A 112,375-nucleotide genomic window follows, 5' to 3' on the forward strand; every position below is an offset into this window, starting at 1 on the left:
GGAGGCAATCACGGCATCCGTACGCAGGACGGCTTCGAGCTTGGCGACCAGGTCACGCTTGACTTCGAGCTTCTCGACGATGGCCTCGAGCACCATGTCGCAGCCGGCCAGGTCTTCCAGCGCATTGCAGGGCAGCACGCGGGCCAGCGCGGCGGCGCCGTCCTCGGCGCTCATCTTGCCTTTTTCGGTCAGCTTGGCGAACGTATCCTGCAGGTATTGCCGGGCGGCTGCCACGGCTTGCGGGTTGGTGTCGTACAGGCGGACGGTCAGCCCGGCCTGCGCGGCGATCTGGGCAATGCCCCGGCCCATGGCACCGGTGCCGACGATGCCTAGCGAGTCAATGGTGAAAGTGCTCATAGTGCGTCCAGAAAAGTGTGGTTAAATTAGCACGATCGTACGTTTTTTGCATCATCCGCGACAGTGGGGCGATGCAGGCGGCGTGCGCTGATCGGCCAACGCGGACCGCCAGAGTCTGTCATGGCACACAATGCCTGCTTGCCTGTGTGTGGGCAGGGTACCTTAGCCCCTGATTTCATCGCGATCCACCCGGTGGGTTGCCAATCACGCCAATCACGCCATAACGAGGAGAGAGACGACATGCTGAAACTCTGTGGTTTTGCCGCCAGCAACTACTACAACAAGGTCAAGCTGGCCTTGCTGGAAAAGAACCTGCCGTTCGAGGAGGAGCTGGCCTGGATCGGCAAGACCGATCTCGAAGCCACCCCCCTGGGCAAGGTGCCCTACATGATCACCGATCACGGCCCGCTATGCGAGTCCGAAGTACTGGACGCCTACATCGAGGCGACCTACCCGCAAACGCCGCTGCTGCCCGCCAGCCCCTACGAGGCGGCCAAGGTGCGCGAGCTGGTGACCTTCCTGGAGCTGTACCTGGAGCTGACCGCGCGCGAGCTTTACGCTGAAGCGTTTTTCGGCGGCAAGGTCAGCGACGGCGTCAAGGAACGCCAGAAAAAGCTGCTGGAGCGCTATATCCCCGCCTTCGCCAAGCTGGCGAAGTTCTCGCCCTACCTGGCGGGCGACACCTTTACGCTGGCGGACTGCGCCGCGGTGGTGCACTTTCCGCTGATCTCGTCTTGCACCAAGATCATCTACGGTACGGACATGCTGGCCGACCTGCCGGTCAAGGAGTACCTCAAGCGCATGTCGGAGCGCCCGACGGTGCAAAAGGTGAATGAGGATCGCAAGGCGAATACCGAGCTGATGCTGAGCGGCCGGAAGTAAGCGAAGGGTTTGCACAAAGCAAAAAGAAAAGCGCCCGCGGCATGCCGCGGGCGCTTTTTTCGCTGGCCAGAGCGGTGCCTACAGCGCCTTCAACCGCGCCAGCGCCAGCGCCAGCGTCTCTTCCTTCTTGGCAAAGCAGAAGCGCACCACGCCGGACTCGCGCGGCTGGGAGTAGAAGGCCGAGACGGGGATCGCCGCCACGCCGATCTCGCGCGTGAGCCACATCGAGAAATCCGCCTCGCTCATGTCCGAGATGGCGGAGTAGTCCACGCACTGGAAGTAGGTGCCGTCCGACGGCAGCAGCTTGAAGCGCGTGCCGGCCAGCCCGGCGCGGAAGAAGTCGCGCTTGGCCTGGTAGAAGGTCGCCAGGTCCAGGTAGGGCGCCGGGTCCGCCATGTAGTCGGCCAGGCCATGTTGCACCGGGGTGTTCACCGTGAACACATTGAACTGGTGCACCTTGCGGAACTCGGCCGAGAGCGCGGCCGGCGCGGCCACATAGCCCACCTTCCAGCCAGTCACGTGGTAGGTCTTGCCGAAGCTCGATACCACGAAGCTGCGCCGTGCCAGCTCGGGGTGACGCGATACCGACTGGTGCGGCTGGCCGTCGAACACCATGTGCTCGTACACCTCGTCTGACAGCAGCAGGATGTCGGTGCCGGCCAGCAGTGCGGCCAGACGATCCATGTCGCCGGCGCGCCAGATGGTGCCGGTGGGGTTGTGCGGCGTGTTGATCAGCAGCATCCGCGTGCGCGGCGTGATCGCGGCGGCGAGGCGGTCAAAGGGGATGTGGAAGTGCGGCGCGTCAAGGGCCACCGACACGACCTTGCCACCGGCCATTTCGATCGCGGGGATGTAGCTGTCGTAGCAGGGTTCCAGCACGATCACTTCATCGCCCGGATGCACGGCGCACAGGATGGTGGTCAGGATGCCCTGGGTGGCGCCCGCGGTGACCGTGATCTCGCTGTCCCAGTCATAGGCATGGCCGTACAGCTTGCCGATCTTGCTGGCGATGGCCTGGCGCAGCTTGGGCACGCCCGCCATCGGCGGGTACTGGTTCAAGCCAGCGCGCATGGCGTGCGCGACGGCATCGACGATCTTCGGGTCGCAGTCGAAATCCGGGAAGCCCTGGCCGAGGTTGACGGCATTGCGCTCGGCGGCCAGCGCCGACATCACGGTAAAGATGGTGGTGCCGACCTTGGGCAGGCGCGAAGCCGGCGGCGTGAGGGGAGCAAGGGTGCCGGGCTGGGCGGAAAGGTTCGTGGGCATGGGAAGCTGCGTCAGGCTGGGCGGTCGGGATGGGCGGAAAACGATGCTGGCATTCTAGCGGGGATCGGCCGGCGCCTGTGCCGCGGCCTCCTCGCGCGCCGTCAGCCAGTTGGCGAAGGCCTGGGGCAGCAGGATATCCACGCCGCTCTGGCGGCGCAGGCGGCCTTTGAGCTTGAGCACGGCCTTGTCCTTGGAGACCAGGCAGGCGGCCTGGGCAAAGTGCGCCAGCTCGATGAACTTCTGGTCGTCGGTATCGCGGCAGCGCGGCAGGCGGGCCGCCGCGATGTCGGCTTCTTCCGGGATGGCGATGAGGGCGGTCAGCCGGTCGACAGTGGCCATGGCGGCGGGAATATCGACACCAAAATGGGCAAATTGCGGATAAGCCAGCACTCGGCGCAACTCCTCGCGGCAATCGGCGCGGATCACCGCGGCAATGGCGCCGGTGTCCAGCGCGGCCCGGATCGGTTCGACGTGCGGATCCGCAAAGACCAGCAGGTCGACCCAGATGTTGGAGTCGAGCACGACCCGCGGTGCCGGCGGGCCGGCGACGGGGTTGGCCTGTGGGGACGGCGGGGAATTGAGGGGTACTGCGGTAGAGTCGGGGTGCATTCGTTACAATCTGGCCTTTGTGTTTGCCGCGATTTTGCCATGCTCATCGTCTTGTCCCCTGCCAAGTCGCTCGACTACGAGACGCCCCCGCGTCTGAAGACCCATACGCTGCCCCGTTTTATCGACCGTTCGGCGGTGTTGATCGAGCGTCTGCGCAAGCTCGCGCCGCAGGATATCGGGGCGCTGATGGACATCTCCGACAAGCTCGCGGTGCTCAACGCCACCCGCTACGGCGACTGGTCGCCGGAATTTACCGCGGCCAACAGCAAGCAGGCCGTGCTCGCCTTCAACGGCGATGTGTACGAGGGGTTCGACGCATCCAGCCTGTCGGACGATGACCTTGGCTTCGCGCAGAAGCATGTGCGCATCCTGTCCGGCCTGTACGGCGTGCTGCGCCCGCTCGACTGGATGCAGCCCTACCGCCTGGAGATGGGCACGCGCCTGGACAACGTGGCGGGCAAGGATCTTTATGCGTTCTGGGGCGATGACGTCACGCAGTTGCTCAACGATGACTTCAAGGCACAGAAGGCAGAAGGCAGCCCGGCCCTGGTCAACCTGGCCTCCGAGGAATACTTCAAGGTGGTGCGCCCCAAGGTGCTTGGCGCCAGGATCGTCACGCCGGTGTTCGAGGACTGGAAGGGCGGCCGCTACAAGATCATTTCCTTCCACGCCAAGCGGGCGCGCGGCTTCATGGCCCGCTACGCGGTGACGCATCGCATCACCGAGCCGGCCAAGCTCAAGCGTTTCGCCGAGCATGGCTACGCCTTTGATGCCGCGGCATCCGACGACGCCCGCTGGGTCTTCCGCCGCCGCCTGGAAGACTGACGCACGCTGCGCCGGCTACGCCCTATCGCCCCCGAACCCAGTGCCAGGGATGGCCTACAGGCATCCCGGCCCGAACCCTCCGAGACGCCACATCATGAGTTCAGCCCTGCATATTTCCGCCAGCTTCGATTCGGGCGCGATTGAAGTCGAATCGCTTGCGCAGGCGAGCGACATCCGCCTGCGCATCCGGGCCGACTCGCATGCAGAGTTCCGCCAGTGGTTCCATTTCCGGCTGCAGGGCGCGGCTGGCCAGGCATGCCGCCTGCAGTTTCTCAATGCCGGCGACTGCACCTACCCCGACGGCTGGCGCGGCTACCAAGCCGTGGCCTCCTATGACCGCGCGCAATGGTTCCGCGTGCCGACCAGCTTCGATGGCAGCACCATGACGGTGGCCTTCACGCCCGAGCACGACAGCGTGTGGCTGGCCTACTTCGAGCCGTACTCCGAGGACCGCCACCTGTCCCTGCTAGCCACTTGCCAGCGTTCGCCGCTGGCGCGGCTGTCACACCTGGGCAGCACGGTGGATGGCCGCGACATGACCGCGGTCACGGTCGGCACGCCTGGCGACGGCAAGAAGGCCATCTGGATGATCGCGCGCCAGCATCCCGGCGAATCCATGGCGGAATGGTTCTGCGAGGGCGTGCTGCAGCGCCTGACGGGCACTGGCATGTGGGCCGGCGACCCCGTGGCGCGCCGCCTGCTGGAGCGCGCCGTGTTCCATATCGTGCCGAACATGAACCCCGACGGCTCGGCGCGTGGCAACCTGCGCACCAATGCGGCTGGCGCCAACCTCAACCGCGAATGGATGGCCCCCAGCGAGCAGACCAGCCCGGAGGTGTATCACGTGCGCCGTGCCATCGAGGCCACCGGCTGCGACATGTTCTTCGACATCCATGGCGACGAGGGCCTGCCCTATAACTTCGTCGCGGGCAGCGAGATGCTGCCCGGCTTTACCGAGGTGCAGAAGGCCGAGCAACTGCGTTTCATCGACGCGTTCAAGCGCGCCACGCCGGACTTCCAGGATGTGCACGGCTACGCCGCCAGCAAGTACAACCAGGACGCGCTCAAACTGGCCTCGAAGTACATCGGCCATACCTTTGGCTGCCTGTCGCTGACGCTGGAGATGCCATTCAAGGACAATGCCGACCAGCCCGATCCGGCGGTGGGCTGGAATGGCGCGCGCAGCGCCCTGCTGGGCGCTGCGATGCTGCAGGCGGTGCTGGCGCAACTGGGCTGAGGGCGCGATCTGGCACCTGGCCGCCACTCAGGTGGCCAGGTGCCGGGCGGCTCCATGCGCAGGGCTGGCAGCGCCTGGGCAGCACTCAGTGTGTCTTCTTGGTAGTCGACTTGCTGGTGGTCTTGGCGCTGCTGCTCTTCGCGGTCGATTTGCTGCTGCCCGACCTGGAAGAGGACGCGGTTGCCTTCGCGGACTTGCCCGAGTTGGACTTGCTTGCCTTGCTGCCCTTGCGGCCCTTGCCGCTGGTGGCTTGGCGCGTGCTGCTGCTGCGTACGGCGGGCGCGGCTGCCGGCTCGCTGATGACGGTGCCGCTGCCATCGAGCAATTCATAGGCCAGCATCATGCCGTCGGCATAGCCGCAGCGTACCTTGACCGGTTCCCACTGGGCTTCGGCGCGGCGCTTGTGGGCGGTCGCGGAAAATGTCACCACCGAGCTGACCGGCACCGCTTGCTTGCCTTGCGAGAAGCGGCCGTCCCATGGCTCGACGGTAGCCTGGCCGGCGCCGAGCGCGCCGGTGGGGATCTTCAAGGCGTCGTAGGTGGCCGAGCGGGGCACGACCCAGCTGGCGTGCGCGGCGCAATCGGCCACATCCGCGCTGGCGTTCTCCGTTTGCATCAGTTGCTCGCGCATCTGCGCACGGTACTCGGCCAGGCTCACGCGGCCTTGCGCGGGCAGGGTCACTGTCTTGGTGGGCGGTGCGGCGGTGGCGGGCGGGGTCGGCGCGGGGCGGGTGGATGCGGAGTTGGCAGCGGCTGCCGGGGTGGCGACGCTGGGGGACATCACGGCGTCGCGATCATTGAGCGGGGTATCGGCGCAGCCCACCAGGGCGATCGCACCTGCCACTGCAGCAGCGAGCGCACACAGCCGGCTGCTGAGGAGGTCAGAGATTCGTCGGATCACGGGATCGTCTTGCTTTGGAGCGTAAGGGGTTGGCAAAGGTCTGCCATGATAGAGGAAACCCATGCGGCAAAGTTCCGAAATCTCCCGACTTAAGGGTTCTACCCGAAGGGAATGCATGCCGGATGTGCAGCAGAGTGCAGCGCAGGGCAGTGTTTTGCCCGGCTGCACGGGCCGCCCGGGGATGGCGGCGCGAGGGGTGATGCAAGCGTGAGGCACGAGTGAGCCCGGCGCGGGTGCCGGTTGGGCCCGCCACGCAATGCGCGGCGGGCCTCCCAGTGTTCAACGCCCTCAAATGCGAAAACGCTGAACCCGCTCAGATTGTCTTGACGAAGGCCTTGAGGTCGTCCAGCAGCGCGTTGAGGTCTGCCTTCAGCTTGCCGAAGCCCGCGTTGTGCACCAGGCCGACTTCGTCCATGTACAGCTTGCGGTTGATCTCAAGCTGCAGGCTGTGGCGCTTTTGCGCCGGCTGGCCCACCACGCGCACGATTTCCACGCCCTTGTAGGGGTGGTTGCGCCAGACGTCGTAGCCCATCTCCTTGAGCACGCCTTCCACGCGGTCCGTGAAGCGCGTGTCACAGGTGGTGCCGTCGCGGTCGCCCACCACGAAGTCCGGATGCTGCAGCCCGGGATGCTCGGTGGCGTACTGCGCCGCCTGGCTGGGCATCGAGTGACAGTTGATGTGCCAGGCGCTGCCGTGCGTGGCGATGGCCTGGTCGGCCAGCTTTTGCAGTTGCGCGTAGTAGGGCAGGTAGTACTGCGCAATGCGCGCCTGCACCTCGGCCACGCTCAGCTTGCGGTCGTAGATGGCCTCGCCGGTATCCAGCACGCGCCACACCAGGCCCTTGCCAAGACGGGTCTTGGAGGTTTCCTGGCGCGGGCCGGGCCAGGGCGCGTCGAGCACGGCTTCATCGATTTCCTCGATGCCGCGGTTGGCATCGAGGTAGCTGCGCGGGAAGCCCGCGCACAGCAGCGCAATGCCGCGTGCGGGAGCGTCGGCGTACAACTCGTCGACGAAGGTGTCTTCGGCCTGGCGCAGCAGCGGCAGGGGCAAGCCGGCCGCCGGCCGGAAATCGGCCGGGTAGCTGGTAGCGCTATGCGGCGAATCGAGAAAGAGCGGGCTGCTCTCGCCTTGCGGCAGTTGCAGGAGGTAAGGGCTGAGCCCGGTCTTTCGGTCTGCTTCCGTCATGATGTGCGTCGTTTAATCCAGGGTGATCTTGGCTGCGGCGGCGATGCGCTTGTTCTTCGCCACTTCGGACTTGATCTGCGCGGCGAATTGCGCCGGCGTGTTGCCAACCGGCACCGCGCCCAGCTTCTCCAGCTTAGCCTTTACTTCTGGCAGCGCCAGTACCTTGACGGTGGCGTCGTGCAGCTTGGCTTGCACGTCGGCGGGCAGGTTGGCCGGTGCGATCAGGCCAAACCAGGCGGCGTCGTTGACTTCAGGCAGGCCGAGTTCGGCAAATGTCGGCACGTTGGGCAGGGCCGGCACGCGCTTGGGCGAGGCCACGGCCAGGGCGCGCAGCTTGCCGCCTTCGATGAACGGCAGCGAGGACGGCAGGTTGTCGAACAGCACCTGCACCTGGTTGGCCAGCGCGTCGTTGAGCGCCGGGCCCACGCCCTTGTAAGGTACGTGCAGCAGCTCGGTCTTGCTGCTCATCTTGAACAGCTCGCCCATCATGTGCGAGACGCTGCCGTTGCCGGCCGAGCCGTAGGCCATCTTGTTCGGCTGGGCCTTGGCCAGCGCGATGAAGGCCTTCATGTCGTTGGCCTTCACCGCCGGGTTGATGCTCATCACGTTGGGCACCGAAGCCAGGTTGGTGATGGTGGTGAAGTCCTTGGTGGCGTCGTACGACAGGCGCGGGTACACGGCCGGGTTGATACCGTGCGTGGACGCGGTGGCGATGCCCAGGGTGTAGCCGTCCGGCGCGGCCTTGGCCAGGTAACCGGTACCAATGCTGCCGCCGGCGCCGCCGCGGTTGTCCACCACCACGGTCTGGCCCAGTTGCTGGCCGAGCTTGTCGGCCACGATGCGCGCCACGATGTCGGTGGTGCCACCTGCCGGGAACGGCACAACCAGCGAGATCGGCTTGGTCGGGTACGTGCCCTGGGCAGCGGCCGACAGCGACAGGCCGGCGGCGGCGGCGCCAGTGGCGGCGGCAAGGAGGCGGAGCATGTTACGGCGTTGCATGGTTCGGTTCCTGAATGGAGGGAGGAGAGAAGGAGAGCGATTAAAGCGGTGAAAGCGGTGAAAGCGCGGAAAAGAAAGGCTTCCCTGATTCTGCTTGTTCGTGCAGGCACACCGCAAACGAAATAAAATCGTGCGATCATTCCGTTTGGTAGTGAAGTAAGGGGTTATCTATGCGACGCTTATGTCCGTCGCTGACTGAATTGCAGGCCTTCGAGGCTGCCGCACGCTACAACAGCTTCACCACCGCGGCGCGGGAGCTCCACGTCACCCAGGGTGCCGTGAGCAAGCAGGTGCGCAGCCTGGAGGCCTTCCTTGGCGTGGAACTGTTCGAGCGCGTGCGCCAGCGCCTGATGCTGACCGATGCCGGCCAGCGCTACCTGGACCGCATCCGCCCGAGCCTGACCGAGATCGAGGCCGCCACGGTGGAGTTGATCGCCAAGCAGGGCCGCGGCGGCACCCTGCATATCGCCAGCATGCCCACGCTGGGCGCCAAGTGGCTGATTCCGCGCTTGCCGCAATTCTTCGAGAAGCATCCCGACGTCAGCCTTGAATTCGTGCCGCACGCGCAGGGCTACGACTTTTCCCAGCCCGACCTCGATGCCGCCATCCGCTTCGGCGACGGCATGTGGCCCGGCAGCCTTGCCGACTACATGACTGGCCGCGAAGTGCTTCCCGTGTGCCGCCCGGCCCTGCTGGCCGGCGAGCCGGAAGGCATGGCGCGCGTGCCCTCGGCGCTGCTGCGTTTTCCCCTGCTGCATCACACCACCGTACCCGAAGCCTGGCCCGACTGGTTCGCCGAGCTTGGCGTGGCGACCCGCAAGGCGTGGAGCGGCGCGCGCTTCGACCAGTTCTCGCTGCTGACGCAGGCGGCGATGTCGGGGCTCGGCATCGCGCTGATCCCGCGCTGCCTGATCGAGGAGGAACTCGCCACCGGCGTGCTGGTGGTGGCGCATCCGGCGCGGGTGCTGAGCAAGAAGGGCTACTACCTTTGCTATCCCGAGCAGAAACAGCATCTGCCGGCGCTGCAGACCTTTCGCCAGTGGGTGATGGAAGGCGTCGACGTGGTGGCGTGAGCCGCGCGCCGCCGCTGTAATCAAAACTTACGCTTTTCCGCGACGGTTTTTTCCACCCGCCTGCGTTTAAGAGACATGACAGACATGAATGACAAGCCTGCGTGCAAACCGCGCCAGGCTGTGGATCATGGACTGGAGGCTCTCATGCGCAGACCAATGCCCCTCTCATCTCGCCTTATCCGCCTGGGCGTCGCCGTGACGGCGGCGTTCGCGCTGGCGCCGGCATTCGCTCAAACCATCGTGATTGCACCCGCGGCGCCCCCGCCGATGCGCCAGGAGGTCCTGCCGCCCGCGCGCGGCGGCTATGTCTGGGATCCGGGCCACTGGCAATGGCGCAATGGCGCCTACGTCTGGGTGGGCGGCCATTGGCGCCCGGCCAGGGCGGGCTACCGCTGGGTGCCGGGGCACTGGATGGCGCGTGGTCCGCAATGGCGCTGGGTCGAAGGGCATTGGGCGCGGTGACCGGCGCGACCGCCGTGCGCGGCACGACATTCGTCAAGTGCGATGGCAGTAACCACAGCAAGGGGTAACCGATGAAAAGCCTTCTGATCGCGGCGCTTCTCGCCGTCACGTTGTCCGGCTGTGTGATCGTGCCGGCCCGGCCCGCTTATTACCACTATCGCGCGCCGGTTTTTGTTTACTGACGAGGCAAGCCGCGCCCGCCCCAGGGGGGCGCGGCATATGAGAAGGACGAACCGGCAACGCGGAACCACACCCATTGAGCGACACAGATCCGGACGATGCGCTGCTGGCGCGGGTCGGCAGGCATGATGCAGCCGCGGTGCGCGAGATGGTTTCGCGCAAGCTGCCGCGCGTGCTGGCGCTGGCCACGCGCATGCTGGGCGACCGCGGCGAAGCGGAAGACGTGGCGCAGGAAGTCTTCGTGCGGTTGTGGAAGCAGGCCGCGCGCTGGCAACCCGGGCGGGCGCGCTTTGACACCTGGCTGCATCGTGTGGCGCTGAACCTTTGCTACGACCGCTTGCGCGGCGTGCGCGAGCAGGCCATGGAGCCGGCGCCCGAGCAGGCGGCGCCCGGGGCTGGGCCCGAGGAAGCGCTGGATGCGGCGGCGCAGGGCGCGCGCGTAGGCGCGGCGCTGGCGAAGCTGCCCGCGCGCCAGCGCGAGGCGCTGGTGCTGCAGTATTACCAGGAGTTGCCCAATGGCGAGGCCGCCGCGCTGATGGGCATCAGTATCGAGGCGCTGGAAAGCTTGCTCGCTCGCGCACGCCGCAACCTGCGCGATTTGCTCATGCAAGACGGCCATCATGAGGATTTGCGATGACACCCGAGAGATTTCGCGCACTGACCGAGAGCTATGGCGCCGATCCGGCACGCTGGCCCGAAGGGGAGCGCGCCGCGGGCCAGGCCATGGCTGCCGCGCCCGGGCATCGTGGCGCGCTGGCCGAAGCCGCCGCGCTCGACCGCTTGCTGGCCGCGCATCAGGTGGCCGCCCCGGAGATGGCGTTGCAGCGCCGCATTGCCGCGAGCGCGCCCGCGCCGCGCGCGCCGTGGTGGTGGTCCGGGCTAGGGCTGGCCGGCGTCGGCCTGGCCGGCACCTTGGCGGGCGCGTTGCTGGTCTCGGCCGTGCTGGCCACGGTGCCGGCGCCGGCCGCTATCGATCTGCCCTACGCCCCGACCGGCTTTGGTGGCATGGCGCATAACGGGAGCGAGGAATGAACGAGCGTACGCCGAAGCGGCTCAAGGTAGCGCTGGCGGTCTCCGTGCTGGTCAACGTGTTCCTGCTGGGCGCGATTGGCGGTGGCGGCTATCGCTGGTACGCCGTGGAGCGCCAAGCGGCCGCGCAGCCGCGCGGCCTGCGCTTTGCCGCCGACGGGCTGGAGGCCGAGCAGCGCAGGCAATTCCTGCAAGGCTTGCGCGCGGCGCGCCGTGCCGCGGCGTCGGACGTGGACGCCGCGCGCGACGGACGCCACCAGGTGGAGCAATTGCTGCGGCAGCCGCAGTTCGAGCGCGACGCGCTGGCGGCGGCATTGGCCCGCACGCGCGAGGCCGATGCCGCGGTGCGTGCCCGCCTGGAAAGCAGCGTGGTGGATTTCGCCGCCACGCTGTCGCCCGAGGAGCGGCAGACTCTGGCCGATGCACTGGTCCAGCGCGGCCCGCTGCGCACCGGCCAGGCGCGGCCCGCGAAGGCGGCGCCATGATGCGGCGATCGACCACGACAACGATGGCAATGGCAATGGCGATAGCGACAAAGCCAACAGGCACTTCCCAGGGGAGCAACGCATGACAAACACCGCCATGACGGCTGCGGCTGTCGCGGTCAACCGGTTCGGGCTGGGCGCGCGCCCGGACGAGCCGCTGCCGGCCGATCCGCGTGGCTGGCTGCTGGGCCAGTTCGCGCACTACGAGGCCAGGCCCGCGGCCTGGAGCGCGCAGCCGGACACGGCCGCGCTGGCCGGCGAGTTCGGCGCCCAGCAGCGCGAGGTGCGCCAGGCGCAGGCCGATGCGAAGACCGCGGCACGCCAGCAATTGCAGCGCGAGACGCGCGAGGCCTATCGCGATGCCGTCGACGCGCGCGTGGCTAGTGCGCTGGTGACGCAAGCGCCGTTTGTCGAGCGGCTGGTGCATTTCTGGTCCAACCACTTCGCGGTCTCGGTGGAGAAGCCGGCCGTCGCCGCGCTGGCCGGCGCCTTCGAGGCCGAGGCGATCCGCCCGCATGTGCTCGGACGCTTCGAGGACATGCTGGTCGCGGTGGAGCGCCATCCCGCCATGCAAGTCTTCCTGGACCAGGTCCGCTCGATCGGCCCCGGCAGCATGGCCGCGCTGGTGGCTGCGCAGCGCGCACCCGAGCGCCAGCTCGGATTGAACGAAAACCTCGCGCGTGAAATCATGGAGCTGCATACGCTCGGCGTGCGCAGCGGCTACCAGCAGGCCGACGTGACCGAGTTCGCGCGTGCGCTGACCGGCTGGAGCATCGGCGGCCTGGGCGCGCGCGACGACGGCGAGCCCGGGCGCTTCCAGTTCCGCGCGCGCGTGCATGAGCCTGGCACCCGCACTATCCTCGGCCGCAGCTACCCGCAGCAGGGCGAGGCGCAGGCGCTGGCCGTGCTGCATGATCTTGCACAGAGCGAGGCCACGGCCAATCACCTGGCCACCAAGCTGGTGCGCCACTTCGTTGCCGATGCGCCGCCGCCCGCGCTAGTGGCGCGCGTGTCGCAGGCGTACCTGCGTAGCGGTGGCGCGCTGCCCGAGATGTACCGCGCGCTGGTGCAGTCGCCCGAGGCCTGGGCCAGCGAGCCGGCAAAATTCAAGACGCCGTGGGAGTGGACCCTTTCCTCCCTGCGCGGGTTGGGTCTGCGCGAGGCGGGCGCACAGCACTTCGCGCCCATGCTGACCCAGCTCGGACAGCCGGTCTGGCGCCCGGGCTCGCCAGCGGGCTACGACGACATTGCCGCAAGCTGGGCCGCACCCGATGCGCTGGTGCGCCGGGTTGAGCTGGCGCAGCGGCTGGCCGCACGCGTCGGCGACCGGATCGACGCGCGCGAGCTCGGCCCCAAGCTGCTTGCGGGCACGCTGTCGGCACCAACCGCTGCCGCCATCGCGCGTGCCGAAAGCGCGCAGACCGCACTGGCCTTGCTGCTGGTGTCGCCCGATTTTCAACGGAGGTGATTGTCATGTTTTCCCGCCGAGATTTCCTCCGCGCGACGGGCGGTGCCGCCGCCATGCTTGCGTTGCCGCGCCTCACGCTCGCCAGCGTCGATTCCGATCGCCGCTTCGTCTTCGTCATCCAGCGCGGTGCCGCCGATGGCCTGAACACGGTCATTCCCTACGCCGATCCTGGTTACGCCCGCCTGCGTGGCGCGCTGGCCATCGATGCGGCGCAAGCCACCAAGCTCGATGGCACGTTCGCGTTGCATCCCGCGCTGACGGAAACGGCACGGATGTACGCCGCCGGGCAGGCGCTGTTCGTGCAGGCGGTAGCATCGCCATATCGCGAGCGTTCGCACTTCGACGGCCAGAACGTGCTGGAGACCGGCGGCGCCGCGCCTTACCAGGTGAAAGATGGCTGGATGAACCGGCTGGTGAGCCTGCTGCCCAAGCGGCCCGAGAATGCCATTGCCTTCGCGCCCACGGTGCCGGCGGCGCTGCGCGGGCCGGTGGAGGTCGGCTCCTATGCGCCATCGGCACTGCCGTCAGCACCTGATGACCTGCTCGCGCGCGTCGGCCAGCTCTACGAGATGGATCCGCAATTGCATCCGCTCTGGAACGCGGCCATGCAGGCACGCGGGCTGGCAGGCGACGCCGGTGCACGCCAGGACCCGGCCAGCCTCGGCCGTCTCGCCGCCGGCTTCCTGGCGCGCGCGGACGGGCCGCGCATTGCCATGATCGAGACCGGCGGCTGGGATACGCACAGCGCGCAAGCGCCACGCCTGGCGGCCCGCCTCAAGGCCCTGGACACCATGCTGGCAGCACTGCGCGACGGGCTGGGCCCGTCATGGGAGCGCACCACCGTGCTGGTGGCCACGGAGTTCGGGCGCACCGCCGCTGCCAACGGCACCGGCGGCACCGATCACGGCACCGGCGCGGCGGCGATGTTGCTGGGCGGCGGGGTCAAAGGCGGGCGCGTGCTGGCCGACTGGCCGGGGCTGGCGCAGGGATCGCTTTACCAGGGGCGCGACCTGGCGCCGACCACGGAACTGGATGGGTTGATCGCCGCGGCAGCGGCACAGAGCTTCGGGCTGGATAGCGAGCGCGTGGCGCGCACGCTGTTCGGGCGCGGGCGGGGGGGAGGGGGCGAGCAGGGGGGAATGCTGGGCGGACTGCTGCGCGCCTGAAACACAGGGGCAGCAGTCCAGACCCGGTGGCGTTACTTGGAGAGCAGGCGCATCGCCTGCTCCAGTCCGCCGAGCGTGACCGGATACATGCGCGACTTCATGATCTGGTTGATCACCGTGACCGACTGCCGGTATTGCCACAGGCCTTCGGGTTCGGGGTTGAGCCAGACGAAGCGCGGGAACTGCTCGATCAGGCGGTTGAGCCATACCGCCCCGGCTTCGGGGTTGTTGTACTCCACCGAGCCCCCGGGCTGCAGGATCTCATACGGGCTCATGGTGGCATCGCCGACAAAGATCACCTTGTAGTCCGGCGTGTACTTGTGGATCAGGTCCCACGTGGCGATCTTCTCCGCATGGCGGCGGCGATTGTTCTTCCAGACGTAGTCATACACGCAGTTGTGGAAGTAGTAATACTCCAGGTGCTTGAACTCGGTCTTGGTGGCCGAGAACAATTCCTCCACGCGCTTGATGTGGTCGTCCATCGAGCCGCCGACGTCCATCAGCATCAGCACCTTGACCTTGTTGTGGCGCTCCGGGCGCAGCTTGATGTCGAGCAGGCCGGCATTGGCGGCGGTGGAGTGGATGGTGTCGTCCAGGTCCAGCTCGGTTTCCGCGCCTTCGCGCGCGAAACGGCGCAGGCGGCGCAGCGCCACCTTGATATTGCGCGTGCCGAGTTCGACCTGGTCGTCGTAGTCCTTGTAGGCGCGGGTTTCCCACACCTTGATGGCGGTGCGGTTGCCCTTGGACGGGCCGCCGATGCGGATGCCTTCCGGGTTATAGCCGCCGTGCCCGAACGGCGAGGTGCCGCCGGTACCGATCCACTTGTTGCCGCCCTCGTGTTTTTCCTTTTGCTCGTCGAGCAGCTGCTTGAGCCGCTCCATCAGCTTGTCGAGGCCCCCCATGGCTTCGATCTTGGCCTTTTCCTCGGCCGAGAGCTCGCGCTCCAGCGTCTTTTGCAGCCAGTCCAGGGGGATGTCGGATTTCCAGTCGACCAGGCTTTCGATGCCCTTGAAGTAGGCGGCAAAGGTCTGGTCGAACTTGTCGAAGTGCTTCTCGTCCTTGACCAGCGTCATGCGCGACAAGTAGTAGAACTCGTCGATCGACGGCGTGATCACCTCGGCCTTGAGCGCTTCCAGCATGGTCAGGTATTCCTTGACCGAGACGGGCAGCTTGGCGTGGCGCAGCGAGAAGAAAAAATCGATCAGCATGGTGGGCTCGCTTAGAGTTTCCCGGAGCGGGTGCGGCGGTTTGCGTGCAGGTTCACGAGGCGCGCCCCGGCAGGTCCAGGCGGTATTGCAGGTGGCGCTTCACCGTCGGCCATTCGCTGGCGATGATGGAGAACACCACGGTATCGCGCAGCGAACCGTCGGGCATGCGCTGGTGGTTGCGCAGCACGCCGTCCTGCTTGGCGCCAAGCCGGGCGATGGCGGTGCGGCTCTGGTGGTTCATCCAGTGCGTGCGGAATTCCACGGCGATGCATGCCAGCTGCTCGAACGCGTGCGTGAGCAGCATCAGCTTGCATTCGGTGTTCACGGCGCTGCGCTGCACGCGCTGCGCATGCCAGGTATGGCCGATCTCCAGGCGCCGGTTGGCGCCGTCGACATTGAAGTAACGCGTCGCGCCCACCACCGCGCCCGGCACGCCGTCGCGGACTTCGCGGATCACAAACGGCATCGCGCCCTGCTGCTCGCGCATTAGCAGCGCGGTGTCGGTCCACGCGCGCACCTGGTCCGGCGCCGGCACCGAGGTGTACCAGAGCTTCCACAGCTCACCATCGGCGACGGCGGCCTGTACCTCGGCCTCATGCTCCGGGCGCAGCGGCTCCAGCAAGGCGTGCTGGCCGCGCAGGGTGACGGGTTCGATAAAGCGTGCCATGGCGCGGCGCTCAGCGGTTGGCGCGGTTCATGAAGACGAGACGCTCGAACAGGTGCACGTCCTGCTCGTTCTTCAGCAGCGCGCCATGCAGCGGCGGGATCGCGGCCTTCTTGTCCGGGCTCTTGAGCGCTTCGGGCGGGATGTCCTCGGCCATCAGCAGCTTGAGCCAGTCGATCAGTTCCGACGTGGAGGGTTTCTTCTTCAGGCCCGGCAGGTTGCGCATCTCATAGAACGATTCGAGCGCCGCGGCTACCAGCTCGCGCTTGATGCCGGGATAGTGCACGTCGACGATGCGCTGCATGGTCTCGGCGTCGGGGAACTTGATGTAGTGGAAGAAGCAGCGGCGCAGGAAGGCGTCGGGCAGCTCCTTCTCGTTGTTCGAGGTGATGATCACCAGCGGGCGGTGGCGCGCCTTGACCAGCTCGCGCGTCTCGTACACATAGAATTCCATGCGGTCGATTTCACGCAGCAGGTCGTTCGGGAATTCGATGTCGGCCTTGTCGATCTCGTCGATCAGCAGCACCACTTGCTGGTCGGCCTCGAAGGCCTGCCAAAGCACGCCCTTGATGATGTAGTTGCGGATGTCGTGGACGCGGTCGTCGCCGAGCTGCGAATCGCGCAGGCGCGACACCGCGTCGTATTCATACAGGCCCTGCTGCGCCTTGGTGGTGGACTTGATGTGCCACTGCAGCAGGGGCATGCCGAGCGCCGCGGCCACCTCCTCGGCCAGCATGGTCTTGCCGGTGCCGGGCTCGCCCTTGATCAGGAGCGGGCGCTGCAGGGCGCGGGCGGCATTGACGGCCAGCTTGAGGTCATCGGTGGCGACGTATTGCTGCGTGCCTTCGAAACGGTTTTGCTGGTTCTGGCTGGCGTTGGTGGTGTTGGACATGGGGCAACCTGAAGGGGTTTGTGCGTGTCGGAATTGGCCAGTATAAAAGAGCTTTTCGGTTCGCGTGTGGCTCGCCGTGCCATGCTGGACTGCCACGTGCAGCGTGCTGTACAATGCGGCGGTTTGACGCGCCCCCCACGTCCAAGACTCCACCCCCCTCGCTTTGTCCGCCTTGTCACTCCCGCGGTCCTTGCCGGGAGGCGGCGATGACAAGAGATGGTTACAGAATGAGGCGGAGACAACGCCGAGATGCACCGGCAGCGCTTACCACGGCGCCCGGGTATCCGGCCCACGCTGGCAGCACCGCATCTACCCGCGGGCAGATACGGTCCGGCCGGACGCATTCTGAAGCCATTTCCGACCGGTTGGGCAGGTCACGCAGGGTTTAACACTTCCAATCAGCTACGACAATGAAAAAGCTCCTCACGATGGTGGTGCTGGGCGCGGCCGCAACGGCTGCGCAAGCCCAGGAAGTCAAGGGCAATGTGGACGCCGCCAAAAACAAGGTCGCGATGTGTATTGGTTGCCATGGGATTCCCGGCTATCGCGCCTCCTTCCCCGAGGTGTACCAGGTGCCCCTGCTCGGCGGCCAGAACGCCAAGTACATCGAAAATGCGCTCAAGGAATACCAGAAGGGCGACCGCAAGCACCCGACCATGCGTGGCATTGCCGCGACCCTGACCGACCAGGACATCGCCGACGTGGCTGCCTACTACGCGCAGCAGTCTTCCAGCACGCAAAACAACACCCAGAAGTAAGAGGACCCACCCATGAATACGCTTAAGACGCTTTCGCTCGCGATCGGCGCACTCGTGCTGGGCGCCTCGGCCATCACCGCCTCGGCTGCCGACCTCGCGCGCGGCAAGGCGCTGGTGGAGAAGGGCAACTGCGCGGCCTGCCACGGCGCCGGCTTGAATGCCCCGATCACCCCGGATTACCCGAAGCTGGCCGGCCAGCATGCCGACTACCTGTACCACGCGCTGGCTGCCTACCAGATCACCACCAACCCGCAGGTGGGCCGCTCCAACGCCATCATGGCTGGCCAGGTCAACGCCAACCCCGGCGTGACGGGCAAGGATGGCAAGCCGCGTCCCTTCACCCGGGATGAGCTGAAGGATATCGCCGCCTACATCGAATCGTTGCCGGGCGGCCTGGTCCTGAAGAAGTAAGCCAGACGGCGCCGGCCCAGGCCGCGCGCGGGTCTGGAACAAGAAAAAGCCGCTGATCCCAGCGGCTTTTTCTTTGCCCGCGCGCCCGGTGCGCAAGCGCCCCGGGCCGCGTCAGGCGGCTCAGTTGCCGGTGCCCTTGGCCAGGCGGCGTGCCTTGACGGCGCTGGCCAGGGTTTCGAGCACCTTTACCGAATCGTCCCAGCCGATGCAGGCATCGGTGACCGACTGGCCGTAGGTGAGGTCTTCCACCGGCGTGCCCTGGGCGTGGTCCTGGCGGCCGCCCACCAGGTGGGATTCCACCATCACGCCGACGATGCGCTCGTCGCCCGCGGCCATCTGGCGGCCGATGTCCTCGCAGACCGGGATCTGGTTCTCGTGTTTCTTGCTGCTGTTGGCGTGCGAGGCATCGATCATCAGGCGCGCGGCCAGGCCGGCCTTGGAGATCGCTTCGCAGGCTTCCTGCACGCTGGCGGCATCATAGTTAGGCGCCTTGCCGCCGCGCAGGATGATGTGGCAATCCTCATTGCCCGAGGTTGACACGATGGCGGAGTGCCCGCCCTTGGTCACCGACAGGAAATGGTGGGGCTGCGAGGCGGCCTTGATCGCATCGACAGCGATCTTGACGTTGCCATCGGTGCCGTTCTTGAATCCGACCGGGCACGACAGTCCGGAGGCGAGCTCCCGGTGCACCTGGCTTTCCGTGGTGCGTGCGCCGATGGCACCCCAGCTGACCAGGTCGGCGATGTATTGCGGGCTGATCATGTCGAGGTATTCGGTACCGGTCGGCACGCCCAGCTCGCTGATGTTCAGCAGCAGTTCGCGCGCGGTGCGCAAGCCGTCGTTGATCTTGAAGCTGCCGTCCATGTGCGGGTCGTTGATCAGGCCCTTCCAGCCCACAGTGGTGCGGGGCTTTTCGAAATACACCCGCATCACGACTTCCAGCTCCCCGGCGAAACGGTCACGCTGGACCTTGAGCAGCTTGGCGTACTCGAGCGCGGCGCGGGTGTCGTGGATGGAGCAGGGGCCGATGATCACGATCAGGCGGTCATCCATGCCGTGCAGGATCCGGTGCATGGACTGGCGCGCGCCATAGATCACGTCGGACGCCTTTTCGGAGCAGCCGAACTCGCGGATCAGGTGCGCCGGAGGCAACAATTCCTTGAGTTCGCGAATGCGCAGGTCGTCGGTGTTCTTCAGCATGATGGCTCCGGATTTTGTAGGGTCGTGTGTTTGGGGTGTCTGGGCTAGAGCTGGGTGCGGGCCGGTATAAAAAAAGCCGCCAGGTTCGCTGGCGGCTTTTTTTGAATTCTGGAGGCACTTACGATCGTCCCTCTCCATCCGCCAGCGGTGCGAGATCGCTAAAAAAGTAAAAATAAAACTTAGCGGACATGGATGGGATGCGGCTCAAATGGCGTCGGTTATTTGCGGCAATGCGTCACGAGATGGCAGAAAATTGCGCCGGCCTTGCCAATTCTGCCGGCTGAGGCCGTTGACCATCGGGTAACGAAGCATCTTTATAGCGCGTTTTAAGGGGCTTGGCAAGCGTCCGGCATTGGACTGGCCACAATTTCCGGCCGTTCCATGGCGGCGCCCGGATCCAGTTCCAGCCCGCGCATCACAGCGGCGGTGCGGTTCTCCACGCCCAGCTTCACGTACACATGCTGGAGGTGCTTTTGCACCGTGCGGGCGCTGATGCCGAGCATGCCCGCAATTTCGCGGTCCGTCTTGCCGTGCGCCAGCCAGCGCAGCACCTGCTGCTCGCGCGCGGTCAGCCTGGCGAGCATGGAGAGCGCCTGGCCATCCTGGCAGCGGCTGGATGTGAGCATTGCGGCGGCTTTGGGTAGCGCGCGGGTACGCAATGCTGCGTATTGGCGCCTTCCCGTGCGTGAACCAACATGAATGAGGCCAGTATAGGCGTCGCCAGCGCGCACCGCAGTGCGGCGGCGGCGCCTGCACCGGTTTGCCCGGGGGGAAGACAGGCGAACGCGGCGTGCCGGGCGGCTCGGGCACGCGGGGCTGAGGCGAGGGGGAGGGAAACATCATGGCGATCGATGAGGGGAGGCTAAACGCCTTCATGGGGCAGTTCGTCCAGGATCTGGGCGCGGTGATGCATGCAGCCACCATCGTGGTCGGCGATACGCTTGGCCTGTACAAAGCCTTGGCCGAGAAACCGATGACAGTGCAGGTGCTGGCCGAGAAAACCCATACCGATGAGCGCTATCTGCTCGAGTGGTTGTCCGCACAGGCGGCCAGCGGCTATGTCGCGTACGACCCGGCCACCGATCTGTTCAGCCTGACCGAGGAGCAGGCCTTCGCGCTGGCGCAGGAGGGCAGCCCCGCCTTTATTCCAGGCGCCTTCCAGATCGCCGTCGCGCAGTTCAAGGCGATTCCCAAGATCGTGGACGCCTTTCGCAACGGGCGCGGGCTGGGCTGGCATGAACACGATCCGTCACTGTTTCACGGCACCGAGCGGTTTTTCCGTCCGGGCTATGCGGCGCACCTGACGGCGGAATGGATTCCCGCGCTAGAGGATGCGCAGGCCAGGCTGCAGGCTGGCGCTCGCGTGGCCGACGTGGGCTGCGGGCATGGCGCCTCCACCATCATCATGGCGCAGGCGTATCCGGCATCGGAGTTCTACGGCTTTGACTACCACGAGCCGTCGATCCGCTTTGCCACCGAGGCGGCGGCGCGCGCCGGCGTGCAGGACCGCGTGCATTTCGAGGTGGCAAAAGCCAAGGAGTATGGCGGCAAGGATTACGACCTGGTGGCCGTGTTCGACTGCCTGCACGACATGGGCGATCCGGTAGGCGCCGCCGCGCATGTGCGCGAGACCTTGCGCCCGGACGGCACCTGGATGATCGTCGAGCCTTTCGCCAACGACCGGCTCGAAGACAACCTGAACCCGGTCGGGCGGGTGTTTTACTCGGCCTCGACCTTCATTTGCACGCCAGCGTCGCGCTCGCAGGAGGTGGGCCTGTGCCTGGGCGCCCAGTCGGGCGAGGCACGCATGCGATCGGTGGTGCAGCAGGGCGGGTTTTCGCGTTTTCGCCGGGCGGCGCAAACGCCGTTCAACCTGATCTACGAGGCGCGGCCCTGAACGGCTAGGGACCGCGCCCGACCTGCCCGACCAGCGGGACGGCAATCAGGCCGTGCCGCCCACCGTCATGTTCTCGATGCGCAGGGTCGGCTGGCCCACGCCCACCGGCACGCTCTGGCCTTCCTTGCCGCACACGCCCACGCCCGAGTCCAGGCGCATGTCGTTGCCGATCATGGTGACGTCCTTGAGCGATTCCGGGCCGTTGCCGACCAGCGTGGCGCCCTTGACCGGGGCGGTGATCTTGCCGTCCTCGACCAGGTAAGCCTCGCTGGCGGAGAAGACGAATTTGCCGTTGGTGATGTCGACCTGGCCGCCGCCGAAGTTGACCGCGTAGAGGCCGCGCTTGACGCTGGCGATGATCTCCTGCGGGTCGCGGTTGCCATTGAGCATGTAGGTGTTGGTCATGCGCGGCATCGGCAGCGCAGCGTAGCTCTCGCGGCGTGCGTTGCCGGTTACCGGCATCTTCATCAGGCGCGCGTTGAGCGTGTCCTGGATATAGCCCTTGAGGATGCCGTCCTCGATCAGCGTGGTGCACTGGGTCGGGTTGCCCTCGTCGTCGAGGTTGAGCGAGCCGCGGCGGTTGGCCAGCGTGCCGTCGTCCACCACCGTCACGCCCTTGGCCGCCACGCGCTCACCCATGCGGCCGGCGAAGGCCGACGAGCCCTTGCGGTTGAAGTCGCCTTCCAGGCCATGGCCGATGGCCTCGTGCAGCAGCACGCCGGGCCAGCCCGGGCCGAGCACGACGGTCATCGCACCGGCGGGAGCCGGACGCGCCTCGAGGTTGACGAGCGCCGAGGCCACGGCCTCGTCCACGTACTGGCGCAGCAGCTCATCGGTGAAATAGCCGTAGGCATAGCGCCCGCCGCCGCCGGAGGAGCCGATCTCGCGGCGTCCGTTCTGCTCGGCGATCACCGTGACGGAGACCCGCACCAGCGGGCGCACGTCGGCGGCGATGATGCCGTCGCTGCGCGCCACCAGCACCACATCGTATTCGCCGGCCAGGCCTGCCATCACCTGCACCACGCGCGGGTCCTTGGCGCGGGCCATGCGTTCCACGCGCTCGAGCAGCGCCACCTTTTCGGCGGCGTCCATCGAGTCCAGCGGGTCATTGGGCGAGTACAGGTTGCGCCCGCCCTGGGAGGCCATCTTGCTCGCCACCTTGACGCGGCCGCTGCCAGCGCGGCCGATGGTGCGGGTTGCTGCGCCGGCCTTGAGCAAGGCGTCCAGGCTGATGTCGTCGGAGTAGGCAAAGGCGGTCTTGTCGCCGGACACGGCGCGCACGCCAACGCCCTGGTCGATGCTGAAGCTGCCCGACTTGACGATGCCTTCTTCCAGGCTCCACGCCTCGTTGCGGGTGTACTGGAAGTAGAGGTCGGCGTAGTCGACCTTATGCGTGAAGATGTCCGCCAGCACGCGCTGCAGATTGGTTTCGTCCAGGCCGTAGGGCGCCAGCAGCAACTGCTGGGCGGTGGCGAGGTTGCGGATTCCGAGGTCGCCGGCGTTCATGGTTGTCCTTTATCGTCGTGCCGCGGTGGCGAAATGACGCCGCCGCGTAAAAATCTGGGATGCTGGCGATTCCCGGGAATCGGGGAATCGGGGAATCGGCCAGGTCATTGCTTGTACATGCTACAGCACCCGATGGCGCAGCGCAGGCAGGTTCTGCCGCACCTCGTCCAGGCGCGCGGGGTCGATCAGCCCGCTCACCACGCCTTCGCCTTCCGGCAGCACCGCCATCACCTCGCCCCAGGGATCGATCAGCATCGAGTGGCCCCAGGTGCGCCGTCCGTTCTCGTGCTTCCCGCCCTGTGCGGCGGCCAGCACATAGCACTGGTTTTCGATGGCGCGGGCGCGCAGCAGGATCTCCCAGTGTGCCTGGCCGGTGGTGTAGGTGAAGGCGGCCGGCATCAAAATCAAGCTGGTGCCGCCGCTCTCGGCGAGCTGGCGGTAGAGCTCCGGGAAGCGCAAGTCATAGCAGACCGACATGGCGACCCGTCCACAGGGCGCCTCGAAGCTGACCGGGGTCTGGCCGGCCAGGATGGTACGCGATTCGTCGTAGCTTTCAGTGCCGCGCGTGAAGCCGAACAGGTGGATCTTGTCGTAGCGCGCCACGCGTTCGCCGCGCGGGTCGTAGACGAGCGACGTGTTGTAGACGCGGGCCTCGTCCTCGCACCACAAGGGCAGGGTGCCGCCGACCAGCCAGATCCGGTGGCGGCGCGCGGCATCGGCCAGGAATGACTGGATCGGCCCGTCGCCGTCGCGCTCGCGGATCGCCACCTTGTCGCCTTCGCGCAGGCCCATCATGCAGAAGTACTCCGGCAGCAGCACCAGTTCGGCGCCGCCCTTGGCGGCCTGCGCGATCAGCGCGTCGGCGCGGGCCAGGTTGGCCTCGGGCGAAACCCCGCTGATGGTCTGGATGGCAGCGACGCGAAAAGGGGTCGCGCCGTGGGCCGAGCTAGGGGCTGCGCTGGGTGCTGATGCGGAGGCATTTGCGGTCATGAAGCGGTTTCCTTGGCTTGCGGCGGCTGCGCGGCGGGGCTCGGACGGCAGGGCCGGTCGCTACGGTTATGGCGCCGGGTAGACACGATTGAACAAACCCTGCACGGGCGGCGAATCGGTCTTATTCTCCCCCACTTTGATGATCTGCGGGTTCGCCCAGCCACCGCTGATATGGAAGCGGCGGCTGAAGGCCTTGGAGAATTCGTCAGCGAACAGCAACTGCGCCGCCAGTGTGCCGATGCCGAGCGCGGGATTGATGAACGCCGCCGCCACCGAGGCGGAGGTGGCGTTGATGCGCGGCACGACCGTCACGTCCAGGTCCTGCGTTTCGCGCGGGATGTTCGCGCTGCCGGTCATCGAGGCACGCAGCTGTCCGCCCTTGAGCGCGAAGTCCTTGGTGCTGGCCACGCCGTTCTCGATCGTGCCGGTGCCGGTGATCTCGTCGAACACCATGCCCTGGCCCGCCACGCCGCGGAAGTCGAAGGTGGCCAGCCGCATCAGGCCTTGCAGGCTGAGCACGCCCAGCAGCTTGGCCGCGCCCGGGTCCACGCTGAGGATCTGGCCATTCTCCAGCTGCAGCTTCATCCGGCCCGACAAGGTAGGGTAGTCGATCGACAGCGGCGAGCCGCGCCATCCGATCCGGCCTTCGAAGGTGCCGTGGCCATCAGCCAGCATGTGGGGCAGGCCCATACGCTCCAGCACCTGGCCGCCGTTGCGCACGTCGAGCTTGAAGTCGAGCAGCGTGCGGCGCTCGGCGGCAGCGCCTTCGCGCACCCGGCGCGGCAAGCGCCAGCTGCCGCTGCCGGTAAATGTCGCGCCCGGTTGCTCGATGACCAGACGGTCCAGTGTCCATACGGGCTCGCCGCCGTCTTCGCTGGAGCGCGCCTTGACCTCCAGCTTGCCGAAGTCGCGGCCGTGCAGTTCGAACCGATCGGCAACCAGGTCCAGCGCGGGCAGGTCGCTGGTGCTGCCGTCGAGCGGATCGCCGGCGCTGGCGGCGTCGCCCGTGTCCGGAATGCTCAGATGCGACAGGCGCAGCGTGAGCGCGCCTGCGGGGGTGGCCGCATCGCTGCGCCAGCGCAGGTTCCCCGCCACCTGGCGGGACTCGATCTGCATGCCCCAGCCAGCGCTTTCGCGGGTGGCCTCGAGCACGACATCGTCAAACTCGCGGCCAAAGGCGTGCAGCGCGCGCGCGCGCGCGGAAATGCGTTCCGGCAGGTAGGCGGACACCGGTGCGGCATTGCCTGCACTGGCCTTGCTGGCTTCCGCCAGCAGGGCGCGCCACGCGTCCAGGTCGAAGCGGCTGGCCGTGAGCGCCGCGGTGACGCCGCTGGCGGGCTGCGGTGCCGGCTGCTCGATGCCGATCCCGCCGGCTTGCACTTCCACAGCGTCGCCATTGCGGCGCAGCAGGTAGCGTGCATTGAGCACGTTGCCATATTGCGCCAGCATCTCCTCGCTGCCGGCGCGGGCGGATGACGGGCGCAGCTCAAAGCGCATTGGCACGGCCTGCGCCGCGCTCTTGGCCATGGGTGCGGGAAGGTTCACCGCCAGCCCGGCCAGCTCCGATGCGACCGTGATCTGGGGCTGGTGATCGCGCACGCCGATCACGGCGCTGTAGGCGGTGCTGCCTTCCAGCTTCTGTACCAGCCCGGCCGCCGACGAGGCGCCAAACGCTTCGCGGATGCCCTGGGCGGTGAGGTTGCCACCGGCATTGACCCGGATCGTGCCGTCGGGCTGGCTGCCCCCGCCAGCGCGAATCTCACCGCCCAGGAAGCGGGCGCGCAGGTCGTTGAGCTGGAAGCCGTGCTCGTTGAAGGCGACGACGCCGGTGGTGCCGGCCAGCACTGGCAATTGCGGGATCAGCACCACTTCGTTGCCGGGCAGCCGGAACTGGCCGTCGACCTTGGTCGCCTGCGCCTCGGTCAGGGGCAGGTCAAGCTTGAGCCGAAGCTCGCCGTTGCCCTGGGCGCGCATATCCGTCAGCACCTGGCCGGTCCAGTCGCGCACCGGGCTGGCGGCAACGAAGCGCAGGAAGCCTGCCATCGACCCGCTGGCGCTGCCGTCCAGCACCAGGCGGCCATGCTCGCCGAGGTCTGCGATGCGGCCATTGACGTCCTGCAGTGTGACGCCGGTGGCGCCTTGCACGCCGGCGCGCTGCGCGACGAACGACAGGCCGCCGCGCTCGAACAGCAAGTGGCCGTTGATGTCGGTGAAGTTCGGCCAGGCCTTGCCGCCATTGCTGGCGCTGGCAGCGCTGCCCGCCGGCGCGCTGACATGGGGCGCGATCTGGTAGCTGACATGCTGGATGGGCACCTCGACCCGGAAGTCGCCGGCGCCCTCGAACGGGCTGTGGAAGGGGAAGTGCTCCAGGTCGCCCTTGAGCAGGAACTTGACGCCGCTGGCATCGCCGCCGACCAGGGCGCCAGCCAGGTACTGGCGCGTGGAGGCGGGTATGCCCATGGGCAGGTAGCGCGGCACACGGCTGACCTGGGCGCGGGTCAGCTCGCCGGTCAGGTCGGCAATGCCGCCGTGCCCGTCGCCACCGGCATGCCATGTGCCGCGTACGCTGCCCGCGGTATCCGCGTTGGCGAATTGCACGCCGTCGGTGCGCACCGCCAGCTTGCCATTGTCATTGGTCCAGCGCACTTCGCCGTTGATCTGGTCGAACGACAGGCGCGGATCCTCGAACATGCCCGGCAGCATCAGCGCGGCATTGTTGCCTTCAAAACGGGCGCTGCCCTGGCGTTCGTCGAAACTGAAGCTGCCGGAGATCCGCGAAAAGCCCGGCACGCCCAGGTGGGGCTTGCCGTTCGGGCCGACGGGCGGGTTGGCGGGCTGGCCAAGCACCGAGACGCTGCGCAGCGTGCCCTGCACGTTGAAGTGGCGCTGGCCATCACGGCGGCTCAGCATGCCCTGGCGATCCCGGGTCCAGTTCACGTCCAGGTTGTCGACATGGCCGGAGGGCTGGAGCGCGCGCAGCTGGCGCGACAAAGCGGTGTCGAGCGGCAGCGAGGTGGCCAGCGCGCGCACGGTGTTCAGGTCGAAGGTGGGTGCCTTGAGCGTGAACTTGCGCAGCGCGCCCTTGTTGTCGGTGGCCCAGCCGACCACTACCTTGCGCATGCCCTCGCGCCAGGCGCCTTCGCTGCTGGCGCCGCCGGGGGGGGAGGCCGCGGCTGCGGAAGCAGCCTGCGCTTGCTGTGCCGGTGGCACGGCCGGCCCTTCCGCGGGCTCGGGCTGCCACAGCAGGGTGTCGATGGTGAGGATGTTGTCGCGGTCGCGCCCCGCGCGGTGCAGGACAAAGGCCTGGGCACTGGCGAGCTTGAGCGCTTCGGGCGCGCCGGAGAGCTTCAGGTCCACGCTGCTGGCGCGCAGCCGGGCCTGGCTGCGGGTGATCTGGCCACCGCGAAACTCGATGGTGCCGTCGGTGCTGAAGGTGCCGCGCGTGACCCGGTCGAAGACCGCGAGATAGCGCTGCAGCACCGGGAGCTCCAGCCGGCCAAGATCCCAGCTGGCCTGCCCGTACCAGTTGTGCCAGTCGCCGGTGCGGTGCAGGTACTCATGGCGGAAGTCCGCCTGCACCACCAGCGGGCGTGGCGCAAGCGTGGCCGATTGCGCTTCGAGCTTGAACGTGTGGCGCGAGCCGTGGCGCTGCACGCTGAGCTGGATATCGCCCACGTCCAGTTGTGGCAGTTTGTTCTTGTCGTCGAGCCAGCGCAGCTTGCCGTCGGTGAGCTCGACCTTGCCCTGGGCCAGCAGCCAGTCGAACAGCCGGTTGTCCTGCGGCTGGGCGCCGGTGGTATCCACGGCCATGCCGGCCACCTTGAGCTTGCCGTCGGCGGAGCGGCGGATCAGCAGGTCGGTCCGGCTGGCGGAGATCCGCTGGAACAGCACGTCCATGCTGAACAGAGACCGCCATGACAGCTTGCCGTCAAGCTCGCCCGCCGCCAGCAGCACGCGCTGCTCGGCATCGACGGCCTTGACGTCGCGGGCATGGAAAGCGGGGTGCCAGCCATCCCAGTAGGTATCCAGCTGGCCGATGCTCAAATGGGCCGCGAGCGCCACCGAGCCGCGCTGCTCGAGCCAGGTGCGCGCGGCCGAGGCCTGCGGCCAGAGCACGAAGCGGATCAGGAGCCCGGCGAGCAGCGCCAGCAGCACCAGCGCCAGGGCCAGGCGCACCAGCACGCGTCCCAGGCCGCGCCAGACGGGATGGCGCAAGCCTGCGAGCAGGGCGCGGCCGCAAGCACGCGCAAACACAAGCGCGCGCAGGTTGCCTTGCTGCGATGGGGGTGAGCCTGCACCGGCGGCCCCTTCGAGTGCCGGCGTGCCGCCGGCGGTGGCGGCGGAGGGATCGGCAGGTGGGGTGGCGCGGCTGGACATGCGCAGATTATCCGACAATACTAGGCGCTCTCCAATTCGGTGCCTGACCGGCCGTGCATAACGCGCGCGCCGGCCCAGGGCCGGCTCACGCGCTACCAAGTAACAGGAATGACTTCCACTGATCCGACGAGTTCCGCAGCCGCGCCCGATACCGCAGCAACCGATGGGGCTGCCGGCGAACATGCGCCCGGCAACACTTCCAGCGCTGCCAGGCAGGCCGTGGCCGACATGGCCACCGGCCCGTTCGCGGTGGTGGCCGCCGTTGAACTCGTGCCGGTCGATTGTGCCGGCATGGCATTGTACTCGCCCGCCTATTCCCATTACACCCGCCGCATGGTGCAGGCCCGTCCCGAGCTGGCCGACATCGTCGCGCTCGCGCGCGACCAGCCGCTCACGCGCGCCTGGATGGAGGCACGGCTCAAGGTCCTGCATGCGCCGTCGGCCGACGTGGACGACGCCATCAAGCGCGCGCTGCGCCGCTTGCGCGCGGAAGTGATGTGCGTGGTGATCGAGCGCGATCTGCGCGGGCAGTCGACGCTGGGCGAAGTCACCGGCGCGATGACGGATCTGGCCGAGCTCGGCATCCAGTACGGCCTGGCCATGCTGGAAGCGGACCTCGCCCCGACCTACGGCCGTCCAGTCGGGCAGAGCAGTGGGGAAGTCCAGGAGCTGGTGGTGGTCGGCATGGGCAAGCTGGGTGGCCGCGAGCTCAATGTGTCGTCCGATATCGACCTGATCTTCCTGTACGACGAAGACGGCGACACGCGTGGCGGGCAACGCAGCCTGTCCAATCACGAGTACTTCATCCGCCTGGGACGGCGCCTGATCAACCTGCTGGCCGACGTGACCGGAGACGGCTACGTGTTCCGCGTCGACATGCGCCTGCGCCCCAATGGCGACGCCGGGCCGCTGGCCTGCAGCTTCGGCATGCTGGAGCAATACCTGATGGTGCAGGGGCGCGAGTGGGAGCGCTACGCCTGGATCAAGGGCAGGGTGGTGTCGGCGCTGGATACCCCGCATGCGCAGCGTACCGCCGCGCAACTGGCCAGCCTGACCACGCCCTTCGTCTTCCGCCGCTACCTCGACTACGGCGTGATTGCGGCGATCCGCTCGCTGCACGCGCAGATTCGCGCCGAGGCGGCCAAGCGCAGCGGCGGGCTGGCGGCGCCAGGCGGCGGCCAGCGCGTCAACCAGCGTGCCTTCAATATCAAGCTCGGCCGCGGCGGCATCCGCGAGATCGAGTTCATGGCACAGGTCTTCCAGCTGATCCGCGGCGGCCAGGACCCGGCGCTGCGCATCCGGCGCACCCTGGAGGTGCTGACGGTGGCGGTGGAGCATGGGCTGTTGCCTGCGGGCCAGGCCGAGCAACTGGCGCACGCCTACCGCTTCCTGCGCCAGCTCGAGCACCGCCTGCAGTATCGCGACGATGCCCAGACGCACCACCTGCCAACCTCGGAAGAGGAGCAGCTGGCGGTGGCGAAGATGATGGGCTGCGCCGACTGGCCGGCCTTGCTCGAGCGGCTGGCGTCGCTGCAGGATCCGGTGGCGCAACAGTTCGAGGCCACCTTCTCGGACCCCGATGAAGCGCACGCGCCGTGCGAGGCGTTGTGGCCGGCGTTGATCCAGGAAGAACAGGATGAACCGCCGTGCGAACGCCTGGCCTCAGCCGGCTTCGGCGATTGCACCGGGCTGCTCGACCGCCTGCGCGCCATCGGCGGCTCGCTGCGCTACCGTGCGCTGTCCGAGCCCAGCCGGGTGCGTTTTGACCTGCTGGTCAACCGCGCGCTTGACCTGGCCTCGCGCCAGGAAGATGCCGACCGCACCATCGCCCGCTTTGTCGATTTCCTGGATGCCATCAGCCGCCGCGCGTCCTACCTGTCGCTGCTTTCCGAGTACCCGCAGGCGATGGCGCGCGTGGCCGACACGCTGCACGCATCGAGCTGGGCCGCCGCCTACCTGACCCGCCACCCGCAGCTGCTCGACGAACTGCTCGACAGCGATGCCCTGGCGGGCGCGCCCGACTGGGCTGGCTTTCGCAGCCGCCTTGCCGCGCGCCTCGACGCGGCCGACGGGCAGATCGAAGCGCAGATGGACATCCTGCGCCGCGAGCACCACGCCGAGACTTTCCGCGTCCTGTTGCAAGACCTGCAAGGCATGCTGACCGTCGAGCAGATCGCCGACCGGCTGTCGGACCTGGCCGATGCCATGCTCGAGGTGACCCTGCAGGCCGTCTGGCGCCAGCTGGCGACCCGGCATGCCGAGCAGCCGCGTTTTGCCGTGATCGCCTACGGCAAGCTGGGCGGCAAGGAGCTGGGCTATGCCTCCGACCTCGACATCATCTTCCTCTACGAGGACGAGCACGAGCGCGCGCCTGACGTCTATGCCGCCTACGCGCGCCGCTTGATCACCTGGCTGACCAGCCATACCGCGGCCGGCACGCTGTTCGATGTCGACACGCGCCTGCGCCCCAACGGCGAGGCCGGGCTGCTGGTGACCAGCTTCGAGGGCTTTCGTCGCTACCAGCAGCGCGAGGGCGACAACACCGCCTGGGTGTGGGAGCACCAGGCCCTTACCCGCGCGCGTTTTTGCGCGGGCGACCCCGGGATCGGCGCGCATTTCGAGAGCCTGCGCGACGAGATCCTGCGCCAGCCGCGCGACGCCGCCACGCTGCGCGGCGAGATCGTCGCCATGCGCCACAAGGTGGCCGATGGCCATCCCAATCCAAGCGGATTGTTCGACCTCAAGCATGATCGCGGCGGCATGGTCGACATCGAGTTCACGGTGCAATACCTCGTGCTGCTGCACAGCCACGATCATCCCGCGCTCACGCGCAATGCCGGCAATATCGCGCTGCTGCGCACGGCCGGCGAAATCGGCCTGATCGATGCCACGCTGGCGCGCGAAGTGGGCGATGCCTATCGCCTGTTCCGTGCCCGCCAGCACCAGCTGCGCCTGGACGGGCAGGTCCACGCACGGGTTGCGCCGGCCGTGGTGGCGCAGCAGGCGGAACACGTGCGCACCCTTTGGCAAGCGGTGTTCGGCGAGCCGGTTGCCGCCGGCGGCAAATGAACGTGCCGGCGGCTGGCGCGGCGCGCCGGCCGGGATGGCCGGGCGTGCTGGCCGTACTGGCGCTCACGGCCGCCCTGGGTGCCGCTTTTACCTTCATTCCGTGGCTGCACGCGCACGGGCTCTATCTGCGCGAAGCGGTCATGGGCCACGGCGTGGCGGGCCAGTGGTGGCGCCTGCTGACGGCAATGTGGGTCCACCTCGGCTGGCAGCACTGGCTGGCGGACCTGCTGGCCGCCGCGGGCCTGTTCCTGCTGATTGGCCGCGAGGCGCGCGCCGGCGCGATGTTGGCGGTCCTGTTCGCCTGCGGCGTTGCGGTGCAACTGGCGTTATGCCGGGTGCCGTCGGTGGGCTGGTATGGCGGATTGTCCGGCGCGTTGCACGGGTTGGCCCTGTGGGGCGGGCTGCGGCTGCTCTATGGAAGCGGCGTGTCGCGCGTGCTCGGCGTGGCGCTCTGCCTTGGCGTGTTGGTCAAGACCTGGCTTGAGCAGTCGTGGCTCGCGCCCGTGGTGTTCGACCCGCAGTGGGGGTTCGGGGTCGTGCGCATCTCGCACGCGGCCGGCGCGCTGGCCGGCCTGGGGCTATGGCTGGTGCAGGAGTGGTGGCAGCGCCGCCGGGGCGAGCCACCGGCATAGGCGCGCGGACAAGGGGCGCGCCGGGCGGAGGCCGGACGGTGCCCCGCGCGCCGCGAATTCAGCGCGGTTTCAGCGCGGTTTCAGCGCGACCGCACCGGGCGCCGGCGGCGTCCGACCCAGTTCAACAGCAAGCCAAGCGCGCCCAGCCCGAGCGCGAGCGGCCACGAAATCGCGCCGCCGCCGCCGCCCGAGGAGGCGGCTGGCGCGGCGGGGGCCGGCTGGACCACCTGCGTGCCGGCGGCCACGGCAGCATTGGCATCGAGCAGGCCTGCGCCGCAGATGCCGGCATTGGCGGCGGCCGTGCAATAGGTGCCAGCCGGATGGGGCCGTGCCGAACTCTTCAAGGTGGCAAGCACCTGGGCGGGCGTTAGGGCCGGGTTGGCGGCGAGCATCAGCGACACCACGCCCGATACCAGCGGCGCGGCAAAGCTGGTGCCTTGCGAGTTGATGACGTTGTAGTTGCCAAGCGAAGTGGTGCCGTCATTGGACAGGGTCCGGATGAACGACTCCGCCACCGAGCATTTGCCGCCCGACACCTTGGAGTTGCCGCAGCCGCCGCCCGGCGCGCTCAGCGCAACCTGCGGCCCCACATTGGCATAGCTGGCGTTCTCGCCGTCATTGGCATGTGCCGTTACGGCGACCACGCCGGCGCAGTCGGCGGGTGCCTCGACCGCGCCGGCGCTGTTGCCCGTGGCGGCAACCACCACCACGCCATTCGCGGCGAGGTCGGTCACGGCTTGCTGCTCGATGCTGGAGCAGGTCCCGCCGCCCAGGCTCACGTTGATCACGCGCGCCGGGGTGGGGTTGGCCGGCACATTGGGTACGGAGAGGCCGCCAGCCCAGCGCATGCCATCCACCGTGTCCGAGAGCAGCGCGCCGCAGCGGCCGGAGACGCGCACCGGCTGGATGCGGGCGTTCCAGTCCACACCGGCGATATTCACCCCGTTATTGGTGAGTGCGCCAAGCGTGCCTGCCACGCGGGTGCCGTGCCAGCTATTGTTGGTTGCGGTCGTGGTCGGCGTGGTGGTGCCTGGGCAGGTGAAGCCCGCCGGCACGCCGTCGCCGGCGTCGGTGGCATTCGCGTCCCGTCCATCGCCGTCGTTGGCGATGGACGGATCGGTAATGAAGTCATAGCCGGGCACAATGCGGCCGGCCAGATCGGGGTGTGGCAGGTAGCCGGTATCGAGCACGGCGATCACCAGGCTGCTGCTGCCGCGCGTGCGGTCCCATGCGGGCGGCAGGTTCACGCCGCCCACCACCTGGGCGGGGGTGCCGAGGTAGGGCTGGTTGAGCGCGAACTCGGGATCGTTAGGCACGGTGTCGTGCAGCCGCAGCCAGCGGTCCGGCACCACTTCCGCGATGCGCGGATCCTGGCGCAGCCGGGCGGCGGTACCTTCCGGGTCGGCGGCATCGCTGCCGGAGACGCTCAGCAGTTGCAGGCTGCCGCCCATCTGGCGCTTGACCGAGAGCGCCACGCCGGTGCTCTGGCGCACGCTCAGCATGCGCTCGGACAGGCCGCTGGCAGCGGCGCTGTCGCTGGCGCTGGTGGCGCTTGCGCCGGCGGTTGTGCTTGTGCTGCCGTCACGCCAGCGCACGATGAAGTTGCCGGTGTAGTGCGGCGCGGGGCGCGCGGCGGGGTCGGGGGCTGCGCTGGCTGCGGCCGGCGCACCCAGCCAGAGGGCGGCGCCCAGCGCCAGCAGCAGGGCGACATGGGGCGCCACGCGCCGCGTTTCGCCAGATTGGAATTGACGCTTTGCCTGCATGTCTGCCTTCTCCCGTTGATGCCGCTTCGGACTGACCGCGGTTACAGCATTCAACCTTCCACCTTCAGCTTTCAACCTTCCACCTTCAGCTTTCAACCTTCAACGTCCAAGTCATGGATTCCGACGACAGGAATCGGGTCGCCGCCGGAATCAGCTCGCCGGCATGTCGCGGCCAATGGGCTGGGTGCGGTTCGGCTTGAGCACGCGGTCAGGCTCGGCCAGCTCGATGCGGGGGGTGCCGCGCAGCGTGGCAAGCGCCTGGTCGATCGTGGCATCGGCCGACGCGGAGATCGCGGTGACCAGCCACACGCCGCCCGACATGGGCCGCTTGACGACGAAGCGGATCGGCCCGGCAATCGACGCCAGCAAGCGATCGGCGTCTTCGGACACGGTGACGGGCGGCGCGGAGAAGCGCACCATGATGTCGCCTACGGCGCGATCGGCGCTGATGCTGTTGAGCGGTGGCGCCGACGGGCGCTGTTGCGCCTGGCAAGCGGTCAGGGCCAGCAAGGCCAGCAGGCCGCAGGCGGCGGTGATCCGCAGAGGGCGAGCCAGTGAGCGGGAGTGTGGCTGTTTGCCGAGTGACATGGGGAAACTCCTGAATGGTTACGGGCCAGGGCGCAGGCGATCAGCCTGCGCTGCGCCGCGAGCGGCGCGCCTCCCGGGCCGTGCCGGTGGTGCCGCGCAGGCCTTGCGCGAGCATCTCCTCGGCGTGTTGCACTGTGGTGGGCGTCACCGTGGTCCCACCCAGCATGCGTGCGGTTTCGACCACGCGGCCGGCGGGGTCGAGGGCGCGGATGCGCGAGCGGGTGACCGAGCCTGTGCCATCGCGCTGGCTGGTCTCCTTGCTGACCAGCAGGTGGGCGCCGGCCTGGGCGGCCACCTGCGGCAGGTGGGTCACGCACAACACCTGGCGGGCGCGGCCGAGTTCCTGCAGGCGGCGGCCTACCACCTCGGCCACCGCGCCGCCGATGCCGGTGTCGACTTCGTCGAAGATCAGGGTGGGGGTGGGCGCGGCCTCGCTGGTAATGACGGAAATCGCCAGGCTGATCCGGGCCAGTTCGCCGCCCGACGCCACTTTGGCCAAGGGGCGCGCGCTGACGCCGGCATGGCCTGCCACCAGGAATTCGACCTGTTCCAGGCCGTGGCTCTGCCCTTCGTCGAGCGGGTGCAGCGCCACCGCGAAACTGCCGCCCGCCATGGACAGGCCCTGCATGGCATCCGTCACGGCGGCCGACAGGCTTTCGGCCGCCACCTTGCGGGCAGCGCCGAGGTGCTGGGCGATGGTGAGGTAGGCGGCGCGGGCCGCGGCTTCGCGCGCCATCGCCTTGTTCAGGTCCTGCGCGGACTGGAGATCGTCCAGTTGCTGGCGGCGCGCCATCAGTTCGTCCGGCAGCTGCTCGGGCGGCATCCGGTACTTGCGCGCGGTGGTGTGCAGCGCCTGCATGCGCGCCTCCACCACCTGCAAGCGTTCGGGGTCCAGGTCGATCCGGTCGACGTAGCGGTTGAGCGAGTGAGCGGCCTCCTCGACCTGGACCAGCGCCGGGTCCAGCGCCGCCAGTACGTCGCCCAGCGCGGGGTCGACGTCAGCCATCTGCCGCAGGCGCTGCACCACGCTGTTCAGCCCGGACAGCACCGAGCCATCGGCCTCGGACAGCGCCTCGAGCGCGGCGCGGCTGCCCTCGATCAGCCCGGCGGCGTGCGACAGCCGGTTGTACTCGGCCTGGATGTCTTCCCATTCGCCGGGTTGCGGCGCGAGCTTCTCGAGCTCGCCGACCTGCCATTCGAGACGCTCGCGTTCCAGCTGCATCTCGCGCGAGCGGTGCTCGACGGTTTCGCGCTGGCGCACGCACGCGCGCCACGAGCGCCAGGCTTCGGCTACCGCGCCGGCCTGCGCGGTGAGCCCGGCATGGGCATCAAGCAGCAGGCGCTGGGCGTCGGGGCGCAGCAGCAGCTGATGGGCATGCTGGCCGTGGATATCGACCAGGCGGTCGCCGATGTCGCGCAGCTGGCCCAGCGTGGCGGCGGCGCCATTGATAAAGGCCTTGCCGCGCCCGCTGGCGTCTACCGTGCGGCGCAGCAGCACCGTGCCTTCGTCGCCGGTGAGATCGTGTTCGGCCAGCCAGGCGTCGAGCCCGGCCGGGGTGGAAAAGGTGGCGCTGATGCTGGCCCGGGCGGCGCCTTCGCGGACCACGCCGGCGTCGGCGCGCTCACCCAGCACCAGGGCCAGCGCATCGATCAGGATCGACTTGCCGGCGCCGGTCTCGCCGGTGAAGACGGTGAAGCCCGGGGAGAAGTCGAGATCGAGGGTATCGACAATGACGAAATCGCGGATGGACAGGCTGCGCAGCATCGTGGTCGACGGGTCGGGGCTGGGTGATGTCAGGGGACGGATCTGGGCCGGATCGGTGCGGGCCGGGGCGGATCAGAGCCGGTTGTCTTCGCTCGGGTACTCATGCCAGTGCAGCTTCTTGCGCAGCGTGGCGTAATAGTTGTAGCCGATCGGGTGCAGCAGGTTGACGGTCTTGGCCGAGCGCCGCACCACGATGCGGTCGCCGGGCAAGAGCGAGGTTAGCGACTGCATGTCGAAGTTCACGCTGGCGTCACGCGCCGTGGCGACCTCGATCGACACTTCGGCGTCGTGCGGCAGCACGATCGGGCGGTTGGACAGCGCATGCGGGGCAATCGGCACCAGCACTAGGCCCGACAGGGTCGGGTGCAGGATCGGGCCACCCGCCGACAGCGCATAGGCGGTCGAGCCGGTCGGCGTGGAGACGATCAGGCCATCGGAGCGCTGGTTGTACATGAAGTGGCCGTCCACCGACACCGCCAGCTCGACCATGCCTGAAATGCCGGAACGGTTGACCACGACGTCGTTGAAGGCCAGCGCGGAGAAGATCACGCCATCGTCGCGCACCACCTGGGACTCCAGCAGCATGCGGGTCTCGGACTCGTAGCGGCCCGCCAGCATGTCGGGCAGCACCGAGTGCACGTCCTGCAAGGGGATGTCGGTCATGAAGCCAAGGCGCCCGTGGTTCACGCCGATCAGCGGCACCGGGTAGCCGGCCAGCTGGCGCGCCAGGCCCAGCAGGGTGCCGTCGCCGCCGAGCACCACCGCCACATCGGCATGCTTGCCGATCTCGTCGGGCGCCAGTGCCGGATAGTCGGTCAGCCCGGTGGCCAGGGCAGTGTCTCGCTCGAACACCACATCCTGGCCGTTCCTGAGGATACAGGCGGCCAGCTCTTCCAGCGGGCCCTCGATGCCGGCTGTGGCGTACCTGCCGATCAGGGCGACGGTGCGAAATGGGGCGCGCGCGGCGCCGGGCTTGGGGAGCGAAGACATGCCGGGATTAGACCATACCGCCGTGACCATTGTCAGCAGGAGGGCGCTTGGCGCCGGGCCGGATCGCCGATGAGCCGCCCGAATGGTGAAAACTTGCGTAAAATCAGGAACATCATGGATGAACGTGCGAAAACGCTTCTCAAAACCCTCATCGAGCGCTACATCGCCGAGGGGCAGCCCGTGGGCTCACGGACCTTGTCGAAGTACTCGGGGCTCGACCTGTCTCCGGCCACCATCCGCAATGTGATGTCCGACCTGGAGGAAATGGGGTTCATTGCCAGCCCGCATACCTCGGCCGGGCGTATCCCCACGCCGCGCGGCTACCGGCTGTTCGTGGATACCATGCTGACCGCCCAGCCGCTGGATGGCGCGCTCAACCTGGCGGAGCTGACCGGCAAGATCCGGGGCCAGCTGCACGGCCAGCAGCTCGGGCCGCAGCGGATGATCACGTCGGCGGCGCACACCTTGTCCAACCTGTCGCAGTTCGCCGGTGTGGTGATGACCCCCAGGCGCGCCCAGGCGTTCCGCCAGGTCGAGTTCATGCGGCTTTCGGACAAGCGCATCCTGCTGATCATCGTCACCCCCGAGGGCGACGTGCAGAACCGCATCATCCAGACCGAGCTGCCATACACCCCGTCCCAGCTGGTCGAAGCCGCCAATTTCATCAACTCGCACTTTGCCGGCATGAGCTTCGACAATGTGCGCGACCACCTGCGCGGCGAGCTGCAGGCGCTGCGCATGGATATGTCGCAACTGATGCAGGCCGCGGTGGAGGCGGGCAGCAATGCCATGGCCGAGGGGGAGGACGACCACGTCTTCATCTCGGGCGAGCGCAAGCTGCTGGAGGTGGAAGACCTGTCCTCCAGCATGGAAAAGCTGCGCCGCCTGTTCGACGTGTTCGAGCACAAGACCGGCCTGCTCAAGCTGCTCGATGTCTCCAGCCACGCCCAGGGCGTGCAGATCTTCATCGGCGGCGAGAGCAAGCTGGTGCCGCTCGAAGACATGGCGGTCATTACCGCGCCCTACGAAGTCGACGGCCAGATCGTCGGCACGCTCGGGGTGATCGGGCCGACCCGCATGGCCTACGAGCGGGTGATCCCGATTGTCGACATCACCGCGCGCTTGTTGTCCAGCGCGCTCAGCCAGAACTAGTGTTGGCCCGGCCCGGTCTCACAAACTGCCTGTTCCCCTCATCCTGTAAGCTCGGCGAGACCTGGCGGCCGCGCGCCCTGTGCCCGCGCCGCCCCGCCACACCGGAAATTACATGACGCTCACCCCTGAACCGGCCTACCAGCATGGCCAGGCGCCGCGCACGGCCATCCTGCTGATCAACCTTGGCACCCCGGATGCGCCAACGCCGAAGGCGGTCGGCAGCTACCTCAAGCAGTTCCTGTCCGACCCGCGCGTCGTGGAGATCCCACGCGCGGCGTGGCTGCCGCTGCTGTACGGCATCATCGTGCCACTGCGCTCGCGCGCCTCGGCGATGAAGTATGAGTCGATCTGGCTGCGGGAGGCGCATATGACGGGTTCCCCGCTGCTGGTGCACACCGAGCGCCAGGCTCACGCCTTGCAACTGCTGCTGAACCAGCAAGGCCATGAGGTGACGGTGGCGTGCGCCATGCGGTACGGCAATCCCTCGATCGGCTCGGTGCTGGAAGCGCTGCGCCGCCAGGGGACCGAGCGCATCCTGCTGCTGCCGTTGTACCCGCAGTACTCCGGCACCACCACGGCGACGGGCTTCGACGAGGTGTTCCGGGTACTCAAGCAGTGGCGCAACCAGCCGGAGCTGCGGCTGGTCAAGCATTTCCACGACCATCCGGCCTATATTGCCGCCTTGCACCAGCAGGTGGGGGCATACTGGGCGCAGCATGGCACGCCGGATTTCGCGCGGGGCGACAAGCTGATCCTGTCGTTTCACGGCGTACCGCGCCGCACGCTGGAGCTCGGCGATCCCTACCATTGCGAGTGCCTCAAGACCGGGCGCCTGCTGGGCGAGGCGCTGGGCCTGCAGCCTGGGCAGTACCAGGTTACCTTTCAGTCGCGCTTTGGCAAGGCGGAATGGCTGCAGCCCTATACCGCGCCCACCCTGCAGGAGCTCGGCAAGGTCGGCACCGGCCGGGTAGACGTGTTTTGCCCGGGCTTTCCGGCCGATTGCCTGGAGACGCTGGAAGAGATCGCCATGGAAGGGCGCTCCGAGTTCCACGTGGCAGGCGGCAAGGTGTTCCACTACATTCCCTGCCTCAACGATTCGGAAAGCTGGATTGCCGGGCTGGCGGAGATCGGCTTGCAGCACTTGCAGGGCTGGCCGCTGCGGCTGCCGCATCCGCATGAGCTGGAGGCCCGCCGCACGCACGCGCAGACGCGCGGCGCCGCAGCATGAGCGCGGCGCTGCCCAACGGAAGGGGGTGATGACATGAGTGTATCTTTCGAGGCCGATGCCCGCCTGCGCATCGACAAATGGCTGTGGTGCGCGCGCTTCTTCAAGACTCGCTCGCTGGCTGCCGAGGCGGTGGACCGTGGCAAGGTGCAGGTCAACGGCCAGGCGTGCAAGAATTCGCGCGAGGTCAAGCCGGGCGATACCGTCGTCCTGGAGGCGCACCAGCAACGCTGGGAAGTCGTGGTGAAAGGGATTGCGGGCTTACGCGGCCCGGCCTCGGTAGCCCAGACGCTTTATGCGGAAACCGAGGCCAGCGAGGCGCGCCGGCGGCCGGACGCCGAGAACCGGCGGCTTAACGTGGAGCCTGCATCGAAGCTGCAGGGGCGCCCGACCAAGCGCGATCGCCGCCAGATCGACGGCGTCAGGGGGTGAGGCGCACGGCGATTCAAGCTGTACGGACTCACCCGGCTGGGTCAGCGAACGTAGGGAATGATGTAGTGTTTGAATACCGCCTTGCCACTGCCGTATTCGGTGTCTCGCGGCGTGAAGGCGCCGGAGAGGCAGATGAAGACTGTCATCACCGATAATGCGGCGAGAAGGAAGACCGTCAGAACAGGCAGCTTATGCATGGCTAACCTTTCGAGAGTGGCCCCACTTGAGTTGCATCTTCGACCCCGTTATTTTTGTCATTTTTATACGGTTTCATCTTAGGGGGTGCGCTGCAGCAAAGCAATATGACCCCTATTTCCGTAGACCCCTCTTTGTAACCTTGTATTTCACTGCACTGTCGCGGTGCGCACTTGAAAATCCGGGGGCCTGCCACCAACTGCAGGCTACATTTGCCGATTGACCACCCGGCGGCCTGCGCTAGACAGGCCGCGCCTTTGTTTGATACGGATCGACATGGAAGAACAGAAGCAGACGCCATCCACCACGCCGCCGCTCACGCCAGCCAGCGAGGAGCTGAACACCGCCCCGGCCGGCCAGGCCGATAACGCCGCCACCGTGGACGTGGCGGCCCAGTTGGCCGCGCTTGAAGCCAAGGCCAAGGAGAACTACGACATGTTCCTGCGGGCTACCGCGGAAGGCGAGAACATCCGCCGCCGTGCCCAGGAAGACGTCGCCAAGGCCCATAAATTCGCCATTGAGACCTTTGCCGACTACCTGCTGCCCGTGATGGACAGCCTGCAGGCGGCACTGGCCGACGGGTCGGGCGATATCGCCAAGCTGCGCGAAGGGGTCGAACTGACCGCCCGCCAGCTCGTCAGCGCCTTTGAGAAGGGCAAGATCGTCGAGCTGAACCCGGTTGGCGAGAAGTTCGACCCGCACCGCCACCAGGCCATTTCGATGGTGCCGGCCCCGCAGGAGCCGAACACCGTGGTCACGGTGCTGCAGCGCGGCTACACGATCGCCGATCGCGTGCTGCGCCCGGCGCTGGTCACGGTGTCCGCACCCAAGTAAGCGCCACCTCTTTGCGGTCCGCCCGGCGGGCTGGCACAAGCAACGCCCGGTGCCGCTGGCCCGGGCGTTTTTCATTGCTGGAGAGGTCTATGTCCACAAAGCCAGACAATGCCGTCACGCCCGACATCACTGTGGATCCGGCGGCGCACCTCGACCATCGCGCCTTCGAAGTGTTCGGCATGCGCGAGGTGGACGGCGCCGGCATTGATGGCGCTATCGCCGCCGCCGGCGATGCACTGGTCTGCGTGTTTTTCTGGGGAGTGGACTGCTTCAATTGCGAGATGGCCAAGAAAGCCATGCTGGCCAATCCAGACCCGGTGCGGGCGCTGGAGCTGCACTGGCTGCACGCCAACGTCTATGCGCACCCGGATATGGGCAAGCGATTCGGCCTGCACGGCATTCCGGTCTTCATGTTCTTCCACAAGGGCAAGAAGCTGGGGCGGGCCACCGGCTGGCATGGGCAGGGCCAGTTTGCCGCGGCGGTAGCCAACGCACGGCTGAAGGCTAGCGGCAAGCCGCTGGCTGGTTAGGCGCGTCCGCGCGTCAGCGTGACAGCGCGTATCCCAGCCGGAATTGCCAAGGCAGCTTGCGGTTGTAGTCCAGCAAGCTCTCGCCATAGCCGATGAAGTAACCTGCCATCAGGTAACCCGCCGTGCCGGGGATCAGCCTGGCCAGCGGATACGTCACCGATGCGTCGACGCTGCCGTAATGCTTCTGCGTGCCTTTGCGCAGGGTGGTGGCGAATTCCCATGAGTCCGGCTTGCCATAGGCCAGCTTCAGGTCCATATAGCCGCGATAGCTGGCAATGTCCGAGTTGTCGTTCTTCTCGACGTAGTAGTACAGCTTGGGCGACACACTCCAGTGCCAGTTGCTCATGTCCCCCAGGTAAAACGTGGGTTTGACGAACACCGTATTGATGCTGCGCGACTGGGCGCCATCGCGGCCATTCGACTCATGTTCCAGGCCAGCCGCGAGCGAGAGCCGGCTGATCACGCGGTTCTGCAGGCCGGTATCCGACAGGTAATAGAACAGGCTCGGGCGGTAGTTGGTGTCGCGGAACGGCCGTGAGTCGCTCGACAGGTCCCACAGGGAGAACTGCGTGTAGCCAAAGTACAGGTTCTCAAGCAAGCCGTGCGAAGCCGGATTCTCGCCTTGGTAGATGCGGAACTTGAAGCTGAACTGGAACTTGGCGTTGGCCCCGCCATGCGCCCCGACCAGGAAGTACATCGGATCGTTGAAGGTCAGCCGGCCCTGGTCTTTCAGGTCTGGCTGGACGGGCGACGCCTGGCTGGCGGCTGCTACCGGAATGACAGGTACAACAGGTGCAGCCGGGGTGCTTCCTTCGGCGCTTGTGGCGGGCGCCGGGGTCGCCGCGACCTGGGCCGACGGCGGATCGTCGGCGCGCGGGGCGCGATTGAGCGTGACCAGCACGGGCGCGGCGTCGATGTCCACGGGATCCAGCCGGACCACGCCGCGCAGGTTGGGCGGCAACGGCGCACTGTACTCGACGGTGCGGTGCTCGCCTTTGCGCAGCTTGATCGTCGAAGGGCCGGCGCTGACACGCTGCATGCTGAGCCTGACAGGGGCCTGCAGATCGGCCGAAGCCGTGACGTCGATCGCCTGGGGGACCAGGAAGCTGCGGCTCGCACCGTCGGCGCTCAGCAACAAGGTCAGGGTCAGGGGCTTGGTGCCGTCGACCACCTTCGGCGGTTGCAGCAGCGCGACGGCAGCATGGCTCGATAGCGGCCCGGCCGCCACGAGGGCGAGGGCGAGCAGGAGCGCAGGTGGCTTGGCCGTGGCGCGGCGGATCTCGGGCTTGAGCGTGCTGAGCAGCATGGGAGGCGGCAGCGCATTCACGTGAAGAGGTGATGCGCACGCGGCAGGATATTGTGACGCGGTACAGCCTATCACGTGCCTATCACGCCATGCGCCAGAATTCTGTGATGATTTGTACGCAACCCGGGCGGGGCTGGGACGTCACCTAGCGGGTAGCGCGGCGCTGGATCGAGGCAATGTATTGCTCGCCATCCGGCGGCATGCCGGTGCGTTGCGCCTGCCAGAGCATTTCGCCGAGGCATTCCATGACCTGATGCTGCGCTTCGTGCGGTGAATCCAGGCGCTGCGCCAGGGATTCGTAGGCGCGGCGGATGCCGGGGGGCTGGTCAATGGAAACCTGCTCGGAAATCGACAGGTGCATGGCCAAGTGCAGGAAGGGATTGGTCTGGCCGCCTTCAGGCGTGTAGTCCTGGGTCAGCGCGCCCTCCGTGTCGGTGAGCAGGCTGTGATACTCGGGATGCTCGCCGATCCAGTCGACGGCAATGAGTTCGAGGGGGGTGAGGACGCTGCCTGCGCGTTGCTTCTGCCAGGCTTCACAGAAAAAACGGCGGACTTCTTCGCGGGAGGGATTGAACATGATGGCGCTATTGTAAACGAGCTCTTCCACTGCTGCAGCGCAGCGCAAACCGGCCCCCGCAAGCTGACCGAATCGGCCTGCCAGCCACTAGAATGCGGCGTTGCCCGGCGTCGCCGGGTCCATTTCCTGCCAGCGCGCCACCATGTCCGTTCCCCGTTCCTCCGCCGCCCGTGTCCGGCAGCCCGTGCGCCATGCCCGCGAGCAGCTCGCGGGCGTGTTGCTGATCGCCCTGTCGGCCAGCGCCTTTGGCGCCATGGCAATCTTCGCGCGCTTTGCTTACGACGCGGGTACCGATGTCTACGGCCTGCTGGCGGTGCGTTTCGTGCTGGCCGCGGGCGCGCTGGCGCTGGCGATGCGCCTGCGCGGCGTCAGCCTGCCGGGCTGGCGCAAGGTGCTGGCGCTGGCTGCCATGGGCGGCATCGGCTATGTTGGCCAGTCGTTCTGCTTTTTCACCGCGCTCAATCATGCCCAGGCCAGCCTGGTGGCCTTGCTGCTTTACCTGTATCCGCTCTTTGTCACCATCCTTGCCGCCGTTTTCCTCAAGGAACGGCTCGGCACCGCATCCGTGATCGCGCTCGTGCTGTGCTCGGTGGGGGCGGGGCTGACGGTGGGGGGTGGCCAGGGCTCGGCGCTGGGCATCGGGCTTGGCCTGGCCTCGGCCGCGATCTACTCGGTCTACATCATCGTGGGCGCGCGCGTGACGGCGGGCGTCAATCCGCTGGCCACTACCACCGTGGTGTGCAGTGCGGCCGCGGTGGTCTATATCGTGGCGGGGGTGTTGCGCGCGGGCGCTGGCGTGCCGCCGCAGTTCCCACAGAGTGCCGCAGGCTGGCTGGCGCTGCTGGCGATCGCGCTGCTGTCTACGGTTCTGGCGATCCTGGCCTTTTTTGCCGGCTTGCAACGGCTCGGCGCGGCGCGGGCTTCGATGTTGTCCACCCTCGAGCCGGTGGTGACGGTGGTGTTGGCGGCGCTTTTGCTCGGGGAGCATGTCGGGATGACGCAGGCGCTGGGCGGCGGCTTGATCCTGGCGGGCGTGCTTTGGCTGACCAGCAAGGGTTCCGGCGCGCAGGATGTGCAACAGAATTGAACCCCTTGCTCAAATCGCTTGCGTGGCGAGGCGCGGCGTCTTAGATACAATCCGGTTCTCACTTTCTGTTCAGGAACCGACCGCATGAAACCGATCGATCAGGTTGCAATCGCCCAGCTGTTCACCGAAGCGCGTACGCACAACGTGTGGCAAGACCGTCAAGTGGACGATGCCGTGCTTCACCAGATCTATGACGCGATGAAGTTTGGCCCGACGGCTGCCAACGGTTCGCCGGCCCGCATCGTGTTCGTCAAGAGCGCGGCGGAAAAGGCTCGCCTGGTCGAGTGCGTGTCCGCAGGCAACGTCGAGAAGACCCGCTCGGCACCGGTTACCGCCATCGTCGCATTCGACAACGCCTTCCACGATCAGCTGCCCAAGCTGTTCCCGCACGCCGATGCGCGCTCGTGGTACGCCGGCCAGCCGGAAAAGATCGCCCGCGACGCGCTGATGAACAGCTCGCTGCAAGGTGGCTATTTCATTCTGGCCGCGCGTGCCCTCGGCCTGGATTGCGGCCCGATGGCCGGATTCGATGCTGGCAAGGTGAATGCCGCCTTCTTCGCCGATGGCAAATGGTCGGTCAATTTCCTGGTGAACCTGGGCTATGGCGAGGCCGACAAACTGTTCCCGCGCAGCCCGCGCCTGTCGTTCGACGAAGCCTGCCGCATCGTCTGAGCGCAAGCGCTGCCAGATAGGTAAAGACCCGCCTCGCGCGGGTCTTTTTTTGCCTGTCCGTTGCGCCTGCGCTCAGATGCGTGGCGCCTCGGTCTTCTCGCGGTACTCGCACAGCGGCTCGATCGCGCAGTGCCAGCACTCGGGCTTGCGCGCCTTGCAGACATAGCGCCCATGCAGGATCAGCCAGTGGTGCGCATCGTGCATGAACTCCTGCGGCACGGCCTTGAGCAGCTTCTGCTCCACCACTTGCACGTTCTTGCCGGGCGCCAGGCCGGTGCGGTTGGCTACCCGGAAGATATGCGTGTCGACGGCAATGGTGGCCTCGCCGAACGCGGTATTCAGTACCACGTTGGCCGTCTTGCGGCCCACGCCCGGCAAAGCCTCCAGCGCGGCCCGGTCGCGCGGCACCTGCCCGCCGTGCTGCTCGACCAGGATGCGGCAGGTCGCTATGACATGCTTGGCCTTGGTCTTGTACAGGCCGATGGTCTTGATGTACTCGATCAGCCCGTCCTCGCCCAGCGCCAGCATCTGCTCCGGGCTGTGCGCCACGGGGTAGAGCTTGCGCGTGGCCTTGTTCACGCCCACGTCAGTGGCCTGCGCGGACAGCAGCACGGCAATCAGCAGCTCGAACGGCGAGCTGTATTCCAGCTCGGTGACCGGGGTCGGGTTGACTTCGCGCAGTGTCTCGAACAAGGCGCGGCACTTGGCAGCGTTCATTAGTCCTCGGGGGCTGGGTTGGAGCCGGGCACGGCATCGGGATCGGCCTGGCACGGTGTGACGGTGAGGCCGGCCCTGGCGCGGCGGGCCTCGGCGGCGTCGATCTGTGCCTGCACGGCAGGGGAGACGTTTTCGGTATTGCGCGGCAGCACCGCTTGTTGCTTCAGGCGCGCCCGCTCGATGGCGGCCTGGATGATGGCCTGCTTGCGTGCCCGCGCCGAGCGTTCCTCTTCACTTTGCGGCGCTTCGGCTTGCAGCGCCTGCAGTTTGGCGGCCGCCTTGGCCGCCAAGCGTGCATCGTTCTCCTCGCGCTCGCGCACGAGCCGCGAGCGGCGGGCGAGGTAGCGCGCGTGGGCCTCGTCCGCTTGCACCTGCGACCAGGCTGCCCAGCCGGTGCGCTGCGCGCTGACGGGAACCATGGCAATGCAGTCGACGGGGCAGGGGGCCACGCAGAGGTCGCAACCCGTGCACCAGTCCGCCAGCACGGTATGCATCTGCTTGGGCGCGCCAACGATGGCGTCGACCGGGCAAGCCTGGATGCACAGCGTGCAGCCGATGCATAGCGCTTCGTCAATCACTGCCACCGCGCGGGCCTGCTCCACGCCGCGCTCCGGGTCCAGCGGCTGCGGCGGCGCGCCGAGCAGCGCCGACAGGCGGCGGATGCCCTCTTCCCCGCCCGGCGGGCAGCGATTGCCGGCTGCTTCGCCCGCCGCCATGGCTTCGGCATAGGGACGGCAGCCGTCGAAGCCGCACTTGGTGCATTGGGTCTGCGGCAGCAGGGCTTCGAGGCGATCGGCGAGGGTCTGGGAAATGGCGGTCACGACAGCTTTTGGGGTTTGCGGGTACGGCGCGGATGCCGTTCTCTTTTTTCCTGGCCGGAACGGGCACGCGGCAGGGATTATCCCCGATTTCGCCGCAGTGCAGAAACGCGCGATGATGCGCCCTTTGCCGGGGCCGCTGCGCGCAAGTTGCCCTGTGCCATAATCCGCGCAACGATTCACCAGCCGTCGCATGCGAAACGAAACCAGAACCAAGCGGGACCCCGAGGGAACACGCCGCCGCATCCTTGATGCGGCCACCGAGGAATTTGCCAAGGGCGGCCTGGCAGGGGCGCGTGTCGACCAGATCGCGCGCCGCGCCGAGACCAACGAGCGCATGCTGTATTACTACTATGGCAGCAAGGAGGGTTTGTTCCTGGCCGTCCTTGAAAAACAATATGCGGAGTTTCGCGCCGCCGAGGAGCAGTTGCACATCGTCGAAGAGGATCCCGTTGCGGCGGTCCGCACGCTGGCTCGCTTTGTCTGGGACTGGTACTACCGCAATCCCGAGTTCATCCGGCTGGTCAACAGCGAGAACCTGCACGAGGCGCGCCACCTGAAGAAGTCCACCCAGCTGCACCAGTTGATCAACCCGGTGGTTAACGTGCTCGCGGATATCGTCAAGCGGGGCCAGCGGCAGGGGGTGTTCCGCGACAACGTCGATGTCTCGCAGCTATATCTGACGATCTCCGCGCTTGGCTACTACGTGCTGTCCAATCGTTACACCATCAGCGCGGTGATCGGGCGCGACGTGGCGGCGCAGGATGAGCACGAGCGCTTTGCCGAGTTGCACACCGATATGCTGCTGGCTTACCTGGAGCGCCGCTAAGGCAGCTTGCAGCCCCATAAAAAAACGCCCGCAGCTTGCGGGCGTTTTTTATGGGTGCGGCGTGGCGGCGTGCAGCTTAAGCGCCGTGGCTCAACGATGCTTGAGCACGAAATCGCGCAGCTCCGGGTAAATCTCCTGGCGCCAGCGGCGGCCGGAGAAGATCCCGTAGTGGCCGCACTTGGCTGCCGTGATGTGTTGCTTGCGCGCTTTGGGAATGCCCGCGCAGAGCTCATGCGCGGCGGCGGTCTGGCCGGCGCCCGAGATGTCGTCCAGCTCGCCCTCGATCGTCAGTAGCGCGGTGCCCTTGATGTCCTGCGGGCGCACCGGCTGGCCATCGATCTCCCAGGTGCCGTTGGCAAGCCGGAATTCCTGAAACACTTCGCGGATGGTGTCGAGGTAGTACTCGGCGTCCATGTCGAGCACGGCGTTGTACTCGTCGTAGAAGCGCACGTGGGCTTCCGCGTCGTCGGCATCGCCCTCGACCAGGTTCAGGTAGTAGTCGTAGTGCGAGGACAGGTGGCGGTCGGGATTCATCGCCACGAAGCCGGCGTGCTGCAGGAAGCCCGGATACACCTTGCGGCCATGGCCCGGGTAGTTCGCCGGCACCGTATAGATCACATTGTTCTCGAACCACTCGAACGACTTGTTGGTCGCGAGCGAATTCACGGCCGTCGGGCTGCGCCGTGCGTCGATCGGGCCGCCCATCATGGTCATGGTCTTTGGCGTCTTCTCGCCGGCCGATGCCAGCAGGGAGATGGCCGCGAGCACCGGGACCGTAGGCTGGCACACGGAGATCACGTGCAGGTTCTCAGCGCCGATATGGCGGATGAAGTCCTGGATGTAGTGGATGTAGTCCGCCAGGCGGAAACGGCCGTCCTCGATCGGGACCATGCGGGCATCGATCCAGTCGGTCACATAGACCTTGTGGTCCTGCAGCAAGGTCTTCACGGTATCGCGCAGCAGCGTGGCATGGTGGCCCGACAGGGGGGCGCACACCAGCACCACCGGCTCATCCTTGAGCAGCTTGATGGTCTCCGGATCGTCGGCATAGCGCTTGAAGCGCACCAGCTTGCAGAAGGGCTTTTCGATGATCGTCTGTTCGACGATCGGGATGTCCCGGCCGTTGGAGCGTACCGATTTGATATCGAATTCGGGTTTTTCGTATTCCTTGCCGAGTCGGTACAGCAACTCGTAGCCGGCAGCCAGTCGCGTGGCGCCGGGCACCAGGGACATCGGGCTCAGGGGATTGGTAAAGGTCTTGGCCGTAGCCTGCGCCCATGCGGTAAGCGGGTGCAGCATCGAGCGCTGGAATTCATGCAGCTGGTAAAGCATGACGTGGTCCCTATCAGGCTGGGGGCGAAGCTGGAATTCAACGCCTGGACAATACAAATGCAACAAACACAGTTGCTAATGTGTTACCGATTATGCGCGTAATCGAACGATCGTGCGATGCAGCATATACCCTAAGGTACGCTCGCATCGGAAAAAGACAATAGGACAAACACTGTACTTCTCGATGACAAATGCAAAAGAACGTGAAAAATTGTCACGAGATACGAAAAAGGCGACCGAAGTCGCCTTTTTGTGCACTTTTACGTGTTTTGCGTTACAGCACGGCGGCAATGGCGTTGACCACCGCGTCGATGTTGCGGCTGTTCAGCGCGGCCACGCAGATGCGGCCGGTGCCCACGGCGTAGATGCCGTGCTCGTTGCGCAGCACGTCGACCTGGGCCGAGTTCAGGCCCGAGTACGAGAACATGCCGCGCTGGGACTTGACGAAGGAGAAGTCGCCCGGCACGCCCTTTGCGCCCAGCTTGTCCACCAGTGCATGGCGCATCAGCTTGATGCGGTCGCGCATCTCGCCCAGTTCCTGCTCCCACATGGCGCGCAGCTCCGGGCTGTTCAGCACAGTGGCGACCACGGTGCCGCCGTGGGTCGGCGGGTTGGAGTAGTTGGTGCGGATGACGCGCTTGACCTGAGACATCACGCGCTGGGCTTCTTCCTTGCCCGTGGTGACGATCGACAGCGCGCCCACGCGCTCGCCGTACAGCGAGAAGCTTTTCGAGAACGAGCTCGACACGAAGAACGGCAGGCCGGATTCGGCGAACAGGCGCACGGCGGCGCCGTCCGGCTCGATGCCTTCCGCGAAGCCCTGGTAGGCCATGTCGAGGAACGGGATCAGGTTGCGTTCCTTGATCAGTTCCACGACTTGCTTCCACTGCTCGGCCGACAGGTCAACGCCGGTCGGGTTGTGGCAGCAGGCGTGCAGCACCACGATGGTGTTGGCGGCATACGACTTGAGCGACTCCACCATGCCGGCGAAATTCAGGCCGTGGCTGGCAGCATCGTAGTAGGCGTAGTTGATTACGGGGAAACCGGCCGCCTCGAACAGGGCACGGTGGTTTTCCCAGCTCGGGTCGCTGATGGCGACCTTGGCGTCCGGGTACAGGCGCTTGAGGAAGTCGGCGCCAATCTTCAGCGCGCCGGTGCCGCCGAGTGCCTGGGCGGTCACGACACGGCCTTCGGTGATCAGCGGCGATTCCTTGCCGAACAGCAGGGTCTGCACGGCCTGGTCATAGGCGGCGATGCCTTCGATCGGCAGGTAGCCACGCGGGGTGGCGGTGGTCAGGCGGGCCTTTTCGGCTTCCTGCACGGCGCGCAGCAGAGGGATTTTCCCTTCGTCGGTGAAGTACACGCCAACACCCAGATTGACCTTGGTGGCACGGGTATCGGCATTGAAGGCTTCATTCAGGCCCAGGATCGGGTCGCGCGGGGCCATCTCGACGGCAGAAAACAAACTCATTTGGGATCTCGTGGTCAGCTATGTAACAAAACGGGAAGGCGTAGAATGCTCCGGACTGCGCTCGGGAGTGCGGGCGACCCCCATCTTGATACCGGGCCGCCAACCCCAAGATTCTAGCGTATCTGCCCGTTTTCCTGAGGTTTTCCCCTACCAGCTTATGTCGAATCTCGTTGAAGTCGCGCCCGCGCTGGATGAAGAGAAGTTCGCGACCTTTCCCGGCTCGCCGTTCCAGCTTTACCAGCCCTATCTGCCGGCGGGCGATCAGCCCGAGGCGATCCGCCAGCTGGTCGAGGGTGTGGAGGACGGCCTGTCCTACCAGACCCTGCTGGGGGTGACCGGTTCAGGCAAGACCTTCACCATGGCCAACGTGATTGCCCGCCTGGGCCGTCCGGCCATCGTGTTCGCGCCCAACAAGACGCTGGCCGCGCAGCTGTATTCCGAGTTCCGCGAGTTCTTCCCGCGCAACGCGGTGGAGTATTTCGTCAGCTACTACGACTACTACCAGCCCGAAGCCTACGTGCCGCAGCGCGACCTGTTCATCGAGAAGGATTCCTCGATCAACGAGCATATCGAGCAGATGCGGCTGTCGGCCACCAAGAGCCTGCTGGAGCGGCGCGACACCATCATCGTGGCCAGCGTGTCGGCCATCTACGGTATCGGCAACCCGTCCGAGTATCACAAGATGATCTTGACGCTGCGCACCGGCGACAAGATCAGCCAGCGCGATGTGATCGCGCGCCTGATCGCCATGCAGTACACCCGCAACGAGACCGATTTCCAGCGCGGCACCTTCCGCGTGCGCGGCGATACGCTGGATATCTTCCCGGCCGAGCATGCCGAGCTGGCGGTGCGCGTCGACATGTTCGACGACGAGATCGATTCGCTGCAGTTCTTCGACCCGCTCACCGGGCGGGTGCGGCAGAAGATCCCGCGCTTCACGGTCTATCCGTCGAGCCACTACGTGACCCCGCGCGAGACCGTGCTGCGGGCGATCGAAGACATCAAGGTCGAGCTGCGCGAGCGCCTGGATTTCTTCTATAAGGAGAACAAGCTGGTGGAGGCGCAGCGGCTGGAGCAGCGCTCCCGCTTCGACCTGGAAATGCTCTCCGAGCTCGGGTTCTGCAAGGGCATCGAGAATTACTCGCGCCACCTGTCGGGCGCCAAGCCGGGCGAGCCGCCGCCCACGCTGGTCGACTACCTGCCGCAGGACGCGTTGATGTTCCTGGACGAGTCCCACGTGCTGATGGGTCAGTTCAATGGCATGTACAACGGCGACAAGGCGCGCAAGACGACCTTGGTCGACTATGGCTTCCGGCTGCCGTCCGCTCTGGACAACCGCCCCCTCAAGTTCTCGGAGTTCGAGGGCAAGATGCGGCAGGTGATGTTTGTCTCCGCCACGCCGTCCAATTACGAGAACGAGCATGCGGGCCAGGTGGTGGAGCAGGTGGTGCGGCCCACCGGCCTGGTCGATCCGATCATCCACGTGCGTCCCGCGACCACGCAGGTTGACGACTTGCTGTCAGAGATCCACCAGAAGGTCTCCGTCGGTGAGCGCGTGCTGGTGACCACGCTGACCAAGCGCATGTCCGAGCAGCTCACGGAGTTCCTGACAGAGAACGGCGTCAAGGTGCGTTACCTGCACTCGGACATCGATACGGTGGAGCGCGTGGAGATCATTCGCGACCTCCGCCTGGGTACCTTCGACGTGCTGGTCGGCATCAACCTGCTGCGCGAGGGCCTGGATATTCCGGAAGTCTCGTTGGTGGCGATTCTCGACGCTGACAAGGAAGGTTTCCTGCGCGCCGAGCGTTCGCTGATCCAGACCATCGGCCGCGCGGCCCGTAACGTCAACGGCACCGCCATCCTGTACGCGGACCGGATGACCGATTCGATGAAGCGGGCGATCGGTGAGACGGAGCGCCGCCGCGCCAAGCAGATCGCGTTCAATGAAGCCAATGGCATCGTGCCGCGCGGCGTGGTCAAGCGCATCAAGGACATCATCGACGGGGTCTACGACCCGGGCGAGGTCAAGGCCGAGCTGCTGGCCGCGGAAGAACGCGCCAAGTACGAGGACATGAGCGAGAAGCAGGTTGCGAAGGAGATCAAGCGGCTGGAGAAGCAGATGTTCGAGCACGCCAAGAATCTCGAGTTCGAGAAGGCCGGGCAGGTGCGCGACCAGCTGGCCAAGCTCAAGCGCCAGATCTTTGGCGCCAGCGGCGATGGGGAGCACCTGCCGCCGGCTGCCGCTGCCGCGTCCTGACGGGCTGGCGACCGTCTATAGTTGGAATCCCGGACGGTGGTGAGGAGATGGTCCATGGTCAAGTTCGCTCTGTGGGTTCCGCTGCATGCGAAGCCCGGCAAGGAAAAGGAAGTCGAGGAATTCCTGCTCGCAGGCTTGCCGCTGGTGCAGGCCGAAGCCGGCACCACGGCATGGTTTGCGCTGCGGCTCGGGCCATCCATGTTCGGCATCTTCGATGCGTTTCCCGATGAGGCCGGGCGCAACGCCCATCTCTCGGGCAAGGTGGCCGAGGCCCTGATGGCCAAGGCGCCCGACCTGTTCGCCAAACCGCCTTCTATCGAAAAGCTGGATGTGCTGGCGGCCAAGCTGCCCTGAGCCGATTTGCCTGCTAGTCATATCAGCCCTTCGGGGGCAGCGAGCGCAAACGCTTGTTGACTTCCAGCAGGGTGTCGCACTGGTCGGCGCTGGCGGCCTCGCGCTCGCTGATAAAGTCCACGATGGCGTGCAGCGGTTCGCGTTGCGCGGCGCATGCGGTGGCCGGTGTCGAGGCAGCGGCTGACGCAGAGGCAGCGCAGGCCGCACCGATTTCTTTCTCCAGGCTATGCCGGACCACGGTGAGCAGGCTTTCGCAGCCTGCGCCGGAGGCGGCGTCCGCGGACCGTTCGGCGGCGTCGGCCAGGCTTGCACAAAGCAGAAGGGGCGCCAGGAGGAGTGGGCTGAGGTGGAGGTTCACCGCGCGATTATGCGGTGGGCGCCACCTTTGCGTCAGCTTTTTTGCCAGGCGACTTCGACCGGCGTGCTGGCGCTCCCGTGAGCGCGGCCTTGTGGGCAGGGCTGTAGAATCCGGCTTCGTTGTGGCAGCCGCGCCCGGTGCGCTGGCCGCAAGCCCATCGCGCGTGCCGCGTTTTGTCGTCTAGCTTTCGGCGCTGGATAGCGCCACACCCCTATGAAGAAATACGCCATTTTGATGTGTTGCATGGGAAACATCTGCCGTTCTCCGACCGCGGAGGGCGTGCTGCGCGCCAAGCTGGAGGCGGTCGGCCTGGCCGATCTGGTCGAGCTGGATTCCGCCGGCACGCATGGCTATCACATCGGGCGCGCGCCGGATGCGCGCTCCCAGCGTCATGCGCTGGCCCGTGGCTATGACCTCCGCGCGCAACGCGCGCGCCAGGCTTTGGTGCAGGATTTCGCCCGTTTCGACCTGCTGCTGGCCATGGACCAGGACAACCTGGCCGCGCTGCGCGCCATCTGTCCGCCTGGCAGCCAGGACAAGCTGCGCCTGCTGATGAGTTTCGCCAGCCGGCACGCCGCGGACGAAGTGCCGGACCCCTACTACGGCGAGGGTGATGGCTTCGAGCGCGTGCTCGACTATGTCGAGGACGCCTGCGATGGCGTGATCGCCATGCTGCGTGCCAAGGGGCTTGGCGGCGCCACCTGATCGCGCTCGCCCGCCCTTGCAGCCTTTCCATTACTTTCACGAGGATTCATGTTTCGTTCCCTGTTCCGCAAATGGCGCGAGTCGCGCAATGCCAGCCTGCAACTCGACGCAATCCTGGCGGCAGCGGACCCGGAGGCGCCGCTGGCGGACCGTAACGGCTGGCTGATCGAGCTGGGCTACTGGATCCGGCGCGACGGGCTGCCAGGCGCCGAAGGTGTGGCGGCCGACAAGAGTCGCCGGGAGCACGTGCGGCTGCGCTACCTGCTACAGGTGCTTGGCCGCAATCCGGAAGTGGCGGGGCGCTTTGCCCGCATGGTGCGTTCCATCGTGCGCGATAACGATCCGGTCACTTTGCTGTGCGACACCGGCGTGGCTTCCCACCCGGGCTTCTGGAGCGAGGTGCTGAACCGGCTGCAGGCGCGGTTCCTGCCCCCTCCGCCCAACCGTAGCGATATGGCGGGCCTGTTCGCGCTGCTGTTTATCGATGATAACGATGCCGACTGGGTCGAGGCGCTCGATGGCGACCTGCTCGAGCGGCTGGCTGCCGTGCTGCGCACCGACGACCCGCAAGCGCCAGGCGAAGCTGCAGCGCCGCCCGAATGGGATCGTTTCGACCGCACACTGGCCACCAGCATCCAGGTGCTGGTCAGCCAGGTGCGTGCTACCGGACTGAGCCAGGCGATTCGCTCTCGCCTCAAGGGCAAGGTGCAGGACACGCCGTTTTTCCGGCTGGACAGCGCTGTGCAAGCCTTGTGCGAAGAGGAGGAGGCGGCGCACGGCGGCGAGGCTTTCGCGCACCGGCTCAACTATTTCCGCGCGCTGCTCGATGGCTGCCACCAGGCGGCTCAGCGCGTGTACGACGACTTGGAGGAGAACGGCGTCTCGGTGGAGGTGGTGTTCCAGATCGAGCGCATGAAGGTCCGGCTCGCGCGCATCGAGCTGTTGCTGGCGACCTGGGTTGAGCCGCAGCGGCGCGGCCGGCACGCCCACCTGATCGCGGCGCTGATTCGCTCCACCCAGGCGCGGCGCAGTATCGGGCACCTGGCGGGCACCTCGTTTTCGCAACTGGCGCGCAAGGTGGTTGAGCGCTCGGCCGAGACCGGCGAGCACTACATCACCCGCGATCGCCGCGAGTATCGCGAACTGATGCGGGCCGCTGCCGGTGGCGGCTTGATCACCGTGGGCACGGTCTATCTCAAGTTCCTGATCTATGGGCTGCACCTGGATAAGTTCATCGAGGGCCTGCTGGCCTCGCTCAACTATGCGGGCAGCTTCCTGGTGATCCACTTCGCGCATTTCACGCTGGCGACCAAGCAGCCGGCGATGACCGGCCCAGCGCTGGCGCACCGGCTCGATGCGGTCGGCAGGCCGGAGGGGCGGGAGATCTTCGTTGACGACACCATCGCCATGATCCGCTCAAACGCCGCAGCGATTTTCGGCAACCTGGTGGTGGTGTTCCCGGTGGCGATGGGCATCCAGTGGCTCGCCAACCGCATCCTGGGCGCCAACCTGATCACACCCGCCAAGGCGATCGCCACCATCGAGTCGTTTTCCATTCTTGGCCCCACGCCGATCTACGCGATCTTCACGGGGGTACTCTTGTGGCTGTCCAGCCTCGTGGCGGGCTGGGCCGACAACTGGTTCGCGCTGCACAAGGTGCATGACGTGATGGCGTACAACCGCCGCCTGCGCTATGTGCTGGGTGCGCAGGGAGCCACGCGGATGGCGGACTTCTGGAAGCGCAATATGTCGGGGATCGCTGCCAATGTGTCGCTGGGGCTGCTGCTCGGGCTGGGACCGGAGATCCTCAGCTTCTTCGGTCCCCACATGGAAGTGCGGCACGTCACCTTGTCGACCGGCTCGGTGGGCACCGCGATCGGCGTGCTGGGCTTTGCCGTGCTGAAGATGCCGTCGTTCTGGCTGGCGGTGGCGGGCATTGCGCTGATGGGGCTGCTGAACGTCGCGGTGAGCTTCGCGCTGGCCTTCAATATGGCGTTGCGCTCACGCAGCCTGCGCCGGGTGGATCGCCGGGCGCTGAGTTCGGCTGTGCGGCGGCGCATCCTGAAACACCCCTGGTCGCTGATCGTGCCGCCGCGCGCGCCCGTTGGCGCGGCCTCGGCGGAGCAGGGGCAGGTTTGATGCGATGCGGCAGGGGTACTTGACTGAATTAGTCGACTTCTTTTATACTTGACCAAAATGATCAAGTACTCCCCAGCATCATGAGACTGACGACCAAAGGCCGCTTCGCGGTAACCGCCATGATTGACCTGGCCATGCGCCAGGATCAGGGCCCCGTTACGCTAGCGGGCATCAGCCAGCGCCAGAAAATATCCCTCTCTTACCTCGAGCAGCTGTTCGGTAAGCTGCGCCGCCACGAGATCGTGGAAAGCGTGCGCGGCCCGGGCGGCGGCTACAGTCTTGCCCGCAAGGCGGAAGACGTAACGGTGGCCGACATCATCATCGCGGTCGATGAGCCGCTCGACGCCACGCAATGCGGCGGAAAGGGTAATTGTAACGGAGATGAGGGAACCGGTCGCTGCATGACCCACGAACTGTGGGCCACGCTGAACCAGAAAATGGTCGAGTATCTCGATTCCGTCTCCCTGAAGAACCTGGTCGACCAGCAGCGCGCCAAGTGTCCCGCGGTGTTGCACGACATGCGCGAGGAGTCGGCTGCGCAAACCGTGGCCGCGCCGATCGGCAAGGCGGACAAGCAGGAAAAGCCCGCGCGTGCGCGGGTGGTGAATTCGGTTTTCAGCCTGGCTCAGTCGTAAGACGGGCAGCCGGCAAGAGAACAGAGAGCAACGTCAAGCATAGCGGTCCCTAAAAGGCAGTCATAACGATGAGCACCCCACATTTCCCCATCTACATGGATTACTCAGCCACCACGCCGGTAGACCCGCGCGTGGCGGACAAGATGATTCCGTACTTGCGTGAACAGTTTGGCAATCCGGCTTCGCGCAGCCACGCCTACGGCTGGGATGCCGAGCGCGCGGTGGAAGAAGCGCGTGAGCAGGTGGCGGCACTGGTGGGCGCCGATCCGCGCGAGATTGTGTGGACATCGGGCGCAACCGAGTCCAACAACCTCGCCATCAAGGGCGCGGCCAATTTCTATTCGGGCAAGGGCAAGCACCTGATCACGGTGAAGACCGAGCACAAGGCTGTGCTCGACACCACCCGTGAGCTGGAGCGCCAGGGCTTCGAGGTGACCTACCTCGACGTGCAGGACAATGGCCTGGTCGACATCGAAGTGCTCAAGGCGGCGATCCGCCCTGACACGATCCTGGTGTCGGTGATGCTGGTCAACAACGAGATCGGGGTGATCCAGGACGTGGCGCAGATCGGCGAGATCTGCCGCGCCAAGGGCATCATCTTCCATTGCGACGCCGCCCAGGCCACCGGCAAGGTAGCGATCGACCTGAACACGCTGAAGTGCGACCTGATGTCGTTCTCGGCACACAAGACCTACGGCCCGAAGGGCGTGGGCGCGCTGTACGTACGCCGCAAGCCGCGCGTGCGCCTGGAAGCGCAGATGCACGGCGGCGGTCACGAGCGCGGCATGCGTTCGGGCACGCTGGCCACGCACCAGATCGTGGGCATGGGCGAAGCCTTCCGCATCGCCCGTGAGGAAATGGCTACGGAAAACGAACGTATCCGCATGCTGCGTGATCGCTTGTGGCGTGGCCTGTCGGGCATGGAAGAGGTCTACCTGAACGGCGACCTGGAACAACGCGTGCCGCATAACCTCAATGTCAGCTTCAACTTCGTCGAAGGCGAATCGCTGATCATGGCGATCAAGGACGTGGCGGTGTCGTCGGGCTCGGCTTGCACCTCGGCGTCGCTGGAGCCTTCGTATGTGCTGCGCGCCCTGGGCCGCAACGACGAACTCGCGCACAGTTCGATCCGCTTCACGGTGGGCCGTTTCACCACCGAGGAAGAAGTCGATTACACCGTGGAACTGCTCAAGAGCAAGATCTCCAAGCTGCGCGATTTGTCGCCGCTGTGGGAAATGTTCAAGGACGGTGTGGACCTGAATTCCATCCAGTGGGCCGCGCACTAAGCACCAAGCGCCAAGACCCACGCAAGACCCCATAAATACCGATACGCCAAGAGGTAGCCAAAATGTCATACAGCACCAAGGTTCTCGACCACTATGAAAACCCCCGCAACGTTGGCTCGTTCGACAAGAACGACGACGCGGTGGGCACCGGCATGGTTGGCGCGCCCGCTTGCGGCGACGTCATGAAGCTGCAGATCAAGGTCAATGAAGCTGGCGTGATCGAAGACGCCAAGTTCAAGACCTATGGTTGCGGCTCGGCCATCGCGTCCTCCTCGCTCGTGACCGAATGGGTCAAGGGCAAGACCGTGGATCAGGCACTGGAAATCAAGAACACGCACATCGCCGAAGAACTGGCGTTGCCGCCGGTGAAGATCCACTGCTCCATCCTGGCCGAAGATGCCATCAAGGCAGCGGTCGAGGACTACAAGAAGAAGCACGAAGGCGCCGAGCAGAAGGCCGCCTGAGTTCCGCGTTCAATCAAGGGATGAAGCAGCGATGATCACGCTTACCGAGAAGGCCGCCAAGCATGTGGCGCGCTACCTGGACCGCCGCGGCAAGGGCGTTGGCCTGCGCCTCGGCGTCAAGACCACCGGCTGCTCGGGCCTGGCCTACAAGCTGGAGTACGTCGACGACCTGTTGCCGGAAGACAGCGTGTTCGAGTCGCACGGCATCAAGGTGATCGTCGATCCCAAGAGCTTGCCGTATATCGATGGCACCGAGCTCGATTTCGCGCGTGAAGGCCTGAACGAGGGGTTCCGCTTCAACAACCCCAACGTCAAGGATGAGTGCGGTTGCGGAGAGTCGTTCCGGGTTTGAGCGTGCTGGCATCGGCACGCCGGATACGATGAAACGATGAAACGCAGCATTGTCGGCTTTCACCAGGACGAGGAAAGCCACTGGGTGGCGGAACTCGATTGCGGGCACGGCCAGCATATGCGCCATGACCCGCCCTGGCAGATGCGTCCGTGGACGCTGACGCCGCAGGGGCGTGCGGCCAGGATGGGCGAGCTGGTGAACTGCCTGAAATGCGATCGGGCGGAGCCGCCGGCGGATTGGGCGGGCAGCGGCGCAAAGCGCGCTGCCTGACCGGATCAGCCGCCACATTGCTGCGGCCTGTGCCGCGCGGTCAGCGTGCCGCTTTCACGCTGAAGGAAGTTCAAAGGGGCGGCGCAGCCGCTCCTTTTTGTTGGGGAAGGTGTTGAAAGACGATTATTTCGCGCTGTTCGGCCTGCCGGTCGGATATGCAGTCGACGAGGCGGCGCTGGACGCCGCCTACCTGACCGTGCAATCGCAGGCGCACCCGGACCGCTTTGCCAATGCCGGCGATGCCGAGCGGCGCGTGGCCATGCAATGGGCCGCGCATGCCAACGAGGCGTACCGCACGCTGCGCCAGCCGCTCAAGCGCGCGATCTACCTGCTGACGCTGCGCGGCGTGGACATTCAGGCCGAGAGCAATACTGCCATGGCGCCCGCCTTCCTGATGCAGCAGATGGAATGGCGCGAGGCCCTGCAGGAAGCGGTTGAAGAGAATGATGTTGCGCGCCTCGATGCGCTGCTGCGTGAGTTGCGTGGCGAGAAGCGCGAGCGCCACGCGGCGCTGGGTGCGCTGCTCGATGCCGGCGATAACGCGGGTGCTGGCAGCGCGGCCAGGCAATTGATGTTCATCGAGAAAATCGAGCACGACACCAGCGAGGCGATCGACCGCCTGGAAGGCTAGGGTCCCCGAGGGACTCCAGCGCCGCCAGGCAAGTTCGCCCCAGCCATGCCACAATGGCGCCCCGGCGCAAAGCCGGCCTGTGCGACGGGCCGTTTTTGCCACCGCACGAATAAAGAAGATTCATCATGGCACTGCTCCAGATCTCCGAACCCGGCATGTCGCCGGCACCCCACCAGAAGCGGCTCGCGGTCGGCATCGACCTTGGCACCACCAATTCGCTGGTGGCAGCGGTTCGCAACAGCATTCCCGAAGTCCTGACCGACGAAAGCGGCCGCGCGCTGCTGCCTTCGGTCGTGCGCTACCTGCCAAAGGGTACGCAGATCGGCTACCGCGCGCAGGAAGAAGCGGTGCACGACCCCAAGAACACCATCGTCTCGGTCAAGCGCTTCATGGGGCGCGGCCTGCGCGACGTCGCGCATATCGAGCACAGCCCCTACGATTTCGTCGACGCGCCCGGGATGGTGCAGATCAAGACCGCGGCCGGCGTGAAGAGTCCGGTGGAAGTCTCGGCGGAAATCCTGGCCACGCTGCGCCAGCGTGCCGAGGATTCGCTCGGCGACGAACTCGTCGGCGCGGTGATTACGGTGCCCGCCTATTTCGACGACGCCCAGCGCCAGGCTACCAAGGATGCCGCGCAGCTCGCCGGCCTTGAAGTGTTGCGCCTGCTCAACGAGCCGACCGCGGCAGCCATCGCCTATGGCCTGGACAACGCTTCCGAGGGCATCTACGCGGTGTACGACCTCGGCGGCGGCACCTTCGATATCTCCATCCTCAAGCTCAGCCGGGGCGTGTTCGAAGTGCTGGCCACCGGCGGCGATTCCGCCCTGGGCGGCGACGATTTCGACCAGCGCCTGATGTGCTGGATCGTCGAGCAGGCTGGCCTGCAACCGCTGTCTGCCGAGGATATGCGCCTGCTGATGGTGCGCTCCCGCGCGGCCAAGGAAGCGTTGTCGGCGGCCGATTCGACCGTGATCGATGCCGTGCTGAACAGTGGCGAGATCGTGCACCTGACGCTGTCGGCCTCGACCTTTGTCGAGCTGACCGCGCCGCTGGTGCAAAAGACCCTGTCGCCTGTGCGCAAGGCGCTGCGCGATGCCGGCGTCGCGGCGGACGAGGTCAAGGGCGTCGTGCTGGTTGGCGGCGCGACCCGCATCCCTTCCATCCGCAAGGCGGTGGGAGACTTCTTCGGCCAGCCGCCGCTGACCAACCTCGACCCGGACAAGGTCGTGGCCCTGGGCGCGGCCATGCAGGCCAACCTGCTGGCCGGCAACGGCGCTCCCGGCGAGGAGTGGCTGCTGCTGGACGTGATTCCGCTGTCACTGGGCGTGGAAACCATGGGTGGCCTGGTCGAGAAGATCATTCCGCGCAACAGCACCATCCCAGTCGCCCGCGCGCAGGAATTCACCACGTTCAAGGACGGCCAGACGGCCATCGCCATCCACGTGCTGCAAGGCGAGCGCGAACTGGCGAGCGATTGCCGCTCGCTGGCGCGTTTCGAGTTGCGTGGCATCCCGCCGATGGTGGCCGGCGCGGCACGCATTCGCGTGACGTACCAGGTTGACGCCGACGGGCTGCTGTCGGTCTTCGCGCGCGAGACGCAATCCGGCGTGGAGGCGACCATCACCGTCAAGCCGTCCTACGGCCTGGCCGACGACGAGATCGCCCGCATGCTGCAGGACAGCTTCCGTGAAGCCGAGCACGACATGAAGAGCCGTGCGCTGGCGGAGGAACGCGTGGACGCCGCGCGCCTCATCGAAGCCACGCGCCGCGCGCTCGAACTCGATGGCGACCTGCTCTCGGCCGAGGAGCGTGCCGACGTGGAACGCCTGATCACGGCCGCTAGCGACATTGCCGCAGGCGAAGATCACCACGCCATCAAGACAGCGGTGGAAGCGCTGTCCCACGGCACCGACGAATTCGCTGCCCGCCGGATGGACCGCTCGATCAAGAGCGCGCTGGCCGGCCGCAAGGTGCAGGACCTGGGCTGATCCCCGAGGCCAATCGCACCCTATCCATATCCAGGACATTCCATGCCACAGATCATCGTATTGCCCCACGTCGAACTCTGCCCCGAAGGGGCCGTGTTCGAAGCCAAAGCCGGTACCAGCATTTGCGACGCGTTGCTCGGCAACGGCATCGAGATCGAGCACGCCTGCGAGAAGTCCTGCGCGTGCACCACCTGCCACGTGGTGGTGCGCGAGGGTTTCAACTCGCTGGAAGAGGCCGAAGAGAAAGAGGAAGACCTGCTCGACAAGGCCTGGGGCCTGGAGCCCAACTCGCGCCTGTCCTGCCAGGCCCTGGTGGCCGACAGCGACCTCACCGTGCAGATCCCCAAGTACACGATCAACCATGCCAAGGAAGAGCATTGAGCGCAGCGCGCTCGCCGACTTGCTCGCCTGACCAGAGTTGACCAGAACTGACCGGAGAGAATACCCATGAAGTGGACCGACACCTACGACATCGCCGCCGCCCTGTACGACAAGTACCCGGACGTGGATCCCACCACCATCCGCTTCACCGACCTGCACCGCTGGGTCATGGAACTGGACGGCTTTGCCGATGTGGCCGATCGCTCGGGCGAGAAGATCCTGGAGGCGATTCAATCCGCCTGGATTGAAGAAGCGGAATAAGGGCTGGAACGAAAAAAACCGCGTTTTCCGCGGTTTTTTTTCGCTGTTGCGGATGCCGGCTCAGCCAGCGACCAGTTGGCCATCCTGCATGTGCACACGTTCCCCGATCTGCACGCCCGGGTCGGCTTGATACGTGAAGGTGCGGTGGCTGCCGTTGTCCATCTGCACGCGGACCTGGTAGCTGGTGTCCTTGCGCACGGTCTTCTCGATCTGGTTGCCGGCAAAGCCGCCGCCCACGGCACCGGCCACGGTGCCCAGGATACGGCCATTGCCCTTGCCGATCTGGTTGCCGAGCAGGCCGCCGATGACCGCGCCGCCGACGGCGCCCAGGCCACTGGCCGGCTTGGGTGCTTCGATCGGGGTGATGGCAACGACGCGGCCGGCATACGCGCTGCCTTGCGCCGGCTGGCGTTCAGCATAGGCGCCATTGTCGTTGCGGCTGGTCGCGGGGCCATAGCCTGCATCGCGGCTGGCGCTGCTGCGCTCCTGGGCGCGGCGTGCAGCGGGTGCCGGTGTTGGCGCCGGTGCGGCCGGGGTGACGGGCGCCTGCGCCAGGTTCGCGGCCTCGGGCGGCCGCGTGGTGCTACCCGGCGCCGGCAGTTGCGCGGTGTCGGCGCCATTGATGGTGCCGTTGACGGTGCCATTGCCGGCGACAGGCGCAGTCGGGGACTGCTGCGATCCCTGCATGGCCTTGCTGGTAGGCAGCACGCCGGTCATGGCGGCGACCGCTGTCAGGCTGGCGATCACGATGGCTACCGCGGCGGCGCCGACCAGCGGATGCAGGCGGCGTTGGGTGGGCAGGGAAGCGGGCATGGCTGGCTCGTTGGATTGGTGCAAGGTCGGATTCGACATATTATTTTCCTCGCAAAACGCAGCCGGTCAGCGGTACTGATGGCTAGCGATTCGATGGACCTAGTTTGGCCCAATTCACTGCCATTTTCCGTTTGAATTTGTAAGTTTCTGTAGGCTGAAATCTTCTGTTAAATCATAGGCTTGGCGGTGAAAATGCATGGCCTTCCCGGGCTGTGTTTGTAACAAGCTCGCAGCCACAAGCAAAAAGCCCCACCAAAAATCGGTGGGGCTTTTTGCTGTGCGAGGCGGCCCGGCGAGGCCGCCGCGCCGCGTCAGTCCTCGCGGCGCAGATGCGGGAACAAGATGACGTCGCGGATGTTCGGGCTGTCGGTCAGCAACATCACCAGGCGGTCGATGCCGATGCCGCAGCCGCCCGTCGGGGGCATGCCGTATTCCAGCGCACGGATGTAGTCGGCGTCGAAGTACATCGCTTCTTCGTCGCCCGCATCCTTCTGGTCGACCTGCTTGCGGAAGCGCTCGGCCTGGTCTTCGGCGTCGTTCAGCTCGGAGAAACCGTTGGCAATCTCGCGGCCGGTGATGAACAGCTCGAAGCGCTCGGTGATGCCCGGCTGGGTATCCGAGGCGCGCGCCAGCGGCGAGACTTCCACCGGGTAGTCGATGATGAACGTCGGCTCCCACAGCTGGCTTTCGGCGGTTTCCTCGAACAGCACCAGTTGCAGGGTGCCCAGGCCTGCGTTGAGGAATTGCGGGGCGCCGGTATTGATGCCGAACTTCTTCAGCTCGGCGCGCAGGAATTCCGTGTCGGCCAGTTGCGCGTCGGTATATTGTGGCGCGAACTTCTGGATGGCCTGCGTGATGGTGAGGCGATGGAACGGCTTGGACAGGTCCAGCTCGCGGTCCTGGTAGGTCAGCACGGCGCTGCCGCGCGCGTCGATCGCGGCCTGGCGGATCAGGTCCTCCGTGAAGTCCATCAGCCAGCGGTAGTCCGTGTAGGCTGCATAGAACTCCATCATGGTGAACTCAGGGTTGTGGCGCGGGCTCACCCCCTCGTTGCGGAAGTTGCGGTTGATCTCGAACACGCGCTCGAAACCGCCCACCACCAGGCGCTTCAGGTACAGCTCGGGCGCGATGCGCAGGAACATCTGCATGTCCAGCGCGTTGTGGTGGGTGATGAACGGCTTGGCCGTGGCGCCGCCCGGGATCGGGTGCAGCATCGGCGTTTCGACTTCCATGAAGTCGTTGCTGGCCATGTGCCGGCGCAGCGAGCTGATGGCGTTGGTGCGGGCGCGGAAGGTGGCGCGCGTTTCCGGCGACACGATCAGGTCCACATAGCGCTGGCGGTATTTCTGTTCCTGGTCGGCCAGGCCGTAGTAGTCGCCGGGCAGGGGGCGCAGGCTCTTGGACAGCAGGCGCAGCTCGGTCACCGCCACCGACAGCTCGCCGGTCTTGGTCTTCATCAGCGTGCCGCGGGCGGCCACGATATCGCCCAGGTCCCACTTCTTGAAGGCAGCGTACACGTCTTCACCAATCGCATCGCGGCTGATGTAGAACTGGATGCGGCCCGAGCCGTCTTGCACGGTGGCAAAGCTGGCCTTGCCCATCACGCGCTTGAGCATCATGCGCCCGGCGATGGCGACTTCCACCGGGGTGGCTTCAAGCACGGCCTGCTCGGTCTCGCTGTACTGCGTGTGCAGCGCGGCGGCCTGGTGGGTCGGGCGGAAGTCGTTGGGGAAGGCCGGGCCTTGCTGACGCAGGGCCTGGAGCTTCTCGCGCCGTTCCGCGATGATCTTGTTTTCGTCGGCTGCGGCCGGGACGTTGGTCTCGGCGGGAGCGCGGTTGGATTCGGTCATGATGTCTTGGTGAGTCGCTCGGGCCAGGCCCGCGCGAGGTTCATGTATTGCGGATGTCGTCGAGCTCGGTGCTGCCGAAGTCAGGCCGCTCCAGGTACGCAGCGATACGCTGCGCGGTGTCGTCGGCCGAGGCCAGCTGATCGTTGTCCTTGAGGTCGCGGAAGCGCTGCACCTGCGCAAAGTCGGCGTTGCGGATGGTGGCCTGCATGCCGGTATCGACCACGCCCGGCGCCAGCGCTACCGCGCGCACGGCGCGTTCCGCCGGCGCCTGCGCGTATTCGGCGTTGATGGAGCGCACAAACATGTCCAGGCCCGCCTTGCCGGCGCAATATGCGCTCCAGCCTTCGACCGGGCGGCGCGCCGCGCCGGAGGAGATCGCCAGGATCTTGCGCGGGCAGCCAAAGCGCTCGGTGTGCGAGAGGAAGGCCGCGGTCATGGTCATCGGCGTGGCCAGGTTGGTCAGCAGATGCTGCACCAGCGCCGGCTCGCGCAGGTTGGCGATGGGGCCGATCGGATCGATCATGCCCGCGTTCAGGATCAGCGTGACGCTGGCAAGCGTTTCCTCGACGACATCGAGGACGCTGCCAAGCCAGGTTGCCGACGGGCCGGCTTGGGAGAGGTCTTGCAAGTGCCAGGCTACCTTGACGCCGCTGGCGGACGCCGCCCGTTCCAGCTCGGGATTGCGGCTGCGGGACACGCATACCAGGCGGTTGCCCGGTTTGAGCATTGCCTGCGTCAGCGAGGCACCGAGCCCGCGCGAGGTGCCCGTGATGATGATCAGATGCGTTGCTGCGGTCGATGCTGCGGTCATGGTCAAGATTGTCCCGGCAGGTGAGTGGCCGCACCTGCCGCCGCCACACGCCGATCCTTGCCGGGGGCGCGTGGCGGCGGCGTGGCGCCGCTGCGTGGTTACAGCCCTTGCTTCAGGCTGGCTACGATGAAGGGATCCAGGTCGCCGTCCAGCACCTTCTGCGTGTTGGACATTTCCACGTTGGTGCGCAGATCCTTGATGCGGCTCTGGTCCAGTACGTACGAGCGGATCTGGTGGCCCCAGCCCACATCGGTCTTGGACGACTCCAGCTTGTCGGCTTCGGCCTGGCGCTTGCGCATTTCGTGCTCATACAGGCGTGACTTCAGCATCGACATGGCTTCGGCGCGGTTGCGGTGCTGCGAGCGGTCATTCTGGCACTGCACCACAATGCCGGTCGGGATGTGCGTGATCCGCACGGCCGAATCGGTCTTGTTGATGTGCTGGCCGCCCGCGCCGGAGGCACGGTAGGTATCCACGCGCAGGTCCGCCGGATTGACGTCGACCTCGAACGATTCGTCGACCTCGGGGTAGACGAAGACCGACGAGAACGACGTGTGGCGGCCGCCCGACGAATCGAACGGCGACTTGCGCACCAGGCGGTGCACGCCCGTTTCCGTGCGCAGGTAGCCGAACGCGTACTCGCCCTCGACCTTGATCGTGGCGCTCTTGATGCCCGCGACGTCGCCTTCCGACTCTTCCAGCACTTCGGCCTTGAAGCCCTTGCGTTCGCAATACTTCAGGTACTGGCGCAGCAGCATCGACGCCCAGTCGCAGGCTTCGGTGCCACCGGCGCCGGCCTGGATGTCGATAAAGGCGTTGGCCTGGTCCATTTCGCCGGAGAACATGCGGCGGAATTCCATGTCGGCGACGATGGCCTCGAAGCCGGAAACGTCGGTCTCGATGGCTTCCAGCGTGTCGTCGTCGCCTTCTTCGCGGGCGAGCTCAAACAGCTCGTCGGCACCGCTAAGGTCGTCCGTGAGCTTGCCGAGCACGCCGACCACGCCCTCCAGCATTTTCTTTTCCTTGCCGAGATCCTGGGCCCGCTTGGGGTTGTTCCAGACCTCGGGATCCTCGAGTTCGCCGTTGACTTCGTCGAGTCGTCCTACTTTGACATCGTAGTCAAAGATACCCCCGTAGATCTTCCGTTCGCGAACGGAGATCAGAGATGGCACCGGAGATGGCGTTGAGGCGTTCTGCTTCCATGATGTTCCTGCGCTTTCAAAACCTTGAATTATAGCGGATCGGGGGCTTTTGCCCCGGCCCTGATCGCATCTGTTGCGCGATTTCGAACGGTTTGCTCCCTGGAGGGTCTACAGTTGCGGGTGCGTCATGGCAGACTCGAACGCGCCGTCGGCCCAAGGCCGGCCACCCGGCAGGCTTCAAGCTAAGGACAGGGAGGGACGATAAGTACGTGATGAAGCAAAGCAACCACGACAAGACGAACGCGCGGCGCCGCGCGCTTGGCCTGCTGGCCGCCGCTGCTGCGGCGTGCCTGGCCGCCGGCTGCGGCACCCTGGCCAGCGAACCCGCGCCGGATGGCTACTACCGGGTGCAGAGCGGCGATACCTTGTACACCGTGGCCCGGCGGCACAAGCGCTCGGTGCGCGACCTGGTGCGCTGGAACCAGCTGCCCAGCGCGGACCGGATCGAAGTTGGGCAACTGCTGCGGGTCCGCCCGCCGGCTGGCGCCAGCGCCGGCACGGCTGCTGGCAACGGCCCGGTGGCGGTCGGGGACACCCCGCGGGTGGACAACAGCGCGCCGTCGCGCGCGCCCGCCACCAGCATCCGCCTGCAATGGCCGGCCGACGGCCGCGTGACCGCCGGCTACGGGCCACCTGCCAGCAAGGGCCTGCGTATCAACACGGCGCCCGGCAGCGTGGTGCGCGCGGCCGCCGCCGGCAAGGCCATCCACGTTGGCGAGCTGCGCGGCTATGGCATGCTGGTGATCATCAAGCACGACGACAACTGGCTGACGGTGTATGGCAACCTGGACAAGCCCTCGGTCAGCGAGGGCGCGCAGGTAGCCAACGGACAGGAGGTCGGGCGCATGGGCACGGCCGACAGCGAGCTGCATTTCGAGGTACGCAACAACGGCAAGCCGGTGGATCCGGCGGGGCTGCTGCCGTCGCGCGGCTAAGCCACCCGCCAGCCAGGCGCGCTACTGCGCGTGCTCGATCACCATCTGCACCCGCGTGATGCCGTTGAAGGTGTTGTTGTCGAGCCGGTAGGCCACCAGCGCGCTGGCGCCCAGCGACTCCGCATGGTTGAACCAGATCGCGTCGAAGCGCTGGCTGCCGCGCCCTAGCTGCAGCTTCAGATGCTTGCCCTTGAGCACGCTCTGGCGCAGCACGTCGAACTCGCCGCAGAAGGTGGGCGCCGGGAAGCCCTGGCCCCAGACCTGCTGCTCCAGCAGCGAGACGAATTCCGGGCTGAAGCAGGCATCCTCGATGTCGCCATCGGTCTCGATCACCCGCGCCAGCTGCTCGTCGCTCAGCCATTCGCGCCCCACCGCCTCGAACGCTTCCATGAACAGCCCGAAGCTGTCGGCGCTGAGGGTCAGGCCGGCCGCCATGGCGTGGCCGCCAAACTTCTTCAGCAGGCCGGGATGGCGCTTGGACACCAGGTCCAGCGCATCGCGCAGGTGAAAGCCCGGGATGGAGCGGCCCGATCCCTTGATCGTGTCTTCGTCGCCCGGGGCGAATGTGATGGTGGGGCGGTGGTATTTTTCCTTGAGCCGCGAGGCCACGATGCCAATCACGCCCTGGTGCCAGGTGTCGTTGAACACGCTGACGGTAAAGCGCGCGGCCGGGTCCAGCGCGCCCAGCGGGCCTTCCAGGATCTGCAAGGCTTCTTGCTGCATGCCAGCTTCGATATCGCGCCGCTCGCGGTTCATGCCGTCGAGTTCCTGGGCGATCTCCCAGGCGCGGTTGGCGTCGTCGGTCAGCAGGCATTCGATGCCGAGCGACATGTCGGCCAGCCGCCCTGCGGCGTTCAGGCGCGGGCCCACGCCAAAGCCCAGGTCGAAGGTGTTGGCGCGCGTAGCCTCGCGCCCGGCGGCGCGGAAGAGGGCGGCCACGCCGGCGTGCATGCGGCCGGCGCGCATGCGCTTCAGGCCCTGTGCCACCAGGATGCGGTTGTTGCTGTCGAGCTTGACCACGTCGGCGACCGTGCCTAGCGCAACCAGGTCCAGCAGGGCGTCCAGGCGCGGCTGGGTCTGCGCGTCGAACACGCCGCGGCGGCGCAGTTCGGCACGCAAGGCCAGCAGCACGTAGAACATTACGCCCACGCCCGCCAGGTTCTTGCTGGGGAATTCGCAGCCGGGCTGGTTGGGGTTGACGATCACTGCCGCGTCGGGCAACTGGTCGCCGGGCAAGTGGTGGTCGGTCACCACCACGTCGATGCCGAGCGCATTGGCCGCCGCCACGCCGTCGACGCTGGCAATGCCGTTGTCCACCGTCACGATCACATCCGGCTGCTGCTTGGCGGCCAGGGCCACGATCTCCGGGGTCAGGCCGTAGCCGTACTCGAAGCGGTTGGGCACGATGTAGTCGATGCGCGCCCCCAGCATGCGCAAACCGCGCACGCCCACCGCGCAGGCGGTGGCGCCGTCGCAGTCATAGTCCGCCACGATCAGCAGGCGCCGGCCCGCGGCGATGGCGTCGGCAAGGTAGGTGGCCGCGTGGTCGATGCCTTTCATGGCCGCCGGCGGCACCAGGCCGGGCAGCTCGGTGGCGAGCTCGGCCGGCTCGCGCACGCCGCGTGCCGAGAGGATGCGCGCCAGCGTGGGATGCAGGCCGAACCCGGCCAGCTTGCCAGCGTGCTCGGTGGAAAAAGAGCGAACAGCGATTTTTGTCATTGCGGGGTCTTGCGGAAAACCAGGGGATCAGGCGGCATAGGCGAGGTCGGACAGCAGCGCGCGCCAGTCGCCGCGCTGGCCCAGGCCGCGCCAGAACTTGCGCAGGTCGGCGCGGCGCACGGTGAACTCGGCGTAGTGGTTGTCGCCGGACAGCATGAGCGTGACCGCCTGCAACTGCCCGGCTTCGAGGGCGGCCAGGGCGGGCGCGAACCATTCGGCGTCGAGCGTGTGCATGCGCTCGATCCACAGGCCCCAGTCCTGGGCGATATGGGACTCGATGGCGTCGTCCAGCAGTACCATGGCGCTGCCCTGCATCGCCTGGATTGCCTTGAAGCACGGGGGCTGGGGCTGGCATGCCGCGCCGCCGGCCAGCGCCACGCCGCGCAGGAAGGCGTCGCCGGTCAGTACCGTGTCTGCCAGGCGCGGCACCGGCTGCAGGGTGCCGCCGCCGTGGAGCCAGACCGAATTGACGGAGAACTCTCCCGCAGCTTCCCTGGCCTGGTTCACCGGATGGTCGTACCAGGTCATCTGGATTTCGTTCTGGATCCGGCGCCAGTCGCGGGCGCGCTCGCCGGCCTGCATCCACACATCGATATTGCGGCCGGTGGCCCGCAGCGGGCTGGCGGCCACAAGTGGCCCGAACACGGCTTGCGGGATGTACCAGCGCGCCGGGTGCGGTGTTTCAAGCACAATGCCGGATTCCTGCAGCAGCGCCGCCACTGCGGCGTGCAGGGCGGCGGACTCCTCGGCCCGGATATGCAGCTGAGCCGGGTCGATCAGCACCAGGTGGTCGCGCGCGGCATGGATATGCACCGGCTGCAGGCAGGCCCAGGCCTGGCCATCGTCCGCCGTGGCACCGTTGCCGGCGGCGGTCGTGTCGGCCAGGCGCATGTACGGGGCGCTGGGCACACGGGCCGTGTCGAGCCCAGCGCGCCCGGCCAGCCAGCGCTCATGCGGCAGCGCGCGCAGGAAGGGGTCGTCGTGCCGCTCGCGCGGGCCGGGGCTGGCGCGCGTGAGCAACTTTCCCAGCGCCGGCAACTCCAACTGCCGCAGCAAGGCTTCGAGCATGGCGTCGTTACCCCCACCGTCGGCGTCGATCGCGGCGCCGGGCGGGACAGAAAAGGGCACAATCAGGGTCAGGTGCGTCATCATGGTGCCGAGATTGTAAACTTGCGGCTGGCTGACGGCGGAAATATCGTCCCCGGCCCGGTTGCGACAGTGGCGCGAGCGGCGCCCCGGGTGTGCGGCCAGCAAGTCATCAGCGGCGTCGGCGGTGTGGCGCCGGCGTTTCTCCTTAACAACAGGAACCCTCTTGAACTTTCCTTACGAGTGGCAGATCGGTTGGCGATACACCCGCGCAAGCAAGCGCGCCAGCCGCAACACCTTTATTTCCTTTATCTCGATGATTTCCATGCTCGGCATTGCGCTGGGCGTGGCGGCGCTGATCGTGGTGCTGTCGGTGATGAACGGTTTCCAGAAAGAAGTGCGGGATCGCATGCTCTCCGTGCTGTCGCACATCGAGGTGGTCGGCCCCGGGGCGCTGCCCGACTGGCAGAAGACCGCCGCCGAGGCGATGCGCAACAAGGAAGTGATCGGTGCTGCGCCCTATGTGGCCGCGCAGGCCATGCTGACTCGCGAGGACGCCGTGCGCGGCGTGCTGTTGCGCGGGGTCGAGCCTTCGGAAGAACCCAAGGTTTCCGATATCGGCAAGCAGTTCCGGAGTGGCAGCATGGAGCGCCTGCTTCCGGGCGAGTTCGGCATCGCCCTGGGCAATGAGCTGGCCAACGCGATGGGCGTGCAGGTGGGCGACAAGGTCACGCTGGTGGTGCCGCAGGGCACCATCACGCCGGCCGGCGTGCTGCCGAGGCTCAAGCAGTTCACGGTGGTGGGCGTGTTTTCGTCCGGCCATTTCGAGTTCGACAACGCGCTGGCGCTGATCAATATCCGCGACGCCGAAGCCATGTTCCGCCTCGCCGGGCCCACCGGCGTGCGTTTGAAACTGACGGACATGCAGCGCGCCCCCCAGGTGGCCGACGAACTGGCCGGCACGCTCTCGGGCGAGCTTTACCTGCGGGACTGGTCCAAGCAGAACCGCAACTGGTTTGCCGCGGTGCAGACCGAGAAGCGCATGATGTTCATCATCCTGACGCTGATCATCGCGGTGGCGGCCTTCAACCTGGTGTCCACGCTGGTCATGACTGTGACGGACAAGCAGGCTGACATCGCCATCCTGCGCACCATGGGCGCCCAGCCGAGCTCGATCACCAAGATCTTTATCGTGCAGGGCGTTGCCATCGGCTTTATCGGCACGCTGGCGGGGGTTGCCGGCGGCGCCTTGATCGCCTTCAACATCGATGTGATCGTGCCCTTTATCGAACGGCTGCTGCATGTGCAGTTCCTGCCGCGCGACATCTATTTCATCAGCGAACTGCCCTCGGATCCCCGCGTGAACGACATTGCGACCATCGGTATCGTCTCCTTTGTGCTGTCCATCCTGGCCACGCTCTACCCAAGCTGGCGTGCTGCCCGCGTCAACCCGGCGGAGGCGCTGCGCTATGAGTGAAACCCTGATGCACGCCGCACCGGCCGGCAATGCCGCAGACGCCGCTGGCAAGGCCGGCTCGGATATGCCGGTGCTGCTGGCCGAGGGCCTGACCAAGCGTTTCCGCCAGGGCGGCCTGGACGTGACCGTGCTCAAGGGCGTGGATGTCCGGGTGGATGCGGGCGAGAAAGTCGCCATCGTGGGCGCTTCCGGTTCCGGCAAGAGCACGCTGCTGCATGTGCTGGGCGGGCTCGACAACCCGGACAGCGGGCGGGTCGCCTTGAAGGGCCGGCCTTTCACCGCGCTGCGCGAGAGCGAGCGCAATATCGTGCGCAACCGCGAGCTGGGCTTCATCTATCAGTTCCACCACCTGCTGCCCGAGTTCACCGCGCTGGATAACGTGGCCATGCCGATGCGCATCCGCGGGCTGCGCCAGCCCGAGGCGCGCGCGGCGGCGATGACGGTGCTGGAGCGCGTGGGCCTGGGCGACCGGGCGCAGCACCGGCCCGGCGAGCTGTCCGGCGGCGAGCGCCAGCGGGTGGCGATCGCCCGCGCGCTGGTGGGCGGCCCGGCCTGCGTGCTGGCCGACGAGCCCACCGGCAACCTGGACGACCATACCGCGGGCGGCGTCTACGATCTGATGCTGGAACTGTCGCGCACGCTGGGCACCAGTTTTGTGATCGTGACCCACGACCTCGACCTGGCCAGCCGCTGCGATCGCGTGCTGCGATTGCGCGATGGGCATATCCACCGCGAGCGCTGAACCAGCGGAACCCGCCATGTGGATCGATACGCATTGCCACCTCGACGCCGGCGAATTCGATGCCGACCGTGACACCGTTGCCGCCGCCGCTGCCACGGCGGGGGTGACGGGCATCGTGCTGCCGGCGGTGGCCGTGTCGAATTTTGCCGCGGTGCGGGCGCTGGCGCATCGCCACGCTAGCTGCGTCTACGCGTTGGGGATCCATCCGCTGTGCACGCCGGGCGCGGGGCAGGCCGACCTCGATGCGTTGCGCAACGAGGCGCAAGCCTCGCTGGCCGATCCGCGCTTCGTCGGCATCGGCGAGATCGGGCTCGATTTCTTCGTGCCCGGCCTTGATGCCGCGCACCAGGCCTGGATCTATGCCGAGCAACTCAAGATTGCGCGCGAGCTGGACTTGCCGGTGCTGCTGCATGTGCGCAAGTCGCAGGACCAGGTGGCGGCCCAGTTGCGCCGCATCGGCGTGCGCCAGGGTATTGCCCATGCTTTCAACGGCAGCGTGCAGCAGGCGCGGGGATTTATCGACCAGGGCCTCAAGCTGGGCTTCGGCGGCAACCTGACCTTCAGCCGCGCCAACCAGATCCGGCGCCTGGCGGCGGAGCTGCCGCTCGACGCCATCGTGCTGGAAACCGACGCACCCGACATCGCGCCCGCCTGGCTGTCCGACGACCAGTTCGGCGAGCAGCACAAGGCGCGCAACACGCCTGCCGAAGTGGCCGGCGTGGCGCGCGTGCTGGGCGAGTTGCGCGGGCTGGATGCCGCGCCGCTGGCGCAGGCGATGTGGCGCAACTCCGTGGCGGCCTTGCCGCGGCTGGGCGCGTTCGCGTCAACCATGTTTCCCCCGGCATTGCCTGCATTGGCCCCGGCCGAAACAATCGGCAACCAATCCGTTTCATCCTGACGAGTCTGGCGGCCGGTAACGGCCGTATAAGCAGACGCATCCGATATCCCATCTGCCCGTTGGGGGAGTCCGCATGCGTCTGTTCTTGCTCGCCTTCGTGGCGGGCTGCTGGTGGCTGCAGCAACAAGGCTCGCTGCCGCGTGGCGGCGCGGCGTGGGTGTTGGCGGCTGCCGGGCTGCTGGCGGCCGCGCTCGCGCTGTGCCTGCGCACGCGCCGGCCTGGCTGGGCGCGGGTGGCCTGGATCGTATTGTCGCTGCTGGCTGGTTTCGGCTGTTCGGCGTGGCGCGCCGAGGCTCGTCTGGCAGAGCGGCTGGCGCCTGGGCTGGAAGGGGTCGACCTGCAGGTGAGTGGCGTGGTGGCCGGGCTGCCGGCGCAGGCCGCGCGCGGCCAGCGCTTCGTGTTCGCGCTTGACGATGCGGCGGGCATGCCGCCCCGCGTCTTGCTGGGCTGGGACGATGCCCCGGCCGGCTTGCGCCCGGGCGAGCGCTACGTCTTCACCGTGCGCTTGCGGCAGCCCCATGGCCTGGCCAACCCGCATGGCTTCGATTACGAATTCTGGCTGATGGCGGCCGCGCTTGGCGCGACTGGCTACGTGCGCGATGCCATCGGCGAGCCGCAGGACGCTGTCGGCGAACGGCTCGCGTGGCGGATCGCGCGATGGCGGGCGCAGGTGCGCGATCACGTCTTGCAAAGCCTGCCAGCCGATGCCCGCTTCGCTCCGGTGCTGGCGGCCCTGGTGGTTGGCGATCAGCACGGCATCCAGCAGCGGGACTGGATCTTGTTCACACGCACCGGCATCGGCCACCTGATCAGCATTTCCGGCCTGCATATCACCATGATTTCCGGCCTGTTCTCCAGCTTCGTCCATTGGCTGTGGCGGCATTCGTTCGGGCTCGGGCGATGGCTGCCGCGGCCCTTGCCGCTGTGGTGGCCGGCGCGGCGCGCCGCGCTGGTGGGCGCGGTGATTGCAGCCCTCGTCTACGGCCTGCTGGCGGGCATGCAGGTGCCGGCGCTGCGCACCGTGTCGATGCTGGTGGTGGCGGCGCTGGCACTCTGGAGCGGGCGCACGCCGCCGGCCTCGCTGGTGCTGGCCTGGGCGGCGTTCGTGGCGATCGGGCTCGACCCCTGGGCTGTGCTGTCGCCCGGGTTCTGGCTTTCGTTCGGCGCGGTGGGCGTGATCTTCCTGGCCGCGGCGCAACCCGCCAATCAGTCCGCGCTGACGCGTTGGCAGCGTGTTCGCGCCAGCCTTGCGCAGGCGGCGCGCACGCAATGGTCCGTCACGATCGGGCTGGTGCCGCTGACCTTGCTGCTGTTCCAGCAGGTCTCGGTGATTTCGCCGCTGGCCAATGCGGCGGCGATCCCGCTGGTCAGCCTGCTGGTGACGCCGATGGCCTTGCTGGCGGCGGCGGTGCCCGCGCCGCTGGCGGGCTGGCTGCTCAGCCCCGCGCATCTGCTGCTGCACTGGCTGGTGCTGGGCCTGGAGTGGCTGTCGGCGCCGCCGTGGGCGGTGTGGCAGGCCGCGCGCGCCGGGCCGGCGGCGCTGGCGCTGGCGGTGCTCGGCTCGCTGCTGTTGCTGGCCCCCGTGCCCTGTGGCTTGCGCGCGCGCCTGCATGGCGTGGTACTGCTGTTGCCGATGGTGCTGGCGGGGCGGCAGCCGGTGGCGCACGGGGAGTTTCGCGCCACCGCGATCGATATCGGGCAAGGCACGGCGGTACTGGTGGAAACGCGCTCGCGCGTGCTGCTCTACGATGCCGGGCCGGCTTACGGCTGGGGTGCCGCGCGTGGCGAATTGGGCAACAGCGCCGGCGCGCGGGATATCGTGCCGTTCTTGCGCGGCGCTGGGGTGCGCAGGCTGGACACGCTGGTGATCAGCCATGAAGACGCGGATCATGCTGGCGGTGCGCGCGACATCATGGCGGCGCTGCCGGTGGACAGCCTGCTATCTGGCGCGCCGGCGGGACATCGGCTGCTGGTACCGCCGGCGAGCGCTGCGCACCTGGAAGCGCAGCCCTGCGAGGCGGGGCAGCAGTGGGAGTGGGATGGCGTGCGCTTTGCCATGCTGCATCCCTTGCCGGGCATCGCGCAGAATGCCGCCATCGACAGCAATGCGCGCAGTTGCGTGCTCAAGGTGGCGGGCAGCGCGCGCAGCCTGCTGCTGACCGGCGATATCGGCCGGCGTGACGAGGCGGCGCTGCTGGCACGCCTGTCGACGCAAGACTTGCGCGCGGATTTCCTGCAGGTGCCGCATCACGGCAGCAACACCTCATCGAGCGGCGCGTTCCTGGCCGTGGTGGCACCGGAGGTCGCGCTGTTCCAGGTGGGCTACCGCAACCGCCACCGGCATCCCCGGCCCGAGATCTGGGACCGCTACGGTTCGCACGAGATCGCCCGCTATCGCAGCGACGAGACCGGCGCGGTCCAGCTTACGACGCGCGGCGAGTCTTACGCGCTGCAGGCCTACCGCCAGCACGCGCGGCGCTACTGGCGCGCGGCGCCGCCTGCGCCTCGCTGAGATGCGCGGGCTCGGCCTGCGCGATGCGGCGCTCGCGCAGGTGCGCCTTGGCGCGCTGCAGGCCGGCGGAGACGGTGTCGGCGCGCTCAAGGGCGACGCCCGCTGCCAGCACGTCGCCCAGCACCAGGTGGCAGATGCGCGAGGTCATCGGCGTGTAGACCTCGCTGTCTTCCTCCACGTCCGAGAACACGCAGACGTCCGCCAGCGCGGCCAGCGGCGAGCCGCTGTGGGTCAGCGCCAGCACGCTGGCACCGCTGGCGCGGGCGAGCGTGGCGGCGGCCAGCATGTCCCACGTGCGCCCGCTGTTGGAGACCAGCACGGCCACGTCGCCGGGTCCGAGCAGCGCCGCCGACATGCTGAAGACGTGCGAGTCCGAGTAGGCAACGGTCGGCATGCCGAGGCGGAAGAACTTGTGCTGGATATCCAGGGCGACGATGCCCGAGTTGCCGCAGCCATAGAACTCGATGCGCCTGGCTGCGGCGAGCAGCTGGATGCCATGTTCGATCTGGTCTGCCGACAATGCGTTGCGCACGGTCATCAGGGTGGCGATGGTGCGGTCGAACACCTTGCCGGCGATATCGGCGGGGCGGTCCTCGGCTTTGACGTCCTGGTGCACGAAGGGCGTGCCGCCGCCCACGTTCTGGGCGAACTGGAGCTTGAACTCGCGAAAGCCGTCGTAGCCCAGCGCCGCGCAAAAGCGCGCAATGGTGGGCTGGGATACGCCTGCGCGCTCGGCCAGCTCGGGCATCGACAAGCGGATCACGCTGGCGCCGTGGCGGGCGACATAGTCGGCAAGGCGGCGTTCGGAGGGGCGAAGCGTGTCGTAGACGGCAAGAATTCGGTCGCGCATGGTAGGGCAGGGATGGGCTGTCTGTGCCGGGGAGTTGTTCTGGCTTTGGCCCCGGAATCCGTGGCTCGACGGATCGAGCGGCATGTAGATATTCTACATAATCAGAGACGGGGTCATCGCGGCTTCAACGTGACTACCGGGTAGGGATTTCACCTATGTGCGCTAAATATGCCATGAATAAAACGCTTTGTGATGTGCGCGCATGGTGTTTTCAAATTGGCTTTCGATATAATGTAGAAAATCTACAAACAATAGCGACCGCAAGTCCCCCCAGTCCTCCCGGATACGATCAGGCATCACGACCAGGAACTCCCCCCAATGTCAAAAGCCCTCCACGCCGAAGTCCACGCCGTCACCGAGCGCGTGATCGCGCGCAGCCAGCGCAGCCGCGCCGCCTATCTCGCGCGTTGCGAACGCGCCCAGCAGGAGCTGGGCCCCTTGCGCGGGCTGTCCTGCGCCAACCTCGCGCACGGCATGGCCGCGCTGCCCACGCACGACAAGCTCAAGCTGCGGGTCGAGCATGCTGCCAACCTCGGCATCGTTACCGCGTACAACGACATGCTGTCGGCCCACCAGCCGTACGAACGTTATCCCGGCGTGATCCGGGAGGCCGCGCGTGCCGTTGGCGCCGTGGCGCAGGTGGCGGGCGGCGTGCCGGCGATGTGCGATGGCATCACGCAGGGCAATGCCGGCATGGAACTGTCGCTGTTTTCGCGCGATGCCATTGCGATGGCCACGGCGGTCTCGCTGTCGCACAACACCTTCGATGCCGCGGTCATGCTGGGCGTGTGCGACAAGATCGTGCCGGGCCTGCTGATGGGCGCGCTGCAGTTCGGCCACCTGCCGGTGGTGTTCGTGCCGGCCGGGCCGATGTCGACGGGCTTGTCCAACAAGGAAAAGGCGCGCGTGCGCCAGCTATACGCAACCGGCCAGGTTGGCCGCGAAGCCTTGCTGGAGGCCGAGTGCGAGGCCTATCACGGCGCCGGCACATGCACCTTCTACGGCACCGCCAACAGCAACCAGTTCCTGATGGAAATCATGGGCCTGCATATGCCGGGCGCGGCCTTCGTGCATCCCGACAGCGGCCTGCGCGACGCGCTCACCGCCGCCGCCGCGCAACGCGCGCTGGCCCTGACGGCGCGGGGCGGCGACTACCTGCCTCTGGCGCGCATCGTCGACGAGCGCGCGGTGATCAATGCCGTGGTCGGCCTGCTGGCCACGGGTGGCTCGACCAACCACACCATCCACCTGGTGGCGATGGCGCGCGCGGCGGGCATCCTCATCGACTGGGATGATTTCGACCGCCTCTCGCGCATCACGCCGCTGCTGGCGCGTGTCTACCCCAACGGCTCGGCCGACGTGAATCACTTCCACGCCGCGGGCGGCGTGGCCTACGTGATTCGCCAGCTGCTCAGCGCCGGGTTGCTGCACGAGGACGTGGAAACCGTGGCCGGGCGTGGCCTGGCCCGTTACACGCAAGAGCCCGTGATGATCGACGGCGTGCTGCAGTGGCGCGACGGCGCCGCCGTCAGCGGTGATGCCACGGTGCTGGCCACTGCGGCCGAGCCGTTCTCCACCGAGGGCGGCTTGCGCCTGCTGCAAGGCAATCTTGGCCGCGGCATGATCAAGGTGTCGGCGGTGGCGGATGAGCATCGGGTGATCGAAGCACCGGCACGCGTCTTCGACTCGCAAGAGCAATTGCAAGCCGCGTTCGAAGCCGGCGAGTTCACGGGCGACATGATCGCGGTCGTGCGTTTCCAGGGACCCAACGCCAACGGCATGCCAGAACTGCACCGTCTCACCCCGGTGCTGGGCTCGCTGCAGGACGCCGGCTACAAGGTTGCGCTGGTGACCGATGGCCGCATGTCCGGCGCTTCTGGCAAGGTGCCGGCGGTCATTCATGTGGGGCCTGAGGCACTTGCCGGCGGCCCGCTGGCGCGCGTGCGTGACGGCGACCGGATCCGCGTGGACGCCGTGGCAGGCACGCTGGAATGGCTTGGCGCCGCGAATGGCGACGGCGACCTGGCCACGCGTGCTTCAGCCGTGCTGCCGGACGACGCCTTTACGAATTTCAGCGTCGGCCGGGGCCTGTTCGGGCTGTTCCGCCGCAACGCGCGGATCGCGGAGGAGGGCGGCAGCGCGCTGGACCTCTCCGAGGCCGACGCGCCCGGCGCTGTCCAAACGGGCGCGGCCGTCGCACAATAGGCAGCGCCCCTTAAATTTGTGTCATTTGTGTCCCCGGCAGCCGATGGCTGGCGGAGACGACCCCGAGCCGGCCCATGCGGGTCCTATCATGGCTTCATGGCTGAACGCTTGCGGAGCCGACCGGCCGCCGGCGCGGGGACTACCGACAAGGATGGGAAAACCATCCGAACATGATCATTGGAGCAGACATGATCTACATCCTGATGGGCGTTTCCGGCAGCGGAAAGACCACGGTCGGCCAGTTGCTGGCCAAGACCTTGCAATGCGGCTTCCACGATGCCGATGAATTCCACAGCGCCGCCAACAAGGCGAAGATGCACAACGGCATCGCGCTGACCGACGACGACCGCTGGCCCTGGCTGGCCGCGATGCGCGCGGCGATCGATGCGGCCCGCGCCGAAGGGCGCACCCACGTCTTTACCTGTTCCGCGCTGCGGCAAACCTACCGCGACCGCCTGACGCCCGCCGATGGCGGCGTGACCTTTGTCTACATGAAGGGCGATGCTACGGTCATTGGCGGCCGCCTGGCCGAGCGCAGCGACCACTTCTTCAATCCCGCCCTGCTGCAGAGCCAGTTCGAGACCCTGGAGGAGCCGCGCGACGCCCTGGTGCTCGATATCCGCCAGACGCCGGAGGCGCTGGTGCAGCGCATCCTGGCCGGAGTGCAGGCAGAAAAAAGCGCGGCGATCGCCCGCTGAACCGATGCCAAGGCTGGCCCGAAGCGAAGGCTGGCAGACATCTTGCTTATCCATGTTTGATGGCGCGAATGCCTGCCGCTTGCGGCTTTCGTGGTCATAGGTATCCTATAGGGACAGCACTTCGAAGCATGACGAGATGGTCCGCGGCCAAGCCGCCGGGCCTCGGGTGGTGATCTCAAGGTGCTGTGCCGGGAACAACAAGCCAATCAAAACGGGATAGCCGGCAGTTTGGGCGGCACCCAAATCATGGGGGAACGGCCATCATGGCGGCGCGGTTTTTCGACGAGATGCTCGATTGGCAAGATGGCGTGGCAGCAGCAATCCACGCGGGCGAGTCCCTGCCGGCAGGTGCCGTGCGGGGGCATTACAAGCAGTTCGCGGATTGGTTGGCGCGCCAGTCCGAAGGCACCATGGACAACAAGCGCGCCGAAGCGGATCTCATCTTCCGGCGCGTGGGCATCACGTTTGCCGTTTACGGTGAAAAAGACGAGTCCAACAGCGGCACCGAACGAACCATCCCGTTCGATGTCATTCCCCGCATCTTCCCCGCCAGCGAGTGGGCAACGCTCGAGCGCGGCCTGCGCCAGCGGGTGTCGGCGCTGAACCGCTTCATCCACGATATCTATCACGGGCAGGACATCATCCGCGCCGGTGTGATCCCGCCAGACCAGATCTACAACAACGCGCAGTACCGCCCCGAGATGCTCGGCATCGACGTGCCCCGTGATATCTACGCCCATGTGGCGGGCATCGATGTAGTGCGCGCTGGCGAGGGCGAGTTCTACGTGCTGGAAGACAACCTGCGCGTGCCCTCCGGCGTGTCCTACATGCTGGAGAACCGCAAGATGATGATGCGGTTGTTCCCGGACCTGTTCGCGCGCAATCGCGTGGCGCCGGTGGCGCACTATCCCGACCTGCTGCTCGACATGCTGCGCGGCGTCTCGCCGCAGAACATCGCCGATCCCACGGTGGTGGTGCTCACGCCCGGCATGTACAACTCCGCCTACTTCGAGCATGCCTTCCTGGCGCAGCAAATGGGCGTGGAACTGGTCGAGGGCAGCGACCTGTTCGTACAGGACGAGCACCTCTACATGCGCACCACCCAGGGGCCGCAGCGCATCGACGTGATCTACCGCCGGGTCGACGACGACTTCCTCGACCCGCTGGTGTTCCGCTCGGATTCCACGCTGGGCGCGGCGGGGCTGCTCTCGGTCTACCGCGCGGGCAACGTCACCATCTGCAACGCCATTGGCACGGGCGTGGCCGACGACAAGTCGATCTATCCCTACGTGCCCGACATGATCCGCTTCTACCTTGGCGAGGAAGCGATCCTCAACAACGTGCCGACGTACATGTGCCGCCGCCCGGACGACCTGCAGTACGTGCTGGACCACATGAGCGAACTGGTGGTCAAGGAAACCCACGGGGCCGGCGGCTACGGCATGCTGGTGGGGCCTGCCGCCACGCGCGCGGAGATCGATACGTTCCGCGAGGTCGTGCGCGCGCGTCCCGAGCAGTACATCGCGCAGCCCACGCTGGCGCTTTCCACCTGCCCGACGTATGTCGAGTCGGGGATCGCGCCGCGCCATATCGACCTGCGTCCGTTCGTGCTGTCCGGCAAGGATGTGCGCATGGTGCCGGGCGGGTTGACCCGCGTTGCGCTGCGCGAAGGCTCGCTGGTGGTCAACTCCTCGCAGGGCGGGGGCACCAAGGACACCTGGGTGCTGGAGCGCTGACGCGCGGCGCACGCAAGGATTGTTTGTGATTCCCGCGCTGGCAGCCGCGTTGCCGGCGGCGCGCGGGCGAACAGCGCTGTACGAGGGGACTGACCATGCTTAGCCGCACCGCCGACCATCTGTTCTGGATGGCGCGCTATACCGAACGCGCGGAGAACACCGCGCGCATGCTGGACGTGAACTACCAGACTTCGCTGCTGCCGCAATCCGCGGAAGTGGCGGAGCAAGGCTGGTGGGCCATGCTCGATATCTCCGAGCTGACCACGGTGTTCGACGAGAAGTACGGCCTGCTTACGCGCGACGACGTGATCGACTTCATGGTGCGCGACATGACCAATGTCTCGTCCATCATGAGCTGCCTGCGCGCGGCCCGCGAGAACGCCCGCGCCGTGCGCGGCTCGCTGACCACCGAGGTCTGGGAGACCATCAACACCACCTGGCTCGACGTGCAGCGCATGATCGCCGACGGCGTGCTGCGCGAGGATCCTTCGCAGTTCTTCGAGTGGGTGAAGTTCCGCTCCCACCTTGCCCGTGGCGTGCAGTTTGGCACCATGCTCAAGGATGATGCCTTCCACTTCATGCGGCTGGGCACGTTCCTGGAACGCGCCGACAATACCGCGCGGATTCTGGACGTGAAGTTCCAGGCCAGCACGGTCGACGATAGCGATCCCAATCGCGACGCCAACGATTTCTATCACTGGGCGGCTGTCCTGCGCTCGGTGTCGGGATTCGAGGTGTACCGCAAGGTGTATCGCACCGTGATCACGCCCGAGCGCGTGGCCGAACTGCTGGTGCTGCGTCCCGACATGCCGCGCTCGCTGGTGTCCAGCATGGACGAGGTGGTGTCGATCCTGGCGCTGGTGGGCAACCACCTTTCTTCGGAGACCGAGCGCCAGGCTGGTAAACTCCACGCCGATTTGAAATATGCGCGCATCGACGACATCTTCGCCGTCGGGCTGCATGCTTACCTGACCAGTTTCCTGGAGCGCATCGGCGACCTCGGCAACGGCATCAGCCGGGATTTCCTCGTGCCGCTGCTCGCTGCCTGACCTATATGAAGTGGGGAGGTTGTGCCGGCCTCGCCACATCATGAAATACAAGATTCACCACAAGACGGTCTACCGTTATGCCGAGCCGGTCCTGCGCAGCGTGCACGAACTGCGGCTCGCGCCGCGCTCGGGCCCGCTGCAGGCCGTGCAGGAATGGCAATTGTCCGTTCCCGGCAACCTGTCCGAGGCGCGTGACGGTTTCGGCAATATCGTGCACAGCTTCACTGTGGCCGGGCCAGCACATACGCTGGTGATCGAGGCCAGCGGCGTGGTCGATGTCACGCCGCCAATGGATGCGGACGGGCCGTTCTTTTGCGATGCGCCGCCGGCTGGCGAGGCGCGTGTGTCGCCGCTGTATTACCTTGGCGGCACGCCGCTGACCGCCGCCAAGCCGGAGATGGTGCATTTTGCCGCGCCCTACCTGGCGGCGGGGGCGACGGTGCCCGCGCTGCTGGCGCTGGCCAATGGCATCGCCGGGCGGGTGCGCTACCGGTCAGATAGCACCGATGTGGACACCTCGGCCAGCGACGCATTCGCACTGGGCAGCGGGGTTTGCCAGGACCACGCGCAGGTGATGGTGGCATGCTGCCGGGCCCTGGGCGTGCCGGCGCGCTACGTCAGCGGCTATTTCTATGACCCGGCCGCGTCGGAATTGGCTAGCCATGCCTGGGCCGATGTCTGCGTGGATGCCGGCAAGGAGTTGTGGTGCAGCATCGACGTGACCCACGGCTGCCTGAGCGACGCGCGCCATATCCGGCTGGCGGTCGGGCGTGACTATCGCATGGCTGCACCGGTGCGCGGGATTCGCGAAGGTGGCAGCGGCGAGCGGCTGGCGGTCGAGATCGCCATTGCGCCGTTGCAGTGAATGAAGTGGTGCGCCGTGCACCAAAAACGGGCGTGCCGCACGTTTCCGGGCGCACCGGCGCGGCGCTAGAATGCGGCCTTGGCCCGGGCGACAGGCTTGGCGAAGCGCCAGGCGTGAATGTGCACCATTACAAGACAAGATCATGACGTACTGTGTAGCCATGCGGCTGGATGCCGGGCTGGTGTTCCTTTCCGATTCGCGCACCAATGCCGGTGTCGATGCGATCTCGACCGCTCGCAAGATGACCGTGTTCGAGGAGCCGGGCGACCGGGTGATGGTCTTGCTGACCGCGGGCAACCTGGCGATCAGCCAGGCGGTGCGCCAGATACTGGCGGAGGGCCGCGATGAGAAGCGCTCGCTGTGGACGGCGCGCGATATGTTCGAGGCGGCCGCCATCGTTGGCGACGCGGTGCGCCAGGTGCACAAGCACGACGCCCACGCGCTGCGCGAGGCCGGCATCGAGTTCAATGTGAGCCTGATCTTCGGCGGCCAGATCCGCGGCGAACGCGTGCGCCTGTTCCATGTGTACGCCGCCGGGAATTTCGTCGAGGCCACCCCCGAGAACTGCTATTTTCAGATCGGCGAGGCCAAGTACGGCAAGCCCATCATCGATCGCGTGGTCGAGCCGACGCTGCCGCTGGGCGAGGCAGCCAAGTGTGCGCTGATCTCGATGGACTCCACGTTGAAGTCGAATATCTCGGTAGGCCTGCCGCTGGACCTGCTGGTCTACGAAGGCGATTCGCTGCGCGTGACCCGCTTTGTCAACATTGACGAGAAGAACGCCTACTTCCGCATGATCCGCGATACCTGGGGGCAACGCTTGCGCCAGGTCTTCGGCGAGATCAACGATCCGGAGTGGGATGCCAACGCGCCGGCCGAGTTTCCGCTGGCGCGCCAGGGCGCGGGCGACCGCTGGGGCCAGCCTGTGCGCGCCACGCGCGAACGTGCCGGCACGCAGGACTGAGGGCGCGCTGCGAATACCCCGATGCGCGACATTCTGCATTTTTCGCACGCCAATGGCTTTCCGGTCAGTACCTACCGCAAGCTGTTCGGAACGCTGGAAGACGATTTCGAGATCCGCGCCGTGGACCGTTATGGCCACGACCCGAAATTCCCGGTCACGCGCGAGTGGCCGCACCTGGTCGATGAGCTGCTGGCTTCGATCGAGCAGAAGTACCGCGAGCCGGTGTGGCTGGTGGGGCATTCGCTGGGTGGTTTCCTGTCGCTGATGGCCGCGCTGCGCCGCCCGCAGTGGGTGCGCGGCGTGGTGATGCTGGATTCGCCCGTGATTGCCGGGTGGCGCGCCGCCTTGCTCAAGGCCGGTCAACGCTTCGGCCTGGATGAGCGGCCCAGCCCGGCTGCCGCGACCCGGCGGCGGCGCACGCACTGGCCGGATGCCGAGGCGGTGTGGGCGCATTTCCGCTCCAAGCCGGTGTTCGCGTCGTGGGACGAGGAGGTGCTGCGCGACTATGCGATGCATGGCACGGAGCCGACCGGCAACGACGCCGAACGCCGCCTGCGCTTCGAGCGCGAGATCGAGTACCAGATCTACCGCACGCTGCCCACCAGCCTGGGCGCGCGCGTGGCGCGCGGCGCGCCGGTGCCGGTCAGCTTTGTCGCCGGCACGCGTTCGCGCGAAGTGCGGCAATGCGGGCTCGGCGCCACGCGCAAGCTGGTGGGCGAGCGCCTGCGCTTTATCGAGGGCGGGCACCTGTATCCGATGGAGCGTCCCGGGCAGACCGCCGGGCTGATCCGCGATCTGGTCGGGCAAATGCGGGGCGACGGCGCCACCTTCGCGCGTCCGTAGGCGGGGCAGGATCGGGCGGCGGCGCGGACGCGAGTGCGAAGCGGCGAAAGCGTCTCAGCGGCTGCCGGGCAAGGCGACTTGTCGCAAATGCGGCGCTGCAGCAGGCGGCCTCTCATGTATAATCCCGATTTCCCCGGCAAGCTCGGTTTATGACCAAATTCGTCTTCGTCACCGGTGGTGTCGTCTCTTCTCTCGGCAAGGGCATCGCTGCTGCTTCGCTCGCGGCCATTCTCGAGTCGCGCGGCCTCAAAGTCACCCTCCTCAAGCTAGATCCCTACATCAACGTCGATCCCGGCACGATGAGCCCCTTCCAGCATGGCGAAGTGTTCGTCACGGAAGACGGTGCGGAAACCGACCTCGATCTTGGCCACTATGAGCGCTTCGTCTCGGCCAAGATGCGCAAGTCGAACAACTTCACCACGGGCCAGATCTACGAATCGGTGATCCGCAAGGAACGCCGCGGCGAGTACCTCGGCAAGACGGTGCAGGTGATCCCGCACATCACCAACGAAATCCAGGCCTTCATCGAGCGCGGCGCGGCTGCGTCGCACGGTGGCAAGGCGGACGTCGCGCTGGTGGAGATCGGCGGCACGGTGGGTGACATCGAGTCGCTGCCCTTCCTGGAAGCCGCGCGCCAGATGAGCCTGCGCATGGGCCGCAACCACGCCGCCTTCGTGCACCTGACGCTGGTGCCGTTCATTGCCAGCGCCGGCGAGCTCAAGACCAAGCCGACCCAGCACTCGGTGCAGAAGCTGCGTGAAATCGGCATCTCGCCGACCGCGCTGCTGTGCCGCGCCGACCGCCCGATTCCGGACGAAGAGCGCGCCAAGATTTCGCTGTTCTCCAATATCCCGCAAGAAGCCGTGATCTCGGTGTGGGACGTGGACAGCATCTACAAGATCCCGCAGATGCTCAACGAGCAAGGCCTCGACCGCCTGATCTGCGAGGAGCTGCGTATCGATCCCAAACCGGCCGATCTTTCCATGTGGCAGCGCCTGGTCAATGCCCAGGAAAACCCGCAGCACGAGGTCACCATCGGCATGGTGGGCAAGTATGTCGACCTGACCGAATCCTACAAGTCGCTGATCGAAGCGCTGCGCCACGCCGGCATGCACACCGCCACCCGCGTGAACATCGAGTACATCGATTCGGAAGAGCTCGAATCCGGTCACCTCGAAGTGCTCAAGCCGCTGGACGCCATCCTGGTCCCGGGCGGCTTCGGCAAGCGCGGCACGGAAGGCAAGATCCGCGCGATCCAGTACGCTCGCGAGAACAAGGTGCCGTACCTGGGCATCTGCCTGGGCATGCAGCTGGCCGTGATCGAATTCGCGCGCCACGTGGCGGCGATGGCCGATGCCAACTCGACCGAGTTCAACCTGGAAACCGAACATCCGGTGGTCGCGCTGATCACCGAGTGGGTGGATCGCGAAGGCAAGGTCGAGCAGCGCTCCGCCGAGTCCGACCTGGGCGGCACCATGCGCCTTGGCGCGCAGCGCGTGCCGGTCAAGGCCGGGACCAAGGCCAGCCAGATCTATGGCCCGGAAGTCAACGAGCGCCATCGCCATCGCTACGAGGTCAACAATCACTACGTGCCGACGCTGGAAAAGGCGGGCATGGTGATCTCGGCCCGTACGCCGACCGAAGACCTGCCCGAGATGATGGAACTGCCGGAAAGCCTGCACCCGTGGTTCGTGGGCGTGCAGTTCCACCCGGAATTCACCTCCACCCCGCGCGATGGCCATCCGCTGTTCAAGGCCTACGTGGAAGCGGCGCTGGCCAGCCAGCAGAAGAAGGCGGGCTAAGCCCCGGCACCGCAAGCAGGAGATTAGCGATGAAACTCTGTGGATTTGACGTCGGCCTGGACCGGCCCTTCTTCCTGATCGCCGGCCCGTGCGTGATCGAGTCCGAGCAGATGGCGCTGGATACGGCCGGTGAGCTCAAGGCGATCACCAGCGAGCTTGGCATTCCCTTTATCTACAAGTCCTCGTTCGACAAGGCCAACCGCTCGTCGGGCCGGACCTTCCGTGGCCTGGGCATGGAGAAGGGTCTCGAGATCCTCGCCACCGTCAAGCGCGAGATCGGCGTGCCGGTGCTGACCGACATCCACGAGATCGACGAGGTCAAGCCGGTGGCGGCCGTGGTCGACGTGCTGCAGACGCCGGCCTTCCTGTGCCGGCAGACCGACTTCATCCGTGCCTGCGCGCAGAGCGGCCGCCCCGTCAATATCAAGAAGGGTCAGTTCCTCGCGCCGCACGACATGAAGAATGTCATCGACAAGGCGCGCGATGCCGCGCGCGAGGCCGGGCTGCCGGAAGACAGCTTCATGGCCTGCGAACGCGGCGTTTCCTTCGGCTACAACAACCTGGTCTCGGACATGCGCTCACTGGCGATCATGCGCGAGACCAGCGCGCCGGTGGTGTTCGACGCCACCCACTCGGTGCAGCTGCCGGGTGGCCAGGGCACCAGCTCGGGCGGCCAGCGCGAGTTCGTGCCGGTGCTGGCCCGCGCCGCCGTGGCGGTTGGCGTGGCGGGCCTGTTCATGGAAACCCATCCGGATCCGAGCAAGGCCATGTCGGACGGCCCCAACGCCGTGCCGCTGTCGCGCATGAAGGAACTGCTGTCGGTGCTCAAGGACCTGGACACCCTGGTCAAGCGCAACGGCTTCCTGGAAGACAATTTCGGCTGGCCGGCGGCTTGCGCCTGAGCTTGCCGTGCCACCGCGGTCATGGCCGTCATCGGGCGGCCATGATCAGCCAAGTAGAATCAACATCATAAGAACACACGGAGATACGCCATGGCCAGCGGCTATATCATTGCCCACGTCGATGTCACCGATCCCCAGCAGTATGAAGAGTACAAAGTGCTCTCCAGCCATGCCATGAAGGTGCATGGCGCCGAGGTACTGGTGCGCGGCGGCAAGACCGAGAAGCTCGAGGGCGACTGGGCCCCGACGCGCGTGGTCGTGCTGAAGTTTCCCAGCTATGACGCGGCAAAGTCGTTCCACGACAGCGAGGAATACCGCGCCGCGCGCAAGTCGCGCGAGCACGCCGCGCGCATGAACATGATCGTGGTGGAAGGCGCTTAAGGCTTAGGCGTCAGCCAGCTCGGTCAGCTGTAGCCAGCGGTAGTCCAGGGCATGGCGCCCGTGTAGTAAGAAGTCATCAAGCATCAACAGTCCAAGAGGAATCCATGAGTGCAATCGTAGATATCATCGGTCGCGAAGTTCTCGACTCGCGCGGTAACCCGACGGTCGAGTGCGACGTCCTGCTCGAATCCGGCGTGATGGGCCGCGCGGCAGTGCCGTCGGGCGCATCCACCGGCTCGCGCGAAGCCATCGAGCTGCGTGACGGCGACAAGTCGCGCTACCTCGGCAAGGGCGTGCTGAAGGCGGTCGAGCATATCAATACTGAAATCTCCGAAGCCATCATGGGCCTGGACGCTTCCGAGCAAGCCTTCTTGGACCGCACCCTGATCGACCTCGACGGCACCGACAACAAGGCCCGCCTTGGCGCCAACGCCACGCTGGCCGTGTCGATGGCCGTGGCCCGCGCCGCTGCCGAAGAAGCCGGCCTGCCGCTGTACCGCTACTTCGGCGGGTCGGGCGCGATGCAGATGCCGGTGCCGATGATGAACATCGTCAACGGTGGCGCGCACGCCAACAACAGCCTGGACATCCAGGAATTCATGATCATGCCGGTGTCGCAAACGAGCTTCCGTGAAGCCCTGCGTTGCGGCGCTGAAGTGTTCCACGCACTGAAGAAGATCCTGTCCGACAAGGGCATGTCCACGGCGGTTGGCGACGAGGGCGGCTTTGCCCCCAACTTCGCTTCCAACGAAGAGTGCCTGAACACCATCCTGCTGGCCATCGAGAAGGCTGGCTACCGTGCTGGCGAAGACGTGCTGCTGGCGCTGGACTGCGCGGCGACCGAGTTCTATCACGAAGCCGAAGGCCAGTACCACCTGGATGGCGAAGGCCTGAAGCTGACCTCGACCCAGTTCGCCGACTACCTGGCCAACCTGTGCGACAAGTTCCCGATCGTGTCGATCGAGGACGGCATGGGCGAAGGCGACTGGGACGGCTGGAAGGTGCTGACCGACAAGCTGGGCAAGCGCGTGCAGCTGGTGGGCGACGACCTGTTCGTCACCAACACCAAGATCCTGAAGGAAGGCATTGAAAAGGGCATCGGCAACTCGATCCTGATCAAGATCAACCAGATCGGCACCCTGACCGAAACCTTCGCCGCCATCGAAATGGCCAAGCGCGCCGGCTACACGGCCGTGATCTCGCACCGTTCGGGCGAGACCGAGGACAGCACCATCGCCGATATCGCGGTGGGCACCAACGCCGGCCAGATCAAGACCGGCTCGCTGTCGCGTTCGGACCGTATCTCGAAGTACAACCAGCTGCTGCGCATCGAGGAAGATCTCGGTGATATCGCCAGCTACCCGGGCAAGAGCGCGTTCTACAATCTGCGCTAAGCTCGTGCCATGCGCCGGCCGCGCACGATGCCGTGGCCGGCGCATGACGCAACTTCCTTTTTTCGCTTAAGCGCCAGAATCCATGCGCCTGATCTCGTTGCTGTTGTTTGTGCTGTTGCTCGCCATCCAGTATCCACTATGGCTGGGCAAGGGCGGCTGGCTGCGTGTGTGGGATATGGACAAGCAGGTGCAGGAACAGAGCGCGCACAACCAAGCGCTCAAGCTGCGCAATGCCAAGCTGGAAGGGGAAGTGAAGGACCTGCAGGATGGCACCGGCGCCATTGAGGAGCGTGCCCGCTATGAGCTGGGCATGGTCAAGGATGGCGAGGTGTTCGTGCAGTTCGTGGCACCGGCCCCCAAGGTCAGCGCCACGCCGCCGCTGCCGCCTCCGGCGAACTCCCCGGCATTCAATCGCCACTGACTGGCGTCTTTCCCGTTTTCTATCTCGTAGCGTCTGCCGCCGTTGCTCCGCAACGGCATGGATGAAGCATGCTCGCGTCCTTGGTTGCTTGCCGCACCAGTTTCGTCGGCCGCTTACCGCTGCTTACCACCAGTACGGATAGCCACCGTAGCCCCAGCCCCGGTATCCCGGGCTGCTGAATCCGACTCCGCCGCCCCAGTGCCCGCCGCCCCAGCCGCCGTAATACAGGTTCCAGCTAGGCGAGGGATAGGCATAGTAGCTTGCCGCCCGCGCCATGGCTTGCGCCTGTTGCTGGCGGGCAATCGCGGCATCCTGCTCGCGCAGTACCTGGCGGTTCAGCTCGCCGATCTTCTGGATGTCTTCCGCGGTGACGGGAGGCGGCGGCACGGCGTTGGGCGCCAGGCGGGCCGTCGGCGGCGAGCCGTTGAGGTCGCGCGGCAACTGGGCGCAGCCGCCGCAGGCCAGCACGGCGCCAAGCAGCATGGCGCTGATTGTGGCGCACGGGTGAGAGGACAAAGCGGACATGATGATTCCCTGACTCTGGTGGGGCGCTGACGCTTGGACCCCGGCGCAGGGCAGAAAGGTTCCTGCCGTTGCGCTTCGCATCATGGCTTGCACCGTCGCTCGCATCGCCGTCCCGCGCGTTGCCGCTCAGTGCTGCTGGCCCGCGCCGTCGCCGGCGCCGGTAGCCACGGGGACCGGCGTGAACAGCTGCGCGCAATCGACCGGGTCGAAGTGGTACTGCTGGCCGCAGAAATCGCATTGGATTTCCACTTCGCCGCGTTCCACCAGGATGTCTTCAATCTCCACGCGGCCCAGGTTCTGCAGCATGCCCGCCACCTTGGCGCGCGAGCACGAGCATTGGAAGTGCGGGGTCAGCGGCTCGAACACACGCAGGCCGGTGGCTTCCAGGTCTTCCCAGAACAGGCGGCGCAGCAAGGTGTCCGGCGTCTCGGCAAGCAGTTCGGCGTCCTTCAGCGTGGCGCCGAGCTGGCAGGCACGGTCCCAGGTGTCGAGGTCCTGCGCGCGGGCTGTGTCCGCCAGCGGCGCGCCGGTTTCGCCCACTTGCGCGGGCTCACGCTCGGCGTGGCCTTCCAGCGTGCCACCGTAGGAGGGCAGCTTTTGCAGCAGCATGCCTGCAGCGACCTTGTCGTCGGCGGCCAGCCATAGCCGCGTGTCGAGCTGCTCGGACGTCTGCATATAGTGCTCGAGCACGGCGGTCATGGATGTCATCGGGCCATGCTTGTCGGCCAGCGGCACGATGCTCTGGTACGGCTGCTGCCCGGGCAGCTTGTCCTGCGGGTCCAGCGTGATGGCGAAGCGGCCGTGGCCGCTGACGTTGACGAGATCCGCCAACGTGGCGTCGTCGGCCAGCGTCACGCCTTCGGCCAGCTTGGCCGTTGCGCGCATCGACAGGTCGGACAAGCACTCCACCACCAGCATGCGCACCGGGCCATCGCCGTGCACTTGCATCACCAGCGCGCCGTTGAACTTCAGGTTGGCCGAAAGCAGGGCGGCGGCCGACATCATTTCGCCCAGCAGCCGGCGCACCGGCGTGGGGTAATGGTTGCGGCGCAGCACTTCTTGCCAGGTGGCCTGCATGCGTACCAGCTCGCCGCGCACGGGGGCCGCGTCGAACAGGAATTTCTGCAGGGTGTCAGGGGTGGTGGTGTCAGTCACGATGATCCGTCGGTAAATCGGAGCCGCTGGCGCGGCGCCTTGGTCGCTTAGTCGATGCGTTTGAGTTGTGTCTTGTACATGGCCTGGCGGGTGGCGTAGGTCTCGGCATTGCGATACAGGTTGGCTACGTCCTGCTCGGTGAGCTCGCGCACCACCTTGGCCGGCGCGCCGAGGATCAGCGAGCGGTCCGGGAACACCTTGCCTTCGGTGACCACGGCGCCGGCGCCGACAAGGCACTCCTTGCCGATCACCGCACGGTTCAGGATCACCGCCTGGATGCCGATCAGCGAGCCTTCGCCCACGGTGCAGCCGTGCAGCATGGCCTGGTGGCCGATCGAGACCTTGTCGCCGATGGTCAGCGGGCAGCCGGGGTCGGTGTGGAGCACGGTGCCTTCCTGCACATTGCTGGACTCGCCAACCACGATCGGCTCGTTGTCGCCTCGGATCACCACGCCTGGCCATACACTGGCACGTGCCTTGAGCATCACGTTACCGATGATGGTGGCCTCCGGCGCCACGTAGGCATCCGGATCGATGGTGGGGGCAACGTCGCCGAGCTGGTAAAGCGCCATGGGGTCTCCTGCACAAGTTCGTATGGGTATATGGGGTTTGCCGCCGGGCTTTAAAGGGTCGTGGGCGGGCCTGCTGGCATAGGGTGCCACCTGCCGGGCCCTACAATGGCGGCAAACCGGATTTTACGCTTATGCCAGCAAACCTACCCGATGCCGCGTCTCCTGGCGCCCCTGACCCCGATCGCGGTGCCGCGCCTGGCGCTTTATCCGGCGTGGCGGCGCCGTCCTTGCGCCGCCAGGCGCTTGCCATCCTCTGCCTGAGCGACGCGCACGAGAAGGCCGCGGCCACGCGCCGGATGCGGCTGGCGGCCGAGGCCATGGCGCCGGAGGCCCTGGGCATCGGCGAGGCGATCGCGGCCGAGTTGCCGCTGCCCGGCCGGCCGCCGCTGCCCGAACTGGTGGCGCCGCAGCGGGTGGAGCGCAGGCGGTCCATCCATACGCCCGCCGGCCGCGCGGCGCTGATCCACGCGCTCGCGCATATCGAGTTCAACGCGATCAACCTGGCGCTGGATGTCATCTGGCGATTCGACGCGATGCCGGTGGCCTTCTACCTGGACTGGCTGCGCGTGGCCGACGAGGAGGCGCTGCATTTCAGCCTGCTCGCGCAGCACCTGGCCACGCTGGATGCGCGCTACGGCGATTTTCCGGCGCACAACAGCCTGTGGGAGATGGCGGACAAGACCGCCGGCGATGTGCTGGCGCGCATGGCGCTGGTGCCGCGCACGCTGGAGGCGCGCGGGCTGGATGCCTCGCCACCGGTGCGCGCCAAGCTCGCAGCCGCCGGTGATCATGAGGCCGCCGCCATCATCGACATCATCCTGCGCGACGAGGTGGGTCACGTAGCCATCGGCAACCGCTGGTACCGCTGGCTGTGTGCCTGCCGTGGCCTGGACCCCGTCGCCACCTACGCCGAACTGGCCGCGCGCTACCAGGCACCGCGCCTGCGGCCGCCCTTCAACCTGGCAGCGCGCCGCGCGGCGGGTTTCGACGAGGATGAGCTGGCGTGGCTCGAGGGACAGGCCGCTCAGTTGTATTCCGTCACCACGACATAGCCCTGCTTGCCGGCGCTACCGGGGCCTGCTGTGAATTGCACGGGCACGACCGAGGCGCGCGCTGCCGCCAGTTGGACGACCCGGCCAGGCAGCAGCGGCAGGGAGGCGGACTCCGCGGCATGGGTGCCGTTTGCCGGGCAATTGACCGAGGCGGTCCCGCTCGTGCTGATTTGCGTATTGCAGGGCGGCGCGACGATGGCCCCCCGGAAGTAGATCACGCCATCCGCGGCCCACGCGGATACCGAAAGCAAAGCACTCGCCAGGGCCAACGGCAGCCGGAGCGCGAAGCGGTGGGAGGCGGCGCGGCCGGTGCTTGCAAACGTGCTCATCGTGATCTCCTGTTCGTCATTAACTTGAAGCACATTGGGAAATTTCTGCGTGCTCTTTGGGAACTTTATTTCCCAAGATTGGGAAAAACAATCAAGATAATCCGAGTTTTCCCAACCCTTTTTTTTGCACTACTCTGTTAGGTCAGGTTGCGGAATGTGCTGCTATCCACCGTGCTGATGCTACTGAGGGGTATAGGAATTACCCTTGTTAAAAGGGCGAAAATGGAATGGTTCCGATTGGCATTTATACGAATAATCTTATAAATTTTTCGGAAAAAATGAGCTGGCATGGATGCCCCCTCCTGCGACTGGAACGTGTGGTCTGATCTGCCGAATGGGATGCGCCATAGCGATGCGCTCCGCATGTCCTTGCTAACGTCAGATTCGGCGAAAACTTGACTGTCGGGAGGGCGACGCATATCGATGCGCGCGATCGGTTGTCCGTGGCGCGGCAGGTTGTGCCGGCCGGACGCTGGGAGGCGGGGCTTGGAGGGCGGGTTTGAGCGCCAGGGACAGGGGCGGGTGCGAGCCTTGCGGCCGCACCCGCCTGCCAGTGCTACGGGCGGGCTGGCGCGGCGCGCCGGGCTTCGATCTCGCGCAGCGCGCGCCGCTGGATCTTGCCAGTGGTGGTCATCGGCAACTGCGCGATGAATTCGATGATCTTGGGATATTCATACGGCGCTAGCTGGCCGCGCACATGCTGCTGCAGCTCGGCGACCAGCGCGGCGTCGGCCTGCGCCGAACGCACAATCGATGGCACCAGCACGATGAATGCCTTGACCACCGCGCCGCGCTCCGGGTCCGGCGAGGGCACCACCGCGCAGTTCGACACGGCGGGATGCTTGAGCAGGCAGTTCTCGATCTCGGTCGGGCCAATGCGGTAGCCGGAGGATTTGAAGACATCGTCGGCGCGCCCCTGGTACCACAGGTAGCCGTCTTCGTCGATGCGCGCCAGGTCGCCCGTGCGGCACCAGCGCAGGCCGTCGCGCTCCAGGTACTTGCCGGCGGTGGCGTCCTCGTTGCGCCAGTAGCCGAGGAAGAACACGGGGTCGGGATGGCCGTGGGCGTCGGTGCTGCACACGGCCACCTCGCCGTCCTCGCCCGCCGCGCAGGGCCTGCCTTCGTCGTCGACCACGGCGATGCGATGGCCGGGGTAGGGCCTGCCCATCGAGCCCGGGCGCGCCGGCCAGCCTAGCTGGCCATCGTTGTTCTGCGCGGTGCAGTTGCCCACGATGTAGTTGATTTCGGTCTGGCCGAACATTTCGTTGACGACCACGCCGAGCGCGTCGCGGCACCAGGCGAACACGGTTTCCCCCACGGCTTCGCCCGCGCTCATCAGCGCGCGCAGGTGCAACTGGTAGTGCTTGCTCGGCGCGGGGCAGGTTTTCATCATCTGCTTGAGCGCGGTGGGAAACAGGAAGGTATTGGTGACGCGATAACGCGCCATCAGCGCGAAGGCGGTTTGCGCGGAGAACCTGCCTTGGTAACCCACGATGGTCTTGCCGAAATACAGCGTGGGCATCAGTGCGTCCCACAGCCCGCCGGTCCAGGCCCAGTCCGCGGGGCTCCAGAACACGTCGCCGGCCTGGGGAAACCAGTTTTGCGAACAGACGAAGCCGGGGAGGTTGCCTATCAGCGCGCGGTGCGGGATCAGGGCGCCCTTGGGCGGGCCGGTGGTGCCGCTGGTGTAGATCAGCACCGCCGCCTCGTCGGCCTTGGTCACGACTGCGGTGAACGCCGGCAGCTCGGCCGCCAGCAGCGCATCCCAGTCGTGCTCCGCGCGGCCCACGGCGGCACCGGCGCCGATCACCGTGGCCAGCGCCGGGCACTCGGCGCGCGCGGCCAGCACGTTGTCGATGGAGGATTCGTCTGCAATCGCCACGCACGCCTCGCTGTGCTGGAGACGGTACGCCAGGGCTTGCGGGCCGAACAGCATCGACAACGGCATGGCGATGGCGCCGAGCTGGTAGATCGCCATATGCGCAATCACCGTCTCGATGCGCTGCGGCATGACGATGCCCACGCGGTCGCCCCGCGCCACACCCAGCGTGCGCAGCGCCCGGGAGAGGCGATCGGCCTCGGCCTGGATGAAGGCGTAGCTGTAGCTGGCGCGGCGCCCGTCCTCGTGCTCGGTGTGAACCGCGATGCGATCCATCGTGGCCGGGTCGCGCGCCCAGCGGCCGCAGCATGCGTCGGCCAGGTTGAAAAACTCGGGCACATGCCAGTGGAATTGCGAGTGTAGCGCGGGATAGTCGTCGCGCCGGCTGGCTGGCAGGGCGGATGCGGCCATGCTGGGTCTCCTGGGTTGCGTTCGGGATGCGGGCCGGGCCGGCTTGCCGCTATAATCCGCAAACGAACGATCGTTCTATTTTTAGGCTTCCCCGTTGCCACGGGTGAAAGCGTCCGCCACGATCAGGGAAAAGTCACCCGGGGAGACACCATGGCAATCAGAGAAACCTCGCGCTCGGAATTTATCACGTTGCGCGGCCTCAATATGCACGTGCGCCACTGGGGCGAGCCCGGTGCGCCCACCTTGTTCCTGCTGCATGGCTGGATGGACGTGGCCGCCTCGTTCCAGTTCATGGTGGACGCGCTGGAACGCGATTGGCACGTGATCGCCCCGGACTGGCGCGGCTTTGGCCAGACCGACTGGCCTACGCGCTACCCCGGCACCGAGTCCTACTGGTTTCCCGACTATGTTGCCGATCTCGAGGCCGTGCTCGACCACTACCAGCCGGACGCGCCGGTGAACCTGGTGGGGCACAGCATGGGCGCCAACGTGGCTTGCTTCTACGCCGGCATCCGCCCCGAGCGGGTGCGCCGCGTGGTTGACCTGGAGGGGTTTGGCATGACCGGCACGCGCGCCGAGCAAGCACCCGGGCGCTATGCGCGCTGGCTCGACGAGTTGCGCGAGCGCCAGCCGTTGCGCTCCTATGACAGCGTGGGGGCGGTGGCGGCACGGCTGCAGAAGACCAATCCGCGCCTGCCCGATGACCGCGCCGCCTTCCTGGCCGAGCACTGGTCAGCGCGCAATGCGCAAGGCCGCTGGGAGATCCTGGGCGATGCCGCGCACAAGATGGTCAATCCGGTGCTGTACCGGCTCGACGAGGTGATGGCGATCTGGGCGCAGGCCACCGCGCCGGTGCTGCACGTGGAAGCACGCAATTCGCAAACGCTCAGCCACATTGCAAAGGACCAGCCGCTGGCGGAGTTCAAGCAGCGCTTCAAGGCGTTTCGCGATTTCCGCGAGGCCATTGTCGATGACGCCGGCCATATGCTGCATCACGACCAGCCGCGGGTGGTGGCCGGGCTGGTCGAGTCTTTCTGCGTCTGACGCTGTGGGCCGTGCAGGCTGTCGCGCTCAGGCGTGCGTCAGCTTTTCCTTGAGCGTGGCGTTGTTGCTGGTGTGCACATGAACCAGTGCCTTTTCCGGGAAGGCATAGTGATAGGCGCGCCGCAGGGCCAGGGCTGCCTCGTGGAAGCCCGAGAGGATGAGCTTTTGCTTGTTGGGGTAGAAGGCAATGTCGCCCGCGGCGAAAATGCCGCGGCGGGACGTTTCGTAGGTGGTGGTATCCACCATGATGCGCCCGGCGCGCATGTCGAGGTCCCACTGGGCGATCGGGCCGGGCTCGGAGACGAGGCCGTACAGCGCGACGAGTTCGTCGGCAGGCAGGCTGATCGTGTCTTCCCGGGTACGAATGTCGACCCCGGCCAGGGAGCCACCCTCGGTCTTGAGCGCGCCCAGCATGCCCACCACGAAGTCCATCTCGCCGGCGGCCACGGCCGCGCGCATTTCGGCCACCGTACCGTCGGCCGCGCGAAAGCCTTCCCGGCGGTGCAGCAACGTAACGCGCGCCGCGGTCTTGCGCAGCGCCAGCGCCCAGTCCAGGGCGGAATCTCCGCCGCCGGCCACCACCACGCGCTTGCCGGCGAAGCGCGCGGTGTCGCGCACAGCGTAGTGCAGGTGGCGGTCTTCCAGCGCGGCGGCCTCGGGCAGCGCCACGCGTTGCGGGGCGAAAGCGCCAGCGCCGGCGCAGATCAGCACTGCGGCCACGTCGAAGCGCTTGCCGGTGTCGGTTGTGACCAGCAGGCGGTGCGGGTGCTCATGGCCGGCCGTGCCGTGAGCTTCGGGCGGGACCTCGGCCAGGCCGTTGGCGCGCTCGTTGAAATGCATGGGAAAAGCGAACGGCGCGCATTGCTCGAGCAGGCGGTCGACCAGGTCCTGTGCCAGGCACCCCGGCACCGCGGGGATGTCGTAGATCGGCTTTTCCGGGTAGAGCTCGGTGCACTGTCCGCCGGCGCGGTCCAGCACGTCGATGAGCTCGCACTTCAGCCCCAGCACACCCGCCTGGAAGGCGGCAAACAGGCCGACCGGGCCGGCGCCGACGATCAGCACATCGGTGCGGATCACGTCGGCCGGGACGGTTGGGGTGCGGGAATCAGGCGTGGCGCAAGCAGGGGTTTGGGTCGGCATGGCTTGGCGGGCGGCGCGCGTGGCGGCGCCCGGCAGGAGGGTCGTCAGGCCCCAACTATACCGCGCGGGGCCGGCCCTGCCGCCTACGCCAGCGTTGGCGGCAGGGCTATCGGCGCGGATGTGTGGGCCAGCCCACGCGGCGCGCATTGGCGCGGTATTAAAGTCGGATTGAAGTTGGATTAGCGCGGAATTATCGCGAGAGTAGAATAGACGCATGCAAAATTCACACGCAATCAACGCAGATCTGCATTGCCATTCCACGGTGTCCGACGGCATGTTGTCCCCCGAGGACGTGGCCGCGCGCGCGCATGCCGGCGGCGTGGCGTTCTGGGCGCTGACGGACCATGACGAGGTCAAGGGCCAGGCCAGGGCGCGGGCCGCGGCCGAGGCGCTTGGCATGCGCTACGTGCCCGGGGTGGAGATCTCGGTGACGTGGGCCGGGCAGACCGTGCATATCGTTGGCTTGCAGATCGACCCCGGCAGCCAGGTGCTGGTCAATGGCCTGGCAGCCACGCGCTCCGGGCGGGCCGCCAGGGCGCAGGACATCGGCGAAGCGCTGGCCGCGATCGGCATCGAGGGCGCCTATGAGGGCGCGCTGCGCCACGTCGGTAATCCCGACCTGATCTCGCGCACCCATTTCGCGCGCTGGCTGGTGGAAGAAGGGCGGTGCAAGACCATCAGCGAAGTGTTTGACGACTACCTCGGCGAAGGCTGCCCGGGCTATGTCGGGCACCGCTGGGCCAAACTGGCCGATGCGGTGGGCTGGATCCAGGCGGCCGGCGGCATTCCTGTGATGGCGCACCCGGGCCGCTACAACTACACGCAACTCCAGCACGATGCGCTGTTCGACGAGTTCAAGCAGCTCGGCGGGGCCGCGGTCGAGGTGGTCACCGGCAGCCATACGCCGGAGCAGTACCGCCAATATGCCAATGTCGCGCATCACTATGGCCTGCTGGGCTCGCGCGGCTCGGACTTCCACGGGCCGGGCGAGGGACGGATCGAGCTGGGCTCGCTGCCGCCGCTGCCGTCGTCGGTCACCCCGGTCTGGCATGACTGGTAAGCCGCGCCGGCCAACGGCCGCCCCGCGCCCAGCCCGCCCGAACCCGCCATGCGCTCCCTTCGCTTCTCCCCATCGCAGAACTGGCCTGGAATGCGCGCGGCGTTTGCGCCCATCCCGCGGCCGGTCGCCCCAGGCCCGCACATGTCCCAATACTTCGAGATCCATCCGCTCAACCCGCAATCCCGCCTGATCAAGCAGGCCGCGCAGATCATCGGGCAGGGCGGGCTGATTGCCTTGCCCACCGACTCCAGCTATGCGCTGGCCTGCCGGCTCGACGACAAGGCCGCGGTAGAGCGGCTGCGCCGCTTGCGCGGGATCGACGACAAGCACCATCTGACCCTGATGTGCAGCGATTTGTCGGAGCTTGGCAACTTCGCGCGGGTGGACAACCGGCAGTACCGCTGGCTCAAGGGCGCCACGCCCGGGCCCTACGTCTTTATCCTCGAGGCCACCAAGGAAGTGCCGCGCCGGCTTTCGCATCCCGCCCGCAAGACCATTGGCGTGCGGGTGCCCGACCATCCCATTCCGCTGGCGCTGCTGGCCGAAGTGGGCGAGCCGCTGATTTCGGCTACTTTGCAGTTGCCGGGCGACGAAGCCCCGCTCAACGAGCCGGAGGTGATCCGCGCCCGGCTGGAAAAACTGCTGGAACTGGTGATCTGCGGCGGCGCCGCGCCCGCGCAGCCGACCACGGTGATCGACCTGACCGCCGGCGAGCCCGAGCTGGTGCGGCAAGGACGCGGCGATATCGAGCGTTTTGGACTGTGATTGCCACCGAACAGTCGCTTTGCCGCAGCCCCGGTACAATAGTGACCCATGGATTCTTCTCTGATTCAGACCCTAGCGGTCTACGCCCTGCCGGTCCTGTTCGCCATCACGCTGCATGAAGCCGCGCACGGCTACGTGGCCAAGCTGTTTGGCGACAACACCGCCTACTCGATGGGCCGCGTCAGCCTTAACCCGGCGCGCCATATCGATCCCATCGGCACCATCGCGGTGCCGCTGCTGCTCTATTTCATGACCAGCGGGCAGTTTGTCTTCGGCTACGCCAAGCCGGTGCCGGTCGCCTTCGACCACCTGCGCAATCCGCGCTGGCATGGCATGTGGGTGGCGCTGGCGGGCCCGGGCAGCAATGTGCTGCAGGCCTTCCTGTGGGCGCTGGTGGCGGTTGGCCTGGTGGTGGGCAGGGTGCCGGAGCCGTTCTTCACCCAGATGGCGCAGGCCGGCGTGCTGGTCAACCTGGTGATGGCTGCGTTCAACCTGTTCCCCGTGCCGCCGCTCGACGGCGGCCGCGTCCTGACCGCGTTGTTGCCGCAGCGGATCGCGCATGCGGTGTCGCGCATCGAGCCCTATGGCATCTTCGTGGTGCTGGCGCTGGTGGCGGCTGGCGTGATCACCAAAGTGTGGATGCAGCCGGTGATGGGGGCGCTCAGGAGCCTGGTGTTGCTGATGCTGCAACCCATCCTGGCGCTGGTGCAGTAAGCCGCGCCGCGGCGCCGGCGCCCATGCCGGCGCAGACCTCGAATACGCGTACCCGTACCTGCACCGATTCCCACAAATACAGATAGACATGTTTCCCGATCGCGTTCTTTCCGGCATGCGGCCTACCGGCGCGCTGCACCTGGGCCACTATCACGGCGTACTCAAGAACTGGGTCCAGCTCCAGGCCGAATATCCCTGTTTCTTCTTCGTGGCAGACTGGCACGCGCTCACCACGCACTATGAATCGCCGGAGGTGATCGGCGAATCCGTTTGGGAGATGCTGATCGACTGGCTCGCCGCCGGCGTCGATCCCGAGCGCGCCACGCTGTTCATCCAGAGCCGCGTGCCCGAGCATGCCGAGCTGTTCCTGCTGCTGTCGATGGGCACGCCGCTGGGCTGGCTGGAGCGGGTGCCGACCTACAAGGACCAGATCGAGAAGCTCAAGGACAAGGATCTCTCCACCTACGGCTTTCTCGGCTATCCGCTGCTGCAGGCCGCCGACATCCTGATCTACCGCGCTGGCCGTGTGCCGGTGGGCGAGGACCAGGTGCCGCATGTGGAGATCACGCGCGAGATCGCGCGCCGCTTCAACTACCTGTACGGGCGCCAGCCGGACTTCGAGGCGCAGGCGCAGGAGGCCGCCAAAAAGCTGGGCGGCAAGCGCACCAAGGCTTATCTGGAACTGCGCCGCGCCTATCAGGAGCAGGGCAAGGCAGAGGCGCTCGAGGAGGGCGGCGCGCTGGTGGCGCAGTCGCAGAGCCTGGCCGCCGAAGACCGTGAATTGCTGCTGGGCTACCTGGGCGGTTCGCGCAAGACTATCCTGGTCGAGCCGCAGGCGCTGCTGACCGCGGCATCGCGCATGCCCGGGCTGGACGGCCAGAAGATGTCGAAGTCCTATGGCAACACCATCCGCATGCGCGAGGACAAGGCGTCGGTGGAAAAAAAAGTGCGTACCATGCCGACCGATCCGGCGCGCGTGCGCCGCACCGATGCCGGCGACCCGGCGCGTTGCCCCGTGTGGCAACTGCACCAGGTCTATACGGACGCGCCCACCCGCGAGTGGGTCGAGAAGGGCTGCCGCAGCGCTGGCATCGGCTGCATCGAATGCAAACAGCCGGTGATCGAGGGCATCCTGCGCGAGCAGCAGCCCATGCTGGAGCGGGCGCAAAAATACATGGACGATCCGGCGCTGCTGCGCGCCATTGTCGACCACGGCTGCGACCGGGCCAGTCAGGTGGCGCGCGAGACGATGCGCGACGTGCGCACCGCCATGGGCCTGGGGTACCGGTGAGCACGGCGGCGGGCATCCCCCACGCGCCGCTGGGCGCACCGTCACCCTGGGTGGCGCGCTGGGCGCATCTGGTGCGCCCGGGCGGCCGCGTGCTCGACCTGGCCTGCGGCAATGGCCGGCACGCCACCTGGTTCGCGCGCCGCGGCCATGCGGTGCTGGGCGTCGATCGCGATGCGGCGGCATTGGCCGCGCTGGCGGCTTTGCCCGAAGGCGTCGCCACGCGCGCGGCCGACCTGGAGCAGGGCACGTGGCCGCTGGCGGATGAGCCGGGCTTCGACGCGATCGTGGTCACCAACTACCTGCACAGGCCGCTTTGGGCGCATTTGTTCGCTGCGCTGGCGCCGGGTGGCGTGTTTCTTTACGAAACCTTCGCGGCTGGCAACGAGACCGTGGGCAAGCCTTCGAACCCGGATTTCCTGTTGCAGCCGGGCGAGTTGCTGGATGCCGTGCACGGCATCTTGCGGGTGATTGCCTACGAAGATGGTGTGCTGGAAGTGCCTAAAGCTGCCTTTGTGCAGCGTATTTGCGCGATTCGCGAAGATATAGGCAAAACGGGCGGCGGAGCGCCGCCGCGGTATCCTTTGCCGGGCTGAAGTGCGGCCCCGGTTATTTGCGGGCCCGGTCGGCGAGACCTGGGCTTCACGCGTTGAACTGCCTTGGGTTTTCCCCGGTCGAAGGTGCGGTCGGAAGGCCTTGGGTATCCGGTACAATCGCGGTATTCGTTTCTCGAATTCTCAAACGTTATGACACAGATTAACGGCAGCATCGTCGCTATCGTGACGCCGATGCAGGAAGATGGCAGCCTGGATTTCCCCGCGCTGCGCGCCCTGGTCGACTGGCACGTGGCCGAGGGCACCGATGGCATCGTGATCGTCGGCACCACCGGCGAGTCGCCCACGGTGAACGTGGATGAGCATTGCGAGCTGATCCGCGTCGCCGTGGAGCAGGCCGACAAGCGCATCCCGATCATCGCCGGCACCGGCGGCAACTCGACCAAGGAAGCGATCGAGCTGACCGCGTTTGCCAAGCAGGTCGGCGCCGATGCGTCGCTGCAGGTGGTGCCCTACTACAACAAGCCCACCCAGGAGGGCATGTATCGCCATTTCCGCACGATCGCGGAAGCGGTGGACCTGCCTGTCGTGCTGTACAACGTGCCGGGCCGTACCGTGGCCGACATGCAGCACGACACCATCCTGCGTCTGGCGCAGGTACCGGGCATCATCGGCGTCAAGGAAGCGACCGGCAATATCGACCGTGCCGCGCAACTGATCAAGGATGCGCCGCAGGGCTTCTCCATCTACAGCGGCGATGATCCCACGGCGATTGCCCTGATGCTGCTGGGCGGCCATGGCAATATCTCCGTCACGGCCAACGTGGCGCCGCGCAAGATGCACGAATTGTGCGTGGCTGCCCTGAAGGGCGACGCGATTACCGCGCGTCGCATCCATATGGAACTGGTTGCGCTGAACAAGGCGATGTTCGTCGAGGCCAACCCGATTCCCGTCAAGTGGGCGCTCCAGCAAATGGGCAGAATGCAGGGTGGCATCCGCCTCCCGCTTACTCCGCTGTCACCGGAATACCACGATGTGGTGCGCAAGGCGCTGTCGGCGGCCGGCCTGCTCGGCTGATCGCACTGTGTTTTGCCGTCATCCCTCAACTAGGATTGCGTGTCAATGAAACTCAAGCTTAACCGCCACGGTGCAACGCAAGTTGGCCGTGCCGCCCTGGTCTTGCCCGTGCTTGTGGCAAGCGCGTTGTCCGGTTGCAGCAGCATCAACGACGCGATGGCGCCCGACAAGATCGACTACAAGTCCGCTGCCAAGCGCACCTCCACGCTGGACGTGCCGCCGGACCTGACCAAGATCGAAGGCGACCGCCGCTACTCCGTGCCGGATCAGAACGGCACGTCCACCTTGTCGACCTACAACCAGTCGAACAAGGTCGTGCAGCAGCAGGTGGGCGCCGAGAACGTGCTGCCCTCCACGCAAGGCATCCGCATGGAGCGCGACGGCAACCAGCGCTGGCTGGTGATCAGCAACGGCATGCCGGCGGACAAGCTGTGGCAGTCGATGCGCGAATTCTGGCAGGAGAGCGGTTTCCTGCTGGTGCAGGACTCGCCCGAGACCGGCATCATGGAAACCGACTGGGCCGAGAACCGCGCCAAGATCCCGCAGGATTTCATCCGCAACACGATCGGCAAGGTCTTCGACGGGCTGTACTCGACGTCCGAGCGCGACAAGTTCCGCACGCGCTTGGAGCGCTCGCAGAACGGCAACCTGGAAGTCTTCATCAGCCACCGTGGTGCGCAGGAGCAACTGACTGGCATCGACAAGTCGACCACGACCTGGACGCCGCGCCCCTCCGATCCGGAGCTGGAGGCCGAATTCCTTTCGCGCTTCGCGCAGCGCCTGGGCGTGCAGAAGGAGCAGGCCGACCGCATGGCCAAGAACCCCGCTTCGCCGGCAGCCGCCGCTGCGGGCGCCACTGCCGCAAAGGGTGCAGCGCCTAGCGCCAATGCTAACCTGACCCAGGTCAATGGCAGCCAGGCACTGCAGTTGTCCGAGCCGTTCGACCGCGCCTGGCGCTCGGTCGGCCTGGCGCTGGACCGCGTGAATTTCACGGTGGAAGACCGGGACCGCGCGCAAGGCCTGTACTACGTGCGCTATGTCGACCCGCGCGACACCGTGGACAATCGCGGTTTCTTCTCCAAGCTGTTCACCAAGACCGGCACCGAGGACAGCAAGAAGGCGAAGAAGTATCGCGTGGCACTGAAGGGTGATGGCACTGGCACGACCGTGACGGTGCAGAACGATGCGGGCCAGCCGGAAGGCACCGAAGTCGGCAAACGCATTCTTTCGCTGCTCGACGAGCAACTGCGCTGACCGGCATGCGGGTCACGCAAACCACCCCGCGGCGCCCTGCCGCGAGGTGGCTCGCCGGGCTGCCAGGGGAGGCAGGCGCATGATGCGCTTTGCCTTCCTCGGTAGCGGCAGCGAGGGCAATTCCCTGTTGATCGAGTCGCAAGAGGGCACCACCACGACCAGGGTGTTGCTCGATTGCGGCTTCGGCATTCGCGAAACCGCGCGGCGGCTGGAGCGGCTCGGCATCACGCCGGATCAGCTCGATGCCGTGCTGGTTACCCACGAGCACGGCGATCATGTCGGCTCGGCTTACGCCTTTGCTTCCCGTCACGACCTGCCGGTACATACCAGCCACGGCACCTGGCTTGCCACCTCGCACATGCGCGGGGCGGACAAGGCCGACGTGCGCGTGTGTGGTGCCGACCATCCGTTGGCGATCGGCAACCTCCACATCCTCCCATACACCGTGCCGCACGATGCGCGTGAGCCGTTGCAGTTCGTGCTCAGTGACGGCGACGCCCGCCTGGGCGTGCTGACGGATGCAGGCATGGAGACGCCTTACGTCACCGCGCGGCTGGCGGGGGTGCATGCCCTGGTGCTGGAATGTAACCACGATCGGGAGATGCTGCGCAATTCCGCCTACCCGTATTCGCTGAAGCAGCGCATTGGCGGCGATTTTGGCCACCTTGCCAATGAAGTGGCGGCCGGCATCCTGGAGCGAGTGGCGCATGCGGGGCTGCAGCGCGTGGTGGCCGCGCACCTGAGCCAACAGAACAATACCCGGGAGCTGGCCACCCAGGCACTGGCCACGGCGCTGGGCGTGTCGTCAGACGAAATCCTGGTGGCGGACCAGCACGAAGGACTGGGCTGGCAGCCGGTCAGGGCCTGAGACGCGGCGGGCAATGCGCCGGCGAAGCCTGCAGACGTAAAGCTACAGACGTAAAAAAGCCGACCCGAAGGTCGGCTTTTTTATCGGTCGAGACCGATTACTGCTTAGCAGCAGCAGCCGATGCGTCAGCAGCCGGTGCCGAAGCGTCAGCGGCAGCGGCCGGAGCCGATGCGTCAGCAGCGGGAGCAGCAGCCGGAGCCGATGCTTCAGCCGGAGCAGCAGCAGCCGGAGCCGAAGCTTCCGGTGCCGGAGCAGCGGCTTCTTCTTTCTTGCCGCAAGCGGCGAGAGCAACGGCGGCGAGCAGCGATGCGATCAGGAGAGACTTCTTCATTGTTCGTCCTTTAACTTTAATAACAGAAAAACAGGCGATGAATAATTACCGGTAATTATCGCTCTTGAACTGCAAAATAGAGGCTCTCCCGGGTGCCGACAAATGCAGTGGTACACAGTACTAGCCAGCCGGTGATTATATCCGCGTTTTCCCGGCTTGTGTAGCGCTGTCTTTTCCTGTTTTTGGTTGTTACGGATTATTACAGCGAAGCAGGTCCGAATTGCAGCCAGCCCTCCAGCGCCCAGTGATGGAAAGTCTCCATCAGATCCGGCAGGTCCGCGCAGGCAGCCACTTCCACGGCGCTCAGGCAGCGCCGGTCCGCCAGCAGGCGCAGCCAGCGCGCCAGCGCCGAGGGCGGCTCGTAAGCTTCGCCATTGATAAAGAAATGCGCGCGGTCATACAACGCGATGGATCCCGGCGCAAGCACGACGCCATGAGCCAGGGCGAGTTTGTTGTATTTCTTCAGCGTGATTTCGGATATTTCCGCAAACTCCACGCTTGGCTTGGGCTCGGAGAGATGCGCGCCCAGAAACTCCGAAACCATGCTACCCGACCAACGGAGGGCGCTCAGTTTCTCGGTCACCGCCCGCACCATCTGGGCAGGCAGCTGGGCTGGATGTGATGTTGCCGGCTCGCCGGCATCCGCGTAGCGCCCGCTCAAATCCTCGTTGTCCTCGACCGTTTCCGACAGCCAGGCCAGGAAGTGCCCCGCCAGTTCGCGGTAGGCCGGTGCGCGAAAGCCGATCGAGTACGTCATGCACTCGCCGTCGGCCACGCCGTCGTGGGCATACTGAGGTGGCAGGTACAGCATGTCGCCTGGCTCCAACACCCATTCTTCTTCGGCCGTGAAGTCCGACAGGATCTTGAGCGGCAGGTCCGGGACCAGGTCGAGCTTGGTCTGGGACGAGATGCGCCAGCGGCGCCGGCCCGATACTTGCAACAGAAAAACGTCGTAGGAATCGAAGTGCGGGCCCACGCCGCCGCCGTCGGTGGCGTAGCTGACCATCAGGTCGTCCAGGCGCGCATCCGGGACGAAACGGAATTGCCCCAGCAAGTCCGCGGCTGCACTATCGTGGAGGTTAACGCCCTGCACCAGCAGCGACCATTGACGGGCTTTCAGGGAGGGCAGGTTGTCGGCGGCGAAGGGGCCTTGTTCGAGCTTCCAGCGGTTGCGAAAGTGCGACACCAGGCGCGACTCGACGTCGTCGCGGTCGGCCAGTTGGAAAAGCGACTCGCGCGATACCGGCGGCACGATTCCCGGTACGGCTTGTCGAATCAGCAGGGGTTTGCGGTGCCAGATATCGCGCATGAAAGCAGCTGGCGTCATGCCACCCAGGAGGGTGAGCGGCGCGTCAGGATCGACGGGGCCGGGGGGCAAGGCCTGCGCGTATAATGCGGAATCGTTCATGGAGTCAAGAATTGAAAATCGCTAAGAACACGGTGGTATCCGTGGTGTACAAGCTGTCGGATGCGCAGGGCAATCTGATCGAGGAGTCGGATGAGCCGATGGTTTACTTGCACGGCGGATATGATGGCACGTTCCCCAAGATCGAGGAAGCGCTGGAAGGCCATGAAGCCGGCTTCGAAACCCAGTTGCAGCTCGAGCCCGAGGAAGCCTTCGGCGATTACGACGCCGATATGGTCAAGGTAGAGCCGCGCGACCGTTTCCCCGAGCCGCTGGAAGTCGGCATGCAATTCGAAGGCGTGCCCGAAGACGGCGACGACGAAGACTCGATCATCTACACCGTGACCGACGTGGCCGAAGACAAGGTGGTGCTGGATGGCAACCACCCGCTGGCCGGCATGGCGCTGCGTTTCTGGCTGCAGGTAGCGGAAGTCCGCGAAGCCACGGGCGACGAAGTGCAGCACGGCCACGCGCATGGCGCCTCGGGCATCGAAGTCGTGGACGAAGATGAGGACGACGAAGGCGACGGCAGCCGCACGCTGCACTGAGTGCGCCACGCGCGCGCGCCCTCGCGGAAGGTCCCACGAATAAAGCCGGCATCGCCGGCTTTTTCTTTGTGGTGCGGGGTTGGGCTGACGCTATTCATTCCGCCTCGGGGCCATCCTTGAGCGTGACCTCAAACAGCGACGGCGACCCCGGCGTGATCACCAGTTCGGTGTACTGGCCGGGCGCGCCGCCTGGCAACACCACGCGGGAGACGTTGCGCAGCGTCTTGCCGCTGGCATCTTTCAGTGGCGTATCGATGCCGAAGCCGCCCAGGCCGGTATGCACCAGCAGGACCTGGCCACGGTAGCGCCCGGCCAGCTCGCGCAACTGGCGCTTGAACTCCAGGAAGCCATCGCGCGCGCGCCGGCGCAGGAAGCCATCGAGCAGGGAGGGCTTGCCGCGCTGCTCCCAGCCGTTGCCGAACTGTGGGTCGGCATGCATGAGCAGCACGATGCCGGGCAGGTTCTGCTGCTGCGCCAGCGAAAACGCGCGCGCCAGCCATTGGCGGTTGGCCTCGCGGCGATCCTCGAACTCGCCGTTGCGCCCGCCTTCCGAGCGATAGTGATTGTTGTCGCCCGGCAGGTTCAACCCCACCAGCATGACGCGCCCAGCGTGCCAGCGCACGTTTTCCCGATAGCTGCGAAAGGTAGCCTGTTCGGACTGCCGCATCAGCGGCAGTACCCGCTGGCCCAGCGTGGTATCGGCCGGATAGAACAGCTCGCGCAGGCGGTTCAGCCGCTCCACCGCATCGAAGCGCCCGTTGGCGGCGCGAGCGCATTCCGCCCAGTCGGTTTCGCCAGGCAGGTAGACGAGCGGCAGCGGCGACTGGTCGAGCAACCGCTGGCGAGCGGAAAGCAGGGTGTCGCCGCAGGATTCGGTATCGCCCTTGATGCCGCCCAGATGGACGACAAACTCCAGCCGGCGCGCGGCCAGGAAATCGAGCAGGCGGGCGGTGCCCGCTTCGGCGGCCGGCCACTGCGGCTGGTCGGCGATCAGGGCCACGCGTATCGTTTCGGCAGCCGGAGCCGGAGCCGGAGCCGGAGCCCGGGCACGGTTCGCCGCCTGGCCCGGCAGCGCCAGCAACACGCCAAGCATGGCCAGTCCGGCCAGGAGCAGCCAGCGCTGGCGCACGATCCCGGTTGGCGTCATGCGGTGGCTACGGCATCCTTGGCGAGCGCGCGCAGCCGATAGAGCGCGTCGAGTGCATCGCGCGGCGTCAGGCTGTCCGGGTCGAGCTCGGCCACCGCGTCTAGCAAGGCGGCCTGCTGCACGGAAATCGCATTGACCGGCTGGCCATTGCCAAAGGTCCCGTCTTTGCCTTCGCCTTGTTCCAGGTAGTCGTCGTCATCGTCCGGGGGCGAGGGCGGCGCGGCGAACAGATCCAGCTGCGGCGTGGGCGTGGCGTCCGCCGACTGTTGCTCCAGCCAGGCCAGGTGCTTGCGCGCGGCGCGGATCACCGGCTGCGGCACGCCCGCCAGCTGCGCCACCTGCAGGCCGTAACTCTGGCTGGCAGGCCCATCCTGTACGGCATGCAGGAAGACGATGCCATCGCCATGCTCGACCGCGGACAGGTGGACATTGGCCGCCTGCGTGAACTCCTGCGGCAGTTGCGTCAACTCGAAATAATGGGTGGCAAACAGTGTATGGCTGCGGTTATGCGCCAGCAGGTGGCGCGCGATCGCCCACGCCAGCGCGAGGCCGTCGAAGGTCGACGTGCCGCGGCCGATCTCGTCCATCAGCACCAGGCTGGCAGGCGTGGCGTTGTGCAGGATGCTGGCGGCCTCGGTCATTTCCACCATGAAGGTGGAGCGCCCACCCGCGAGGTCGTCGGCGGCGCCGATGCGGGTGAAGATGCGGTCGATCGGGCCGATCACCGCGCGCCGCGCCGGTACATAGGCGCCCACGCAAGCCAGCAGCACGATCAGCGCGGTCTGGCGCATGAAGGTCGATTTACCGCCCATGTTCGGGCCGGTGATCAGCAGCAGCTTGCGCGCTTCGGTCAACTGGCAATCATTGGCGATGAACGGCACGGATTCCGCGGCGAGCTGGCCCTCCACGACCGGATGGCGGCCCTGGGTCAGGTCGATCACGTTCTCGGCTACGCGCTCGGGCTGGGTCCAGTCCAGCGTCTGTGCACGCTCGGCCAGCGCCGCGAGGACGTCCAGGCGGGCCAGCGCGCCGGCCACCCGCTGCAACTCGCCGATATGCGGCAGCAATTGCTGGAGCAATGCGTCGTACAGCTGCTTCTCGCGTACCAGCGCGCGGTCTTGCGCGGACAGGGCCTTGTCCTCGAAGACCTTGAGCTCGGGCGTGATGTAGCGCTCGGCGTTCTTCAGCGTCTGGCGGCGGCGGTAGTCGTCGGGGACCTTGTCGGCCTGGCCGTTGGTCACCTCGATGTAGAAGCCATGCACGCGGTTGTATTCCACGCGCAGGTTGGCGATGCCGGTGCGAGTGCGCTCGCGGGCTTCTAGGTCGACCAGGAACTGCCCGCAGTTCTCCGAGATATCGCGCAGCTCATCGAGCGTGGCATCGTAGCCACGGGCGATCACGCCGCCATCGCGGACCACGGTGGCCGGCTCCGGCGCCACCGCGCTGGCCAGCAGGGCATGGCATTCCCAGGGCACCGCCAGTTCCGTCAACGTCTGGTTGAGCAACGGCGCGGCATCGTCAGCGCGCAGGCAGGCCTGCACGTCGGGCAGGGCGGTCAGCGTGTCGCGCAGGGAGGACAGGTCGCGTGGGCGCGCATTCATCAGGGCCAGGCGTGCGGTAATGCGTTCCACGTCGGACAGCCGGCGCAGCGCCGCGCGCAGCGCATCGGTGCCCTGGCCGATCAGCGCGCCGATAGCCTGCTGGCGCGCCTGCGGGATGGCGCTGTCGCGCAGCGGATGGTGCAGCCAGTGGCGCAGCAGGCGGCTGCCCATGGCGGTGGCGCAGGTGTCCAGCAGCGAGAACAGCGTCGGTGACTCGCCGCCGCGCAGGGTCTCGGTCAGTTCCAGGTTGCGCCGCGTGGCGGTGTCCAGCCCAACGAATTCGGATTCGCGCTCGACCGTCACGCCCTTCACATGGCGCAGCGACTGCCCCTGGGTGGAAGCCGCGTAGTTCAGTAGCGCGCCGGCGGCGCCGAGCGCCGCGCCCAGCCCGGCACAGCCAAACGGATCGAGGCTGGCCACGCCGAGCTGCTCGCGCAGGCGGCGGGTGCCGGCTTCCTGGTCGAAATGCCACTCCGGCAGCCGGGTGCGCGCGCACTCCAGCGCAGGCAGCTCGATGTCATCGGCATACAGCAGCTCCGCCGGGCGGATCCGTTCCAGTTCGCGGCCGAGCTGCGCCACCTCGCACTCCATCAGGCGCAGCTCGCCGCTAGCCAGGTTGAGCCAGGCCAGCCCGGTCTTGCTCACGCCGCGGCGCGTGGTTTGCTGGTGCACCGCCATCAGGTAGGTATCGACCTTGTCCGGCAGCAGTGCCGCGTCGGTCAGCGTGCCCGGCGTGACGATGCGCACCACCTTGCGTTCCACCGGCCCCTTGCTGGTGGCCGGGTCGCCGATCTGCTCGCAGATTGCCACCGATTCACCCAGCTTGACCAGCCGCGCGAGGTATTGGTCCACCGAATGGAAGGGGATCCCGGCCATGCGGATCGGCACGCCGTTGGAGCTGCCGCGCGACGTCAGGGTGATGTCGAGCAGGCGCGAGGCCTTCTCGGCATCGTCGTGGAAGAGCTCGTAGAAGTCGCCCATCCGGTAGAACAGCAAGGTGTCCGGATGGTCGGCTTTCAGGCCGAGGTACTGCGCCATCATGGGCGTGTGCTTTTCCGCGCTGCCGGCCTTGGGCTCGGTCTTGGCGGACTGTCGGGGTTCTACGGACATGCAATCCTCTCGGGCGGCTTTGGCGAAGCCGCCTGTTTTCGGGTACTCCGGCGGCCCGGAGGCCTGGCGCGGATAAAACCCGCATTTTACTGCGAGCCGGCCCCCGAAGGGGGCGGAAGGGTGCAGGAAGGGTGGCAGGAACCGAGCCGGCCGGGCGTTTACAAAAAAAATACGCGGCCATCCGTCTCTTTACAGCATCTTTGCGGGATCCGAACTTATATGGAATCGAGATGACCAGCGCGATACGCGCCGGTAGCGAAACGATCGAGGATCGAGACAACGCAAGGGGTTCGAC

Annotated in this window: 107 protein-coding genes; 64 read left to right on the forward strand and 43 right to left on the reverse strand. The window is 66.5% G+C overall.

Going from position 1 to position 112,375, the window contains the following annotated elements; all coding sequences use genetic code 11:
- The coding region (locus AC07XB_RS18975) for a 3-hydroxyacyl-CoA dehydrogenase NAD-binding domain-containing protein (protein WP_492829469.1) at positions 1-357 on the reverse strand (357 nt) is incomplete at its 3' end.
- Positions 358-597: 240 nt separating this feature from the next.
- Between AC07XB_RS18975 and AC07XB_RS18980 the strand changes: the two genes are divergently transcribed.
- The gene (locus AC07XB_RS18980; protein WP_492376477.1) at positions 598-1,239 is read left to right on the forward strand and encodes a glutathione S-transferase; all 642 of its coding nucleotides are present in this window, start codon (positions 598-600) and stop codon (positions 1,237-1,239) included.
- Positions 1,240-1,317: 78 nt separating this feature from the next.
- Here AC07XB_RS18980 and AC07XB_RS18985 read toward each other — a convergent pair whose 3' ends face one another.
- Together AC07XB_RS18985 and AC07XB_RS18990 are read right to left on the reverse strand one after the other, a co-directional pair.
- A complete protein-coding gene (locus tag AC07XB_RS18985; RefSeq protein WP_492829467.1) occupies positions 1,318-2,505 on the reverse strand; it encodes a pyridoxal phosphate-dependent aminotransferase in 1,188 nt (395 codons plus the stop codon).
- A gap of 54 nt (positions 2,506-2,559) precedes the next feature.
- Entirely contained in the window at positions 2,560-3,114 is a 555-nt protein-coding gene (locus AC07XB_RS18990; protein WP_492829465.1) for a putative toxin-antitoxin system toxin component, PIN family, read from the reverse strand.
- A 39-nt stretch (positions 3,115-3,153) separates the two neighbouring features.
- On the opposite strand from AC07XB_RS18990, the gene yaaA reads away from it, so the two are divergent.
- On the forward strand, positions 3,154-3,939 hold the full coding sequence (gene yaaA / locus AC07XB_RS18995) for a peroxide stress protein YaaA (RefSeq protein ID WP_253932713.1): 786 nt from the start codon (positions 3,154-3,156) through the stop codon (positions 3,937-3,939).
- Positions 3,940-4,033: 94 nt separating this feature from the next.
- The gene (locus AC07XB_RS19000) at positions 4,034-5,176 is read left to right on the forward strand and encodes a M14 family metallopeptidase (protein ID WP_492376473.1); all 1,143 of its coding nucleotides are present in this window, start codon (positions 4,034-4,036) and stop codon (positions 5,174-5,176) included.
- 85 nt (positions 5,177-5,261) lie between these two features.
- Here AC07XB_RS19000 and AC07XB_RS19005 read toward each other — a convergent pair whose 3' ends face one another.
- The 3 genes from AC07XB_RS19005 to AC07XB_RS19015 form a co-directional block, all read right to left on the reverse strand.
- The gene (locus AC07XB_RS19005) at positions 5,262-6,077 is read right to left on the reverse strand and encodes a BspC domain-containing protein (RefSeq protein WP_492829463.1); all 816 of its coding nucleotides are present in this window, start codon (positions 6,075-6,077) and stop codon (positions 5,262-5,264) included.
- A 313-nt stretch (positions 6,078-6,390) separates the two neighbouring features.
- Positions 6,391-7,263 (reverse strand): N-formylglutamate amidohydrolase, encoded by an 873-nt coding sequence (locus tag AC07XB_RS19010; RefSeq protein WP_492829461.1) that lies wholly within the window; start codon positions 7,261-7,263, stop codon positions 6,391-6,393.
- Positions 7,264-7,275: 12 nt separating this feature from the next.
- Positions 7,276-8,262 carry a tripartite tricarboxylate transporter substrate binding protein BugE gene (locus AC07XB_RS19015; protein WP_150983798.1) on the reverse strand — a complete coding sequence of 329 codons (987 nt, stop codon included), beginning with the start codon at positions 8,260-8,262 and terminating at the stop codon, positions 7,276-7,278.
- A gap of 170 nt (positions 8,263-8,432) precedes the next feature.
- Between AC07XB_RS19015 and gcvA the strand changes: the two genes are divergently transcribed.
- From gcvA to AC07XB_RS19050, 7 genes are all read left to right on the forward strand, one after another.
- A complete protein-coding gene (gene gcvA, locus AC07XB_RS19020; protein WP_441633559.1) occupies positions 8,433-9,335 on the forward strand; it encodes a transcriptional regulator GcvA in 903 nt (300 codons plus the stop codon).
- A 156-nt stretch (positions 9,336-9,491) separates the two neighbouring features.
- Positions 9,492-9,797, forward strand: coding sequence for a YXWGXW repeat-containing protein (locus AC07XB_RS19025; protein WP_492829459.1), 306 nt, complete (start codon positions 9,492-9,494; stop codon positions 9,795-9,797).
- Between the two features lie 256 nt (positions 9,798-10,053).
- The gene (locus tag AC07XB_RS19030) at positions 10,054-10,614 is read left to right on the forward strand and encodes an RNA polymerase sigma factor (protein WP_492829457.1); all 561 of its coding nucleotides are present in this window, start codon (positions 10,054-10,056) and stop codon (positions 10,612-10,614) included.
- Positions 10,611-11,009: a hypothetical protein gene (locus AC07XB_RS19035; protein WP_492807813.1), complete on the forward strand. Its 399-nt coding sequence runs from the start codon at positions 10,611-10,613 to the stop codon at positions 11,007-11,009. The genes AC07XB_RS19030 and AC07XB_RS19035 overlap by 4 nt, the downstream gene beginning before the upstream one ends.
- Positions 11,006-11,491: a periplasmic heavy metal sensor gene (locus tag AC07XB_RS19040; protein ID WP_174422869.1), complete on the forward strand. Its 486-nt coding sequence runs from the start codon at positions 11,006-11,008 to the stop codon at positions 11,489-11,491. The genes AC07XB_RS19035 and AC07XB_RS19040 overlap by 4 nt, the downstream gene beginning before the upstream one ends.
- A gap of 82 nt (positions 11,492-11,573) precedes the next feature.
- Positions 11,574-12,959: a DUF1800 domain-containing protein gene (locus AC07XB_RS19045; protein WP_492829455.1), complete on the forward strand. Its 1,386-nt coding sequence runs from the start codon at positions 11,574-11,576 to the stop codon at positions 12,957-12,959.
- A 5-nt stretch (positions 12,960-12,964) separates the two neighbouring features.
- Complete coding sequence (locus AC07XB_RS19050) at positions 12,965-14,125, forward strand: DUF1501 domain-containing protein (RefSeq protein WP_492387124.1); 1,161 nt, start codon at positions 12,965-12,967, stop codon at positions 14,123-14,125.
- Between the two features lie 32 nt (positions 14,126-14,157).
- Here AC07XB_RS19050 and AC07XB_RS19055 read toward each other — a convergent pair whose 3' ends face one another.
- Genes AC07XB_RS19055 through AC07XB_RS19065 form a run of 3 tightly spaced genes read right to left on the reverse strand, consistent with a single transcriptional unit; the run spans position 14,158 to position 16,889 of the window.
- Complete coding sequence (locus tag AC07XB_RS19055; protein WP_006156773.1) at positions 14,158-15,333, reverse strand: vWA domain-containing protein; 1,176 nt, start codon at positions 15,331-15,333, stop codon at positions 14,158-14,160.
- Positions 15,334-15,385: 52 nt separating this feature from the next.
- A complete protein-coding gene (locus AC07XB_RS19060) occupies positions 15,386-16,000 on the reverse strand; it encodes a GNAT family N-acetyltransferase (RefSeq protein WP_492375773.1) in 615 nt (204 codons plus the stop codon).
- 10 nt (positions 16,001-16,010) lie between these two features.
- Positions 16,011-16,889, reverse strand: coding sequence for an AAA family ATPase (locus tag AC07XB_RS19065; RefSeq protein ID WP_043344836.1), 879 nt, complete (start codon positions 16,887-16,889; stop codon positions 16,011-16,013).
- Between the two features lie 410 nt (positions 16,890-17,299).
- On the opposite strand from AC07XB_RS19065, the gene AC07XB_RS19070 reads away from it, so the two are divergent.
- The gene (locus AC07XB_RS19070; RefSeq protein WP_043344837.1) at positions 17,300-17,647 is read left to right on the forward strand and encodes a c-type cytochrome; all 348 of its coding nucleotides are present in this window, start codon (positions 17,300-17,302) and stop codon (positions 17,645-17,647) included.
- Positions 17,648-17,659: 12 nt separating this feature from the next.
- Positions 17,660-18,058, forward strand: coding sequence for a c-type cytochrome (locus AC07XB_RS19075; protein ID WP_441633577.1), 399 nt, complete (start codon positions 17,660-17,662; stop codon positions 18,056-18,058).
- Between the two features lie 120 nt (positions 18,059-18,178).
- Here AC07XB_RS19075 and aroG read toward each other — a convergent pair whose 3' ends face one another.
- Together aroG and AC07XB_RS19085 are read right to left on the reverse strand one after the other, a co-directional pair.
- Positions 18,179-19,258: a 3-deoxy-7-phosphoheptulonate synthase AroG gene (aroG, locus tag AC07XB_RS19080; RefSeq protein ID WP_416048049.1), complete on the reverse strand. Its 1,080-nt coding sequence runs from the start codon at positions 19,256-19,258 to the stop codon at positions 18,179-18,181.
- A gap of 326 nt (positions 19,259-19,584) precedes the next feature.
- Positions 19,585-19,884 (reverse strand): helix-turn-helix domain-containing protein, encoded by a 300-nt coding sequence (locus AC07XB_RS19085; protein WP_492375772.1) that lies wholly within the window; start codon positions 19,882-19,884, stop codon positions 19,585-19,587.
- A gap of 215 nt (positions 19,885-20,099) precedes the next feature.
- Between AC07XB_RS19085 and AC07XB_RS19090 the strand changes: the two genes are divergently transcribed.
- On the forward strand, positions 20,100-21,155 hold the full coding sequence (locus AC07XB_RS19090) for a class I SAM-dependent methyltransferase (protein ID WP_492375771.1): 1,056 nt from the start codon (positions 20,100-20,102) through the stop codon (positions 21,153-21,155).
- A 45-nt stretch (positions 21,156-21,200) separates the two neighbouring features.
- On the opposite strand, the gene tldD is transcribed toward AC07XB_RS19090, so the two are convergent.
- The 3 genes from tldD to AC07XB_RS19105 all read right to left on the reverse strand — a co-directional run bounded on the left by tldD (position 21,201) and on the right by AC07XB_RS19105 (position 28,028).
- Positions 21,201-22,661, reverse strand: coding sequence for a metalloprotease TldD (gene tldD / locus AC07XB_RS19095; RefSeq protein WP_492829452.1), 1,461 nt, complete (start codon positions 22,659-22,661; stop codon positions 21,201-21,203).
- A gap of 120 nt (positions 22,662-22,781) precedes the next feature.
- Positions 22,782-23,651, reverse strand: coding sequence for a carbon-nitrogen hydrolase family protein (locus tag AC07XB_RS19100; protein ID WP_492375769.1), 870 nt, complete (start codon positions 23,649-23,651; stop codon positions 22,782-22,784).
- A gap of 66 nt (positions 23,652-23,717) precedes the next feature.
- Complete coding sequence (locus AC07XB_RS19105) at positions 23,718-28,028, reverse strand: YhdP family protein (protein WP_492829450.1); 4,311 nt, start codon at positions 28,026-28,028, stop codon at positions 23,718-23,720.
- A gap of 228 nt (positions 28,029-28,256) precedes the next feature.
- On the opposite strand from AC07XB_RS19105, the gene glnE reads away from it, so the two are divergent.
- Together glnE and rrtA are read left to right on the forward strand one after the other, a co-directional pair.
- Positions 28,257-31,097 (forward strand): bifunctional [glutamate--ammonia ligase]-adenylyl-L-tyrosine phosphorylase/[glutamate--ammonia-ligase] adenylyltransferase, encoded by a 2,841-nt coding sequence (gene glnE / locus AC07XB_RS19110; protein WP_492829473.1) that lies wholly within the window; start codon positions 28,257-28,259, stop codon positions 31,095-31,097.
- Positions 31,094-31,729 (forward strand): rhombosortase, encoded by a 636-nt coding sequence (rrtA, locus tag AC07XB_RS19115; protein WP_492829449.1) that lies wholly within the window; start codon positions 31,094-31,096, stop codon positions 31,727-31,729. The genes glnE and rrtA overlap by 4 nt, the downstream gene beginning before the upstream one ends.
- A gap of 80 nt (positions 31,730-31,809) precedes the next feature.
- On the opposite strand, the gene AC07XB_RS19120 is transcribed toward rrtA, so the two are convergent.
- The 4 genes from AC07XB_RS19120 to AC07XB_RS19135 form a co-directional block, all read right to left on the reverse strand.
- Positions 31,810-33,492, reverse strand: coding sequence for a S8 family peptidase (locus AC07XB_RS19120; protein ID WP_492807802.1), 1,683 nt, complete (start codon positions 33,490-33,492; stop codon positions 31,810-31,812).
- 150 nt (positions 33,493-33,642) lie between these two features.
- Positions 33,643-34,080 carry a hypothetical protein gene (locus tag AC07XB_RS19125; RefSeq protein WP_492375765.1) on the reverse strand — a complete coding sequence of 146 codons (438 nt, stop codon included), beginning with the start codon at positions 34,078-34,080 and terminating at the stop codon, positions 33,643-33,645.
- Positions 34,081-34,120: 40 nt separating this feature from the next.
- Positions 34,121-35,845 (reverse strand): DNA repair protein RecN, encoded by a 1,725-nt coding sequence (gene recN / locus AC07XB_RS19130; protein WP_416048056.1) that lies wholly within the window; start codon positions 35,843-35,845, stop codon positions 34,121-34,123.
- A 72-nt stretch (positions 35,846-35,917) separates the two neighbouring features.
- A complete protein-coding gene (locus tag AC07XB_RS19135) occupies positions 35,918-36,835 on the reverse strand; it encodes an NAD kinase (protein WP_174422855.1) in 918 nt (305 codons plus the stop codon).
- A gap of 114 nt (positions 36,836-36,949) precedes the next feature.
- Between AC07XB_RS19135 and hrcA the strand changes: the two genes are divergently transcribed.
- From hrcA to AC07XB_RS19150, 3 genes are all read left to right on the forward strand, one after another.
- A complete protein-coding gene (gene hrcA / locus AC07XB_RS19140; RefSeq protein WP_492375764.1) occupies positions 36,950-37,987 on the forward strand; it encodes a heat-inducible transcriptional repressor HrcA in 1,038 nt (345 codons plus the stop codon).
- 112 nt (positions 37,988-38,099) lie between these two features.
- The gene (hemH, locus tag AC07XB_RS19145) at positions 38,100-39,215 is read left to right on the forward strand and encodes a ferrochelatase (RefSeq protein WP_492807799.1); all 1,116 of its coding nucleotides are present in this window, start codon (positions 38,100-38,102) and stop codon (positions 39,213-39,215) included.
- Between the two features lie 33 nt (positions 39,216-39,248).
- Positions 39,249-39,644, forward strand: coding sequence for an RNA-binding S4 domain-containing protein (locus AC07XB_RS19150; protein WP_492829448.1), 396 nt, complete (start codon positions 39,249-39,251; stop codon positions 39,642-39,644).
- 41 nt (positions 39,645-39,685) lie between these two features.
- Here AC07XB_RS19150 and AC07XB_RS19155 read toward each other — a convergent pair whose 3' ends face one another.
- The gene (locus AC07XB_RS19155) at positions 39,686-39,841 is read right to left on the reverse strand and encodes a hypothetical protein (RefSeq protein WP_006160162.1); all 156 of its coding nucleotides are present in this window, start codon (positions 39,839-39,841) and stop codon (positions 39,686-39,688) included.
- A 274-nt stretch (positions 39,842-40,115) separates the two neighbouring features.
- Here AC07XB_RS19155 and grpE point away from each other — a divergent pair, with 274 nt between their 5' ends.
- Complete coding sequence (gene grpE, locus AC07XB_RS19160; protein ID WP_043344862.1) at positions 40,116-40,673, forward strand: nucleotide exchange factor GrpE; 558 nt, start codon at positions 40,116-40,118, stop codon at positions 40,671-40,673.
- An 89-nt stretch (positions 40,674-40,762) separates the two neighbouring features.
- On the forward strand, positions 40,763-41,203 hold the full coding sequence (locus AC07XB_RS19165) for a thioredoxin family protein (RefSeq protein WP_492375761.1): 441 nt from the start codon (positions 40,763-40,765) through the stop codon (positions 41,201-41,203).
- Positions 41,204-41,216: 13 nt separating this feature from the next.
- On the opposite strand, the gene AC07XB_RS19170 is transcribed toward AC07XB_RS19165, so the two are convergent.
- Complete coding sequence (locus tag AC07XB_RS19170; RefSeq protein ID WP_492807797.1) at positions 41,217-42,509, reverse strand: phospholipase A; 1,293 nt, start codon at positions 42,507-42,509, stop codon at positions 41,217-41,219.
- A 145-nt stretch (positions 42,510-42,654) separates the two neighbouring features.
- Positions 42,655-43,086: a DUF1841 family protein gene (locus tag AC07XB_RS19175; RefSeq protein ID WP_492375759.1), complete on the reverse strand. Its 432-nt coding sequence runs from the start codon at positions 43,084-43,086 to the stop codon at positions 42,655-42,657.
- 142 nt (positions 43,087-43,228) lie between these two features.
- Between AC07XB_RS19175 and AC07XB_RS19180 the strand changes: the two genes are divergently transcribed.
- Both AC07XB_RS19180 and AC07XB_RS19185 read left to right on the forward strand, forming a co-directional pair.
- The gene (locus tag AC07XB_RS19180) at positions 43,229-44,173 is read left to right on the forward strand and encodes a DMT family transporter (RefSeq protein ID WP_492387125.1); all 945 of its coding nucleotides are present in this window, start codon (positions 43,229-43,231) and stop codon (positions 44,171-44,173) included.
- A gap of 84 nt (positions 44,174-44,257) precedes the next feature.
- On the forward strand, positions 44,258-44,845 hold the full coding sequence (locus tag AC07XB_RS19185) for a malonic semialdehyde reductase (protein WP_043344864.1): 588 nt from the start codon (positions 44,258-44,260) through the stop codon (positions 44,843-44,845).
- A gap of 72 nt (positions 44,846-44,917) precedes the next feature.
- Here AC07XB_RS19185 and nth read toward each other — a convergent pair whose 3' ends face one another.
- Together nth and rsxB are read right to left on the reverse strand one after the other, a co-directional pair.
- Positions 44,918-45,562, reverse strand: a complete 645-nt coding sequence (gene nth / locus AC07XB_RS19190) for an endonuclease III (RefSeq protein ID WP_150983827.1) — start codon at positions 45,560-45,562, stop codon at positions 44,918-44,920.
- Positions 45,562-46,383, reverse strand: coding sequence for an electron transport complex subunit RsxB (gene rsxB / locus AC07XB_RS19195; protein ID WP_492829445.1), 822 nt, complete (start codon positions 46,381-46,383; stop codon positions 45,562-45,564). The genes nth and rsxB overlap by 1 nt, the downstream gene beginning before the upstream one ends.
- 190 nt (positions 46,384-46,573) lie before the next feature.
- Here rsxB and AC07XB_RS19200 point away from each other — a divergent pair, with 190 nt between their 5' ends.
- Positions 46,574-47,209, forward strand: a complete 636-nt coding sequence (locus AC07XB_RS19200) for a TetR/AcrR family transcriptional regulator (RefSeq protein WP_043344870.1) — start codon at positions 46,574-46,576, stop codon at positions 47,207-47,209.
- Between the two features lie 90 nt (positions 47,210-47,299).
- On the opposite strand, the gene AC07XB_RS19205 is transcribed toward AC07XB_RS19200, so the two are convergent.
- The gene (locus AC07XB_RS19205) at positions 47,300-48,541 is read right to left on the reverse strand and encodes a polyhydroxyalkanoate depolymerase (RefSeq protein WP_492372693.1); all 1,242 of its coding nucleotides are present in this window, start codon (positions 48,539-48,541) and stop codon (positions 47,300-47,302) included.
- Between the two features lie 274 nt (positions 48,542-48,815).
- Complete coding sequence (locus tag AC07XB_RS19210; RefSeq protein ID WP_492829443.1) at positions 48,816-50,012, reverse strand: amino acid aminotransferase; 1,197 nt, start codon at positions 50,010-50,012, stop codon at positions 48,816-48,818.
- A 157-nt stretch (positions 50,013-50,169) separates the two neighbouring features.
- Between AC07XB_RS19210 and uvrB the strand changes: the two genes are divergently transcribed.
- Positions 50,170-52,272, forward strand: a complete 2,103-nt coding sequence (uvrB, locus tag AC07XB_RS19215) for an excinuclease ABC subunit UvrB (RefSeq protein ID WP_253930880.1) — start codon at positions 50,170-50,172, stop codon at positions 52,270-52,272.
- A 54-nt stretch (positions 52,273-52,326) separates the two neighbouring features.
- A complete protein-coding gene (locus AC07XB_RS19220; RefSeq protein WP_150983831.1) occupies positions 52,327-52,626 on the forward strand; it encodes a putative quinol monooxygenase in 300 nt (99 codons plus the stop codon).
- Between the two features lie 22 nt (positions 52,627-52,648).
- Here the strand turns inward: AC07XB_RS19220 and AC07XB_RS19225 are convergent, their stop codons facing one another.
- The gene (locus tag AC07XB_RS19225; protein ID WP_492372692.1) at positions 52,649-52,984 is read right to left on the reverse strand and encodes a hypothetical protein; all 336 of its coding nucleotides are present in this window, start codon (positions 52,982-52,984) and stop codon (positions 52,649-52,651) included.
- Positions 52,985-53,197: 213 nt separating this feature from the next.
- Here AC07XB_RS19225 and AC07XB_RS19230 point away from each other — a divergent pair, with 213 nt between their 5' ends.
- From AC07XB_RS19230 to iscX, 11 genes are all read left to right on the forward strand, one after another.
- Positions 53,198-53,689 carry a low molecular weight protein-tyrosine-phosphatase gene (locus AC07XB_RS19230; protein WP_492372691.1) on the forward strand — a complete coding sequence of 164 codons (492 nt, stop codon included), beginning with the start codon at positions 53,198-53,200 and terminating at the stop codon, positions 53,687-53,689.
- A gap of 48 nt (positions 53,690-53,737) precedes the next feature.
- Entirely contained in the window at positions 53,738-55,828 is a 2,091-nt protein-coding gene (locus AC07XB_RS19235) for a site-specific recombinase (RefSeq protein WP_492372690.1), read from the forward strand.
- Positions 55,829-55,908: 80 nt separating this feature from the next.
- The gene (gene iscR / locus AC07XB_RS19240; RefSeq protein ID WP_183035672.1) at positions 55,909-56,463 is read left to right on the forward strand and encodes a Fe-S cluster assembly transcriptional regulator IscR; all 555 of its coding nucleotides are present in this window, start codon (positions 55,909-55,911) and stop codon (positions 56,461-56,463) included.
- Positions 56,464-56,525: 62 nt separating this feature from the next.
- On the forward strand, positions 56,526-57,749 hold the full coding sequence (locus tag AC07XB_RS19245; protein ID WP_492372698.1) for an IscS subfamily cysteine desulfurase: 1,224 nt from the start codon (positions 56,526-56,528) through the stop codon (positions 57,747-57,749).
- A 62-nt stretch (positions 57,750-57,811) separates the two neighbouring features.
- Entirely contained in the window at positions 57,812-58,213 is a 402-nt protein-coding gene (gene iscU, locus AC07XB_RS19250; protein ID WP_006160178.1) for a Fe-S cluster assembly scaffold IscU, read from the forward strand.
- Between the two features lie 31 nt (positions 58,214-58,244).
- Positions 58,245-58,565 (forward strand): iron-sulfur cluster assembly protein IscA, encoded by a 321-nt coding sequence (gene iscA, locus AC07XB_RS19255; protein WP_017229301.1) that lies wholly within the window; start codon positions 58,245-58,247, stop codon positions 58,563-58,565.
- Between the two features lie 36 nt (positions 58,566-58,601).
- Entirely contained in the window at positions 58,602-58,835 is a 234-nt protein-coding gene (locus AC07XB_RS19260) for a DUF3565 domain-containing protein (protein WP_150983836.1), read from the forward strand.
- A gap of 112 nt (positions 58,836-58,947) precedes the next feature.
- On the forward strand, positions 58,948-59,466 hold the full coding sequence (hscB, locus tag AC07XB_RS19265) for a Fe-S protein assembly co-chaperone HscB (RefSeq protein ID WP_183035675.1): 519 nt from the start codon (positions 58,948-58,950) through the stop codon (positions 59,464-59,466).
- Positions 59,467-59,591: 125 nt separating this feature from the next.
- The gene (gene hscA, locus AC07XB_RS19270) at positions 59,592-61,454 is read left to right on the forward strand and encodes a Fe-S protein assembly chaperone HscA (RefSeq protein ID WP_492372689.1); all 1,863 of its coding nucleotides are present in this window, start codon (positions 59,592-59,594) and stop codon (positions 61,452-61,454) included.
- A gap of 42 nt (positions 61,455-61,496) precedes the next feature.
- Complete coding sequence (fdx, locus tag AC07XB_RS19275) at positions 61,497-61,835, forward strand: ISC system 2Fe-2S type ferredoxin (protein ID WP_492372688.1); 339 nt, start codon at positions 61,497-61,499, stop codon at positions 61,833-61,835.
- A gap of 66 nt (positions 61,836-61,901) precedes the next feature.
- On the forward strand, positions 61,902-62,096 hold the full coding sequence (gene iscX / locus AC07XB_RS19280; RefSeq protein ID WP_006160183.1) for a Fe-S cluster assembly protein IscX: 195 nt from the start codon (positions 61,902-61,904) through the stop codon (positions 62,094-62,096).
- A 60-nt stretch (positions 62,097-62,156) separates the two neighbouring features.
- Here iscX and AC07XB_RS19285 read toward each other — a convergent pair whose 3' ends face one another.
- From AC07XB_RS19285 to prfB, 4 genes are all read right to left on the reverse strand, one after another.
- A complete protein-coding gene (locus AC07XB_RS19285; protein WP_492829441.1) occupies positions 62,157-62,948 on the reverse strand; it encodes a glycine zipper 2TM domain-containing protein in 792 nt (263 codons plus the stop codon).
- Positions 62,949-63,220: 272 nt separating this feature from the next.
- Entirely contained in the window at positions 63,221-64,759 is a 1,539-nt protein-coding gene (gene lysS / locus AC07XB_RS19290; protein WP_043344898.1) for a lysine--tRNA ligase, read from the reverse strand.
- 40 nt (positions 64,760-64,799) lie between these two features.
- Complete coding sequence (locus tag AC07XB_RS19295) at positions 64,800-65,570, reverse strand: SDR family oxidoreductase (RefSeq protein ID WP_492829438.1); 771 nt, start codon at positions 65,568-65,570, stop codon at positions 64,800-64,802.
- 98 nt (positions 65,571-65,668) lie between these two features.
- A protein-coding gene (gene prfB / locus AC07XB_RS19300; protein ID WP_458763439.1) for a peptide chain release factor 2 occupies positions 65,669-66,773 on the reverse strand; the annotation gives its coding sequence in 2 pieces (ribosomal slippage) (positions 65,669-66,691 and positions 66,693-66,773; 1,104 coding nt in all).
- Between the two features lie 211 nt (positions 66,774-66,984).
- Between prfB and AC07XB_RS19305 the strand changes: the two genes are divergently transcribed.
- Positions 66,985-67,707, forward strand: a complete 723-nt coding sequence (locus tag AC07XB_RS19305) for a peptidoglycan DD-metalloendopeptidase family protein (RefSeq protein WP_492372686.1) — start codon at positions 66,985-66,987, stop codon at positions 67,705-67,707.
- 21 nt (positions 67,708-67,728) lie between these two features.
- Here AC07XB_RS19305 and recJ read toward each other — a convergent pair whose 3' ends face one another.
- The gene (gene recJ, locus AC07XB_RS19310) at positions 67,729-69,426 is read right to left on the reverse strand and encodes a single-stranded-DNA-specific exonuclease RecJ (protein WP_492372685.1); all 1,698 of its coding nucleotides are present in this window, start codon (positions 69,424-69,426) and stop codon (positions 67,729-67,731) included.
- Between the two features lie 27 nt (positions 69,427-69,453).
- Positions 69,454-70,578 (reverse strand): hypothetical protein, encoded by a 1,125-nt coding sequence (locus AC07XB_RS19315; RefSeq protein ID WP_492807782.1) that lies wholly within the window; start codon positions 70,576-70,578, stop codon positions 69,454-69,456.
- Between the two features lie 160 nt (positions 70,579-70,738).
- Between AC07XB_RS19315 and AC07XB_RS19320 the strand changes: the two genes are divergently transcribed.
- The 4 genes from AC07XB_RS19320 (at position 70,739) to AC07XB_RS19335 (ending at position 76,141) form a co-directional block, all read left to right on the forward strand.
- Complete coding sequence (locus AC07XB_RS19320; RefSeq protein ID WP_492829436.1) at positions 70,739-71,989, forward strand: lipoprotein-releasing ABC transporter permease subunit; 1,251 nt, start codon at positions 70,739-70,741, stop codon at positions 71,987-71,989.
- A complete protein-coding gene (gene lolD / locus AC07XB_RS19325) occupies positions 71,982-72,731 on the forward strand; it encodes a lipoprotein-releasing ABC transporter ATP-binding protein LolD (RefSeq protein WP_416048080.1) in 750 nt (249 codons plus the stop codon). The genes AC07XB_RS19320 and lolD overlap by 8 nt, the downstream gene beginning before the upstream one ends.
- Positions 72,732-72,747: 16 nt before the next feature.
- Positions 72,748-73,629: a TatD family hydrolase gene (locus AC07XB_RS19330; RefSeq protein WP_492372682.1), complete on the forward strand. Its 882-nt coding sequence runs from the start codon at positions 72,748-72,750 to the stop codon at positions 73,627-73,629.
- Between the two features lie 73 nt (positions 73,630-73,702).
- Entirely contained in the window at positions 73,703-76,141 is a 2,439-nt protein-coding gene (locus tag AC07XB_RS19335) for a DNA internalization-related competence protein ComEC/Rec2 (protein WP_492807778.1), read from the forward strand.
- Here AC07XB_RS19335 and AC07XB_RS19340 read toward each other — a convergent pair.
- On the reverse strand, positions 76,053-76,991 hold the full coding sequence (locus AC07XB_RS19340; RefSeq protein ID WP_416048083.1) for a MurR/RpiR family transcriptional regulator: 939 nt from the start codon (positions 76,989-76,991) through the stop codon (positions 76,053-76,055). The two genes, AC07XB_RS19335 and AC07XB_RS19340, sit on opposite strands and share 89 nt — an antisense overlap.
- A gap of 318 nt (positions 76,992-77,309) precedes the next feature.
- Here AC07XB_RS19340 and edd point away from each other — a divergent pair, with 318 nt between their 5' ends.
- From edd to ftsB, 12 genes are all read left to right on the forward strand, one after another.
- On the forward strand, positions 77,310-79,196 hold the full coding sequence (gene edd, locus AC07XB_RS19345; RefSeq protein WP_492829434.1) for a phosphogluconate dehydratase: 1,887 nt from the start codon (positions 77,310-77,312) through the stop codon (positions 79,194-79,196).
- 188 nt (positions 79,197-79,384) lie between these two features.
- Positions 79,385-79,894 (forward strand): gluconokinase, encoded by a 510-nt coding sequence (locus AC07XB_RS19350; RefSeq protein ID WP_492372697.1) that lies wholly within the window; start codon positions 79,385-79,387, stop codon positions 79,892-79,894.
- A gap of 263 nt (positions 79,895-80,157) precedes the next feature.
- On the forward strand, positions 80,158-81,630 hold the full coding sequence (locus AC07XB_RS19355) for a circularly permuted type 2 ATP-grasp protein (RefSeq protein WP_492372679.1): 1,473 nt from the start codon (positions 80,158-80,160) through the stop codon (positions 81,628-81,630).
- Positions 81,631-81,725: 95 nt separating this feature from the next.
- Complete coding sequence (locus AC07XB_RS19360) at positions 81,726-82,679, forward strand: alpha-E domain-containing protein (RefSeq protein WP_441633667.1); 954 nt, start codon at positions 81,726-81,728, stop codon at positions 82,677-82,679.
- Positions 82,680-82,719: 40 nt separating this feature from the next.
- Positions 82,720-83,544 (forward strand): transglutaminase family protein, encoded by an 825-nt coding sequence (locus AC07XB_RS19365; RefSeq protein ID WP_492829433.1) that lies wholly within the window; start codon positions 82,720-82,722, stop codon positions 83,542-83,544.
- 142 nt (positions 83,545-83,686) lie between these two features.
- The gene (locus AC07XB_RS19370; RefSeq protein WP_193692133.1) at positions 83,687-84,508 is read left to right on the forward strand and encodes a proteasome-type protease; all 822 of its coding nucleotides are present in this window, start codon (positions 83,687-83,689) and stop codon (positions 84,506-84,508) included.
- 21 nt (positions 84,509-84,529) lie between these two features.
- Positions 84,530-85,351, forward strand: coding sequence for an alpha/beta fold hydrolase (locus AC07XB_RS19375; protein WP_492807773.1), 822 nt, complete (start codon positions 84,530-84,532; stop codon positions 85,349-85,351).
- Between the two features lie 149 nt (positions 85,352-85,500).
- The gene (gene pyrG / locus AC07XB_RS19380) at positions 85,501-87,153 is read left to right on the forward strand and encodes a CTP synthase (protein WP_043344927.1); all 1,653 of its coding nucleotides are present in this window, start codon (positions 85,501-85,503) and stop codon (positions 87,151-87,153) included.
- A 29-nt stretch (positions 87,154-87,182) separates the two neighbouring features.
- The gene (gene kdsA, locus AC07XB_RS19385) at positions 87,183-88,055 is read left to right on the forward strand and encodes a 3-deoxy-8-phosphooctulonate synthase (protein ID WP_492829431.1); all 873 of its coding nucleotides are present in this window, start codon (positions 87,183-87,185) and stop codon (positions 88,053-88,055) included.
- 90 nt (positions 88,056-88,145) lie between these two features.
- Positions 88,146-88,436, forward strand: coding sequence for a DUF1330 domain-containing protein (locus AC07XB_RS19390; protein WP_006160203.1), 291 nt, complete (start codon positions 88,146-88,148; stop codon positions 88,434-88,436).
- A gap of 104 nt (positions 88,437-88,540) precedes the next feature.
- On the forward strand, positions 88,541-89,830 hold the full coding sequence (gene eno, locus AC07XB_RS19395; RefSeq protein ID WP_043344931.1) for a phosphopyruvate hydratase: 1,290 nt from the start codon (positions 88,541-88,543) through the stop codon (positions 89,828-89,830).
- A gap of 82 nt (positions 89,831-89,912) precedes the next feature.
- Positions 89,913-90,251 (forward strand): cell division protein FtsB, encoded by a 339-nt coding sequence (gene ftsB / locus AC07XB_RS19400; protein ID WP_174422818.1) that lies wholly within the window; start codon positions 89,913-89,915, stop codon positions 90,249-90,251.
- A 123-nt stretch (positions 90,252-90,374) separates the two neighbouring features.
- Here the strand turns inward: ftsB and AC07XB_RS19405 are convergent, their stop codons facing one another.
- The 3 genes from AC07XB_RS19405 to AC07XB_RS19415 all read right to left on the reverse strand — a co-directional run bounded on the left by AC07XB_RS19405 (position 90,375) and on the right by AC07XB_RS19415 (position 92,503).
- Positions 90,375-90,776: a hypothetical protein gene (locus AC07XB_RS19405; protein WP_492372675.1), complete on the reverse strand. Its 402-nt coding sequence runs from the start codon at positions 90,774-90,776 to the stop codon at positions 90,375-90,377.
- Between the two features lie 126 nt (positions 90,777-90,902).
- On the reverse strand, positions 90,903-91,931 hold the full coding sequence (gene hslO / locus AC07XB_RS19410) for an Hsp33 family molecular chaperone HslO (protein WP_477133026.1): 1,029 nt from the start codon (positions 91,929-91,931) through the stop codon (positions 90,903-90,905).
- Positions 91,932-91,978: 47 nt separating this feature from the next.
- Complete coding sequence (locus AC07XB_RS19415) at positions 91,979-92,503, reverse strand: gamma carbonic anhydrase family protein (protein WP_416048089.1); 525 nt, start codon at positions 92,501-92,503, stop codon at positions 91,979-91,981.
- Positions 92,504-92,634: 131 nt separating this feature from the next.
- Here AC07XB_RS19415 and AC07XB_RS19420 point away from each other — a divergent pair, with 131 nt between their 5' ends.
- Positions 92,635-93,555: a ferritin-like domain-containing protein gene (locus tag AC07XB_RS19420; RefSeq protein ID WP_492829429.1), complete on the forward strand. Its 921-nt coding sequence runs from the start codon at positions 92,635-92,637 to the stop codon at positions 93,553-93,555.
- Here AC07XB_RS19420 and AC07XB_RS19425 read toward each other — a convergent pair.
- Positions 93,528-93,884 (reverse strand): YmdA family protein, encoded by a 357-nt coding sequence (locus tag AC07XB_RS19425; RefSeq protein WP_492372673.1) that lies wholly within the window; start codon positions 93,882-93,884, stop codon positions 93,528-93,530. The two genes, AC07XB_RS19420 and AC07XB_RS19425, sit on opposite strands and share 28 nt — an antisense overlap.
- A 556-nt stretch (positions 93,885-94,440) precedes the next feature.
- Positions 94,441-96,174: an acetate--CoA ligase gene (locus tag AC07XB_RS19430; protein WP_492829426.1), complete on the reverse strand. Its 1,734-nt coding sequence runs from the start codon at positions 96,172-96,174 to the stop codon at positions 94,441-94,443.
- A gap of 150 nt (positions 96,175-96,324) precedes the next feature.
- Here AC07XB_RS19430 and AC07XB_RS19435 point away from each other — a divergent pair, with 150 nt between their 5' ends.
- Positions 96,325-97,218, forward strand: a complete 894-nt coding sequence (locus tag AC07XB_RS19435; protein WP_492372671.1) for an alpha/beta fold hydrolase — start codon at positions 96,325-96,327, stop codon at positions 97,216-97,218.
- Positions 97,219-97,245: 27 nt separating this feature from the next.
- On the opposite strand, the gene AC07XB_RS19440 is transcribed toward AC07XB_RS19435, so the two are convergent.
- Positions 97,246-98,358, reverse strand: coding sequence for an NAD(P)/FAD-dependent oxidoreductase (locus AC07XB_RS19440; protein WP_492372670.1), 1,113 nt, complete (start codon positions 98,356-98,358; stop codon positions 97,246-97,248).
- A gap of 214 nt (positions 98,359-98,572) precedes the next feature.
- Here AC07XB_RS19440 and AC07XB_RS19445 point away from each other — a divergent pair, with 214 nt between their 5' ends.
- From AC07XB_RS19445 to AC07XB_RS19480, 8 genes are all read left to right on the forward strand, one after another.
- Entirely contained in the window at positions 98,573-99,418 is an 846-nt protein-coding gene (locus tag AC07XB_RS19445) for a 3',5'-nucleoside bisphosphate phosphatase (RefSeq protein WP_416048095.1), read from the forward strand.
- Between the two features lie 141 nt (positions 99,419-99,559).
- Positions 99,560-100,183 (forward strand): L-threonylcarbamoyladenylate synthase, encoded by a 624-nt coding sequence (locus AC07XB_RS19450; protein WP_492372669.1) that lies wholly within the window; start codon positions 99,560-99,562, stop codon positions 100,181-100,183.
- A 48-nt stretch (positions 100,184-100,231) separates the two neighbouring features.
- On the forward strand, positions 100,232-100,897 hold the full coding sequence (locus AC07XB_RS19455) for a site-2 protease family protein (protein ID WP_492829423.1): 666 nt from the start codon (positions 100,232-100,234) through the stop codon (positions 100,895-100,897).
- A gap of 88 nt (positions 100,898-100,985) precedes the next feature.
- Complete coding sequence (locus AC07XB_RS19460) at positions 100,986-102,188, forward strand: tryptophan--tRNA ligase (RefSeq protein ID WP_492372667.1); 1,203 nt, start codon at positions 100,986-100,988, stop codon at positions 102,186-102,188.
- Positions 102,185-102,781, forward strand: a complete 597-nt coding sequence (locus tag AC07XB_RS19465) for a class I SAM-dependent methyltransferase (protein WP_492372666.1) — start codon at positions 102,185-102,187, stop codon at positions 102,779-102,781. Before AC07XB_RS19460 ends, AC07XB_RS19465 begins: the two co-directional genes overlap by 4 nt.
- 150 nt (positions 102,782-102,931) lie before the next feature.
- The gene (gene dapA / locus AC07XB_RS19470; RefSeq protein ID WP_492372665.1) at positions 102,932-103,816 is read left to right on the forward strand and encodes a 4-hydroxy-tetrahydrodipicolinate synthase; all 885 of its coding nucleotides are present in this window, start codon (positions 102,932-102,934) and stop codon (positions 103,814-103,816) included.
- A 45-nt stretch (positions 103,817-103,861) separates the two neighbouring features.
- Entirely contained in the window at positions 103,862-105,070 is a 1,209-nt protein-coding gene (gene bamC, locus AC07XB_RS19475) for an NlpB/DapX family lipoprotein (protein ID WP_492829421.1), read from the forward strand.
- A 79-nt stretch (positions 105,071-105,149) separates the two neighbouring features.
- Positions 105,150-105,938 carry an MBL fold metallo-hydrolase gene (locus tag AC07XB_RS19480; RefSeq protein ID WP_492372663.1) on the forward strand — a complete coding sequence of 263 codons (789 nt, stop codon included), beginning with the start codon at positions 105,150-105,152 and terminating at the stop codon, positions 105,936-105,938.
- A gap of 97 nt (positions 105,939-106,035) precedes the next feature.
- Here AC07XB_RS19480 and AC07XB_RS19485 read toward each other — a convergent pair whose 3' ends face one another.
- Complete coding sequence (locus AC07XB_RS19485) at positions 106,036-106,269, reverse strand: hypothetical protein (protein ID WP_492372662.1); 234 nt, start codon at positions 106,267-106,269, stop codon at positions 106,036-106,038.
- Positions 106,270-106,468: 199 nt separating this feature from the next.
- Positions 106,469-107,677 (reverse strand): JmjC domain-containing protein, encoded by a 1,209-nt coding sequence (locus AC07XB_RS19490; protein WP_492829419.1) that lies wholly within the window; start codon positions 107,675-107,677, stop codon positions 106,469-106,471.
- Between the two features lie 11 nt (positions 107,678-107,688).
- Here AC07XB_RS19490 and AC07XB_RS19495 point away from each other — a divergent pair, with 11 nt between their 5' ends.
- The gene (locus AC07XB_RS19495; protein WP_441633715.1) at positions 107,689-108,222 is read left to right on the forward strand and encodes an FKBP-type peptidyl-prolyl cis-trans isomerase; all 534 of its coding nucleotides are present in this window, start codon (positions 107,689-107,691) and stop codon (positions 108,220-108,222) included.
- Positions 108,223-108,316: 94 nt separating this feature from the next.
- Here the strand turns inward: AC07XB_RS19495 and AC07XB_RS19500 are convergent, their stop codons facing one another.
- Both AC07XB_RS19500 and mutS read right to left on the reverse strand, forming a co-directional pair.
- Positions 108,317-109,369 carry a hypothetical protein gene (locus AC07XB_RS19500; protein ID WP_492372660.1) on the reverse strand — a complete coding sequence of 351 codons (1,053 nt, stop codon included), beginning with the start codon at positions 109,367-109,369 and terminating at the stop codon, positions 108,317-108,319.
- A complete protein-coding gene (mutS, locus tag AC07XB_RS19505; protein ID WP_492829417.1) occupies positions 109,366-112,080 on the reverse strand; it encodes a DNA mismatch repair protein MutS in 2,715 nt (904 codons plus the stop codon). The genes AC07XB_RS19500 and mutS overlap by 4 nt, the downstream gene beginning before the upstream one ends.
- Between the last annotated feature and the right edge of the window lie 295 nt (positions 112,081-112,375).

It is taken from the genome of Cupriavidus sp. GW821-FHT02F09, assembly GCF_059421605.1.

Coding starts and splice junctions, on each gene's coding strand:
- AC07XB_RS19460 (WP_492372667.1), top strand. CDS start 100,986: ATGTTTCCCGATCGCGTTCTTTCCGGCATGCGGCCTACCGGCGCGCTG.
- AC07XB_RS19135 (WP_174422855.1), bottom strand. CDS start 36,835: ATGTCTTCGCTCCCCAAGCCCGGCGCCGCGCGCGCCCCATTTCGCACC.
- AC07XB_RS19425 (WP_492372673.1), bottom strand. CDS start 93,884: ATGAGCACGTTTGCAAGCACCGGCCGCGCCGCCTCCCACCGCTTCGCG.
- AC07XB_RS19365 (WP_492829433.1), top strand. CDS start 82,720: ATGAAATACAAGATTCACCACAAGACGGTCTACCGTTATGCCGAGCCG.
- dapA (WP_492372665.1), top strand. CDS start 102,932: ATGACACAGATTAACGGCAGCATCGTCGCTATCGTGACGCCGATGCAG.
- fdx (WP_492372688.1), top strand. CDS start 61,497: ATGCCACAGATCATCGTATTGCCCCACGTCGAACTCTGCCCCGAAGGG.
- AC07XB_RS19420 (WP_492829429.1), top strand. CDS start 92,635: ATGCCAGCAAACCTACCCGATGCCGCGTCTCCTGGCGCCCCTGACCCC.
- nth (WP_150983827.1), bottom strand. CDS start 45,562: ATGAACGCTGCCAAGTGCCGCGCCTTGTTCGAGACACTGCGCGAAGTC.
- AC07XB_RS19235 (WP_492372690.1), top strand. CDS start 53,738: ATGTTTCGTTCCCTGTTCCGCAAATGGCGCGAGTCGCGCAATGCCAGC.
- recJ (WP_492372685.1), bottom strand. CDS start 69,426: ATGACAAAAATCGCTGTTCGCTCTTTTTCCACCGAGCACGCTGGCAAG.
- AC07XB_RS19085 (WP_492375772.1), bottom strand. CDS start 19,884: ATGCTCACATCCAGCCGCTGCCAGGATGGCCAGGCGCTCTCCATGCTC.
- AC07XB_RS19260 (WP_150983836.1), top strand. CDS start 58,602: ATGAAACGCAGCATTGTCGGCTTTCACCAGGACGAGGAAAGCCACTGG.
- hemH (WP_492807799.1), top strand. CDS start 38,100: ATGACGCTCACCCCTGAACCGGCCTACCAGCATGGCCAGGCGCCGCGC.
- gcvA (WP_441633559.1), top strand. CDS start 8,433: ATGCGACGCTTATGTCCGTCGCTGACTGAATTGCAGGCCTTCGAGGCT.
- AC07XB_RS18985 (WP_492829467.1), bottom strand. CDS start 2,505: ATGCCCACGAACCTTTCCGCCCAGCCCGGCACCCTTGCTCCCCTCACG.
- AC07XB_RS19390 (WP_006160203.1), top strand. CDS start 88,146: ATGGCCAGCGGCTATATCATTGCCCACGTCGATGTCACCGATCCCCAG.
- AC07XB_RS19405 (WP_492372675.1), bottom strand. CDS start 90,776: ATGTCCGCTTTGTCCTCTCACCCGTGCGCCACAATCAGCGCCATGCTG.
- AC07XB_RS19375 (WP_492807773.1), top strand. CDS start 84,530: ATGCGCGACATTCTGCATTTTTCGCACGCCAATGGCTTTCCGGTCAGT.
- AC07XB_RS19445 (WP_416048095.1), top strand. CDS start 98,573: ATGCAAAATTCACACGCAATCAACGCAGATCTGCATTGCCATTCCACG.
- AC07XB_RS19220 (WP_150983831.1), top strand. CDS start 52,327: ATGGTCAAGTTCGCTCTGTGGGTTCCGCTGCATGCGAAGCCCGGCAAG.
- AC07XB_RS19175 (WP_492375759.1), bottom strand. CDS start 43,086: ATGTTCAATCCCTCCCGCGAAGAAGTCCGCCGTTTTTTCTGTGAAGCC.
- glnE (WP_492829473.1), top strand. CDS start 28,257: ATGGCCACCGGCCCGTTCGCGGTGGTGGCCGCCGTTGAACTCGTGCCG.
- AC07XB_RS19330 (WP_492372682.1), top strand. CDS start 72,748: ATGTGGATCGATACGCATTGCCACCTCGACGCCGGCGAATTCGATGCC.
- AC07XB_RS18990 (WP_492829465.1), bottom strand. CDS start 3,114: ATGCACCCCGACTCTACCGCAGTACCCCTCAATTCCCCGCCGTCCCCA.
- hrcA (WP_492375764.1), top strand. CDS start 36,950: ATGGATGAACGTGCGAAAACGCTTCTCAAAACCCTCATCGAGCGCTAC.
- lolD (WP_416048080.1), top strand. CDS start 71,982: ATGAGTGAAACCCTGATGCACGCCGCACCGGCCGGCAATGCCGCAGAC.
- AC07XB_RS19060 (WP_492375773.1), bottom strand. CDS start 16,000: ATGGCACGCTTTATCGAACCCGTCACCCTGCGCGGCCAGCACGCCTTG.
- AC07XB_RS19105 (WP_492829450.1), bottom strand. CDS start 28,028: ATGTCCAGCCGCGCCACCCCACCTGCCGATCCCTCCGCCGCCACCGCC.
- iscR (WP_183035672.1), top strand. CDS start 55,909: ATGAGACTGACGACCAAAGGCCGCTTCGCGGTAACCGCCATGATTGAC.
- AC07XB_RS19055 (WP_006156773.1), bottom strand. CDS start 15,333: ATGCTGATCGATTTTTTCTTCTCGCTGCGCCACGCCAAGCTGCCCGTC.
- AC07XB_RS19355 (WP_492372679.1), top strand. CDS start 80,158: ATGGCGGCGCGGTTTTTCGACGAGATGCTCGATTGGCAAGATGGCGTG.
- AC07XB_RS19205 (WP_492372693.1), bottom strand. CDS start 48,541: ATGCTTTACCAGCTGCATGAATTCCAGCGCTCGATGCTGCACCCGCTT.
- AC07XB_RS19485 (WP_492372662.1), bottom strand. CDS start 106,269: ATGAAGAAGTCTCTCCTGATCGCATCGCTGCTCGCCGCCGTTGCTCTC.
- AC07XB_RS19025 (WP_492829459.1), top strand. CDS start 9,492: ATGCCCCTCTCATCTCGCCTTATCCGCCTGGGCGTCGCCGTGACGGCG.
- AC07XB_RS19480 (WP_492372663.1), top strand. CDS start 105,150: ATGATGCGCTTTGCCTTCCTCGGTAGCGGCAGCGAGGGCAATTCCCTG.
- AC07XB_RS19335 (WP_492807778.1), top strand. CDS start 73,703: ATGCGTCTGTTCTTGCTCGCCTTCGTGGCGGGCTGCTGGTGGCTGCAG.
- grpE (WP_043344862.1), top strand. CDS start 40,116: ATGGAAGAACAGAAGCAGACGCCATCCACCACGCCGCCGCTCACGCCA.
- AC07XB_RS19435 (WP_492372671.1), top strand. CDS start 96,325: ATGGCAATCAGAGAAACCTCGCGCTCGGAATTTATCACGTTGCGCGGC.
- AC07XB_RS19155 (WP_006160162.1), bottom strand. CDS start 39,841: ATGCATAAGCTGCCTGTTCTGACGGTCTTCCTTCTCGCCGCATTATCG.
- AC07XB_RS19295 (WP_492829438.1), bottom strand. CDS start 65,570: ATGACCGCAGCATCGACCGCAGCAACGCATCTGATCATCATCACGGGC.
- iscX (WP_006160183.1), top strand. CDS start 61,902: ATGAAGTGGACCGACACCTACGACATCGCCGCCGCCCTGTACGACAAG.
- AC07XB_RS19490 (WP_492829419.1), bottom strand. CDS start 107,677: ATGAACGATTCCGCATTATACGCGCAGGCCTTGCCCCCCGGCCCCGTC.
- AC07XB_RS19305 (WP_492372686.1), top strand. CDS start 66,985: ATGAAGCAAAGCAACCACGACAAGACGAACGCGCGGCGCCGCGCGCTT.
- yaaA (WP_253932713.1), top strand. CDS start 3,154: ATGCTCATCGTCTTGTCCCCTGCCAAGTCGCTCGACTACGAGACGCCC.
- AC07XB_RS19455 (WP_492829423.1), top strand. CDS start 100,232: ATGGATTCTTCTCTGATTCAGACCCTAGCGGTCTACGCCCTGCCGGTC.
- AC07XB_RS19050 (WP_492387124.1), top strand. CDS start 12,965: ATGTTTTCCCGCCGAGATTTCCTCCGCGCGACGGGCGGTGCCGCCGCC.
- hscA (WP_492372689.1), top strand. CDS start 59,592: ATGGCACTGCTCCAGATCTCCGAACCCGGCATGTCGCCGGCACCCCAC.
- AC07XB_RS19415 (WP_416048089.1), bottom strand. CDS start 92,503: ATGGCGCTTTACCAGCTCGGCGACGTTGCCCCCACCATCGATCCGGAT.
- AC07XB_RS19360 (WP_441633667.1), top strand. CDS start 81,726: ATGCTTAGCCGCACCGCCGACCATCTGTTCTGGATGGCGCGCTATACC.
- AC07XB_RS19200 (WP_043344870.1), top strand. CDS start 46,574: ATGCGAAACGAAACCAGAACCAAGCGGGACCCCGAGGGAACACGCCGC.
- AC07XB_RS19000 (WP_492376473.1), top strand. CDS start 4,034: ATGAGTTCAGCCCTGCATATTTCCGCCAGCTTCGATTCGGGCGCGATT.
- AC07XB_RS19370 (WP_193692133.1), top strand. CDS start 83,687: ATGACGTACTGTGTAGCCATGCGGCTGGATGCCGGGCTGGTGTTCCTT.
- AC07XB_RS19150 (WP_492829448.1), top strand. CDS start 39,249: ATGAGTGTATCTTTCGAGGCCGATGCCCGCCTGCGCATCGACAAATGG.
- AC07XB_RS19010 (WP_492829461.1), bottom strand. CDS start 7,263: ATGACGGAAGCAGACCGAAAGACCGGGCTCAGCCCTTACCTCCTGCAA.
- AC07XB_RS19040 (WP_174422869.1), top strand. CDS start 11,006: ATGAACGAGCGTACGCCGAAGCGGCTCAAGGTAGCGCTGGCGGTCTCC.
- eno (WP_043344931.1), top strand. CDS start 88,541: ATGAGTGCAATCGTAGATATCATCGGTCGCGAAGTTCTCGACTCGCGC.
- iscA (WP_017229301.1), top strand. CDS start 58,245: ATGATCACGCTTACCGAGAAGGCCGCCAAGCATGTGGCGCGCTACCTG.
- AC07XB_RS19450 (WP_492372669.1), top strand. CDS start 99,560: ATGTCCCAATACTTCGAGATCCATCCGCTCAACCCGCAATCCCGCCTG.
- AC07XB_RS19065 (WP_043344836.1), bottom strand. CDS start 16,889: ATGTCCAACACCACCAACGCCAGCCAGAACCAGCAAAACCGTTTCGAA.
- AC07XB_RS19340 (WP_416048083.1), bottom strand. CDS start 76,991: ATGCGCGACCGAATTCTTGCCGTCTACGACACGCTTCGCCCCTCCGAA.
- AC07XB_RS19070 (WP_043344837.1), top strand. CDS start 17,300: ATGAAAAAGCTCCTCACGATGGTGGTGCTGGGCGCGGCCGCAACGGCT.
- AC07XB_RS19350 (WP_492372697.1), top strand. CDS start 79,385: ATGATCTACATCCTGATGGGCGTTTCCGGCAGCGGAAAGACCACGGTC.
- AC07XB_RS19285 (WP_492829441.1), bottom strand. CDS start 62,948: ATGTCGAATCCGACCTTGCACCAATCCAACGAGCCAGCCATGCCCGCT.
- AC07XB_RS19185 (WP_043344864.1), top strand. CDS start 44,258: ATGAAACCGATCGATCAGGTTGCAATCGCCCAGCTGTTCACCGAAGCG.
- AC07XB_RS19075 (WP_441633577.1), top strand. CDS start 17,660: ATGAATACGCTTAAGACGCTTTCGCTCGCGATCGGCGCACTCGTGCTG.
- AC07XB_RS19035 (WP_492807813.1), top strand. CDS start 10,611: ATGACACCCGAGAGATTTCGCGCACTGACCGAGAGCTATGGCGCCGAT.
- aroG (WP_416048049.1), bottom strand. CDS start 19,258: ATGCTGAAGAACACCGACGACCTGCGCATTCGCGAACTCAAGGAATTG.
- tldD (WP_492829452.1), bottom strand. CDS start 22,661: ATGAACGCCGGCGACCTCGGAATCCGCAACCTCGCCACCGCCCAGCAG.
- recN (WP_416048056.1), bottom strand. CDS start 35,845: ATGCTGCGCAGCCTGTCCATCCGCGATTTCGTCATTGTCGATACCCTC.
- uvrB (WP_253930880.1), top strand. CDS start 50,170: ATGTCGAATCTCGTTGAAGTCGCGCCCGCGCTGGATGAAGAGAAGTTC.
- AC07XB_RS19315 (WP_492807782.1), bottom strand. CDS start 70,578: ATGATGACGCACCTGACCCTGATTGTGCCCTTTTCTGTCCCGCCCGGC.
- AC07XB_RS19170 (WP_492807797.1), bottom strand. CDS start 42,509: ATGCTGCTCAGCACGCTCAAGCCCGAGATCCGCCGCGCCACGGCCAAG.
- AC07XB_RS19210 (WP_492829443.1), bottom strand. CDS start 50,012: ATGAGTTTGTTTTCTGCCGTCGAGATGGCCCCGCGCGACCCGATCCTG.
- AC07XB_RS19015 (WP_150983798.1), bottom strand. CDS start 8,262: ATGCAACGCCGTAACATGCTCCGCCTCCTTGCCGCCGCCACTGGCGCC.
- AC07XB_RS19430 (WP_492829426.1), bottom strand. CDS start 96,174: ATGGCCGCATCCGCCCTGCCAGCCAGCCGGCGCGACGACTATCCCGCG.
- AC07XB_RS19100 (WP_492375769.1), bottom strand. CDS start 23,651: ATGACCGCAAATGCCTCCGCATCAGCACCCAGCGCAGCCCCTAGCTCG.
- AC07XB_RS18980 (WP_492376477.1), top strand. CDS start 598: ATGCTGAAACTCTGTGGTTTTGCCGCCAGCAACTACTACAACAAGGTC.
- bamC (WP_492829421.1), top strand. CDS start 103,862: ATGAAACTCAAGCTTAACCGCCACGGTGCAACGCAAGTTGGCCGTGCC.
- AC07XB_RS19120 (WP_492807802.1), bottom strand. CDS start 33,492: ATGCAGGCAAAGCGTCAATTCCAATCTGGCGAAACGCGGCGCGTGGCG.
- rrtA (WP_492829449.1), top strand. CDS start 31,094: ATGAACGTGCCGGCGGCTGGCGCGGCGCGCCGGCCGGGATGGCCGGGC.
- edd (WP_492829434.1), top strand. CDS start 77,310: ATGTCAAAAGCCCTCCACGCCGAAGTCCACGCCGTCACCGAGCGCGTG.
- AC07XB_RS19500 (WP_492372660.1), bottom strand. CDS start 109,369: ATGACGCCAACCGGGATCGTGCGCCAGCGCTGGCTGCTCCTGGCCGGA.
- lysS (WP_043344898.1), bottom strand. CDS start 64,759: ATGACCGAATCCAACCGCGCTCCCGCCGAGACCAACGTCCCGGCCGCA.
- kdsA (WP_492829431.1), top strand. CDS start 87,183: ATGAAACTCTGTGGATTTGACGTCGGCCTGGACCGGCCCTTCTTCCTG.
- mutS (WP_492829417.1), bottom strand. CDS start 112,080: ATGTCCGTAGAACCCCGACAGTCCGCCAAGACCGAGCCCAAGGCCGGC.
- AC07XB_RS19440 (WP_492372670.1), bottom strand. CDS start 98,358: ATGCCGACCCAAACCCCTGCTTGCGCCACGCCTGATTCCCGCACCCCA.
- pyrG (WP_043344927.1), top strand. CDS start 85,501: ATGACCAAATTCGTCTTCGTCACCGGTGGTGTCGTCTCTTCTCTCGGC.
- iscU (WP_006160178.1), top strand. CDS start 57,812: ATGTCATACAGCACCAAGGTTCTCGACCACTATGAAAACCCCCGCAAC.
- AC07XB_RS19180 (WP_492387125.1), top strand. CDS start 43,229: ATGTCCGTTCCCCGTTCCTCCGCCGCCCGTGTCCGGCAGCCCGTGCGC.
- ftsB (WP_174422818.1), top strand. CDS start 89,913: ATGCGCCTGATCTCGTTGCTGTTGTTTGTGCTGTTGCTCGCCATCCAG.
- AC07XB_RS19045 (WP_492829455.1), top strand. CDS start 11,574: ATGACAAACACCGCCATGACGGCTGCGGCTGTCGCGGTCAACCGGTTC.
- AC07XB_RS19125 (WP_492375765.1), bottom strand. CDS start 34,080: ATGTCACTCGGCAAACAGCCACACTCCCGCTCACTGGCTCGCCCTCTG.
- AC07XB_RS19165 (WP_492375761.1), top strand. CDS start 40,763: ATGTCCACAAAGCCAGACAATGCCGTCACGCCCGACATCACTGTGGAT.
- AC07XB_RS19230 (WP_492372691.1), top strand. CDS start 53,198: ATGAAGAAATACGCCATTTTGATGTGTTGCATGGGAAACATCTGCCGT.
- AC07XB_RS19090 (WP_492375771.1), top strand. CDS start 20,100: ATGGCGATCGATGAGGGGAGGCTAAACGCCTTCATGGGGCAGTTCGTC.